This is a genomic window from Kitasatospora aureofaciens, from assembly GCF_019192735.1.
Taxonomy (GTDB): Bacteria; Actinomycetota; Actinomycetes; order Streptomycetales; family Streptomycetaceae; genus Kitasatospora; species Kitasatospora aureofaciens_A.
Genome location: NZ_JAHTKP010000018.1, coordinates 1 through 115,343, shown reverse-complemented (window position 1 = coordinate 115,343; position 115,343 = coordinate 1). Strand labels below are relative to the sequence as shown.

Here is a 115,343-nt window from a genome sequence, read left to right as displayed (position 1 = left end):
GCGCAGGCGCAGCGGCAGGACGATCCGCCCGCCCGGCTTGACCTGCGTCAGCCAGGCGGTGGGCATCTCGCTGGTGCTTACGGTCGCGATCGCGCGGTCGTAGGGGGCGCCGTCGGGGTGGCCGAGGGCGCCGTCGCCGAGGACCGTCTCGACGTTGGTGATGCCGGCGTCGGCGAGGTGCTTGCGGGCGCCGTCGACGAGGTCCTCGTCCACGTCGACGGTCACCACATGACCCTGGGGGCCGACGATGGTGGCCATGTAGGCGGCGTTCACGCCGGTTCCGGCGCCGGCCTCGAAGATCCGCTCGCCGGGCCGGGCGCCGAGCTGTTCCAGCATCATGGCGACGATCGCGGGCTGGGATGCGGCGCTGATCCGGGTGCCGGAGCCGTCGGCCTTGGTGTAGGTGGGGTTGTCCGCGTACGCGGTCTCCAGCGGGACGCCGGGCAGGAAGTGCTCCCGGGGCACGGCGCGGAAGGCGGTCTCCACCGCGTGGCTCGCGATGGCTTTCTGGCCGAGCAGCCGGTCGGTGAGCGCGGCGCGCAGCTGCTCGGCGGTCGGGGTGGCGGTGTTGTTGCTGAGAGTAGTCACGTGGGCGACCCTAGTGGTTGTGCGGATGGCGGACTGCGAGGGCGCAGGGCCCTCACCGGAGTGGAAGACGGCGTCCAACGCCCGTGCGGCCATGGCGGCTTGGTGGTCGACCGGCATGCCTGCGCGGTTGGCGTGGAAGAGGATGTGGTGCGCGAGGACCGCACGCGGCCCGCGGGTCAGGAGGCCCTCGCGGGCGAGGCGGGCGAGGTCCTGCCCGGCCCGTTCGAAGGCATCGACCCACGCGGTGTGATCGGCGAGCGGTGCGCCGCCGTGGGTGAGGCGGTGGGTGTCGAGCCTCATCAGACGGCGCATCGCGCCGGTCAGGGTGGCGGCCCGTTCGGGCGCGATGGCGGGTGGGGCGTCGCGGAGCGCGGCGAACTGGGCCCAGACGTCGCCCTGTTCGTACCAGTCGAGGCCCGCCGCGCGCAGGAGAGCGCTGATCAGGACCACGGTGGTCTCGGTCCGGCCGAGTGCGGCGGGCCCGGGTTGGGCGGCGTGGGCGAGCAGATGGAGGCTGTCGGTGTGGAAGAGCCGGTGGGCGGTCTCCATCGCCTCGGGGCCGCCGAACGCCTCGGTCTCCGGCTCGTAGATCCCCAAATTCCAGCGTTCGGCGCGGCCTTCCTCGACGAGGCCGTCCAGGAGCGCCGTCACGGCGGCCGAGGGCTTGTCGGCGCGGTAGCGGAGCCGGAACGGGCCTTTGCGCATGAACCACCAGGCCTCCAGCCGGCCCGCGTTCTGGTCGGCGGTGAGGGCGGGGGCGAGGCGGTGGGCGGCCAGGTGCTCGGTGGCGGCGCGGTCGGTGAAGGCGATGTTGTGCTGGATCCAGCCGGTGGTCATCGATGGGTCCTCGGTCAGGCGGTCAGGAGGCAGGCGTCCCAGCGGGTCGCCGGTGCGGTGCCGGTGGCGGGGGCGAGCAGGGCCAGGGCGGTTCCGGCGGCGCCTTCCAGGAACGCGGGTCCGGCGGAGTCGAGCAGGCGGCGGGCCTGCTCGTCGGGGTCCGTGCGGGGCGGGTGGGTGGTGTCCAGGAGCAGGGCAGCGGCGGAGCGCAGCCGGGTGGCGTTGCGCGGTGAGGCGTCGGCGGCGGCGCGGTGGGCGATGTGGGCGAGCCCGGCGTAGCCGTGGCAGGCGGACAGGTCGGTGGTCGCGGCGAGCGACGGCGGGTCCAGCAGGGCGGTGGCGAGGGCGTTCTCGGCTTCGTGGCGCAGGCGTTGGTCGCCGATGGCGAGGGCGGCGAGCTGCTGGGCGCGGGCAAGTCCCGCGGTGCCGTAGCACCAGCTCGGCCGCTGGGGCGCGAGGGGCCTTCGGTCGGGGCCGGTCAGGTCCGCGCGCGTGATCCAGTACGGCCAGGTGTGGCGGTCGCGCCAGCGCTCCAGCCAGGCCAGGACGGTGCCGATCGCCGCCCGCTGGCCGTCCACCGTTACGCCACGGCGAAGCGCCAGGGCGAGCAGGGCGAGGGGGCCTGCGATGCCGTGCGCGAGCCCGTTGTTGGCGTGCCCGCCGGGGAAGCGCTCGTCGGCCTTCCCGGAGGGTGCGCTCGGGGTCCACCAGCCCGGCAGCAGCTCCCCGTCGTGGTTCTTGATGTCCTCGGTGAGGCGGACCAGGTAGGCGAGGACTTTGCGGATCGTGTCGCCGCGCGGAGCTGGGTGCAGGAGGACGGCGCCGATGCCGGCCAGGCCGCGGATGGTGTCGAACTCGGCCAGCGCCGCCAGGTCGCCCCGCTCGATTCGGGCGAGCGCCTCCTCGCAGCGCCTTTCGGCGTCGGCCGCGACCACCTGGTGGAGGTGGGTCAGGGCGCGCCGGTACGAGCCGGGCCGGGCCTGGGCGGCGCACGCGAGCGCGTGGGTGAGCGCGGGCGCGCCGTAGTAGAGGTAGCTGTCTGCTCCGCGGGTGACCGGGACGGTGGCCGTCACGGCGAGCCAGGCACGGGCGTGCTCCCAGGGGCCGCGGCCGGCGGCGGCGCGTTCGATGTGGAGCAGGGCGATGCCGGGGGCGCCGTGGGCAAGGGACTGGCGCCACTGGGGGCGTGAAGTCCACTTGGCCGGCACGGTGTTGGGGTCGGCGAGCAGCTCGGCGATGCGGTCGGACAACTGCAGGGCGGGGTGGGGGGTCACAGGTCACCGTCCCGGGAGAGGCGGGCGAGGGCGGCGGCGCGGGCCAGGTACAGGATCTGGGCCTCGTCGTCGAAGTCGATGCGGTGGGCGCGGACGTAGTTGCAGTGCAGCAGGGAACCGAGCACGTCCGAGGGGGCGACGCCCCGGGTGTGGGGGCCGGGGAAGAACTGGCGGTAGGCGTCGAGGGCTTGGCGGCGGTCGGTCCAGGCGTCCACGATCGCGGGGCCGCCCGGTTCGGCCCGGAGCGTCGCCCAGTCGTCGGCGGGGTCGGCCAGGTGCACGGCCTCGCGGAAGGCCGGTCGCGGTATGGCGGCCGGGGCTTTGGCGGGGACGTTGTCGATGAGCCATCGCAGCCCGGCGGCGGGAGAGCCGGTGAAGCCGGCCGTGACGGCGACCGCATGGGCGGCCAGCAGCGCCAATCGCCCTGGCCGGACGGGTTGGGACAGCTGGGCGAGGACGGCGGTGGAGTCGGTGTGGAAGACCTGCTCGGCCGCGGCCCAGGCCGGGCCTTCGCCCCAGCGGCCGGTCTCCGTGTACGAGGTTGGGTATGCGAGCTCGGACAGCAGCCCGGCGCGGTGCAGCTCTGCCGTCCAGGCGCTGACGGTGGCGGCGGTCGGGCCGAAGGCGGCCGGGTCGGGCAGGGCGATGCGCAGCCGAAGGTGCTGGCGCGGGTCGCGGAAGCGGACGAACCACCAGGCCGGGTGCCCGAGGCGTTCCAGGAGGTCGGGCAGGTACGTGGTGAGGACGGTGTCCTGGCGCTCCAGGTCGCCGTACAGCGCGGCGAGCAGCACCCGGGAGGTTCCGGGGGCGTCGCCGTGGCCGCGGCGCAGCAGGCGGGCGGTCGTCGGCTGGGGCAGGCGTGGCCAGGCCGGGGCGCGGGTTGCGGTGAGGGGGACGACGATCTCGTGGGCCCGGCCGCCGGCCCAGCCGAGAGCAGAATGGTCGGGGGCCTCGACGAGGACGGCGTGCGGGGCGGCGTCGAGGTGGGTGCGCAGCAGGACGCGGTGGCCGGGGTGGTCGAGGTCGAGCGGAAGTCCCTGGCTGTCGGCGGCCAGCATCACGTGCCGCGGCGGGCGGCGTCGGGCCAGCCACGCGGTCAGGGCCTTGTCCCAGTGCTCCCAGGGCTCGTGCGGGCCCGGGAGTTCCGTGGCGGTGAGCCGCCAGGTGGCGGGGGAGAGGATGACGCGGCCGTGCCGCAGCCGGGGCCTGAACGGCAGGGAGCCGAGCGAGCCCCAGCCGAAGCGGGTGACCTGCGCGCCCTGGGCGCGGGAGAGTTCGGTGATGAGCCGGGCCAGCGGCGGGGTGTGGACGCGCAGGTTCAGCGCGTGGGTGGGAGCGGCCTCGATCCGCACACCGAGCGCCGGCGCGGCCAGGTACATGCGTCGCCCGTCGCAGCCGACTGCCAGGTCCTGCGGGCGCAGGACCCTGTCGGTGGGCGGGCGGTGTTCGGCGAGGCTGACGACCAGCTGGCCGGTCGGGATGCTGCGGGCCACGTGCGCGGTCGCCGCATCCAGTGGCGGGTAGGAGAGTTGGGCGGTAACAGCGTGCTCGTCCATCGTCGGCAGGCCGGTCAGCACCGTGGTGAGGCGCTCGCGGTACTCGGGATCGAGCAGATGGAGGAAGCGTCCGACCGAGACCCCTGCCGCCCGCGACGCCGACACCACCGCGAGGCGGAACTCGCCCCGGTCGAGGGCCTGTTGGGAGCGGGCGTGGAGGTGGAATCCGATCTCCAGGTGCGGGGGCAGTCGTGGCTGCTCGGGGCCGAGGTCGAGGGCGGCCAGCAGCGCGTCGTCGAGGACGACCTCGCGCTCGCCGTCCAGCGCCGCACGCTGGGCGAGGGCGGCGAGGACCTGGTCGCGTTCGTCGAAGCGCGGCGGCTCGGCCGGCCGGGCGCCGGGGTAGCCGTCGGGCCAGCCGATCCCGCTGTCGGCCACCATGTCGAGCAGCGGCACCAATGCGCCGCGCCCGTACCGCTCGTAGAACCGCTGGTGGTAGGCCCGCCAGGCCGCCGTCCCGTACGGGAAGGGGCTGAGCCGGGTGAGCAGGCCGGCCGCCCGGGCGGCCTCGTCGGCGACGGCTTCGGGCAGCACCAAGTCGGCGTCCAGGCGCAGGTCGACGGCCAGAGGCGGACGGGCCGCTCCATCGCGGTGGTCCGCAGTGGTGAGCGACGCCTCGGCCTGGGCGCGGGTGGCGCGACCGGGCGCCTGGTTGTGGGCGGCGAGGGTGGCGTGGGCGGTGCGCAGGTTGGCGAACAGAGCGGCGGTGTTGGGGACTTGGTCGGCACCGGCCCGCTCCAGGGCGGCCAGGAGGTGGCCGAGGGCGTCGGGCTCGGTCGCCGGGGCGTGGAGGCCGGTGATCAGGGCGCGCCGGGCGACGAGTTCGGTCAGCGCGTCGGTGATCCGCTCGGCGGGCGCGGTGGGGAACTCGGCACTGAGCTTGCCGGCCAGTGCTCGGAACGGGATCGGATGGCGGGCGGCGGCGAGGGCGAACGCGACGGGAAGGGTGTGGCGCAGGGTGACCTCGGCCGCCTTCGCGCGGCGTTCAGGCCGGTTGAGCGGCTGGTGGGGGATCACGAGCCGGTCGCCGCGCACGTGAACGGTGTCGTTCGCGGTCACGTCCAGCCGGGCCAGCAGCCCGGGGTGTCGCTCGAACTGCTCGATCGCGGCAGCGAGTTGGGCAGCGGAGAGCCGGGCGACCGCGTGGTGGTCATCGCCCCAGCGGACGCCGGCAAACGGGCCGAAGACGGCTGCCTGGACGCCCGAGAAGAGAGCGAACGGCGTCGCCCGCCCGCCTGCGCGCAGCACGTACCGGGCCGTCGCCATGACGGCGCGCCGCACCTCGCGCGGCGCCGGATGCGCGGCCGCGGCCAGTTCCTCGACGCGCCGGGCAAGGGCCGGGCTGGCCAGCGCGAGCGCCTCGGCACAGTCCGCCTCGGCCCGCACCGCGCGCAGCCACGCCAGCCACTGCGGCACCAGGACGGGGTCGTTCGTCGTGAGGTCGGGCCAGGCGGGCACCGGCAGGCCGGGGCGGGCGACGGCGCGTACGAGCGCGACGCCGGCGGCGCGGTAGAAAGCCGGCGGAGCGGTTGGACGCATGGCGGACCTCGAATCTGGCAGCGGAGAAGGGAAGGCGGTCGGTGCCGCCGGAGAGGCTCCCGGCGGCACCGACGGGGTGGGTCAGTGGACGCCGGTGGTGCAGGCGCCGCAGGTGGAGCCGCAGCCGTCGTCGGTGAGCACCTGCAGGCTGGCCGCGTCGGCCACCTCGACGGCCTTGACGTCGAGGTCGAAGTCCTCGGCCGCGGAGACCGGGGCCTCGCCCTTGATCTGCTGAACCATGGGATTCCTCCTTGTGGACGTTCCCTTTACGGGACCTGGCGCCGGGGCGCGGATCGCGCCCCGCATCACCAGGAGACGGTGGGGCGGGGTGTGTCGCTGATCAGCCTTCGGCTGTGGGGATGCCGGGGGCCGGCAGTGGTGCGAACCCGGGGGCGAGTCGCAGCCGTGGGTGGGGATCGCCCAGCGCCCGTAGGAACAGCCGCTCACCCGTGAAGGCGGTGCGCCCGTGCAGCACCCGGTGGTTGTCGATGAGCACCGCCTGCCCGGGGCGGAGCAGGATGGTGCGGGTGTGGCGGCGCAGGGCTTCCCGCAGGGCCGGCAGGTGGGGCTGGACGTCGGGGGAGAAACGCGCGAGGTCGTCCTGGCGCAGCCGGACCTGCCACCGCCCGTCGGTGCCTTGGCCGAGCACCGGGGTGAAACGGCCGTCCGCTCCGCCGAAGAAGGCGGCACGAGGCGCGGACAGCGCCTCAACGGCCCCGGGACGCAAGCAGGTCAGCTCACCGAGGACGGCCCGGCCGTCGACCAGGACGGTCTGCCCGCCTGCCTTCGCGCCGCGCTGGCAGGCCAGGAGGATCAGCCGTGGCGGATTCTCGGCCTGCGTGCCCTCGGTGTGGGGGGCCAAGGCGGCCCGTCCCAGCCCGGCGAAGCCGGACCGGCGCGAGAAGGCCTGGCCCAGGTCGCGCAGCACGGTCAACCCGTCGGGCCCGCTGTCGCGGTGAGAGCGCAGGGGCCCCATCAGCAACTGGACGGCGGCGAGGACCTCATCGCGGGAGGCGAGCCCGGTCAGGCCGGCCACGCCGCGCTCACGAAGACTCGCACCGACCCGCTCGGCCGGCAGGTCGGCGGCGGACTCCGGGGCGGAGAGACCGAAGAACTCGTCCGGTACTCGGGCGGTCGAAGGCATGGGAATCCCCCTGGACGGACAAGCGAGACGGAGAAGCACAACTGTCTCCGGCGGCCTGCCGTCAGTAAAGTGACAAACTGTCACATCGTGATCATGGCTCGATGGCGGCGAAAGGGCAGGTCGAGCTGTTAGCGTCGTGGCGCCTGCGTCCGACCGCTGCCCGTGGAAGAAGGCATGACCGATCAGCCGTATGTCCCAGCCCGGTTCCCGATCTCGATCAAGGGCGTCGTCCTCGACGTCGAGCAGCGCGTGCTGCTGTTGAAGAACGAACGCGAGGAGTGGGAGCTGCCGGGCGGAAAACTCGAAGGTGACGAGACACCCGTCGAGCGGGTCGAGACCGAGATCCGCGAGGAGTGCGGCTGGAACGCCACCGCCGGGCCGCTGCTCAACGTGTGGATGTACGAGCCCCTGCCCGGCCGGAGGGTCTTCATTGTCACCTACGGCTGCACCCTCGCCGACACCGTCGCACACCGCCCGCCCGTGGTCAGCCACGAGCACAAGGAAGCCGGGCTGTTCCACCGCGGGGAGATCGAGGCCCTCACCATGCCCCAGGGCTACAAGGACTCCATCGCCCGCTGGTTCCAACTCCTCGACCAGGCCTAGACGGTGGCCGAGCTGCGGCCCGTGCTCGCGGACGGCATCCGCTGGCACTGGACCACCCCCAGAGCCCAGGACATCCTCAGCCGCCGCAGCCTGCCCGAGATCCTCCAGCTCTACCGCGACCTGCATGGCCTCGCCCAGCAGGACCTCGCCGACGTTCTCGGATACTCCACCAGCTACGTCTCCCGCCTGGAGACCGGCTCGCGCACCATCACGGACATCGGTGCCCTGCGCCACATCGCCGATCGCCTGGGCCTTCCGCCCCACCACTTCGGCATCACCGACGACGCCGACGGGGACCACCGCCTCGTGATCCAGCTTGCGGAAAGCGTCCTCCGCCTCGCCGAGATCGCCCGCCAGGCCGGCCAGGCCACCACCGCCGTCGCAGAACTGTGGCCGCTGGTCGCCCGCCTCGAAGCCCGCGTCGCCGACGGCCACGCCGACCTCGACATCCTGCGCCTGCTCGCCCGGGCCCGCGTCAGCCTCGGCGTCGCCCTCGGCCACGTCCTGCCCGAGGAGCGCCTGGCCGCCGCCGCCCGCTGGACCGGCAAGGGCCTCACGATCGCCCGCCGCCTGAACGACCCGGCTCTGCACGCCCATGCGCTGCGCCACCACGGCAACGAACTGCGCAAGTCCGGCCTCCACGCCCGCGCGCTCGACCGCCTCGGGCAGGCCCGTGACACCGCCCGCAGCCCCGCGGAGCGCGCCGAGGCCGTGATCCTGCTGGCCCGGGCCGCTGGCGCCGCCGGCGCCGCGATGGTCTTCGACCGTGCCGTGGAGGAAGGCCGCCGACTCCTCGACGAGACGACGCCGACCGCCCTCTTCTCCTCCTTCACCCTCCATGAGGTCCGCCTGCGAGGTCTCATGGGCACCGGCCGTGTCGAGGAGTCGGTCCAGCTGCTGGAAGACGCCCCGGCTGCCGGGCCGAACGCCACGTCCCAGTGGAGGATCATCGCCGCGATCACCGCCGGCCAGGTCCGGCTGCGCCGCGGAGATTCCGCTGGCGCGGGGGAGCAGCTGAACGCGGCGGTCGACGGCGCTGTGCTCCACCGGCTCCCACACCAGCTCCAGCGCGTCGTCCGCACCAGCAATCGGCTTCCGGATGTCCAGGAACGAGCGATCGAGGCGCTGGCACAGTTGCGCGCCGAAATAGCAGCCTGAAGCCCGAAGTTCCCGCGATGCGATAGCTACCGCTACTGAAGGCTCGATATCGAGCGGTAGCCACCGCAGCTCGTGGCCTTGCCTTGCCCCACCCGCCCACGACTCCATCCACCCCCTCACCCCGAGCTGGTCGGCAAGCAGGCCGGTGAACGTGCTCTTGCCGGCACCGGGGCGTCCGTAAGTGGCGATCCGCATTCTGCGCTCCGTTCTTGCAGTGCCGGCGCCATGTCGGTGCCGGGCTCGGGAAAGAGCGGGTCCGACCCCCGCGGGGGAGGCGGGCCGGGCCCGCTCGGGGGCCACGCCGGCCGGATGGGGTCCCTTTCCTCGGCCGGGCGTGGAGACCAAGGGGTGGTCAGGCCGCTGTGCTGGTACGGCTCTTCGTCACCCCGTCGAGCGCGGCCAGCAGGTCGGCCGGGTCGGTCGGCGCGGGTAGGGGCGGCATGTGTGCCCACACGACCATCCGGTTCAGCCAGTCGAGTTCGGGCGAGGGCGTGGCGAGGTAGCAGCCGGTGGACAGCAGCCGCACCTGCGGGTGCCGCTCGTTCCAGTCGATGCCACCGCCCGGGGTGATGAGGACGTAGACGACCTGGGTGTCGCAGTCGTGCAGGACCGGCCCCGTCTCCACGGCGTCGTGCAGGAGCGCGTCCAGGACGGCCAGGCCGAGCTGGGCCGGCAGCCGGACGGCGTCCCAGCACACCCCGCAGGGCAGGAGCAGCAGCCCACCGGGCCGGCTGGGCCACGCGGCCAGCGTCGCATCCCGGTCGTCCTCACAGGCGGAGACAAGCCACAGCGGGGCCGGCAGCCGGGAAAGTCGCCGACCGCCGGAGCGCGGGACCGAGCGAGCGGAGGCGGAGGTGGAGGACGTCATCGTGGCCTGCCAAGGAGTGCTCGTCGTTCAGGGCTTCTACGGTCCCGCTCACGACCCGTTGCGGTCACGGGCAGCGGTGTCCGGCAATTCCGGACGGGCCATCACCCGCCTGACGTGCCGAAGCACCGGAGATCCCGAGCGAAATCGGACAGCGCGTCAGTGCGGAATCGCGCACTGTGACCCGTGTGGCGTACTCGGGTCGCTACCGTGAAGTGGTCAGGCCCATGCACTCCGCAGCCCTCGGGAGGCCCGAATGCCCCCACGCCCCAAGCCGGGCTCCAAACAGGACCGCGACGCCGTTCGCTCGGCGCTCCTCGCCACCAACGCCCCCACGTCCGCCATCGCCGCCGAGATGCGCGTCCGCTTCGGCGTGCGTCCCCGCGAGGCCTGGCGGCACGCACACGGCTGGACCACCCAGGAAGCCGCCGACCGGTTCAACCACCTGGCCGGTGACGCCGGCCCCAGCGCGGACGCTTCCTTGCTCGGCAAGTGGGAGAAGTGGCCCGGGCCGTCCGGACGCCGGATCACCCCGCGGGTGCTCATCGTCCTCGCCGACCTCTACGGGGCGAGCGTGGACGACCTGCTCGACCTGGACGACCGCCAGGCCCTGCCCGAAGCCGACCTGCGGATCCTGTGCCATCACGCGGACGCTGCCTCCTCGGCCTCCGTCGCCATCATCCCGGCCTCACCGGCGACTCCCTCGGCAGAACCGGCGGCCCCGCTCACCGGCGCCGCACTCGTCCAGGCCGCCGCCCAGGAGTCCGCGCAGTGGGCGCAGTGGGCAGAGGTCACCAACTGCGGTCCCGTCGCGCTCGAACAGTTCTCCGCCGACACCCAGTACTTCGCCGCCGCCTACCTGATGGCAGAAGACCCGCTGCGGGTCTTCCAGCAGACCAAACACCTGCTCAACCGCGTCTGGGACCTGCTGTACGGACACCAGCGCCCCCAACAGCGCCAGGAGCTGTTCACCACCGCCGGCTACCTGTTCGCGATGCTCTCGTGGATGACCAGCGACCTCGGACACCGGGCCCAGGCCGAAACCCACGCACGCGCCGCCCTGCTGTGCGCCGACAACGCCGACGACCCGGGCCTGCACGCCTGGGCCTGCTCCACCCGCAGCAAACTCGCCTTCTGGGACGGCCAGTTCCGCCAGGCCGTCCAGCACGCCCAGCACGGCGCCACCTTCCAAGCCCCCGGCACCGTCGCCGTCCTCCTCCACTGCCAGCTCGCCGACGCCTGGGCCGAGGCCGGCGCCCGCACCCAGGCACTGACCGCCCTCGGCCAGGCCGAGGACGCCGCCGCCCTGGACAGCTCCAGCACGCTCCACGACCAGGTCGGCGGACTCTTCAGCTGCCCGACCGGACGTCACGCGAACTACGGCGCCGCGGTCCACCTGCGAGCCGGATCCGCCTCCGAGGCACTCGCCCACGCCGACCGCGGACTCGCCGCACTCCAGCAACAGCGCGTGCGCGCCTACGGCACCGAGGCCCAGCTGCACATCACCCGAGCCGGCGCCCACCTCCTCGCCCGCGACCCGGAAGGCGTCCTCGACGCCATCGCCCCCGTTCTCGCCCTGCCGAACGAACACCGAACCGCCCCCGTACGCCGACGCCTGCGCGACCTCGCACGCGACACCGCCGCGTCCCCCATGGGAGACAGCGCCGCCGGCCTGCGCCTCCAGGACGCGGTGGAGATCGCCGTCCGCGAAGCCGCCCGGGCCCTCTCCCCGGCGACCCCAACCAGTGCTTGGATCAACGACCATGACTGACACCCCCGAACGGATGGCAGACCACTGGTGGTGGCGCCCCGGCTGGACCCGAGGCACCCGCTGGTACACCTGGCACCTCACCTTCAACAGCGCCGACGACCTCCACCGCCTCGCAGCCGACTACCGCCACGCCCTGGCCGACGTACCCGGCCTCGACCTCGTCCCCGACCAATGGCTCCACCTCACCATGCAAGGCCTCGGCCCCACCGACCAGGTCAACGAGACCGACGCCCACACCATCGCCGACGCCGCCACCCACCACCTCGCGAAGATCCCCGCCTTCGACCTCGCCCTCGGACCCGCGATCACCACCCCCGAAGCACTGCTGCTCACCGTCGACCCCGCCGACCCGGTCCGCGCCGTCCGCTCGGCCATCCGCGCCGCCATCGCGGACGTCTGGCCGCAGGTCTCCGAGGCTGCCGACGGGTTCCGTCCCCATGTCTCGGTGGCCTACAGCAACTCCACAGGTCCTGCCCGGCCCGCCGCCGACGCCCTGGCGAGCGTCACGTCCTACCCGGCGATCGCCCGGATCACCTCCGCCGAGCTGATCGTCCTCGGCCGCGACGAGCGGATGTACGAGTGGCAGACTTTCGCCCGGGTACCGCTCGGATAGGCCATGGCGGTGTAGACGAGGCGCAGTGGCCACGACACGCGATCACGCCGTGGCCGGCGTGCCCAATGCATCGTCGGTGGTCGGAGCGGGCCGGCCGAGTTCTGGAACACCGCAGGCGCGTTGGTGCTCACCAGGCAGTAATGATGGCTGAGTTGAGCGGCGCCGCTGCATTGGCCTGGGCCCTCGACTGTTGCCGCGCTCCATGCAGAAGTAGCGAACGGTACGAGCCCCCCACCTCAACTGTGTTTTCCGCATGGCCGGTGAGACGGCTCCGTGCGTCAGGCTGGGCCTCGCCGACTGTGGGATGTGGTGGAGCAGTTGAATGCCCAGTTCGCCTCCGCGCCCGGGGCGAAGGCCCGGACAAGTGGGGTGAACTCAGCTGGGAGGGCCTGCAGGTCGAACGCTGCCTCGTCGCTCTCTCCAAGCCCCTGTTCGCGGTACACCTGGAGACCACAGACCGTAGCCCCCGGGCCGTGGCAGATGAGATCCTCAGCCGCACCGGCCTCCACGGGCAACCCGGCGCTGCGGCGTAGAAATGAGCGGATGGGGGCGGGGTCCGGCGCGGGCCCCGCCCCACTCGATTCACGCGACGCTCAGCAGCGTCCTGATGCGATCCGCGCCGAGCGCCAGCAGAAGGGTGGGAAGACGCGGACCGGTGTCCCGGCTGACGAGCAGTGTGTACAGCAATGAGAACAGCGCACGCTGAGCCGTCTTCAGTTCCGGTGTCGCGGGCGCGTCCAGCTCCAGGCCGGCCTGGAGTTTCGGCACCCCGTACACGAGCGAGGTCAGCCCAGGCAGGGACCAGTGCTCGTCCAGCCCGTCGAGCAGGAGCTTCAGCGCCTCGCGCTCGGTTGGTGACAGCTGTTCCAGCCGCGCTCGGTCGGGCTCGGTCCTGACCCGTGTGCGCTCTTCGGTGGGAACGTAGCCGGTCACCCACGCTTGTGCGCGGTCGAGCCGGGGCCGGGCCCGGTCGAGGTTCACCAGCGGCTCATCCGTGGTGAGGTCCCGCAGAATGCGGAGCGTCTGCTCCTCATCGCCAGTGGTGATGTCCACCACTGAGGCGAGCGTGCGGAAGGGCAGAACCTGCTCGGCTGTCGGCAGCGTCCGAGTTGCGGAACCCATCGACCGCTCCCGCACCGCCAGCTCGGTTGGCTCTGCCTGCCCGGCGGCGACCTTCCGGCCTAGTGCGTCCCACTCGTCGTAGAGGCGGTTGACCTCCTGGTCGAAGGCCACGGTGATCGCCTGGTTCGGCTTCCGCCGGGCGTACAGCCACCGAAGCAGCGGTGCTTCGAGGATCTGCAGGGCGTCGGTGGGCGTCGGAGCGCCACCAGCCGATCCGCTCATCTTGGCGGCACCACTGATGCCGACGAAGGAGTAACCGAGGTAGGAGGGCGGCTGGCCGCCGAAGACCTCGCGCACCAGCTGGGAGCCGACGGTGAAGCTGGAGCCGGGAGAGGAGTGGTCGACCCCGCCGGCCTCGAAGGTGACGCCTTCGAACGCCCAGCGCATGGGCCAGTCGACCTTCCAGACCAGCTTGCCCCCGTTGCCCTCGGAGAGGGCGAAGCCGTCGCTGTGCCCGCACTGGCAGCTGTAGCGGATCCTGGTGCTGTCCTCGTCGAAGGAGCTGATGGCAGTGGTGTCCCGCCCGCACGCCGCGCAGTACGGCTTGTATGGGTAGTAGTCGCTGTCAGAGGCTCCCTCGTTGCCTTTGTCCTCCTCCGCCTCGTCTTCTGCGGCTTGTGCTTGCTTGGTGCGGTAACGGCCGAGGACGGCGTCGATCTTCTCCCTGTTCCGCATGGCGTGCAGGATCTGCTCGCGGTAGGTACCGGACGTGTACATCTCGGTCTGGCTGATCTCGGTGACCTCAACGCCCAGCTCCGCGAGCGCTGCCCGGAACGGGATCTTGAAGTGCTCCGCCCAGTTCTGGTGTTCGCCGCACGGGTCCGGAACGCTGGTCAGCGGACGCCCGATGTGCTCGGCGAACGAGGCCGGCAGCCCGGCCGGGACCTTGCGCAGCCGGTCGTAGTCGTCCCAGGACAGGATGTGCTTGCACTCCAGCCCGCGACGCCGGATCTCATCGGCAACGAAGTGCGGAACCATGATCTCGCGAAGGTTGCCCAGGTGGATCGGACCGGACGGGCTGATGCCGGACGCGCAGACCAGGGGCGAGTCGGGGCTGCGGCGTTTGCCCTCGGCGATGACCTGGTCCGCTGCCGCGACCACCCAATCGCCTTGCTTCACGCCTGCCACGTTCTGCCTCCTCATCCGTGTTGCCCGGTACGAACAGAAGAAGGATACGGGCAGGGAGAGAGGTCGGAAGCTGATCAACACCCGAACGAGCTTGGATTCGCCAGGATTTGACGGACCACCTTCGCGATGACAGCTACCGCTGGCCTGATGGCAGGGGCTGCGCGGCCGGAGTCCGGTACGGAAACCTGGACTGCAAGCTGTGACAGGGCGTCAACAAGCGATTGGGGCCTGGGGGAAGAACGGGGAGCGGCGTCGTGCGTGATGTCGAACACCGCTGAGCCGCTTTAATCTGGAGCGAATTCCACCGGGTGAGGGAGCGGGCGAAACAGGCCCCATCGTAAAACTTCGTAGAGCGTGCGGACGCGGCTGCGGAGGCCTGCGGAGCCACCCGCGAGCAGGCAGATGGGCGGCTCGGTCTGCTTGCCCAACGCCAACTCATGCTCGACAGAGGCACATCGGTCCATGCTGTTCTGGAGCCCCGCCGGATGTGACCTTAGGTTCTAGCGGCTGGGGCAACTTCCTGAAGATCCAGCAGGACGGGAACGCCGTCGTCTACAAGTCCGACGGCACCACCGGCCTGTGGGCCTCCGGCACCTTCTGGTCCGGCGGCGCCTACCTGAAGCTCCAGGACGACGGCAACCTCGTCATCTACAAGGCCGACGGCGGCGAGGGCGTCGGCGGCGCGATCTGGAGCACCAACACCTTCGTCTGACCCACCCGCCCTGCTCCCTCGCGACGCGGGGGAGCAGGGCCCTCAGCCCAGCAGGCGCAGGCGGGTCGCGGCGACGCCGACGCGCACGCTCTGGCCCCAGACGAGCTCCAGCGCGTCCGCCTCGATGCCGTCGCCGAACGCCACCAGATGCTCGGACTCGACGGTCACCACCAGGTGCTCTTCGGCGTCCAGCAGGCCGTGCACGCGGGTGGTGCCGGTCGCCGGCGACGGCCACGCCTCGCGGACGAACCACGCCAGCGCCGGCGCGCCCGGCCCGGGCAGGGCGAGCGGGGCGCCGCGCTCCAGCCACGCCGAACGGCACCAGCCGGTGGCGCCCGTGCCGGTGCCCACCAGCACCCCCGAGGACGCCTGCGCCTCGGGGCCGCCGTCGGGGGCGCCGTCCACCGCCAGGCGGTAGCGGGCCGTCTGGTGGCCCGGCTGCCCGACGTACACCTCGTTCAGCGCGAGCAGCCGCTGGCCGTCGTCCGCGACCGCCTCGACCATCGTCCGCTCCTCCACCGCCCCGCCCCCGCCCGGCGCCGCCCGCAGCAGCGCCGCCAGCGCGCCCGCGCGGTGGCGCACCAGCACGCCCGGGTTGCGCCCCGGGTCCGCGTCCACACCGATCACCGGCTGCCCGTCCAGGTACTTGGCCACGTTGGCCACCAGCCCGTCCTGGCCGACCACCGCCACCACGTCCCTGGGCTCGAACAGGAACCGCGGCAGATCCGCCCGCTCGACCCGGCTGCGCCGCCAGTCCAGCGGCACCGCGGCCGCCGCCTCGGCCAGCGCCGCCGCCTGCCGCCGGTGACGCTCCTCCACCTCCCGCGCCGACCGGCCCCGGGAGGCCAGGAAGAACGCCGCCTGCCCGGGCGTGCCGTGACGGGCCACCAGCTCCTCGTACTCGGTGCGCCGGTGCACCAGCACCACCCGCGGCGCCGGCGTCACCGCCCCACCCCGGAATCCACCCCGGGACCCGCCCCGGGACCAGCCGCGGGGGCGCCCAGGCGGGCCAGCAGCCCGGTCAGCACGTCCGGGGTGAGCGTCACACTGTCGATCCGCGGCAGGTGCTCGGCCAGCCGCATCAGCGCAAGCCCCCGCAGCACCGCCGGATCCGCCTGCTGATGGGCGCCCAACCACGCCGCCTCGGCCGCCGCCCGCGCCTCCCCGAGCTCCCGCGCCGCCTGCGCCTCGGCAGTGGCGAGCCGGGTGCGGCGCTGCGCCTCGGCGTCCGTGCGGACCCGGTCGGCGACCGCCTCCTCCTCCGCCTGGAGCCGGCTGTTGGCGCCCTGCTGGGCGAGCAACTGCTCCTCGCGGCGGGCGAGTTCGATGCGGTTGGCGAGCTCGTTCTCGGCGATGCCGCGCTCGTGCTCGACGGCCACCGCGCGCCGCTCGAAGGTCGCCCGGTCGGCCTCCTGCTGCACCAGCTCGCGGGCCGGCGTGCGCAGCGCCCGCTCCACCTCCGGCTCGGGCCGCAGCGCCACCACCCGCACGGCGATCACCGCGAGCCCGGTCTCGGTGATCCGCGGCTCCCCGGCCAGCCCGTCCGCCATCCGCTCGCGCACCGCGCTGACCCCGTCCGCCAGCGCGGCGGCCAGCGGGGTCCGGGCGAGCAGGCCGAGCGCGTGCTGCTGGGCGGTCTCGGTGAGCAGCGTGGCGAGCTGGTCCAGCGGCGCCGCCCGCCAGGCCCCGGTGTCCGGGTCGATCCCGAAGTCGACCCGGGTCGCGGCGGTGGCCGGCTCGGTGATCCGGTAGGTGAGCGTCGCCTGGACGGTGACGTCCTGGAAGTCCGAGGTCCGGGCGTGGAACAGCATCGCGAGCTCCCGGTCGTCCACCGGCACCTCGGAGATCGCCGCGGTGAGCGGCCGGAACCAGAACGCCAGGCCCGTCCCGTCGTGGGCGACCTTGCCGCCGCGCAGGTGGCGGATGTGCGCGGTGGGAACGGCGCGCAGGTGGCGCATGCCGAAGCGCCTGGTGATGTCGGCCATCGTGGAACCCCTTTTCGTCGCCTTGACGATATTGGGTGGCCCCGCTTCTCGTCAATCCGACGAGAAGCGGGGCGAGGGGCCGGTCAGCGCAGGTCCTTTCCGAGGATCCGCTCCGGTCTACACCGGCAGGTTCCAGCCGGGCCCGTCCTCGCTGCCGATCCAGACGCGCTGGCCGCCGCCGTCGATCGTGATGCCGAAGCCCTGCTGGTGCGGGGCTCCTTCGCGCTGCCAGGCCTTGACGGCGGTCTCGACCTGGTCCCAGAGACGCAGCGGGCCGCGCTGGGTGACGGTCCATCCGCCGTCCGGGTCCGGCTGGGTGCGGGCGTGGGAGCCGGTGGCGAAGTCCACCAGGATCTGCTCTCCTCCGCTGCCGAGGATCTCAGCGGACGGGGCGGCGAGCTGGGCGACCCACTTGCCGGTCCAATCGCCGAGGAGGGACGGGTCGATCTCGGCGGGCCGCTCGTCGCCGGACAGGAGGGTGATGCTCTGGCGCGGAGGCCGGTCGTGCGGGCGGGCGATCATGAAGCTGGTGTGGCCGGGCAGGAACCGGCCGCTCGCGCACCCGGGCTCGGTGACGGTCAGCAGGGCCAGGCCGAATGCGTAGCTCCACCCCGAGAAGGTGGCGAGGATCTTCCCGCCGGGTTTCACCTGGTACAGCCAGGGCTGCGGCAGGTGGCGGACGGAGCAGGTCGCGATCAGCCGGTCGTAGGGGGCCCCGTCCTCGTGGCCGGCCAGGCCGTCTCCGATGACCTGGGTGGGGCTGAACCCGGCGGCCTTGAGCGCGTCGGCGGCGCGCCCGCCGACGCCGGGGTCGACCTCGATGCTGACGATGTTGCCGTCTCCGAGACGGTAGGCGCCGAGCGCGGTGGAGTATCCGGTGCCGGTGCCGATCTCCAGTACGCGGTGGCCGGCCTCGACGTCGAGCTGCTGCCACATGCCGAGCACGAGGGCCGGCAGGGTGGACGAGGAGGACGGGGAGCCGGTGACCGGGCCCTGGACGTCGGACGGTCGCAGGTGGCCGTCGAGTTGGGTGACCAGGGTCTCGTTCCGGTAGATCCCCTCCAGCCATCCGGGCGAATCCTTGCGGACCGGCTCGTAGGTGGTGGGCATGCTGCCCGGGGTGGTCAGGAAGTACTCGTCGACGAAGGCTTCGCGCGGCACCGCAGCCGCGCCTGCGCGCCAGGCCGGATCGGTCAGGGTGCCGTCGGCGGTGAGCTTGTCGACCAGGGCGGCGCGGAGTTCGGTGGGAGTGGTCACGCGGTGGGGCCTTTCCGGAGTCGGTCGGCGAGGGCGTGGGCGATGGCGTCGGTCATCGCCTCGGGGAGGAAAGCCCACTGGCCGTTGGGGTTGCACTCAAGGAACCACCACTGGCCGTCGCCGGTCACGGCGAAGTCGAACGCGCCGAAGACCAGCTGGAACGCGGCCAGGTAGCGGGCCACAGCGCCGGCGATTTCGTCGGGCACGGGCAGCGGGGTGCAGGTGAGAAGGTCCTGGCGGCGGCGCCAGTCCAGGTCCGGGCTGTCGACCCGGGCGGCGAACAGCCGGTCGCCGACGGCGGTCAGCCGCACGTCGAACGCCTTCGGGATCTTCGCCTGGAACAGGTGCGGGCAGGCCGCGACCGCGTCGGTGATCTCCTCCGGCTTCACCTCGGACACCCACGCCTGGACGGCCTTGCCATCCCCGTCTCGGTAGGGCGTGTTCCACAGGGGCTTGTAGACCGCCCCGTGCGGCCGGCCCGCGCAGAACGCGCGGGCCTGCTCGGGGTCGGTCGTGATGACCGTCTCCGGGACCGAGAAGCCCGACAGGATCGCGGCGTGGAGCTGAGCGGGCTTGTGCTCGGCGGCCCGGTTGTGCCACGGATGGTTCACGAAGTGGGCACCTGGCAGCGCGGCGATGATCCCGCCGACGCCCCAATACGCCTCGGCGCGGGCGAACGCGGCGTCCTGCCCGTCCATGCCGGCCGGGGCCTCGTACATGGACGGGCGGCGGTACCAGACCGAGCGGACGCGGTCGAGGTCGAGCGTGCGCGAGGTGGTGGTGAGGGTGCCTCGCTGGCCGCCCGCGAGGTAACGGGCGGCCAGCGAGGCACCGTTGTGCAGATCGACACCGGGGTCCACGCGGACGACCGGGACGCGTCGTTCGGCCAGGACGCGAAGCACCACGTCGGCCGTGGCGTCGTAGGAGTTGGTCAGGACCAGCACGGCCCGCTGCCGATCTCCGGCCATCAGCCGCCGCCCTGGTCCTGGTCGTTGGTCTGGATGCTGTCTATGTCGGTCGGCTGGTTCTGCCCGCCGCCCTGGCCGTCACCGCCGCCGGTGTTGGTCGGGCTGCTGGTGTTCGTGCTGGTGCCGTGCTTGCCCATCTCGACCGTGCGGCCCTGGTCGTCGAAGTAGACGGCGACCTGGGTCTTGGGGTCGATCACGGCGGTGAGCGCGGCGACCGGCCCGGTGTCGAGGTAGGGCCGCATGCGGGTGGTGCCCCACGGTGGTGCGGGTGCTCGGGTCATCCTGGGTGTGCCTCCTTCGCGTGGTGCGGCTCGCTGCGAGGACCTTCCTCGCAGCGAGCCGAGCTGTGCAAGACCGCCTCGCCTCACGGTGGGGCGGAGTCTCGTGGGCCTATGTCGGCGGCTCGGTGTCCGACGCGGGCGGCTGCCGGTCGGCCATCTCCTCATCGAGCCGGCGCCGGGCCGCCCGCAGCGCCCGTGCGACCGGCTTGCGCGAGACGTGCAGGAACCACCAATCGGCGGGTTCGTAGCGCAGCCAGTTCCACGCCTGCCGCATCCTGTGCCTGGTTGGGGACTTCACGCCTCCTCCGCCGGGCGCAGGTAGATCACGTGGGCCTCGATCCCGACGAACGCGATCGTGCGCACCGCGCCGACCTCGGCCAGTTGGCGGGCGATACGGTCGTGCGCGTGCGGCGCGAAGTACTCCGCGAGGTGCGCGGCGTCCGCGTCGTCCAACGGCAGCCGGGCCAGGTTCGTGCGCACCGCGTCCATGGCGTCGGCGAGCCGGGCGAACGTGACCGTCTTCGTCACGCCCCCGATCTCGGCCAGGACCGGGTGCGGGAACTCCGCTGCCGCCTCTGCGGCTGCGTTGCCGCTCTTCATGTCGGTCATGGCCCGTCCGTTCTCACCGCGTTGCCGATCGCGCTCTCCCGTACCTGATGCGACCGTTGCCCGGCCGCCGGGCCGACCAGCGCCCACACCGCCTTGCCGATCCCGCCCGCGCGTGGACAGCAACCCCACCGCTGCGACAGCTGCTCGACCAGCCACAGTCCCCGGCCCGCCTCGTCGTCCCCGCCTGCCCTGCGCACCGTCGGCCGGACGCTGCTCGCGTCGTGCACCTCGATGCGCAGCACCCCCGGCGACAACTCGAATCGCACCCACAGCCTTCTGTCTCGTGGCGCGCGAGCGTGCCGCACGGCATTCGTGACGAGCTCGCTCAGAACCAACTCGCCGACAGCCACGTACGGTTCACCACCGGTCAAGCCCCCGAGGAACCCGCGCAGTATCCCGCGGGCCTCACCCACCGACTTCCGATGGCGCGGCAGCCAACACGCGAACTCACCTGCCGTGGCGACCGGCCGATCACCGCTTTTCGGCCTCGCTTCCCTCTCCGTGAACGGGAGGTCGCTATGGTCATGCATGTCAGCCTGCTTCCTTCAGGTTGGCCATGGTTGGCCATGCCCCGGGGCGCTGCCAGGCGTCGCCGGGGTCTCGAAGATCCATGCTTGCCAGTCGTAGGTGGCCTTCGGGAGTTGACTGGTGGTGACAGACTGGTAGTCACCAGGTAGTCACCACCCCGGAGCAGGCGCCTTGAAGGACTTCGCCAGCCGTGCCCGCGAGGCTCTCGCGGCCAAGGGGATGAGCGCACGCGCCGCATCCCGCGCTCTCAGGTATGACCCGGCGTACCTCTCCCGAGTGCTGAACGGAAAGCAGGATCCCTCCCCGCAGCTGGCCGACGCCTTGGACGACCTGCTTGACTTGCGCGGAACGCTGTCAGCACTGGCCCCGGGGAATGCGGTAATGCCTGCCGCCCCCGAGCCGCCGGAGGGCGTTGAGGGCGAGATCTTCGGAATGCGTGCCAGCGCCCGCCTGTTCCTCGATCACGACAACCGGTTCGGTGGAGATCACGTCGCCCATGCCGCCGTCCAGGTCTGGCGTGCAGCCCAACGGCGGTTGGACAGTGGAACGGTTCCGAGCCGATCACAGGGCGAGTATCTGAAAACCGTTGCGGAGTTGGCAGAGGTTTCGGGGTGGCTTCTGTACGACGCGGACCAGCCGACGTTGTCGCGGTCTGCCTTCATGGAGGCGCTCATGTTGGCGCGCCAGGCCGGGGACCGGCCCATGGAGTGGTTCGCGCTGGACATGCTTGCGATGTTGGCCGTTCACCAGCAGCGTCCCGGGGAAGCTCTGCGCATCGCGGACGAAATTCTCTCCCGGACTCGCATTCCCCCTCGCGTTGTCCTGCTCGCGCGAATTCGAAAGGCGCGGGCCCTCGCCCAGACCGGCGACCGGGCGCGCACGCTGACTGAACTGGACGCGGCGCGAGGCGCTTTGAACGAATCGATAGCGTCCCGGGATCCGTCGTGGGCGTGGTGGGTCAACGAACGCGAACTGGCAGGACACCAAGGCGAGTCGTATCTGTCCCTGGGGGATCCGGCGGCGGCAATGTCCGGAATCCAGCGCGCGCTCGACCTCTCCAGGGAGACGGCTTCGAACGGGCGAAGGGAGATCTCCTACAGTGCCGCCCTGTTGGAGGCCGCCGTACGCGCCCAAGCGTGGCGTGATGGCGAGTCGGTCATGGTCACCATGCCTCCTCTGCTGGAAGTCGTCAGCTCGGGACGTAGTCGTCACCGGCTGCGGGCGACCCTCGGCGAGATCGTGCGTGCGCACCATGCGCCGGCCTGGCTCTCGGATCTGGCGCACGACGTCGCAAGCGTTCCGTCCCTCACGGCATCTATCGCGGACTCCCGCGCGTGAGGCGGGAGTCCACGAAGTGCCAGCCGCTCAGCGGTGGGCGGGGAACTGGACGACCTGCTGGTAGGTGGGGCGGTTCTGCCAGGTGGTCTTGGCGTCGGTGACCCCGCCCAGAGGGCGCTGGATGATGGTGTCGGCGCACCACTGGTCGCCGGCCGCGCAGTCGCCGTCGCCCGGGTAGACCTGGGCGGGGGTCCGGGCGGCGGCCCGCGTCAGGGTGTCGAGCAGGACGGCGCGGCAGGCGGCCAGGTCGCCGGCGCCGCAGAACGGGCGCGCCAGCGGGCCCGCGACGCCGTCGCCGAGGACGGCGCGCAGGTCCTTGTCCAGGTAGCTCCACCAGCCGTACTGGAAGGCCGAACCCTTGTGCGGGATCGACTCGTTGGCGCTCGCCGGACCGCCGCCGGGGCCGCTCTGCCCGCCGGAGGGCGACTCGTTGATCTGCAGCGCCCCGGTCAGCGCGGTGAACAGCTGGTCGCCGAGCCCCGGCCGCATCACGCCGTCCGCCAGCAGCGGCCACCAGGCGTCCATGACCCGGATCGCGTCGGCGTCGGCGTACGCGTGGCTGCCCGCCGAAGTCTCGTGCCGCGTACCGCCGTTGGCCAGCCACGCCTCCAGCTGCTGGAGGGCCGCGAGGGCGGCCGGGTCGGTGACGGGCGCGCTGCGCAGGACCCGGATCAGGTCGGGCAGCACGTCCTCGGCCCGCAGGTCCGTGACGGCGGCGCTCTCCATCGCCTGGGCGAGCGAGACCCGGCTCGCCTTCCCGCCGTTCTGGAGCAGGGACTTGACCCGGGCATCCAGCAGGTTGCCGCGGTGCACCGAGCCGTTGCCGAAGCCGGCGGTGGTGTAGCCGGTGGCCTGCTTGTTGTTCCAGGAGATGTAGTAGTCCTGGTCGACGGACTGCGGGTGCTCGGCGGCCGGGGTGTAGCGGGCGGTGTTGCCCACCGGGTCGAAGTCGACCCACTCGTAGGCGGGTTGGGCGAGCACGGGCAGGCCGGGGTCGACCCCGGGGGCGCGGACGGGGTTCGCGCCGGAGTTGTAGTACGCGATGTCGCGCGAATCGGCGTAGAACCAGTTGAACGTGTAGTTGATGTCCTGCGCCGCCTGCTGGAAGCTCGCCGCGTCGTGCACCGCGCCGGGGTCGTTCAGCTCCTGGAACCCGATGATGGAGTCCGCCTCGTGCCGGTAGGTGGAGCGCAGCGAGGTGAACGCCACCGGCGCCCCGCCCACCGTGCCGCGGGCCGTCACCAGGCCGTAGTCGGAGCGGTACATCACCAGCGTGTACGAGCCGGCCGGCGTGGAGTCGGCGGTCGTCGGGCTCCACGCGTTCTTGCGCTCAAGCCGCTCGAACGGCACGCAACTGCCGTGCCACATGTAGGCGTTGGCGGACGTCGTCACCGGCGACCCGTCGGTCGTGCACAGCGGCACGGCGTACGTGTCGGTGATGTCCTGCCCGGCCGAGGTGGCGCTCCACGCGTAGTCCTGCCCGCGCCCGAGCTGCACGTAGAAGCTCAGGCCCGCGAACGCCGCGCCGCGCGCGCTGATCCCCGGGCCCTGCAGCTCCTCCAGCATCAGCAGCTGCGGCGCGAAGTACCCGGTCTGCGGCCCGAACACCGCCACCGGGTGCCCGTCGTCGGTGTGCGCGCCGGAGACCAGCAGCGCGTTGGACATCCCGTGCCGTGCGCTGAGCAGGTTGCCCGGCAGCACCCCCGGTGCGGCGGTGGCCAGTTGACCGGCCGACCCGGTGGCGTCGTAGACCACCCGCTCGGGCACCACCGACCCCGGGTCGGGCAGCGCCGCGCCCTGCGGGTCGTCGGGCACGGTCGCGTACGGGAAGCGCTGCCCGTCGTGCAGCGTCTGGACGGCCTCCGGATCGTCCGCCTCGCGCAGCGACCTCCACACCGCGTCGCCGGCGTCCTTGCCGTACCGGGCCTCGGCCGCCAACTTGACCTGGGCGGACGCGAGTTCACCGCCGCCGCCGGAGCCGAACAGTGCGCCCACCACGGAGGCGAGGGCGACCAGGTCGGTGAGCTTGAACGGCTCGATCGTCCCCGCGTTGGTGATCGGGTCGATGTGCCCGGTCAGGTCGTACTCACCGGGGAAGTATCGGCCGTCGTACGCCTCCCTGACGTACTGGTTGATCCCGTCGAGGTAGGCGGACGCGTCCGCGAGCGCCTGCGCGGCCCGGCCGCCGCGCGCGGCGAGGACGTCGATCTGCTGCTGGAGCTCCGCCTCGGTGTACGGCGCGGCCTGCCAGAACGTCTGCTCCAGCTGCCGGTTGGCCGCCGCGCCCCCGGCGAAGCCGGACAACTGCCCGCGCCCGACGTGCCGGAACAGGTCCATCACCCACAGCCGGTCCTGCGCGGCCGCGTAGCCCGCGCCGAACTCCGTGCCGTAGCGGGTGGTACCGGTGATGTGCGGGACACCGGTGGCCTTGTCGCGCACGATCGTGACGTCGCCGCGCGGGCTGGCGGTGCTCGCCACCTGGTCGGCGGGCACGCCGAAGGAGGCATCGTTGAAGAAGTCGCGCAGCCCGGCCTCGGTGAGCCCCGGGTAGCCGGCCGCGAGCCCCGCGTACGGGCCGAGCTGGTCGTCGGTGTGCGCAGGGCGGCTGCCGAACATCCGGTTGAGGAGAATCTCGGCGAGGGTGGCGTTGCCGTTCTCACCGGGCGGCAGGATGTCCAGGCACCGCCCGCCGCAGTAGTCGCCGGCAGCGGCAGCGGCAGCGGCAGCGGATTCGGTGGGGGTGGGGGCGGCCGAGGTGGGGGTGGTGGTGAGGGCCGCGGTGATGAGAAGGGCCACCGAGAGGACGGCGGCCGCGATTCTGGGGGAGTGGGGGCGTCGGTGCACGGCGAGCTCTTCCGTCGAAGCCACGGGGAGTCGACGGTAGAGGGGCTACCGGCCGGTTGCCTAGGGGTGTGCATGCCACTTCTTCGACGAGCACCGCACTATGACGAAGAGTCAGCTATTTGCGCCCCCGCTGCTGCCGCTCGGCGAGCATGCGGGCAGCGTAGAGCCCCAACCCCGGCGCGCACGCCGGCCCCTACGGCGTCGTGGTGTCCGTCAGCGTCAGCGCCACCGTGAGACGGTTGGAGATCTGTGCCGCCAGCTTCCGGGCCTCGTCCGCCGTGAAGGACCCGGAGATGACCGCCGCGCCCCCGGTGATCGCGGAGGCCACGTAAGGGTGCGACACGACCGCGCCGTCCACCACGATCGCGAACTCGTTGCCCGGCGGGACCTGCGCGGCGAGCCGGCCGGTGACGTCGGCGAACGCCTTCGCCCCGGCGGCGTCGAAGGACAGGTCGACCTGCCACCCGGCACCGTTCCGGTCGTCGAGGACGGCCCGCGCCGCCGACACGTCCTTCCCGTCCACCGCGACGGGCCCGAGCACGAACTTGAACCAGACTCCCTGCTGCTCGGCGTGGCTGCAGGCGACAGCCTCGGCCTCGGGCGCACTTTGACGGTCGGTCCGCTGCGCCGGGTCGCCGCAGTCGAGTGCCCCGAACGCCGCCGCCGGCCCGGCAGCCGGCGCCGCACCCTGGACCGGCGCACTCCCACCCACACCGGACGGCGCGAGCGCGAGCACCGGCCGGAACCCGAGCTGCCCCTGCTCGGCCAGTGCCGCGAACTGCTCCCGCGTGCCCCCGACGGCCGACGCCGTGATCGAGCCACCGCTGACCTCCACCTGAACGCCCGCCATCTCCAGCGCGGCGGCCCGCTTCTGCAACTGCCCGGCGGTCTCCTGCAGTTCGCCCGGCGAGGCCGCACGTTTCGGAGTGAACGTGGCCACCGCCCGAGCCGCGCTCCCGGTTGCCAGCGTAGGCGGCGCCGGCGCCGCCGGGCTGCCGCCGCCCTGCCCCGAACAGCCGGTGAGCAGCACCATCGAGACCAGCAGGACAGCCAAACCACCGCGCGTCGACCTCATGCCGCACAGTGTCGACCCACTGTCCGCGCGCCCCGGGCGATTTGACTCGACTGTGACCGAATTACCGACCTGTGTCAGTGTTTGCTCAACGCCGTGCTCAACGCCGCACCGGAGCGGGCAGGCCGCGCCCGGACGCAGCCCGGTGGGCGTGCCGCCACGGCGCGGGGTCCGCGCCGAGCGCCCGCACGATGTCCGACAGCAGCTCGACGTCGATGCGCCGGCGCCCGGCGCGGAAGCAGTCGTAGACGGTGATCCGGCCGGGCGTGCGCTCTCCCGCCGGGACGCCCCGCACGGTCCTGGCGGCGCCGATGCGCCGCGCGATGGTGGTGAAGGAGGGGTTACCGGCCTCCTGCCGTAGCTGGGCGAGGCACGCGGCCAGCCCGTCCAGCGTGCGCACCCCCGTCAGGGCCGCCGTGGCCCGGGCGTGGCCCGCCCGGCACGTACACGGCACCGCCGCACCGCTCACCTGTGACGACGTGCCCACAACCTCGCCTCCCCGCCGAGACCGCGCACCAGCGCTCCGCCGTCCTCAGTCTCACCACGCCCCGCAACCGCCGTCAACTGACATGCACGCGATGGCGAGTTCCGTACATCCCAGCTCAAAACCACGCCCTGTTCGGGATCGTTCGGAATGCTTCCGGCCGCCGCACACCGCTCGCCAGCATGGCCCAGCCGGCCACACCAACGGCCGACCATCAGGAAGGTGTGAGTTCATGAAACGTACGCGAAAGACCGTCGCGGCGGTGACGCTCGCGCTCGGTCTGGGCCTGGCCGCCCCGTCCGCCGCACAGGCGGCCCCGGCCAACCCGCAGCCCTACGCCTACGGCTACCTCGTCGCCCTCTACCGGCCGCCGTCCGACAACGGCACCTACTTCTGCATGGACGAATACAGGCAGATCAACGGCGACGGCCGGCCGGTCGTCGTCAAGCCGTGCGCGGGCACGTGGAACCAGTTCTGGTTCTGGGGCAACGACGGCCTCATCCACAGCACCAACGACGGCCGGTGCCTGTGGGGTCGCCCCGCCATGGGCCCGTGGGACAACCCGACCGCCGCGGCCGTGGGCTGCAACGCCGGCGACCCGCACCAGCGCTGGACGCTCGACGAGAACAAAAGCCTCTGCAACGCCGACTCCGCCTGCCTGACCACCACCGAGGGCCGGGGCCCGGGCGACTCCTACCTCCTCACCACCACCTGGCAGGGCTCCGGCCCGCCGCTGAACCAGCAGTACGGCTGGAGCCACTCCGACAGCAACACCCCGATCTACCCCAACGCCTGACACCCGCTCCACCGCAAACGCTGTCGCCCCGTCGTGTGCCCCACACCACGGCGGGGTCGGGATTCGGCCACGCAGCCCGGGGTACGAACGCGCCGGAAACGCCCGTACGGAAAGGCCCTGGCCGTGCTGATCGTGCTCGTGCTGTTCGTCGCGGGCGCCGGCCTGCTCCTCCTGGGCCTCGACAAGCTCCACACCGCCGTCCCCACCTGCTACGGCCACCCCATGTCCCCGGGCGAGGTCTGCCACGCCCGCGTCACCGGACCCGTCACCGACGGGATGCCCGAACCCCACGACAGCACCTACCGGGAGCAGCTGGACAACCTCACCAGCGGCGGCTGGACCGCCATCGTCCTCGGCCTCGTCCTCCTGGCCCTCGCCCTCCTGCTCGCCGTCTCCTTCGCCGCCACCACCATCCGCGAGCACCGCGAGTAAACCGTCCGACGCCTCCCCGCCCCGGCGCTGTCGGTGCCGTGTGCGAGGGTGTGGATCATGAGCGCACCCGACGACCTGCTGGACGGCCTGGACGACATCGACTGGCCGGCGCTGGGGCACGCCTACGGCAGTGCCGGGGACGTGCCCGACGACCTGCGGGCCGTGTGCGGGCCGGACGGGACGGCTCGCGGCAAAGCCTTCGAGCGGCTCTCCGGCACCATCTTCCACCAGGGCACCCGCTACTCGGCGTCGCCGTACGCCGTTCCGTTCCTCGTCCGGATCGCCGCCGCCGGCCCGCCCTCCGCGCGGGTCGGTGCGCTGTGGCTCCTGACCCGCCTGGCCGTCGACTGGCACGACACGTACGACCTCCCCCTGGGCATCGACACCGCCGCCTGGCGCGCGGCCGTCGTCACCCCCGAGGAGAACCTGCGCTGGTACGACGAGCAGATCGCCGCCGAGACGGACGAGAAGCGGCTGCACGCGCTCCGGCGGGGGAGGGACCACGTCGCGGCCGGCCACCCGGCCGACGCCCGCGAGGGCGCGCTGCGCTCCTACGACGCCGTCCGCGCCGAACTGCCGCGCCTGCGCGTCCTTCTCGACGATCCGGACGCCGCGATCCGTACCCGGATTGCCTACCTGCTGGGCTGGTTCCCCGAGGCGGCCGCCGAGAGCCTGCCCCCGCTGCTGGAGCGTCTCGAAGACGAGCAGGACCCGGTGGTCGCGGCCACCGCCCTGGTCGCGGTCGGGCTCCTCGCCGACTCCGGCCTGGCCGACCGGCTCCGTCCCTACCTCGACGCCGGCCACCCGCTGACCCGCTGGGCCGCCGCCACCGCCCTGGCCCGCCTGGCGGCCCTGCGCACCGGCGAGGCGCCTGATGCCCGCGTGACCGCCCGCGTCGTCGCCGAACTCGCCGCGTTCGCCTCCCGCCCCGCCCCCGAGCCGGGCACCGACCACAGCGACGGCGACCTCCACGGCTACACCGCCCGCACCCTCCTCGCCCTCCTGGCCCCCGCCCGGGACGAGGACGAGGACGGGATCCTGACCGCTGTCGCCCACTGCCTGCGCTTCATGAGCATCCGCGCCGTCAACGACCTCGCCCCGCAGGCCCTGCGCGCCGCCGTCGCCCCGGCCGGTCCCGCCGTCTTCTCCGAACTCCCGCCCGGGCAAAGGGACTTCCTGCGGACCCTGGCCGACCGGCTCCCCGCCGACTGGTACGACAACTGGCTCTCCGGCTCCGCCGTCCGGAAGGCGCTCTCCTCCCTCGGCCTCCCCGACACCGGCCCCGCCCTGCGCGCCTACACCGGCCTGCCGCCGGAGGAACCCGAGCACCCGGACGCGGACTTCCGCCCGGGCCGGCCGTAACGCCGGCCCGGGCAGGCCGCCCCGCATCCCCCCGGATCAGCCCTCTTCCCACCACACAGTCGGCGGGTTCGTCGCCTTCTCCAGCGGGTCGCCGCTGTTGCACCGCGCCGACGAGATCTCGCCTCGGCGGACCCACGGGCCTTCGACGGTGTAGGTCGCACCGTCGTGCACGCAGCCCAGAACCACCCTGAACACGTCGTACGTCGGACACATCGTCTCGCCGCCGTGCAGGTTCCAGAACCTGTAGCACGGCGGCGCCGCGTCCGCCGGACCCGCCGCCGTGAACTGCACCCCCGCCACACGGCGAGCATCACCCCGGCCGACACCAGCCCGGCAACCCTGCTGCGCATGGCCATCCCCGCACCTCGACTTGAGAGCTGAGAGCTGAAATGAACGAGCGAGCTATCACCATGCAATCAGAGCTGATAACCCGTCAATAGTTCTGCCATGGTTAGAAGGAGCGGGAGGCATCAGTCCTCGCCGGTCGCCACGATCACCACGGCGTGACCGTTGCCGATCCCGACGACGGCGGCGTCGAAGGTCGCCTCGGTGACGGGGCTCCACCCGACGTTGCCCCGCGCGCCCTCCCGGTACGCGACGCAGCCGTTGGCGCGCCACTGGGCCTGCGGGCCGAGCAGTGCCACCAGGCCGGCGCCGACGGCCTCGGCCACCGGCCGTACGTCCCCTTCCTCGCCCCGGAAGACGAGGTTGCGGACGAGCGTGGCGGCGATCCACGGCGCCGCCTCCTGCGGCGGGACGTGGATCTTCAGCGCGGAGTCCGCCTGCTGTGCGCTCCGCGGTCCGCCGTGCCCGTGCGTGCAGTGCCCGCAGTGCGGCCGGAGCAGCCCGGTGGGCTCCAGCACGTCCCAGCACAACTGCCCGTGCCCGCGGCCGTCGTCCGGCCCGAGGTGGACGATCCGGTCCGTCTCGCGGGCCACCTCGGCCAGCCACAGCCCGAGGTCCGGGTCCGGCCCGAGGTCGTACGGGGGCGGCGGCTCGAACGACAGATTCACGCCTCCCCTCCTCCCGGCCCGCACTCCGCCGCGAACCGGTCGAAGGCCTCCCGCACCAGCGCGGCGCGCCAGTCCGACTCGCCCCCGAAGTGCGCGGTCACGGCCCGGCGGGCCTGTTCCAGGTCGCCGCCCAGCAACTCGCAGGTCACGACAAGGGAGTCGCCCGTCGGCATGTGGCGCTCCGCCAGGTGGCGCTGCACCGCCTCCATGCCCTCGCGCGCCAGCACCTCCCGCAGCTCCTCCACCAGCGGCGCCAGCCACAGCGCGCGCAGCGCGTACTCGCTGCGCCCGGCGAAGGTCGCGGCGAGCCCGGCGAGCAGCTGCGCCGGGTACTCCTCGACCGGCTCCGCGAAGCCGGGGTGGTCCTTGGCGAACTCGTCCCAGTCGACGTCGAGTTCCTCGATCTGGTCGGGCACCACCGGCCACCGCGCCACGCTCTCGTCCGCCTGTAGGAACACGTCCCGCAGCAGCTCGTACGGGACGTCCGCGGAGCGCGCGAGCAGCACCGCGTCGTAGAGGTCCTTGCCCTGCGGGTGGTTGTCCGAGATCAGCCAGAGGATCTTCCAGGCCAGCGACAGCTCCGGCGTGGCCGTGACCAACTCGCCGTCGACGCCGGGCAGTTCGCAGCGCTGCGGCTCGGCGGGCAGGTGCTCGGTGAAGACGAAGTCCAGCTGGACCGTGCCCTCCGGCACGCCCGGCGCCGTCCACGGCAGCACCAGGCGGCGGCCGGGCACGCGGCCGTAGGTCCAGATCTCGTCGCAGACCGCCCGGTCGGCGTGCAGCCGCACCCGCCCACCCTGCCCGGAGAGCTTCTCTGCCAACTGCTCCGACAACTGCTCGGCGCCCGCAGCGAGTTCACCGATCATGCGGTGGGTGCGCTCGTCCTCCAGCAGCCAGTCCGCCGGCCGCACCACGAAGTCCAGATCGCCCGGCTCGCGGGCCTCCTCGCCGTACCAGGCCCGCAGCAGCACGCTGCCGCGCAGCACCAGGTGCTCCGCCCACGCGGACCGGGCGACGGCGGAGAGCACGGTGTTCAGCGCCTCCCGCCGGGCGGCCAGCCAGCGCGCGGCGACCTGCGGGTCGGCGAAGGCGGGCTCGCTGGGCCGCAGCGCCCGGGCGTACCCGGCCAGGGCGGGGTCGAAGACGGGCTGCTGGGTGACCGCCGCGTCGTCGATCGGGCGCACGCTCCGGGGCAGGTCCCGCTCCGCGCGGATCTCCTCCGACGGAGGCCGCTTCGGCAGCACCGCGTCCTCCCACGGCCCGTACGGCAGGCCCTCCCACGCCACCATCCGGTCGTCGGTCACCGCGCCACGCCCTCTCCGCGCCACGCTCCGGTACGGCCCTCGGCGATCCAGCCCGCGTCCAGCGCCTCGTCGCTGTCCAGGGCGACGAACTCCCGCTCCACCGAGGCGACATGACGCGCCTCCGCCGCCAGCTCGGCCAGCAGCGCCTCCAGCCGCCGGCCGGCCGTGGCCAGCCCCACCAGGCGGCAGCGCTGCGTGACGAACCGCTCGCGCAGCCCGTCCGCCCGCACCCGGCGCACGTTGCGCGACAGGTGCGCGCCGTGCCGCACGGCCAGCGCGGCCAACCGGTCGGTGTCCTCGCCGGCGGTGAGCAGCAGCTTGACGTGGTGCTCGAAGTACCGCAGCGGCCCGTGCTGCGCCGCCTCGGGGTCCGAGGCCGGGACGCCGTCCGCCCAGGGCGCGGCCTCGATCTTCGCCCGCAGCACGGCGAACCCCGCACCCGCCAGGCGCTCCGCCGCCCGGGCGGCCGCCGCGGCGGCCTCGTCGAGCGTGCCGGACGCACGCAGGGTGAGCATCGGCTGCGACACCGCGGCGCCCCGGGCGAGCAGGATGTGGGTGAACGCCAGGCCGTGGCCGGCGGCCCACGCGGCCAGCGCGTCGGCGGCACCGGCCTCCACGGTCAGGTGCACCTCGAACTCCCCGCACAGCGAGGGCATGGGCAGCGGGCCGGTAAGGCCCAGGTCAGGACAGGTCGCGAGCATGGGGGCATCCTGGCAGGCCCCTCTGACAAACCGTCTGCCGACCCCCGTGGTCATACCGTCAGGTCAGATCCGCCCGCCCGCCCTCGCGCGGCCCCGCCGCCCCGCCCGCGACGGCGCCGCGAGGCCCGGCCAGGACCCTCCGTCGACTACGCTTCGTGCCCGGATGTAAACGCTACGGAATCACCTGGAGGCGCAGACATGACGACCGCCGACCAACTCGGGGCCATCGACCACATCGTGGTCCTGATGCTGGAGAACCGCTCGTTCGACCACATGCTCGGCTTCCTCTACACCGACCAGGGCAACGTCTCTCCCGCCGGCCACCCCTACGAGGGGCTGACCGGCCAGGAGTCCAACCCGGACCCGACCGGCGCGCAGGCCCCGGTCTTCCGCATCGAGCCGACCACCCCCGGCGCGTACTACATGCCGGGCGCGGACCCCGGCGAAGGCTTCCAGGCCACCAACCAGCAGCTGTACGGCACCACCGCCCCCGGCACCCAGCCCCCGGGCAACCACGGCTTCGTCACCAACTTCGCCACCACCCTCACCCTGCGGGCGCAGCAAGGCCGTTCGGTCTACCCGGGCACCACCGCGCACAGCATCATGGGCTGCTTCGCGCCGCAGACGCTCCCCGTGATGTCCGCGCTGGCCCGCGGCTACGCCGTGTGCGACCACTGGTACGCCCCCGCGCCGACCGAGACGCTGCCCAACCGGGCGTTCGCCTGCGCGGCCACCAGTCAGGGGCACATGGACGACGCCACCCACACGTTCACCGTGCCGTCCATCTTCGGCCTGCTCTCCCGCAACAACCTCGGCTGGGCCGTGTACGGCTACAGCGCGCAGCCGCTCACCCGGGGGAACTTCCCGGACATCCAGGCCGCGGACGCCTCCCACTTCGGCGTGTTCACCGACTTCCGGAAGGCCGCGGCGAACGGCACCCTGCCCGCGTTCACGTTCCTGGAGCCGAGCTGGTCCTCCACCGGCAACAGCCAGCACCCCAACTACGACGTCGCCCTGGGCGAGCAGCTCATGCACGACGTGTACTACGCGCTTCGCCAGGGGCCGGGCTGGGACAAGACGCTGCTGGTCATCACCTACGACGAGCACGGCGGCTGCTACGACCACGTGCCGCCGCCGAACGGCGCGGTGGCGCCGGACGGTTCGCCCGGCGAGTTCGGCTTCGACTTCACCCGCTACGGGGTCCGCGTGCCGGCGCTGCTGGTCTCGCCCCTCATCCCGGCCGGGACCGTCTTCCGGGTGCCCGACGGGACGACCCCGCTCGACCACACCAGCGTGCTCAGGACCGTGCAGCGGCGCTGGAACCTGCCGTGCCTGACCGCCCGTGACAAGGCCGCTCCCGACGTGGGCGCCGTCCTCGGCCTCACGGCCCCGCGCACGGACGACCCGCTGGCCGGCGTCACCGTCCCGACGGCGACGGGACCCAACCCCGCCGCCGGCGAGACCTCCCACCTGGAGCAGGTCCACGCCGACCTGGTCGCCCGGCACCTCCTCCCCGCACCCGCCCCGACCGGCACCTGAACCGTCGCACCGGCAGGCACCCGCGACGCCTGACCGGGCGCGGGCGCGGATATTGCCGCCCCCGGCCCCACCCCCCCAGCCAGCCAGCCAGCGACGTGTAGCTCATTGACTGCTCCCCCGGCTGAAGCCGTGGGATTTCTGACTCAAGCAGCCTTTCGGACCGGCGATCCGGGAGGTCTTCCGCTCTCGACATCAGCAGGGCACAGACCAGCCCTGACGAGCATCACGCGTGCGGAGTTCTTGTCCCGTGGGGAGACGGTTCCGCAGGCGGTGCAGGTGTAGGTGCGCATTCCCAGCGGCAGTGCGTGCTTGGCTCTCGCTCCGCAGCGCGCGCAGTCCATCGTGGTGTGCGCGGGGTGGACAAGGTGCACGGCGCGTCCGTGCTTGCGGCCCATCTTGATCAGGGCCTGCTTGACCGAGCCGATGGTGGCGTCGGCGGCTTTCTTGGCCATGGTGGTCTTGGCGAGGAACTTCGGCCTGAAGTCTTCGACGGCGATTGCGTCATGGTCGCGGACGACGGCCTTGGCCCACTTGCGGGCAGTGTCCTGACGTTGCCGGGCGACCTTCTTGTGTGCCTTGGCACGCTGCTTTTTGGCGTGCTTGTAGCCCTTCGACCCGGCCTGTCCCTTGGCGGGCCGGCGTCGGGCCATCATCCGGTCGTACCGGGCCAGCCGGGCGGCGGCCTTCCTGCCGTGCTCGGGGTGGGGCAGGTCGTGGGTGTCGCTGGTGGTGGTCGCGATCTCCTTGACGCCCCAGTCGATGCCGATCACCGCACCGGTCGAGGGAAGCGGCTCGGTGGTGGCGGGGACGACGAACGAGCAGTACCAGTGTCCGATGCCGTCCTGACGGACCCGGACCGACGACGGGTCGGCCGGGAGGTCCCGCGACCAGACCACGGTCAGCACGATGCCGCCCGCGAGGTGGAGCCTGTCCTCCCTGATCCGGAACCCGTGCCTGGTGTAGTTGAGCGTGGGCAACGCCTCGCGCTTCTTCTTCGGCTTGGGCATACCGGCCCGCTGCTTCATCGGCAGCCTGGCCTTGATGTCCTTCTGCGCCTTCGCCCGGGACCTGGCGAAGTCCCGGATGATCTGCTGCTGCGGAACCGAACTTCCCGCACGCAGCCACGCCGTCTTGACGCGTGCCTCGGTCAGCATCTTGCTGAGCAGGGCTGGACCGCACGTCCGCTTCTCCGTCCCTTCCGGGCGGCTGCGGTTCCACAGGTGGGTCTGCCGGGACTTGGCGACGCACTCGTTCCAGATCCACCGACAGCGGCCCCACTCGCCCATTAGGGCTTCGAGCGCGGTGGACGACACGCGAAGCCGGTAGGTGTACCGGGCGTACCCGGCGTTCTCGGCTGTCACTGATGTCGTCATGGGGTCATCATCCGTTTCGCACTTCGACTCCCCGAAGACTTGCACACCCCACTGACAGTGCGAGCGGCCGCGGACCGAGGGCCCATGAACTCCGGGATTCCGCACCTGCTTGAGGCCGCTCCCACCGCCACCGCGGGTGAACACCGGTCCGCCTGACGGCGAAAACGGCTACCCGGAACCTCCCCCAGCCTTCAGCCGGGGGCACCCCCATCGCGGGAAGTCCGACCCGGCCACCCACGACAGCCGGCTCGCCACGCTGCGCCGCCTCGGCGAACTGGCCGTGGGCACCTTCCCCGGCACGATCCTGCCCAACCCGCTGGTGAGCGAACTGGCCGGGCTGGCCCGCCGGGCCGACGCGCAGCTGCCGTTCGTGGAGGAGCTGGCCGCCGACATCTTCATGGGCGGCTTCACCCCGAAGTACCTCGCGGCCGCCCGGATCGCCGCAGACCTGCTCGAAGGGACCCTGTACGCACGGTACTTCGGCATCGACTGCGCCGGCGTCTACACCCTCACCGACCCCTGGGACTTCTCCGCCCTGTGCGCGCGCCGCGCCGGCGGCACGAACGCCTCCCGGTCGGTGGCCGGCAACGGCACGGTGATCGAGCAGGCGCAGATCCTCACCACCCACAACCTGGCCGTCCTCGCCGGCCCGGTCGCCATCACCCCGCCCGACGGCTGGGACGCCCTCGCCCGGCGCGCCTTCACCACCGTCTGCCGCCTGACCACGCAGGCCCGGCACCTGCCCCGTCCGCTGCCGGTGGTGAAGAACGCCGCCTTCGCCTGGCGCCAGATGCTGTTCCACCTGTCCCTCTGCCCGCCCCGCGCCCGGGCCGCCGTCCTCGACGAGATCACCCGGGACCACCCCGCCCACCTCGCCCCGGCCGTGGCCGGCCTCCACCTCATCACCTCCGGCGGCGAGTTCACCCCCGGCGGCACCGCCGGCCACGGCCCTGCCGGGACCGGCGCCGCCCGCCGCTTCCTCGGCTGGACCACCGGCCCCCACTGGCTCCTCCGGCAGTGAACCCGCCCTCGCCGTCGCCTGCCACGTCGGCCAGACCTCCGCCTTCCACGCCGACACCCAGGAACCCGGCGGCGGCCGCGCCGCCCTGCACACCGCGACCCTCGACCACCTGGCCCACCGCATGGCGACGGACCCACCCGCCCCCGGCTTCTGGCACGAGGTCAACACCCTGATGCGCCCGTTCCAGGGCCCCCTGCCCGCCCTCCTGGCCGCCGCCGCAGCCTGCACACCTCACTTGTAGATCGGGTACCAGTGGGACCGCTCCTGATCGCTGTTGTCATGGGCCCAGTGCCCCCCGCCCAGATGCGGCAGATCGCCGTTGTCGTTCAGGGCGACCCCGTTCACCACCTGCCCCTGGGACTCGAAGAACCGCCGGATCATCCCGGCCGGGTCCGCATCGAGTTCCCGGAGCACCGCGTCGTCGGACTCGACGTACACCTCGAAGATCTCGGCGGTCCCCACCCGCACCCGCTCGGCACGGCCGCGCACCACGGCTTCGTCGGACATGGCAACTCCTTCCCGCGTCCTTCCCGCGCCCTCACGGAAAGACCGGGGACCACTTGGACGCGTCCCGTCCGGTGAGGATGTGGATGTATCCCGGGTGGTACGGCTGACCGGGCTGAGGGACAGGCGCCGTGATCCCGTTGACGACGTACCCCTGCGACTCCAGGAACCGCTTGACGGTCCCACTCGGATCCTTCTCCAACTGCTGCCGCGCCTCGTCGTCGTCGAGCTCGATGGTGACGTGGACGACTTCGAACTCGACGTCCTCCAGCTTCCTCATGGTTCCGCGCAGTTCCACTCCGTCAGACATGGCGGTACCTCCACAGCGCCTCGGCGCACGCCCCCACCTCCCAGTCTGCGCCCACCCCCAGTGCCCGCAAGTGCGGGCCGGCGGCGTGGGATCATCGTCCGATGCGCAGAGTCACCGTCCTCGGAACGTGCGGAGCCTGGCCCGAGGCCGGGCGCGCCGCCAGCGGCTTCCTGCTGGAGTACGACGGGTTCCGCCTCGTGCTGGACCTCGGCTACGCGACGTTCCCGCGGCTCGCGGCCCACGGCGACCCCGCCCGGCTGGACGCCGTCGTGATCACCCACGAACACCCCGACCACTGCGCCGACCTCAGCGCCCTGTGCCGCGCCCGCTACTTCGCCCCCCAGCGCGGCCCCCGCCTGCCCCTGTACTGCCCGCCCGGAGTGATCGCCCGCGTCCAGGCGATGGAACCCACCGAGGACCTGCACGACGTCTTCGACGTCCACCCGCTGCCCGCCGGCCACCAGGTCGGACCGCTGCGCCTGGACGCCGAGCCGCTGCCCCATCACGTCCCGCACGCGGGCGTACGGTTGACCGCGCCGGGCCTGACCCTCGCCTACAGCGGCGACGCCGGACCGTCCCCCGCCCTCGCCCGACTGGCTGCCGGCGCCGACCTGTTCATCGCCGGCACCACCGTCGAGAACCGGGCGGACGACCCCTGCCTGATGAGTGCCGCCGACGCCGCCGCCTGGGCCACCCGCGCCGGCGCCCGGCGCCTCCTGCTCACCCACTTCTGGCCCGGCAGCGACCGCACCCGCCCGCTCGCCGAGGCCCGTGCCGCCTTCACGGGCGAGGTGCTCGCCGCCGAGGAGGACATGGTCCTCTCCCTGTAGGCGCCCGCCCGGTTGTCGACGGTTTCGTCAGGTGTTCCACGGAGCAGTACCGGCAGGGGCGGTGTCACACCAGTCCACTTCGCATGACTTCGCCCCGCCGACCAACCGGTCGGCGGGGCGAAGTGATCAGGACCCGAGCCGGGCTGCAGCACGACTTCACCCCTGCAGCGTAAGCAACCGCTGTCCAAGATCAGGGGGAACTTCACCCGCTCGCGCTCGGCGTGGCGGGAGGTGTTTCCCTCGAACGGGTGACGGCCCGGGGGCGAGATCCGGGGCCGTCGGCAGAGGTTTCAGTGCACTCGTAGATCGGGAAGGCAGAGCAGTCGGCCTGCAGCCACGGCGTCGCGCAGGATGCCCGCGGTCTCCGGCGGCATCAGGTTCAACGTGCTCAGGGCTTCGGAGGTCAGCGGGATCTCTTCCAGCGCGTACTCGCCTCGGTCGGCTTCGGTGAACTCGTCGCCGGTACGGTCGTCGAACGACCAGTGGGCGATTTCGCAGAGGTAGAACATCTGCTGCTGCTGTTCGTCGTCCTCCAGGACGTGGACCAGACTGAGGATCTTTGCCTTCCCGGCGATCTCCTCGTGGATCTCCCGGTCCAGCGCCGCCTCCAGGCTGCTGTCGTCGGACTCGACGTGGCCACCGGGGAAGACCCAGTACGGGTCTCGACCCGGCCGTACCCGCTTGATGAGCAGGAGCCCGTCGTTCGGGGTGACGAGGATGGCGCGAACGCGCTGAATCACGACTGTTCTCTCTTTTCTTCATAGTGGTGGGGTCAGTTGAGGACCCAGCCACCGTCCACGTGCAGCGACTGCCCGGTGATGAAGGAGGCAGCCGGGGCTGCGAGGAACGAAACCGCCGCGGCGACATCCGCCGGCTGGCCCCGCCGGGGAACACATTGCCGCTTGATCTGGATGTCGGGGCTCACTCTGTCCTCCGGGGGCAGAAGCTCCTCTGCTTCCACTTGGATGGCCCCGGGAAGTACGGCGTTGACGCAGATCCCCGACGGTCCCAGCTCGCGGGCCAATGCGCGGGTCAGCCCGAGAACTCCAGCTTTTGCCGCGCTGTATGCAACAAGTCCGGCTCGGCCAGACCGCGAGTTGACGCTGCCGATGTTGACCACTCGTCCCCAGCGGCGCCGCACCATCGCCGGGGTGAGGGCCCTGGAGACACGGTAGTGGATCGTCAGATTCACTTCGAGGGCGCGCGCCCATTCCTCTTCGCTGGTCCGGTCCCAGCTGATCCGGGGGTAGGCACCCGCGCAGTTGACGAGGATGTCCACGTTGCCGAGTTCGGATTCGACCAGAGCGACCATCTCGGCCACGTCCTCGGGGACGGTCAGGTCGGCACCGACCTCCATGGCGGGGCGCTCTTCGCGGTCGATGCTTCGCACGACTTCCCGCGCCTCGGCGTCGTTGTGCAGGTGGTTCACGGCCACGCAAGCCCCCACTGGAGGCCAGGGATCGGCTGATGGCCGCTCCGATGCCGGTGGCTCCGCCGGTGACCAGGGCGACGCGGCCTTGGAGGGGCTGTGAGCGGGCGTGTGCGACGACGAGAGGTTCAAGCAGCGTGGCAGTCATCGGTGCTCCGTTCGTCGGGTCGGTTGCCCGGTACCGTGCTGACGAAGTTCTCCAGCGTCATTTCCGGGAGGGCCAGTTCGGCGATCTTGGCCAGAAGAAGCAGCAAGTCGCCGCTGCTGAGTTGCCGGGCGGGGATGACGCCGAGAATCCGCAGGGTGAGAAAGGGACGGAGGCCGTGCAGGAGCACCCGCGTGGGAAGTCCGGCCGCGGGTGCCAGGCTCCCGCGCAGCCAGTGGACGGTGCGACTGATCGCGGCTTGGCGCCCAGGTCCGACAGACCAGGAGTACTCAACGGTGAGGAGCCGGTCCTCCTTGCGGAGGCTGACGTGCCCGAGTTGGGGAATGGCGACGGGTTTGAAATGCCGGCGCAGGGTCCGGGCGTAGACGTCAGGCTGGTAGCGGGGGACAAGCCAGCCGCCGAGTCCCAGCAAATACCACAGCAGGTTCGCGGCCTCGCCGAGAACGGTATTCCGCCCGGCGTGCTCGAAGTCCAGCCAGCACAGCGGCTCCGCGATGTTGGGTTCGGTCGGATCGCCTTGGGTGACGGCGGTCATCCAGCGGCTGTCCGGCGCCAGCGACGCGCGGACATCAGCGACAACACTGGGAAGATCCATCGTGGCCCTGTGCCCGTTGATGATCACTGTGTACGTCGCCAGCTCGTCCACGCCCACGGTCCCGCGGCCGTCGGGAAGCTTGAGAGTGATCGGCGGGTTGCGGTACCAGGCGTCGATCCGGCCGCCCTGGCGCAGCCTCTCCGCGTAGAGGGCGGGGACACAGGCGGACAGTCGGACGATCCGCCCGGTGTGTTCCACGGACCGGAGGATGTCGCGGAAGATGTCGTCGATCAGGGCTTCCACGCGGGGGATGTACTGCGGATCGCGGTCCGCTGCGCCGATCAGGTCGCCGAGGAGTGTGTGGCACCTGCCGCTGGCGAACACGTCCTCGTAGATGATCCGGTGCTCGTCCGGCTGACGGGTGCGGCCGAAGCAGTCCGGGACCGCGAGGTGGGACGACACCGAGCGCCACCCGCGGACTTCGGCATCAGCGCGTGCAGGGCTTGTCGTCTTCCGGAAGACCAGCTGGTCGGGAACGAGGAATGAGGTCACGCGTCCCCCTTCGACGTCATCGTGGACAGCCACGACCGGAGCACGAACGATGCCAGAGCCTCGGCCTGCCGCCGGTTCACGCGGGCCTCGTCGACCGCACTGCGGAAGCCCTCAGGGGCGCGCTGGAGGAAGGCCGTCACGGCGTCGTCGTCGGTGGCGTAGCCGAAGCCGTCCTCCAGGTAGAGCATGAGCTTGGCCAGAAGTGCGGTGATCTTGTAGAGCGCCCGCAGGTCGGGGGCGCCCCGGAGCAGCTGGCGGCGGATCTCGATGGCGGCCTGGACGGCATCCCGTAGACCGGCATCGGCGTAGGCGGCGGCGTCGGGAATTGCGACTTCGAGGTCCGGACGGCACCAGAGCGGCGCGATGATGCCCGAGCCGAGCAGGATGAGCACGTAGATCAGTCGAGACGTGATGGCGCCGGACCGGCACTCGTCCTCCGAGAGCACCGTCAGGCCGAGCTTGACGCCGCCGAGTTCCGCGGACAGCTCCTGGATGACGTCCCGGATGGGCGGGATGTACTCCTGGTCGGCGATGATGAACACGTCCAGGTCGCTCCAGCCGTGCTGGTACTTCCCTCGGGCCCCGCTGCCGGTCACCGCGAACAGCCCCATCTCCGGCGCTCGTTCGGTGAGCCGGGCCAGCACCATCGACAGGTACGCCTCCAGGTGTACCGGCAGGCCGAGCGAGTTGACCGGGACGGGGTCCAACCGGCGGCGTGACCACATCCGCTCCAGGACCAGCCGGTCCAGCGACCTTTCCAGGTCGAGCCGGGTTCCGCTGTTGTCGATCACGATCTCGGCGATCTCGGCGATCTCGGACGCCCTGCGGCTGTTCTTCACCGCGTCCCGCTCGGTCACGTCCTCGGGGCCGGCGACACCGCGCCGCTGGCGCAACTCCTTCGGCGCATCGAGGTACACCACGCGCAACTGGTCGCCTAGAATCGAACGCAGCGCGTCCGTCGCGGCGAGTTCGTGCAGTGACTCGATCGAGACCTGCTTCAGGAAGTGATGGGCCGCGCAGAACCGGTCGAGCGCGTCTGTGAGCACTTCGGCTCGGGTAGCCGGATCGAGCTGATAGGGATCAGCGATCCCGGCCCAGTGAGCGGCCTCGTGCAGCAGGTGTCCGATCTTGAGCCTCGCGAAGCCCCGACGTACTCGCAGGTACTCACCCGCTGTGGACTTGCCACTCTCGGAGAGCCCTCCCAGAGCCACGATTTGGACGCCGGCCAGAGCCTGAGGCGGAACGGCCGCATGGACCTCATGAAGACTGCGACGCAGCTCATCCTGGAGCGAGATGATCGAGCGGTCCTCGGCGACGATGGTGAGGTCGAAGCGGCCATCGTCGACAAGTCGATGGAGCTGCGCGTGGAGCTGGTGCTGGTAGGCGCGGTAAACGTCGGTGGGCGCCGCTTCGCGCGCAAGGGCTCGTTCGGCACCGAGCGCGGGGTCCTGGTGGTGCAGCAACAGCACCCCGTGCTCGGACCGCTCCGCAGCCACCAGGTCGGAGCGGAACCGCTCCAGCAGGCTCTCCGCGCGCTCCGCCGCAGCTTCCGCGGGCAGGATCTCCCGAACGGCCATCGTCGCCGCCAACGACGCCTCAAGCATCGGGATTCCCCGGTCCATGAACCTCAGCGGGGCAGTTGCCGGGGAGCGATGCCGTTCCAGGTAGGAGGTCGCGAGCACATCGGCGAGCTCCTCCGGCGAGGAGTGTTTGAACCACCAGTCGGACATACCAGTCGTCTTGACGGTCGCCCACCGGGCGTCATGCTCGTCGATCGCGGTCGGCCGCGCCGCCGCGTCGCCCAGTCGGCGTGCGAGGACACGGATCTGTGTCGTCTTGCCGACATTGTCCGGACCGTTGAACGCGATGGTTCGGACGGAAGGTGCTTCTTCGCTGCGCTGGGTGGTGTCGAGGTTGGGCATCGGGTCAGTTCCTCGATTCGCGCTGGAGGTACGGAGGAATCGCGCGCGCCCCGGAGCCGCCCGTGAGGACAGCTCCGGGGGCGTGGTGCTACCTGCCGGGGTTCGGCGGCTGCGGAATCGGCGGAGGCGGTGGGGGCGGAGGGGGAGGCGGAGGCGGTTGCGGCATAGCAGACTCCTCTCTTCGACGAGGGTTCTGAACGAGGTGCCGGCCACGCCACGGGAGACGGTGTGACCGGCACCGGTTCCGCCCTGCCGGTGTGCCTGGACCATTGCGGGGCGGAGTCTGATGTGTGGTCAAGCCGATGGCGTGCAGTTCGGACAGGTGCACTCAGGCCAGGAGCCCAGCGCAAGCACCGGGGGCCCTTCGCTGGGCTTGACCTCGACGACCGGTGTCACGTCGTACGGCTTGCCGTCGGCGTCGACCCGGTACGTCCGCAGGTGCAGACCCCTCGTGCGTTTGGCCGGCGGAACGAAGTCGGAGGAGGGGCTCACCGCAGCCCCCATAGGCGTCGGCGACGGCGGCTCTCGCCGATCTGCCACAGCACCAGAGCCCGGCGCCGGACGCGGTCGAGGTCCACTCGTCGGGGCATCACGAGGCGCTCCCGTACATCGCGTCCGCCGCCGGGGTGCACGGCCAGGCGGTGTCGCAGCGCACACACCGGCCGCCGTTGCTGCGGTGCTCGTCCATCAGCATCCTCGTCCTCGTGGCGGCGGAGTTTTCCTGCGACACCTGGCGGGGCGAGCGGCGGCCGGCGCCCGGGTCGATATTCACCAGGTCGACAGTCCAGGGGTGCGGCTTGCCGGATGCGGTGGCAGCGGACATCAGCTTCTCCGGGGAATCGGGTATACGTGGCGGACAGGGGCATCGGAGGGAGTCCTGCCGGGACGTCCCACGGTGATCAAGGGGTTACGCCGGGCGTGGATCAACACTGGCGGGTGGCGTGTGTACCAATCCACCGCCGGGTCCTATAGGGCCGCCCTATATTTCGGGCATGGACCAGGAACCGGACGTGTGGACCCATCCCGAACTGCGGGCCGCCGTGGCGGCCGAGGACTGGCCGGCGGTGCTGAAGAAATGGCGAACCCTGACCCGCAGCAGCCAGAGCGTGCTCGGCGGCCTGGTCGGCCTCGCCCAGCCGGACGTGTCGGCGATCGAGAACCGGCGCCGGGACGTGACCTCGATCGAAGTGCGCCAGCGGATCATCGCCGGTCTGCGGGTTCCGTCCGAGCTGCTGGCCGGCGCACATGACAGTCTTCCGTTGCCGTCGCTCGTGCTGCCGGGGGTGGTGTCCGAGCCCGAGACGGATCGGCTCACCCGTGTACGGGGCGGAATGCGGTTGGACCGGCCGTCGCTGGAGGCGATGGAACGGCTGCTCGCCGAACACCGCCGTGCCGAAGACACTTTGGGCTCCCGCGTCATGAACGGCGTCGTGGCCGCGCAGTTCGAAGAAGTCGCCGGACTGTACGACCAGGCCCGGGGCCCGCTCGCGGACCGGCTCGTAAAACTGCTCGCCGAGTACGCCCAGTTCCTCGCGTGGATGGCACAGGATCAGGACGACGCGCCTGCGGCGCTCGGGTGGTTCGACCGGTCGTACGACTGGGCGTTGGAGTCCGGCTACGGCGACATGGCCGCCACCACCATGAGCATGAAGGCGCACATGGCATGGTCGAAGGGCAACGGCCGCCGCTGCGTGCGCCTCGGCGAGGCCGCCGCGTCCACGGCTGGGGTGACCGACGCAACCAGGGCCATGGCCGTGCAGATGGCCGGACGCGGGCACGCCCTCGAAGGCGATGCCGACGCCGCCCACCGCCGCCTGGACGAGGCCCAGCAGATCATCAGCGGGACGGCGGACGCCCCACCCTGGCTGTACTTCTACGGCGAGAGCTGGTTCGCCGCGCAGCGCGGCATGGCCGAGTTGCACCTGAAGCAGTGGGGCAGCGCGGTGGACAACCTGAAGGAAGGGCTTGGCGGGTTCGCTGCCATCTTCCGGCGGGACCGGGCGTGGTACGGGGCCTGCCTGGCGCACGCCTACGCCGGGGCCGGTGAGGCGGAGGCCGCGTTGGAGACCGCGCTCGGTGTCGTCGGTGACGCCTCTGAGATCGGCCGGCCGCACGCCTGGGGCGAACTGCACACGGTCGCCGGGATTCTGCTGCGGCGCGGCACCCCGCAAGGGCGCGTGCTGGTAGACGCCCTGGTGGCGCTGGACTGAACAGGAGGGCATGGCGGGCTCCTGGGCGTCGGGGACGGGGGCCGCCCGGCGCGCTTCCACGAATGCCGAGGGGGATCGGTATGCCTCGCGCCGGGCGGCAGGTGACCAGACTGGCCGTCGGGCTCAGGGCACATCAACGCGTTTGCACTCGTTTGCATATATTCAGCCCAGCGAGTCGATTGCCCCGGTGATCAGGGCCCGCGCCCGCGCACCGTGCACCGCGAATCCCTTGAGCCTGCCGAACGCCTGGGCGTAGAGCCCGACCTCGCTGGGGGTGGTGACCGTCACCTGGGCGGAGAGCAGCTCAACGCCGGCTTCCGCGTCATCGAAGATGTTGAAGGTCTCCACCGGCCACATGGTGCGCTCCGCGGTGAAAGGGATGACACCGAGCGAGACAGCCGGCAGCGACATGACCGTCAGCAGGTGCCCCAGTTGCTCGGCCATCGTTTCGACGCTGCCAAGGCGGTAGTACAGGACGGACTCCTCCACCAGGATCGCGAAGCGGTGGTTGCCCGTGCGGATGACGCGGGATCGGGCGAGGCGGGCCTTCACAGCCTCGGCAACGTCGTTGGGCGTGCGCCGGAAGTCGGCCACCGTGGCGAGCAGCGCGGTTGCGTACGCCTCGGTCTGCAAGACGCCGGGCACGACGCGGGAGGAGTAGGAGCGGAAGTGGCGGGTGCGCTCGTAGAGGGGCATCGCGGACTCTTGCAGCCTGCGTAGCCCGGTACGGGTGAGCCTGCGCCACTCGACGTACATGGAGTCCACGGCGCGGTTGGCGGCGATGAGGTCGGCGGCCTGGCCGTCGGCGCCGCAGGCGCTGCACCACGCTCGGATGTCGGAGTCCGACGGCGCGGTCTTGGCGTTGATGATGCGGGAGGTCTTGGCCCCGTTCCAGCCGCACAGGGCCGCCAGCTCCTGCCCCTGGAGTCCGGCGTCCAGCATGATCTCGCGCAGCCGAGCGGCGACGACGAGACGGGCCTCTTGGGCACTGGAGGACGGGGAGGAGGGCATGAGCTGGCGGTCCTGATGCTGGGGCTAGACGGTGTACTTCTCGTGCGGAATTCCGCGCTCCCAGACGGCCTCGAAGGCGTTGACGCAGAGCTTGGCCACGGCCGGGTCGTCGGTGACCGTCGGACCTGCCGAGCCGCCGTCGCCGGTGAAGTGGTTGAAGCGAACGATGTTGCCGTCGAACAGCCAGAAGTCGTTGCCGGGAAGGGCGATGTCGGATGCCTGACGGCGCGACAGCCAGCGGACCAGCTCCCCGGCCGCCAGGTTCACGACGGTTCCGGCGTGCTCGTACCGGATGTAGTCGGTGACCGGCTCGGAGACGATCCGGGCGCGGCGGACGACGACGCCGCGGGCGACCGCCTCCCGGATCTGCGACACCCAGCCGGACCAGCCTTCGGACTCAGGATCGGTGTCGACGTAGCCGGTGCGCAGGAACTCCGCAAACTCTTCGGCCTCGCCGGCGATCCCGTAGCTATCCCTCATCTCCAGATGGATCGCTGACCTGTGGGCCTGCCTCAGCATCGTCGAGAAGTCCGGCGGCTTCTGCGTCATCGAGCGCCTTCCTGATGATCCCCGCCATGCGCAGCGGGATGCGGTTGAGGACTTCGGAGTCCGGGATGCCTGCGCTGTGGTTTGGCGCCCAAGCGGTGCCGCTGATCTCCGCCGTCAAGGCCGGGCCGGCCTTCCAGCCCTGGATCACCAACTCGCGCGCTTCGTCGTCCACCCACACCGTCGGGCTTTCGTCCTTGCCCGTGTTGGGGTCGATCCCCACGAAACGTATCGTCATGACGCCCTCCCCTACCAAGTCGGTTGCGCGGTTTTGCACGACACTTCCCCGCGGATGGAAGGCCGTCAAGGGCGCACGGGGACAGGCCGCCGTGGACCATGAGGCGCCGACGGAGCACCACGGAGGTGTGACTGTCGGGGATCCGGTCGATCTCGTTGGGCAGGCCTGGGGCCCCGCCCCGCGCGATTATCGGCTCCCGCATGCCCACCCCCGACGAGGCCACCGACCTCCAACTCCCCAAGGGAGCGCCCCTGCTGCGCATTCTGCGCACCGCCACCGACCCGGCCGGCGCCGTCGTCGAGGTCAACGACACCCGCATGTCAGCCGCGAAGTTCGAGATCGGCTACCCCCTCACCCCCTCACCCCCTCACCCGCCACCTCACCGCCGAACGGCAAAGCAGCTGACAGCCCGTCGGCCTGCTCTCTGCAACCGCTGCCAGTGAGCAGTACCTGCAGGGGGCGGGTCCCGTCGGCACCGCGGGGCGCGCTAATTCAGCCAGCCCAACTGGCCGGCGCGGACGCCGGCCTGGAAGCGGTTGTCCGCCCCGAGCTTCTCCATCAGGTCGTAGATCAGCCGCCGCAGCGTGCGGATCGACACGCCCAGCTCCCTGGCGATCGCCTCGTCCTTCAGGCCGGCGTTCATGAGCCGCAGGATCCCCGACTGCTGGCGGCTGAGCGGGCTTTCGGCGGGTTCCCGGCGGGGCGAGGTGTCGGCGCCCAGTTCGACGGCGGACTGCCAGCAGTGCTCGAAGACCCGCCGCAGCAGCCGGGTGATCACCGGGCCCCGGGTGACGAGCGCGGACGGCTCGGTGTGTTCCGGGTCGAAGGTCGGGGTGAAGGCCATCACGTCGTCGATCACGATGAGCCGGAACGGGATCGTCGGGGCCAGCCTGACCCGGACCCCGGCGGCCTGCATCTCCTCCAGCAGGGCCAGGCCGTGCGGCATCCGGGCCGTCGACGCCAGGTGGATGGTGCGCATCCCCACGCCGCGGTCGACGACGCGCTGGTTGCGGTCCAGCCGCGCCTTGGAGCGGCTCTCGACCACCGGCCCGGGGTGCATGCTGAGGATCTCGTCGCGCGCGAGGTCGGTGCAGTCCTCCAGGATCGCCGAGATCCGGTCCAGGCCGACGATCACCTCGACCGGGGCGAGGCTGGCCTGATGCTGGTACTGGTCGGCGAGTTCGGTCGCGAGCAGGCGGATCGCCTTGCGCAGCCACACGGCCTCGTGCGCCCAGCGGGAGGCGGCCTGCTCGGCCCGGGTGGCCAGGTCGTTGAGGGCCCGTTCGGTCGAGGTGACGGTCAGCCGGTCGGCCGACTCCGGCGAGTTGGCGACCAGCCCGATCGCGACCAGCAGGTCCTTGGCCTCCTCGTACTGGGCGGGGTCGAGTCCGGCCAGGGCGCCGAGGCTCGCCGGCTCGACCGAGGGTTCATTGCGGAGCCGCCGATAGAGGTCGGCGATGACCTTTCGGTCTATTTCAAGATCCATCCCAGCTCCAGGCACTTCAGCTGCTCAGTGATGCTGCCTCGTGATGCTGACGGCCTGATGTCACACGTCGCCTGCGCTCCTGTGTGGTGGGGAACTCGGCGATGGCGACTGGCCCATTCCTGTCACGGCACTGTTGGGACAGGTGTGATTACTTTACAGCTTTCCGGGGTCCGAGCAGGATCGAGGTTGTCGCCGAACAGGGCGAAGACTGCACAGCATCGACCGAAAATCGGTCAATACTGGGGGGACGCACGCAAATGACTGTCGCCGGGCTTTATTTACACCACGAGCTGCCGGCTGTCGGGGGCCACTACCGCGGGGGGCGGTATCTCGCCACTTCCCTGACACGATCCTGCCGGCTTGCTAGGGTGGTGGCATCGCCTGACGGGGTGTCAATGCCCCCTTGGGACATGGATGACGACGACCTTGAGTGGGGCTGAGCGCGGCTTCCGCGCCCAGGAGGGGGAGACTCGGTGGAGCTGACGTTTCCATCCGGGACGGTGCTCGGGGTGTTCGTGCCGATGGTGGTGGCCCTGGTGGCCGTGCCCGGCCCGAACATGCTCCTGATCCTCAGCCGTGGGATCGGACAGGGCCGCAGAGCCGCCTTCGCCTCCGCCGTCGGGGTCGAACTGGGCACCATGGTCCACGTGTTGGGCACGGTGGTCGGCGTCTCGGCACTCATCGCGGCGTCCGCCCTGGCGTTCAACGTGGTCAAGTACGCGGGTGCCGCCTACCTCCTCTACCTGGGCGTGCGCACCCTGCTGGCCAGGACGGAAGGGCCGGCCGGAGCGCCGGCCGCCGCCACCGAGCCGCTGCGCGTGCGCACGCTGCTGCGCCAGGGCGCGCTGGTCAACGTGCTCAACCCCAAGGTCGCACTGTTCTTCCTGGCCCTGCTGCCGCAGTACGTCAACCCGTCGCGGGGTTCCGTGGCGAGCCAGACGCTGGTGCTCGGCCTGGTGTTCTTCGCGATCGCCCTGGCCATGGACCTGGTGTACGCGGCCGCCTCCGTGGGGGTCGGTGCCTTTCTGGCCCGAAGTGTCCGATTCGTGCGCGCACAGAAGTACATCACCGGCTGTACCTATCTGGTGCTGGGCGTCAGCGCGGCCTTCGCGTCGCCCGCCGGGCACCGGACGAACTGACCGGGTCCTTTCCGCTTCGCTTCGCTTTCCGTTCACCACTTTTGTTCACCACTCAACTCACGCTGAGTGTTGTCCGGCTCCGCTGCCCGGCTTCCATGCAGTTCATGAATCAACATTCCTGAGGCCGATCCGGCAGTGTTCCGTGCGCGGTGGTGCGAATTCGCCTGCCCGCGTCGAAGCGTGATCCCCGTTCACACTGCCCTGGCGCCGTGCTGTTCCGGCACGGTGAGAAGGAAGGCGTGTCCGTTGTTATCGAGTTCCCTTTCCAACCGCATCGCCGAGCAGGCCCGAACCCGCCCGGCGGCACCCGCCCTGCTCTGGCACTCGGGCGAGGTGACCTACGCCGAGCTCCACGCCATGGCCGGCGCCGCCGCCGCCCGGCTCACCGCGCTCGGGCTGCCGCACGGCAGACCGGCGGCCATGGTCGCCAAGAAGTCGCCCGAGGCGATCGCCGTCGTGCTGGCCTGCCTGACGCTCGGGCAGCCGGTGCTGCTGCCCTCGCCGGAGCTGGGCGCCGAGACGCTGTCCACGCTGCTGGAGCGCTGCGCCGCCGGCCGGCTGCCCGCACCGGAAGAGCTGACCGACGGCCACGAGCCGGCCGACGGCCACGAGCCGGCCGACGGCGCCGAGCTGATCAGCAACGAGCCCGCGCCGGGGGAGCCGGACCCGCAGGAGGTCGCGCTCCTGCTGACCACCTCCGGCTCGACCGGCCTGCCGAAGGTCGTCCCGCTGACCACCGGCGCGGTCGACCGGTTCACCGACTGGGCCGCCGACCACTTCGGCATCGGGCCCGACACCACCGTCCTCAACTACGCGCCCCTCAACTTCGACCTGTGCCTGCTGGACATCTGGACGACGCTCAGCCGCGGCGGCTGCGTGGCCCTGGTGGACCCGGACCTGGCCACCAACCCGGCCCATCTGCTCGCGCTCTTCCGGCAGCGCCCGATCCAGGTGGTCCAGGGCGTCCCCATGCTCTACCAGCTGCTCACCCGGGCCGCCCGCACCGACGAGGCGGCGGCGGCCCTCGCCGAGGTCCGGCACGCCGTCCTCACCGGGGACGCGATCAGCGAACGGGCCTTCGCACCGCTGCCCCAACTGCTGCCCAAGGCGGACTTCCACAACGTCTACGGCTGCACCGAGACCAACGACAGCTTCATCCACCCGATCGACCCGGTCGACCCGATGCCGCACGGCACGGTCCCGATCGGCGAGCCCGTCCGGGGCGTGAAGGCCCTGCTGCTCGCCGAGGACGGCAGCGAGCTCGCCGGCCCGGGCCTGGGCGAACTCCTCGTCCGTACGCCCTTCCAGACCACCGGCTACCTGGACGCCGAACTCGACCGCGGCGTCTTCACCGAGCGCGCGGACGGCCGCTACTACCGCACCGGCGACCTGGTCCGGCGCCACCCGGACGGGGTGCTGACCCTGGAGGGCCGCCGGGACTTCGTGGTGAAGGTCCGCGGCGTGCGGGTGAACACCACCGAGGTGGAGGCGGCCCTGTGCAGCCACCCCGAGGCCGTCGAGGCGGCCGTCCTGGCGGTGCCGGACGAGGTGGCCGGAACCCGGCTGCACGCCGTCGTCCAGCGCGCCGCCGGGAGCTCCCTGAACAGCCTGGAACTCCGCCAGGCCGCCGCCGGGCTGCTGCCCAGGGCGGCCATCCCGACCACCGTCGAGCTGGTGGACACCGCGCTGCCCAGGACCGGCACCGGAAAGCTCGACCGCAAGGCCGTCCTGCGCGCCTCCCGGCACGCGCGGGGCCAAAGCCCGACGACCACGCCCGCAGGAGGCTGACGTGACACGCACCGACGACATCAAGAAGTACCTGATCGAGCAGTTCCTCCTCGACACCACCGTCGAGGACCTGGCCGACGACTACGACCTGCTGGCCAACGGCGTGGTCGACAGCCTCGGCCTGCTCACCCTGGTCAGCTGGCTGGAGTCCGAGTACCGGCTGGACATCGACGCGCTGGACATCGCGCCGGAGAACTTCCGCACGGCCGCCGCCATCAACGCCTTCCTGGAGCAGGCCCAGGCCGTTCCGGACGGGACGCGGTAACCGTGTCCGACCTGCTGCAGACCCTGGTCCAGCGGGCCGGCCCGGTGGACCGGCCGACCTGGGCGGACTTCTGGGACCGGCTCCACGAACGCCGCCTGCGCGGCGGTGAGGCCCTGGCCGTGCTCGCCTCGCTGTCCACCCGTACGCCCGACCCGGCCACCGTGGCCTCCTTCCTCGGCTCACTGGCCGACCGCGCGCAGCCGCTGCCGGCCACCTGGCCCGGGACGGTCAACCCGGTCGGCACCGGGGGAGGCCCGGCCACCTTCAACCTGACCACCGCGGCGGTGCTGGTCGCGGCCGCGACCGGCGTACGGATCGTCAAGACCGGCTCGCGCGGCTACAGCAGCCGCTACGGCTCGATCGACATCCTGGAGCGGCTCGGCATCCCGACCGCGCGCTCGTACGCCGAGTGCGAGGACCACCTGGACCGGTTCAACGTGGCCTTCGCCGGCGGCTTCGTCTACCCGGTGGAGCTGACCGAACTCGCCAGGGCCGTGCTGCCGTACGGCTTCAAGCAGGTCGGGCGGTTCGTGAACCTGCTCGGCCCGTTCCTCGCCGCCGTCCCGGCGCAGCGCCGCCTGGTCGGCGTGTCCGACCGCGAACTCCTGGCCCCGTTCGGGGAGTTGGCGATTGACCGGCCGGTCTGGCTGGTGCACAATCCGCTGGGCATCGACGAGCTGGTGAGCTTCACGGAGAACACCGTCCGCACGGGCGGGGCCGAGCTGACCATCGGCCCCGGCGCGCTCGGGCTGACCGGGCGCGGCACCCTGGCCGACCTGCGGCCCGCCGGGGCGGACGAGGACCCCGCCGGGCATCTGCTCGCCCTGCTGGGCGGCCGCGGACCCGAGGCCGCCGTCGAGAGCATCTGCCTCAACGCGGCCGCGGCCGCGGTCGCCTCGGGCCTGCACGCCGACTGGGCGCAGGCGTACGGGGCCGCCCGGGAGGCCGTGGCGGCGGGCGCGGCGCTCGACCTGGTCGAGCGGCTGCGGCGCGAGGTGCCGGCCGGTGTCTGAGTTCTTTTGCGGACGCGGGCCGGCCGACCCCGGCCTGGCGCTGTTCCTCAACGCCGGCGACCCGGGACTCGACCTGCTCGCCGAGCTGGTGACGGCGCTGGACGAGACCGGCGTGGACTGCCTCGAACTCGCCGTGCCCTTCCCGGACTCGCCGACCGACGGACCCGTGGTGCGCCGCTCGGCCGACCGGGCGCTGGCCGCGGGCGTCGACCTGGACGCCGTGCTGGCCTTCGTGGCGAAGGTCCGGCCCGCGCTGCGGCACACCCGGATCGCTCTGCTGGCCGACTGGGGCCACTCGGTGCGGCCGGTGGGTCTGGAGGAGTTCCTGCTCCGGGCCCGGGACGCCGGGGCGGACGCCACCCTGCTGCACGGCCTGCCGCCGCTGGCCCGGCCCCGCTACCTGGAGGCCGCCGAGCGGATCGGCCAGCCGGTGGTCACGACCTGCTACCCGGGATCCAGCCCGGAGGTCCTGGCGGAGAGCGCCCGCTTCGCCTCCGCCTACCTCTACCTGGTCGCCCACTACGGCCGGTCGGGCACCGCGCCGCCCGACCGGGCCGCCCTGGCCCCGGTGCTCGCGCGGCTGCGCGAGTCGGCCCGGGCGCCGCTGGCGGTCGGCTTCGGCGTCCGCACCGCCGCCGACGTCGCGGCCATGGGCGCCCTGGGCGCGGACGCCGCGATCGTCGGCAGCGCGCTCGTCGCCGAGGTCGAACGGTCGCTGGAGACCGGCGGCGACCTGATCAAGGAGCTTCTCGCCTTCACCGGCGGCCTGCGACCCGGGCCCGCCGACCCGCACGACGAACAGCCGCTCGGCGAACAGCAGCTCAACGAATAGCAGTACGACGAACCGCCGCTCAACGAACAGCCATTCAACGAACAGTCACGCACGCACACACACCGAGGAGACAGCGATGCTGATCCGCAAGCTTGAGGACGTCAAGACGGTCGAGTGGGGCAACGGCCTCAGCCGCCGGTTCCTGGTCGAGAAGGACGGGATGGGCTACTCGGTGACCGACACCGTGGTCAGCGCCGGCACCAAGTCCCTGCTGGAGTACAAGCGCCACCTGGAGGCCTGCTACTGCATCTCGGGCAAGGGCGAGGTCGTCGACATGGCGGGCAACAGCCACGTCATCGAGCCCGGCACCCTGTACGCGCTCGACGAGCACGACGCGCACTGGCTGATCGCCTGGCCGGAGGAGGACCTGCGCCTGGTCTGCGTGTTCACCCCGGCGCTCACCGGCGACGAGGTGCACTCCCTCGACGGCGACGGCTCCTCCCACTACTGAGCCGCCCAACTTGACCGGGGGAATGACGAGATGATCGACTGGTCGGCCGACCAGCGCGACCTGCGCGAAGGCCTGGCCCCGTGGTTCGAGAAGTTCGGCGCGGACCACCTGCGGCACGACAAGGCCGCCAGCTTCCCGCGGGAGGCCTGGCAGGCCGTCGCCGAGTCCGGACTGCTCGGGCTGTTCTTCGACGAGCAGTACGGCGGCCTCGGGCAGGACCTGGCGACCACCATGTACGTCCTGGAGGGGCTCGGCCACGGCTGCCGCAACGGCGGGCTGAACTTCTCCGTGACCACCAGCATGGTCGGCATCGGGGCGCCGCTGCACCGCTTCGGCTCGCCCGCGCTGAAGGAGCGCTACCTGCCCGGGATCGCGACCGGCACCCTCATCGGGGCCCACGCGATCAGCGAGCCGGACGCCGGCTCGGACGCCCTGGCGATGCGCACCACCGCCGTCGCGGACGGCGACGCGTACGTGCTGAACGGCAGCAAGACCTTCGTCAGCAACGGCCCGATCGCCGACGTGATCGCGGTCTACGCCAAGACCGACCCGACCGCGGGTCCGCTGGGGGTGACCACGTTCCTCGTGGAGCGCGACACCCCGGGCCTGAGCGTCGGCCGGCCGGTCGAGAAGATGGGTCTCAAGTCCTCTCCCATGGCGGAACTGTTCTTCGACGACTGCCGGATCCCGCGCGGCCAGGTGGTCGGCCGGGCCGGGACCGGGTTCCTGATCCTCGACCACGTGATGAAGTGGGAGATCCTCCTCTCCTTCGCCGTAACCCTGGGCGAGATGCAGCGCCGGCTGGAGGACTGCCTCGCCTACGCCAAGCAGCGCTCCGCGTTCGGCAAGCCGATCGGATCCTTCCAGTCGGTCGCCAACAAGATCGTCGAGATGCGGATCGGCGTGGAGACCTCCCGCAAGTGGCTCTACGACACCGCCGAGAAGCTGACGGCGGGGCAGAACATCACCGTCGACCTGGCCGCCGCCAAGCTGGTGGTCAGCGAGGCGAGCCTCGCCTCCGCCCTGCACGCGGTGCAGATCTTCGGCGGCAACGGCTACATGGCCGAGTACGGGATCGAGCAGGAACTGCGCAACGCGGTCGCCGGGACGATCTACTCCGGCACCTCCGAGGTCCAGCGGGTCCGCATCGCCACCATGCTGGGTCTCTGAAAGCTGGGCCTCCGACCGCTCGGCCTCAGCTCGGCCCGTGAAGCCGGCCGACCCCCCTCCCCGTTATGGAGCAGCCATGTCCGAGTCGCTGGAACACGCCCTCGCGGAAACCGAGTTCATCGACCACACCTCAGCCGAGGTCAAAAAGTTCGTCGCCGGGGTCCTCCCGGACGGCGGCCTGGACGAGCGGGACCGGGCGGTCCGCCTCTACTACGCGGTCCGCGACAAGATCGGCTACGAGATCTACGGCGCCGACTTCTCCCGTCGCGGCCTGACCGCCGGCCAGACCCTGCGGCTGGGCCGCGGGATGTGCATCCACAAGTCCCTGGTGTACCTGGCCGCGCTGCGCTCGGTGGGGATCCCGGGCCGGCTGGTGCTCACCGACGTCCGCAACCACCTCGCCTCCGAGCGCCTTCGCACCTACATCGGCGGCGACGTCTTCCACTACCACGCCCTGACCTCCGTCCACCTGGACGGGCGCTGGGTGCGCGCCACCCCGGTCTTCAACCGGATCCTCTGCAAGCTGTACGGGATGGCGCCGCTGGAGTTCGACGGCACCGCGGACAGCGTCCACCACCCGTACACGGGGGACGGCGCCCGGAACATGGAATTCCTGCACGAGCACGGCGAGTTCGACGACCTCCCGTACCAGCTGGTGCTCGACGGGATGCGCAGCCGCCACCCCGGCATCATCGTCGGCCCGGACCGGGACCGGTTCGCGCCGGGCTCCCTGGTGGCCGACGCCACCGGCGGCACCGCCTGAGCCGGGGCACCGCCCGCACCGCCCGTATCGCCCGAACCGCCGTACCGCCCGTACCGCCCGAGCCCGCCCACGTACCGCCCACCCTTTCCGTCCCTCACCCGGAGACGACACCCGTGGACACCATCAAGTACCAGCTGACCGACGACCAGATCCCGACCTCCTGGTACAACCTGGCCGCCGACCTGCCCCAGCTCGCCCCGATCCTGCACCCCGGGACCGGGCAGCCCGCCACCGTGGCCGACCTGGTCGGCATCATGCCCAAGGAACTCGCCGAGCAGGAGCTCAGCACGGAGCGGGAGATCGAGATCCCGGCCGCGGTCCGCCAGATCTACGCCCAGTGGCGCCCCTCGCCGCTGTTCCGCGCCCGCCGCCTGGAGCAGGCGCTCGGCACCCCCGCCCGGATCTACTACAAGTACGAGGGCGGCAGCCCGGCCGGCAGCCACAAGCCCAACACCGGCATCGCGCAGGCCTTCTACAACAAGGAGGCGGGCATCCGGCGGCTCGCCACGGAGACCGGCGCGGGCCAGTGGGGCTCCTCGCTGTCGCTGGCCGGGGCGTTCTTCGGCCTCGAGGTCAAGGTCTTCATGGTGAAGGTCAGCTACCACCAGAAGCCCTACCGCCGCGCGCTGATGCACACCTACGGCGCGACCTGCGTCGCCAGCCCGAGCACCGAGACCGAGGCCGGGCGGGCCATCCTCGCCGCGGACCCGGACTGCCCCGGCAGCCTCGGCATCGCCACCTCGGAGGCGATCGAGCTGGCGATGAACGACCCGTTCACCAACTACGCCGGCGGCAGCGTGCTCAACCACGTCGCCCTGCACCAGACGGTGCTCGGGCAGGAGGCGCTGCTCCAGCTCGACCTGGCCGAGGACTACCCGGACATCGTGATCGGCGCGGCCGGCGGCGGCAGCAACCTGGCCGGCCTGGCCTTCCCGTTCCTCGGCGAGCAGCTGCGCGGCGGCCGGCGGGTGCGGGTGATCGCCGCCGAGCCGGAGGCCTGCCCGAGCCTGACCAAGGGCCGCATCGCCTACGACTTCGGCGACACCACCGGCCTCACCCCGCTGCTGAAGATGCACACGCTCGGCCACTCCTTCATCCCGCCGGCGATCCACGCGGGCGGCCTGCGCTACCACGGCATCGCCCCGCTGGTCAGCCAGGCGCTGCAGGACGGCCTGCTGGAGGCCCGCGCGGTCCCGCAGACCCGGTGCTTCGAGGCCGGCCTGACCTTCGCCCGCACCGAGGGCATCGTGCCCGCGCCGGAGTCCACCCACGCCATCCGGGTGGCCATCGACGAGGCGCTGCGGCTCAAGGAGGAGGGCCGTTCGGAGGCCATCCTGTTCGGGCTCTCCGGGCACGGCCACTTCGACCTCGGCGCGTACGAGCGCTACCTGGCCGGCGAGCTCGTCGACGAGGGCTTCGACCAGGAGCGGGTGGAGCGCGCCCTGGCCGAGCTCCCCACTCCGGCAGGGAGCTGACCCGACCGTGCGGCTGAAGGTGTGCGGGGTGACCCGCGAGGATCAGTTACGGGTGCTCGGCGGGACCTCGGTCGATCTGGTCGGCCTCTGGTACGGCGTTCCGGGCGGGGCGTCGGACCTCTCGCTCGCCGCCCTGGGCCGGCTGGCCGCCGCCACCCGGGCGGCCGGCGGCCCGGCCCCGGTGCTGGTCACCCTGCTCGCCGACCCGGCCGCGCTGCGCGAGGCGGTGGACGCGTCGGACGTCTCCCGGGTCCAGCTGCACGGCTACACGACGCCCGCGCAGGTGCGGGCGATCCGGGACGTGCTGCCGGCGGTGGAGCTGATCAAGGTCCTGCACGTCCGCCAGGGCAAGGTGCTGGAGGCGCCCCTGATCAGCGCCTACGAGAAGGCCGGCGTGGACGTGTTCCTGTTCGACTCGGTGGGCGCCGACGGCCGCATCGGCTCGACCGGGATACCGCTGGAGTCCGCCGCAGTGGAGGCCGTGCTCGGCCGCATCGAGCGGCCGTTCATGCTCGCCGGGGGGATCGGCGCGGACCAGGCGGCGGTGCACCGCAAGGCCCGCTGCCACCCGGACTTCCTCGGCATCGACGTGGACAGCGGCGCCCGGGGCGGGGACGGCCGCTTCGACTCCGGCCTGATCGACGAGATCCGCACCGCCTGGGAGCACCCGCCCTGCGGCCTGGTCTCCGCGCTGCTCGCCGCCCGGCGGCCGGTCATCATGGAGCTCAAGGTCCGCAGCGCGCACGGCACGGACCTGTTCCAGGACCGGCCGGTGCCCGAACTCATCGACCGGTACACCCGGTTGGGCGCCCCGGCGCTCTCCGTGGTGACCGGCTCCTGGTTCGGCGGCAGCCGCGCCCTGCTCGACGAGGTCGCCGGCTGCACACAACTGCCGATCCTGGTGAAGGACTTCTTCACCAAGGACCGGCAGCTCGCGGAGATCCGCGCAGCCGGCGCCACCGCCGTCCTGCTGACCGCGACCCTGCTGCCGCGCACCGCCCTGCCCCGGCTGATCGAGGCCGCCCTGGGGCACGGGCTGACCCCCTTCGTCGAGATCACCCGCAAGGAGGAACTGACCACGGTGGTGCACCCGGAGTCCTGCGTGATCGCCGTCAACAACAAGGACATCCGCCAACGCGAGCAGGACACGCCCGACCTCGGCCGCAGCCTGCGCCTGCTCACCGCCGTCCGGGCCGCCGGCACCCCGACCCCGGTCAGCGCCAGCGGCATCGAGACCCCGCAGGAGGCCGCCCGGCTGCTGAGCGCCGGATACCGCGGCCTGCTGATCGGCACCGGCCTGCTGCGCTCGGCCGACCTGGAGGCCTGGTTCGCCGCCCTGGACCGCACCCTGGCGGGCGCCCGATGACCGCTCCCGGCCTGTCGCTGCGCGCCGCCCTGGCCCGCCTCGCCGCGTCGCACCCGCACGCCGTCCTGACCAGGACGGAGCCGATCGCCCGCGAGGCGGTGGCCGCCGACTTCGCCGAGCGCTACGCCGGTGTCCCCGCGGTCCCCGAGGCCCGGCCGGAGCCGGCCGTGCGCTACACGGCGGTGGGGGACTCCCCCCTGCCGGTGCTGCTCGGCCTCTACGGGAACGAGGCCCGGCTGCGCGACTGGCTGCCCGGGCTGCCCGCGCGCACCACCCCCGACACGGTCGCGCAGTTGCTGACCGCCGCGGCAGAACCGCACCGGGCGCCGAAGCCGCCCTGCCGCCAGGTCGTCAGGGCCGGGGACGAGGTGGACCTGCGCCACCTGCCGGTGCTCACCGCCACCCCGCGCGACGCCGGGCCGTACCTGACGGCCGCCCTGGTGCACGCCCACGACCCGCGCACCGGGCTGAGCTCCCTGTCCTCCCACCGGATGCTGGTGCTGGACCGGCGGCGGCTGACGGTCTGGATGGTGCCCGGCCGCCAGCTGGAACTGATGCACCGTCAGGCCCTGGAACGGGGGGAGCGGCTGCCGGTCACCGTCAACATCGGCGTACCGCCGGCGGCGATGATCGCCTCCGCCGTGAACAGCCGCTTCCTGCCGCCCGAGGTGTCCAAGCTCGCCCTGGCCGGCGCCCTCGCGGGCCGGCCGCTGACCACCGCCCCGGCGGCGACCCAGGCCGCCGAGGCACTGGCCGAGGCCGAGATCGTCCTGGAGGGTCATCTCGGCGAGGAGACCGCCGACGAGGCAATCGGCGACGCCGAACCCCACCTCTCCCTCCCGGAGTTCCTCGGCTACGACGGCCGGGCCAGGGCGGGCCTGCCGGTCCTGACCGTCACCGCCGTCACCACCCGGCAGGCACCGCTCTACCAGGCCGTCCTCGGCCCCGGCCGCGAACAGTCCCACATCCTCGGAGCGGCCGGCGCCCTCTCGGTGGCGCTGTCACTGCCCGCCACCCCCGGCCTCGACGTCCGGGACCTGCACTTCTCGCCCGCTGGCGGCGGCATGCTGCTCCTGGCCGTCGCCGTGCGCAAACACCACCCGGACGCCGACCGGGCCCTGACACCACTCGCCCGCGAGATCCTCCGGCAGCACCCGTTCGTCAAGACCGTGGTGTTCACCGACGACGACGTGGCCATCCGCTGCGCCGAGGACCTGCTGTGGGCCCTCACCACCCGCTCCAACCTCGCGCGCGACTGCACCGCCTGGACCGACCTGCCGCCCGTCCCGATGGACCCGTCCCAGACCCCGGCCTGGGCCCACGCCCGGCACGGGACCCCGGACCTGCCCGGCCGGATCGCGATCGACGCCACCACGCCCCACGCGCTCCGCGCCCACACCGCCCGCAGCCTGGCTGCGCACCATGCCATTTCGAGGGGATCGTCATGACCGGACACGGGACAGAGCAGGCGACCAGGGGTCAGGGCGTCCCGGCCGGGTGGAACGACACCGGGCACGCGCTGCCCGACCCGCAGGCCACCCTGACGGCGCTGCTCGGCGCCCGGGCGGCCGAGCACCCGGACCGCACCGCCCTGGTCTTCGAGGGCGCCGCCCTCAGCTACGCCGAACTCGACGACCGGGCCGAGCAGTTGGCCGCCCTGCTGGCGAAGCGGGGCGCCGGCCCCGACCGGATCGTGGCGCTGACCGTGCCCCGCTCCCTCGACCTGGTCGTCGCCCTCGTCGCGGTGCTCAAGACCGGCGCGGCCTACCTCCCGGTCGACCCGGACTACCCCGCCGACCGGATCGACTACCTGCTGAAGGACGCGGCCCCGGTGCTGCTGCTCAGCCACAGCACGGTCACCCACCCGGCCGGGCACCGGATCCCGACCCTCGTGCTCGACCAACTGCCCGACCTGCCGCCGGCACAGCGCGAAAAGGCCCCGGCCCCGCGGCCCGACGACGCCGCGTACGTCATCTACACCTCCGGCTCCACCGGCCGCCCCAAGGGCGTGGTCGTCCCGCACCGCGGCATCGTCAACCGGCTGGAGTGGATGCAGGCCCAGTACGGGCTGACGGCCGAGGACCGGGTGCTGCAGAAGACCCCGTCCGGCTTCGACGTGTCGGTCTGGGAATTCTTCTGGCCGCTGATCACCGGCGCGACCCTGGTGGTCGCCCGCCCCGACGGGCACCGCGACCCCGCCTACCTGGCCGAGGTGATCCGCGAGGAGCGCATCACCACCGTGCACTTCGTCCCCTCGATGCTCCAGGCCTTCGTCGACGAGCCCGCCGCGGCCGGCTGCACCGGCCTGCGCCGGGTCGTCTGCAGCGGCGAGGCGCTCCCCGTCGAACTCGCCGCCCGCTTCCGCGCCGTCCTGCCCGGCGTGCCGCTGCACAACCTGTACGGCCCGACCGAGGCCTCGGTGGACGTCACGTTCTGGGAGTGCGTCGCCGAACCGGGCGCGCTCTCCGTCCCGATCGGCCGGCCCGTCTGGAACACCCGCCTGCACGTCCTGGACGCCGACCTGCGGCCCGTCCCCGTCGGCGAGACCGGCGAGCTCTACCTGGCGGGCATCCAGCTGGCGCGCGGCTACCTGGGCCGGCCCGGGCTGAGCGCCGAGCGCTTCGTCGCCGACCCGTACGGCCCGCCCGGCACCCGGATGTACCGCACCGGCGACCTCGCCCGCCGGCGCGAGGACGGCGCGCTCGACTACGCCGGCCGCGCCGACCACCAGGTGAAGATCCGCGGCCTGCGGATCGAACTCGGCGAGATCGAGGCCGTCCTGGACGCCCAGCCCGGCGTCGGCCAGTCGGCGGTCCTGGCCCGCGAGGACCGCCCCGGCAGCAAGCAGCTGGTGGCCTACCTGCTGCCCGCGCCCGGCGGACGGCCCGACCCGGACGCCGTCCGGGCGGGCGCTGCGGCCACCCTGCCCGAGTACATGGTGCCGAGCGCCTTCGTGGTGCTCGACGCCTTCCCGCTCACCCCCAACGGCAAGCTCGACCGCAAGGCGCTGCCCGCACCCGCCCTCACCCCCGCCGGCGAGCGCACCGCCCCCCGCACACCGCGCGAGACCCTGCTGCACGACCTGGTCGCCGACCTCCTCGGACTCCCGCAGGTGGGCGTCGAGGACAGCTTCTTCGACCTCGGCGGCGACAGCATCCGCTCCATCCAACTGGTCAGCCGCGCCCGCCGCCACGGCCTGACCTTCACCCAGCGCGACGTCTTCACCCACCGCACCATCGCCCGCCTCGCCACCGCCGCCCAGGAGACGGCCCAGGAACCGGCGCACACCGCCCGGACCCTGCCCGCCCTGCCCGCCGACCGCCTCGCGAGCCTGCGCGCCGCCCACCCCGGAGCCGTCGACTTCTGGCCGACCACCGCCCTCCAGCAGGGCCTGCTCTTCCACTCCGAACTCGCCAAGGACTCCCTCGACGTCTACGCCGTCCAGGTCAGCTTCGAACTCGACGCCGACCCGGCCGACCTGCGCACCGCGGTGCGCGCCCTGGTCGAGCGCCACCCGAACCTGCGCGCCGGCTTCGACCAGGACGGCACGAACCAGCCCGTGCAGTTCGTCCCCGCCCAGGCCGAACCCGAGTTCACCGTCGCCCAGTTCGTCGGACCCAACGCCGTCCGCAAGGCCGCCGAGCACTTCGAGACCGAACGCATGCGCGGCTTCGACCTCGCCGCGCCGCCCCTGCTGCGCACCGCCGTCGCCGACCTCGGCCCCCAGGGCCGCAGGGCAGCGCTGACGTTCCACCACATCGTCGTCGACGGATGGTCGCTGCCGATCCTCCTGGACGAGCTGCAGGCGCTGCTGCGCGGCGAGCAACTGCCCCCGGCCGCCCCCTACACGGACCACCTCGCCTTCCTCGCCGCCCACGACCACGAGGCCTCCCGCAGCGCCTGGCAGGACCTGCTGGACGGGCTGGAGGAGCCCACCCTGCTGGCCCCGGGCAGCCCCGTGGCCACCACCCTGCCGGCCGACCACTGGCTGGAGCTGCCCGAGCACCTCACCGCCGGCCTCGAAGCCCGGCTGCGCGAGCGCGACCTGACCCTCAACACGGCCGTGCAGGGCGCCTGGGCGCTGCTGCTGGCCCGGCTGACCGGCCGCACCGACGTGGTCTTCGGCACCGCCGTCTCCGGCCGCGCCCCCGAAGTGCCCGGCATCGAGGGCATGGTGGGCCTGTTCATCAACACCGTCCCGGTCCGGGCGCGGCTGTCGCCGACCGAGCCGCCGGCCGCCCTGCTCGCGCAGGTCCAGGACCAGCAGAGCGCCATGGCCGCCCACCAGTACACCGGCCTGGCGGACATCCAGCAGGCCGCCGGCCACGGCGAACTCTTCGACACGCTCGCGGTGTTCGAGAGCTTCCCGGACGCGTTGGCCGCCGGCGCCGGGAGCAACTACGCGGTGCACTACCCGCTCGCGCTGTTCGCCCACCCGGGCGAGCGGCTGCGGCTGCGGCTCAGCTACCGCCCCGACCGCTTCACCATCGGCGAGATCGAGCGCATCGGCGAGCGCCTGCTGCGGGCGCTGACCGCGCTGGCCGAGGACGTCGACCGGCCGATCGGCGAAGCGGACCTGCTGTCCCCGGCCGAGCGCACCCTGCTGCTGCACGGCTGGAACGACACCGACCGGCCGCTGCCCGACCAGAGCCTCGTCGAACGCTTCGAGGACCTGGCCGCCGCCGCCCCGGACGCCGTCGCCGTGATCGCCGAGGACGCCGAACTGCGCTACCGCGACCTCAACGAGCGCGCCAACCGCCTCGCCCACCTGCTGGCCGCCGAGGGGATCGGCCCGCACGACCTCGTCGCCGTCGCCCTGCCCCGCACCAGCGACCTCGTCGTCGCCCTGCTCGCCGTCCTCAAGTCCGGCGCCGGCTACCTCCCGCTCGACCCGGACTACCCGTCCGAGCGGATCGCCTACATGCTCGCCGACGCCGCGCCCGCCGCCGTCATCACCACCGCGGACACCCCCACCGGCGACACCGTCCCGCGCCTGCTGCTCGACACCGACGACACCCGCGCACGCCTCGCCGCACAGCCGGCCACCGACCCCGGCCTGCGCGTCCCGCAGGCCACCCCGGCGTACGTCATCTACACCTCGGGCTCCACCGGCCGACCCAAGGGCGTGGTGATACCCCGCTCGGCCCTCGACAACTTCCTCGCCGCCATGCGCGAGCAGTTCCCGATGACCGCCCAGGACCGGCTGCTGAGCGTCACCACCGTCGCCTTCGACATCGCCGGCCTGGAGATCCACCTCCCGCTCACCAGCGGCGCCGCCGTCGTCCTCGCCGCCAAGGAGACCGTGCAGGACCCCGCCGCCCTGGCCGACCTCATCGCCGAAACCGGCGCGAGCGTCCTGCAGGCCACCCCGTCGCTGTGGCAGTCCCTGATCGCCGGCCACCCGCAGGCCCTCGCCGGACTGCGCACCCTCGTCGGCGGCGAGGCCGTCCCGGCCGCCCTCGCCGAGCAGCTGCACACCCTGTCCGCCTCCGCCAGCAACATGTACGGCCCGACCGAGACCACCATCTGGTCCACCTCCGCCCCGCTCGGCACCCGCCCCGGCGCCCCCGCCATCGGACGGCCGCTGCACAACACCCGCGTCCGCATCCTCGACGGCCACCTCGGCCTGGTGCCGCCCGGCGTGGCCGGCGAGCTCTACATCGCCGGCGACGGCCTGGCCCGCGGCTACCTGAACCGCCCCGGCCTCACCGCCGAGCGCTTCACCGCCGACCCCTACGGCCCGCCCGGCACCCGGATGTACCGCACCGGCGACCTCGCCCGCTGGGGCGCCGACGGCAACCTCGAATACCTCTCCCGCGTCGACCACCAGATCAAGCTCCGCGGCTTCCGCATCGAGCTCGGCGAGATCGAGACCGTCCTCACCGCCCGCCCCGAGACCGCCCAGGCCGTCGTCCTGGTCCGCGAGGACCGCCCGGGCGACAAGCGCCTCGTCGGCTACCTCGTCCCGGCCGCCGGCCACCGCATCGACACCGCCGAACTGCGCCGCCACGCCGCCGCCGAACTTCCCGACTACATGGTGCCCGCCGCGCTCGTCGTCCTTCAGAAGCTGCCGCTGACCCCCAACGGCAAGCTCGACCGCGCCGCCCTGCCCGCCCCCGCCTTCGAGGAGGAACCCGGCCGCCGCACCGGCCGCGCCGCCCGCACCCCCCGCGAACAGCTCCTCGCCGAACTGTTCGCCGAGGTCCTCGGCGTGGAGTCGGTCCCGCTGGAGGAGAGCTTCTTCGAACTGGGCGGACACTCCCTCCTCGCCATCCGCCTCATCAGCCGCATCCGCGCCGTCTTCGCCACCCAGCTGAAGCTGCGCCACCTCTTCGACCACCCCAGCGTCGCCGCCCTCGCCGGTCACCTGTCCGGCGCGGACGGAGCGCGTCCGGCCCTGACCCGCCGGCCCCGCCCCGACCTGCTGCCGCTGTCCTACCAGCAGAGCCGCCTGTGGTTCCTCAACCGCTTCGAGAGCGACTCCGCGCTCTACAACATCCCGCTCGCTCTCCACCTGGACGGCCCGCTGGACCGCACCGCGCTCGCCGCGGCACTGGCCGACCTGACCGCCCGCCACGAGATCCTGCGCACCGTCTTCCCCGAGCACGACGGACAGCCCCACCAGCTCGTCCTCGACACCGCCCGGCCGCAGCCCGCCGAGCGGACCGTCACCCGCGAGGAACTGCCGCAGGCGCTGCGCGCCGCCGCCTCGGCCGGCTACGACCTCACCACCGAACCACCGCTGCGAGCCCACCTGTTCGAGCTCTCCGAGCACGAGCACGTCCTGCTGCTCGTGCTCCACCACATCGCCGGCGACGGCCCGTCCACCACCCCGCTCACCCGCGACCTCTCCCACGCCTACGCCGCACGGGTCGCCGGCCACGCCCCCCAGTGGACCGAACTGCCCGTCCAGTACGGCGACTACGCGCTGTGGCAGCGCGAATCCCTCGGCGCCGAGGACGACCCGAAGAGCCAGATGTCGCAGCAACTCGCCTTCTGGCAGCAGACCCTGAGCGGCCTGCCCGACCAGCTCGACCTGCCCACCGACCGCCCCCGCCCCGCCGTCGCCAGCTACCGCGGCGGCGCCGTGCCCCTGCACATCGACGCCGACCTGCACCGGCGCATCCACGAGACCGCCACCGCCCACGGCGCGACCGTCTTCATGACGCTCCAGGCGGCCCTGGCCACCCTGCTCACCCGCCTCGGCGCCGGCACCGACATCCCGATCGGCAGCCCGATCGGCGCCCGCACCGACGAGGCCCTGGACGACCTGGTCGGCTTCTTCGTCAACACCCTGGTGCTGCGCACCGACACCTCGGGGGACCCGACCTTCGCCGAACTCCTGGGCCGCATCCGGGAGAACGACCTCGCCGCCTGGGCCCACCCCGACCTGCCGTTCGAGCGGCTGGTCGAGCTGGTGAACCCGAGCCGCTCGCTCGCCCGCCACCCGCTGTTCCAGGTGATGCTGGCCTTCCAGGAGACCCTGCGCGCCGAACTCGACCTGCCCGGCCTGACCGCCCGCGCCGAGACCCCCGCCCTGGACCTGGCCAAGTTCGACCTGGCCGTCGACCTGCTGGAACGGCGCGGCGCGGACGACACGCTGGACGGCATCGACGGCGTCGTCGAGTACAGCGGCGACCTGTTCGACCGCGCCGGCGCCGAGCGCTTCGCCGCACAGCTGCTGCGGCTGCTGCACAGCGCGGTGGCCGACCCCACCCAGCGGATCGGCCGCATCGACCACCTCGCCCCCGCGGAGCGCGAACAGCTGCTGTACGGCTGGAACGACACCGCGCACGAGGTCCCCGCGGCCACCCTGCCCGAGCTCTTCGAGGCCCAGGCGGCCCGCACCCCGGACGCCGACGCCGTCGTGTTCGGCGACACCGTCGTCTCCTACCGGGACCTCAACGAGCGCGCCAACCGCCTCGCCCACCACCTGATCGGCCTGGGAGTCGGCCCGGAACAGTTCGTCGCCCTGGCCGTCCCGCGCTCGGTCGAGATGGTGGTCGCCCTGCTCGGCGTCGTGAAGGCCGGCGCGGCGTACCTGCCGATCGACCCCGGCTACCCGGCCGACCGGATCGCGTACATGCTCGCCGACGGCGCCCCCGTGCTCGTCCTCACCACCGCCCAGACCGCCGCCCAACTGCCGCACACCGACCGGCCGGTACTCGCCCTGGACGACCTCGACCTCGCCCACGGCCCCTCCACCGACCCCACCGACGCCGACCGCACCGAGGCCCTGACCCTCGCCCACCCCGGCTACGTCATCTACACCTCCGGCTCCACCGGCCGCCCCAAGGGCGTCGTCGTCTCCCACGCCGGCATCGCCTCGGTCGCCGGCGCCCACATCGAACGCCTCGGCCTGGACGCCGACAGCCGCTTCCTGCTGGTCGTCTCCATCAGCTTCGACGTCTCCATGGCCGACATCACCATGACCCTCGCCTCCGGCGCCGCACTCGTCCTGCCCGGCCCCGGCCGGCAAGCAGCCGGCCAGGAGCTCTACGACCTGATCGACCGGCACCAGGTCACCCACACCGACCTGGTGGCCCCCATGCTGATCTCACTGCCCGACGGCGACCTGCCCTCACTGCGCGGCTTCGTCGTCGGCGGCGAGGCACTGCCCGCCGAGATGGTCGAACGCTGGTCGCCCGGCCGCCGCGTGATGCAGGTGTACGGCCCCACCGAGGCCACCGTCGTCGCCACCATGAGCGACCCGCTCACGCCCGACCCCAAGGCCCCGCCGATCGGACGCCCGATCTGGAACACCCGCACCCACGTCCTGGACGCCGCCCTCCAGCCGGTGCCCGTCGGCGTCCCCGGCGAGCTCTACATCGCCGGCTCCGGCCTGGCCCGCGGCTACTGGCAGCGCCCGGCCATGACCGCCGAACGCTTCGTCGCCGACCCCCACGGCCCGGCGGGCAGCCGGATGTACCGCACCGGCGACCTGGTGCGCCGCCGCGCCGACGGCAACCTGGAGTTCCTCGGCCGGGTCGACCACCAGGTCAAGGTCCGCGGCTTCCGCATCGAACTCGGCGAGATCGAGAAGGCCCTCGCCAAGCACCCCGCCGTCGCGGCGGCCGCGGTCGTCGTCAGCGCAGGCACCGGCGGCGTCAACCGCCTGGTCGGCTACGCCGTGCCCACACCCGGCCACGCCCTCGACCCCGGCGAACTGCGCGCCTTCCTCGGCGGCCTGCTGCCCGACTACATGGTGCCCACGGTCGTCGTCGCCCTCGACGCCCTGCCACTGACCCCCAGCGGCAAACTCGACCGCAAGGCCCTGCCGGAACCCGACTTCGCCGGCCAGGTCTCCTCCCGCGGCCCGCGCAACCCCGCCGAGGCCGTCCTGTGCGAGCTGTTCGCCGAGGTCCTCGGCCTGGAACGGGTCGGCATCGACGACAACTTCTTCGACCTCGGCGGCCACTCGCTGCTCGCCGCCCGCCTGATCGGCCGCCTGCGGGCCGTCACCGGCGCCGAACTCGGCATCAGGGCCCTGTTCGAGGCCCCCACGGTGGCCCGGCTGGCCGACCTCGCGGCGGCCGGCGGCAGCCGGGGCGACGACTTCGCGACCCTGCTCCCGCTGCGCGAGGAGGGCCAACTGGCGCCGCTGTTCTGCGTCCACCCCGCCGCCGGGATCGCCTGGGTCTACTCCGGCCTGCTGCGCGAACTGGAGCCTGACCGGCCGCTGTACGGCCTCCAGGCCCGGACGCTGACCGAACCGCACGCCGGCCCGGCCACGCTCGGCGAGATGGCCGCCGACTACCTCGACCTGATCCGCAAGGTCCAGCCCGAAGGCCCCTACCACCTCCTCGGCTGGTCCCTCGGCGGAATGGTGGCCCACGAGATCGCCGTGCGCCTGCGCGAGCAGGGCGAACAGGTCGCGCTCCTGGCCCTGCTGGACTGCTACCCCGACCCGGACGGCCAGGCCAGGCCGATGACGGATCCTCAGGCGCTGGCCGCGCTGCTTGACTCGCTCGGCCACGCGGTGCAAGCTGACGAAGTTGATGCGATCACGCCAGAACTGGCGTTGGAGCTGCTGGGGGACGGCCCGCTCCACGGAACCACACCGGAGCGCCTGCGGGCCCTGGCCGGGGGATTCGCCCAGAACCTCCACCTGGCCGAGGAGTTCACCCCCGGCCGGTTCGACGGGGACGTGCACTTCTTCACCGCCACGGCCGGCAGGACCCCGGCCGACCCCACCGCCCAGGCCTGGACACCGCACGTCACGGGGGAGATCCACGACCACCCCGTGGACTGCGCACACGGCGCCATGACACGCCCCGCACCGATCGCGCGGATCGGCCGGGCACTGGCGGCAGCGCTGCGCCGCACCACGGGCGACCGACCCGGACCGCACCACAGCTGACCAGGCCCGCACGACGCTGACCCGGCCCGCACCACCGCTGAGAGGACAGACCACCATGAGCACCAACCCGTTCGAGAACGCCGACGGCCGTTACCTGGTCCTGGTCAACGACGAGGGACAGCACTCGCTGTGGCCGGCCGCCCTGGCCGTCCCGGCCGGCTGGGACACCGCCCACGGACCCGACACGCGGCAGTCCGCGCTGGACCACATCGAGGCCAACTGGACCGACATGCGCCCGCGCAGCCTCGCCGCGGCCACCGGGACCGCCGCGGCCGGGACCGTGGCGGCCGGGACCGCGACCCGATGAGCTCCCGCACCGCCGACCTGCGCACCCGCCTGCAGAGCCCCTGGGCGGCGATGTTCGCGATCTGCTTCACGCAGGCCGTGGTCCTGCTGGACACCACCGCGGTGAACGTCGCCGTCCCCTCGCTCGGCACCGGCCTGAACGCCAGCGTCGACCAGGTGCTCTGGATGATCAACGCCTACCTGCTCTCCTACGCGGTCCTCCTGGTCACCGGGGGACGGCTGGGCGACCTCTACGGACCCCGCCGGGTCTTCATGATCGGCCTGGTGGTGTTCGTCGCGGCCTCGGCGGCCTGCGGCCTCGCCCAGACCCCCGGGCAGGCGATCACCGCCCGGGTCGTCCAGGGCATCGGCGGCGCGCTCCAGACCCCCCAGGCGATGGCGATGATCACCCGGATCTTCCCGGCCGACCGGCGCGGAACCGCCCTCGGCGTCTGGGGCTCCTTCGCCGGGATCGTCGCCGCGGCCGGACCGACCCTCGGCGGATTCCTGGTCTCCTGGTTCGGCTGGCGCGGCATCTTCTACCTCAACATCCCGGTCGGCGTGGTCGGTTCGGTCCTGACCATGGCCCTGGTGCCCAAGCTGGAGTCGAGCGTCAAACAACGCCTCGACGTCCTCGGCTCGGTGGTGCTCACCCTCGCCATGCTCGGCGTCGTCTACGCCCTCCAGGAAGGCGAGTCCCACAACTGGGGCACCCTGTGGGGCCCGGTGAGCGTCCCGATGCTGGCCGCCGCCGGCGTCGCCCTGGTCGGCGTCTTCCTGCTGGTCGAACGCGGCCGGCAGAACCGCGACCCGCTGGTGCCGTTCGTCATCCTGCGCGAGCGCAACTTCACCGTGATGTCCATCGTCGTCGCCGCCCTCCCGTGCGGCCTGGGCGGCATGCTCCTGCTCACCCCGCTCTACCTCCAGCAGGTCCGCGACTTCAGCGCCTTCCAGGCCGGCCTGCTGATCGCCGTCGCCCCCCTGGTGTCCATCTTCATCGCCCCCTACTCGGGCCGGCTCTGCGACCGCCTCGGCGGCAAGTGGGTCATGTTCGCCGGCCTGCTGCTCTTCGCCGCCGGCATCGGCCTGCTGGCCGCGCTGATCAGGCCCGACTCCCAGTGGTACGCCCTGCTGCCCGGCCTGTTCTTCCTCGGCCTGGGCATGGGCGTGGCCTACGCGCCGGCCGGCGTCGTCGCGTTCGAGAAGATCGAACCGGCCATGTCCGGTGCCGCCTCGGGCCTGTTCAACACCACCCGGCTCTGCGGCAGCCTGCTCGGCAGCGCCTCCGTCGGAGCCGTCCTCCAGACCAGGCTGCAACACGGCACCGTCACCGACGCCGTCCGCTTCACCTACCTGCTGCCGCTCGCCGTCCTGCTCGCCGGAGCACTGGGCACCCTCCTGGCCCGCAACCGGCCCTCCGACGCACCGCCGCAGACCGGACCGGACACCGCACCGGAGCGCGAGACCTCCGGCGCGGCCAAGTCCTGACCACCTGACCACCCCTCACACCCGACCACCCACCACACCCGACCACTCATCCCACCCGATCGGGGACACGACGTGCACTTCAGTCTCTTCTACTTCGCCGACGGCCGGGGCGAGGGCCGCGACCAGTACCGGCTGCTGCTGGACGGCGCCCGGTTCGCCGACACCCACGGCTTCCACGCGGTCTGGACCCCCGAGCGGCACTTCCACGAGTTCGGCGGCCTCTACCCCAACCCCGCGGTGACCGGCGCCGCCCTCGCCACCATGACCGAGCGGGTCGCCATCCGGGCCGGCAGCGTGGTCGGCCCGCTGCACCACCCGGTCCGGATCGCCGAGGAGTGGTCGGTGGTCGACAACCTCTCCGACGGCCGGGTGGGCCTGTCCTTCGCCCCCGGCTGGCACGCCAACGACTTCGTCCTGCGCCCCGACAACTACGCCGACCGCCGCCGGCTGCTGATCGAGACGATCGAGACCGTCCGCACCCTCTGGCACCGCGACAGCGTCGAACTGCCGGACGGCGAGGGCACTCCGGTCCAGGTGCGCAGCTACCCGGCCCCCGTCCAGGCCGACCTGCCGATCTGGCTGACCAGCGCCGGCAGCCCCGACACCTTCCGCCAGGCGGGCGAACTGGGCCTCGGCCTGCTCACCCACCTGCTCGGCCAGGACCCGGAGGACCTCGCCAAGAAGATCGCGCTCTACCGCGAGGCGCTGCCCGCCACCGCCCGGGGCGCGGCCGGCAACGTCGTCCTGATGCTGCACACCTTCCTCGGCACCGACCGCGAACAGGTCCGCGAGACCGTCCGCAAGCCGTTCTCCGACTACATCCGCAGCTCCCTCGGCCTGATCATGAAGGCCGCCGGCGACATCCTCCCCGGCGTCGACCCGAACGAACTGGACGAGGACGACCTGCAGTTCCTCGTCGACCGCTCCTTCGACCGCTACTTCGAGACCAGCGGCCTGTTCGGCACCGTCGAGGACGGCCTGCGCACCCTCGACGGGCTCGCCGCCCTGGGCGTCGACGAGGTCGCCTGCCTGATCGACTTCGGCGTCGACCCCGACGAGGTGCTCGCCGCGCTGCACCACCTCGACGAGCTCAAGAACGCCTGGCAGGCCCGCGGAGCGACGGCGTGAACCTGCTGCTGGTCGCCGGCACCACGGCCCGCGCCTCCAGCTGCCGAGCCCTCACCGCACTCATCGCCGAACGCGCCGGCCACACCGGCCGGATGACCGCCGGCGAACTGGACCGCTCGCTGCTCGCCCTGCCCGTCCTCGACCCCGACCGCTACGTCAGCGGCGAACTCCTGGAGGACCCGGCGGTCGGGCGGCTGCTCAAGGAAGTGGCCGCGGCCGACGCCGTCGTCCTGGTCACCCCGGTCCAGCACGGCAGCCTCTCCGGCGCGCTCAAGAACACCCTCGACCACCTCCCGGACACCGCGCTCGCCGACCGGCCCGTCCTGATCGCAGCCACCGCCAGCGCCCTGCACAACGCCTCCGGCACCTGCGACCACCTGCGCGCAGTGGTCCGGGCCCTCGGCGGCTGGGCCGTCCCCACCCAACTCGTCGTCCAACGCGCCGACCTGACCGACACCCGCAGCCGCACCGCGCTGACCTCCCGGATCGACCAGGCCCTCGACGAAGTGCTCCGCTTCGCGACCGCCCTGGGCCCGTCGGCGCACCTGGCGTCCTGACCCTCGGCCGGGCGGTGTCTGAACCGGCAGGGGAGTGCGGTTGGCCCCGCCGCCCCAGGCGTGGGGCGGCGGGACCGGAAGAAGCTGTTACCGGGCGTCGAACTCGCTGGCGCGGACAGCGGTGATGAAGGACTGCCAGGCCTCGGCAGGGAAGACCAGGGACGGGCCCTCGGGGTTCTTGGAGTCACGGACGGGCAGCACACCAGGGAAACCGGGCCACGGCCGATCAGCGGCGGGAAGCCGCTTACGCCGTCGAGGACTTGGAGACCGTCCTCGCCCTCGGCGGGGCGAAGTTGCCCTCGCTGGAGGTGGATTGGGAGTACGGGCGCCGCACCGGGTGCTACCTGATCAACCTCGGGTCCGCCCGGGCCTCCGAAGTGCTGCGCATCGTCGACCTGCTCCGCAAGGGGCTGCGCTACGAGCGCCTCGCGCATGACGACTGACCTTCTCGCCCTCCCCGATCCGCCCGCCACCGAGGCACCCGTGCGGGTGAAACAACGAAACTCCGCTGTGGAATTCGTTTCACTGCATGGAATGTGCTGCCCGCTCACATAGAGTAACCAGCCGGGTTGCACCCCTTCCAGCATCCCCCGGCGGGTGTGACGCGGTCGTCCATCTGCCTGAGAAGACCGATCCCGGATTGGTCTTGGGTCACACCCGCCCGTACGGCTGTGGACGCGTAGAAGGAACGATGGCCATGAATGCGAACTCCTCTCCGCCGGTCCGGCGGTCGCGTACGGCGTGCCTGGCCGCTGTCTCCGTTGCCGTTGCCGGAGCACTGGGACTGCTCAGCGCGTGCGGCGGATCGTCACACCCCGAACCCGCCGGCGCGCTGAGTCCCGGACCCGGCCAGACCCTGCCGGGATTTCCCGGTGCCTCCGGAACGGGCGACACGGTCACCGTCAGCCCACCATCAAGCACGCCCTCGACCTCACCCACCAGCGGCCGGCCGTCCGCGCCAGTGGCCGCCAACGCGGTGACGATCAAGAACTTTGCGTTCTCCCCGGCCGCACTGACGGTCAAGACGGGCACGAGCGTGACCTGGACCAACACCGACCCCGACGCTCACACCGTCACCAGCAAGCAAGGATCGGGCGGGCCACTGCAGTCGGCGGCCCTGGCCACCAACGCCACCTACAGCTACACGTTCACCGCACCCGGCACCTACCCCTACTACTGCTCCATCCACCCGTTCATGACCGCCACCGTAGAGGTGACCCCATGACCGAGCACACACCCGACTCCGACGGCGGCGGCGAGCACGGCATGACCCGCCGCCAGCTCATGCGGCACTCCGCCTGGTTCGGTGGTGCCGTGGTTCTGACAGTCACCGCAGGAGAGGTGATCAGTCATATCCCCGGATCGGCGAACGCGGCCCCGGCAAGCAGCGCAGACCTGCGTTTCGTGCAGATCTCCGACAGCCACATCGGCTTCCAGGGCCCGCCCAACATGGACGTCACCGGGACGTTCGCCACAGCGATCGACCAGGTCAACTCCCTCGGGTTCCGACCCGACTTCGTCATGCACAGCGGCGACCTGACGCACCTCTCCACCCCCGACGAGTTCGACCAGGTCAAGCAGATGCTGTCGCAGCTGGACACGGACCGGGTGTTCACCGTGCCGGGCGAGCACGACTCGATCGGAGACAACGGACCCCGCGCTTACCGACAGACTTTCGGCAAGAACACCGTCGGCGACGGCTGGTACAGCTTCGACACCCACGGTGTGCACTTCATCGCGCTGGTCAACACGCTGCACCTGGAGCAGCTCGGCCACCTGGGCAACGATCAGATCGACTTCGTGCGCAAGGACATCGCCGGCCTGTCCTCGGACACCCCCATCGTCATCTTCAGTCACATCCCGCTGTTCGCGATGTATCCGGCGTGGGGCTGGGGCACCGACGACGCGGTGCAGGTGCTGTCGATGTTGCGCCGCTTCTCCTCGGTCACGTGCCTCAACGGGCACGTCCACCAGCTGTTCAGCAAGACCGAGGGCAACATCACCTTCCACTCGGCCCGCCCCACCTGCTACCCGTTCCCCAAACCCGGCCAGGGCCCCGGCCCCATTCCACAGGTGCTGCCCGCCGGACGCCTCAAGGACGCACTCGGCATCCGCACCGTCAACTACTGGCAGGGCAACCACGCACTGGCCGTCAAGGACACGAAACTCGCATGAACACCCGGAGCATGAACACCCGGAGCCTGCCCGCCCTCGCACTGCGCCTGGTGCTTGCCGCCACGCTCGCGGCAAGCGGATACATCCACGCCCAGCTCTACATCGACGGATATCGTTTCGTCCACGTCGTCGGCTCGCTGTTCCTGTTGCAGGCCAGCACCGCTTTCGCGGTGGCCGCACTCCTTCTGTTGGCGGCGCCCCTGCTCCTGCGAATCGCCGCCGCCGCGATCGCCATCGGCGCGCTCGTCGGGTTCGCCGCATCCCGCACCATCGGATTGTTCGGGTTCTCCGAACACGGCCTGCAACCAGCCCCGCAGGCCCTGCTCAGCCTCGTCGCCGAGGCGCTCACCCTGCTGATCGTCGTGGCCTGGCAGACATCCGAGGTTGCGGCAAAATCGAGAGCGGGGGCGGCTGATCACGTGGAGGGCCTCGCTCACCCCGCCGGCCACCGACGGCTCTACGACGTCCTGTGGCTTCTCCTGCCCGTGGCGGTGGTGGCCGGCCTCTACTGGTACGGCCGGGTACACACCCCCAACTACGAGACCAGCCTCTTCGGGAACCGCGGCGACGACGCAAGACTGCTGAAAGCCCAACTGGGCTCCGCACTCCTGGGCCTGGCGCTGATTCAGCTGCTTCTCGCCCTGTGGATCTACGGCCGCCTGCCCACACTGCGAGCCGCGCCGCACCGGGTCCACACCACGCACCGCCTCATCGGCCTGACCGCCTTCCTCCTCTCCCTGCCCATCGCTCGGCACTGCATCACCGCCTACGGCGTCCAACTGACCGACACCCGCGTGGCACTGCATTCGCTCGCCGGCTGCTTCCTCTACGGGGCCTTCGTCGCCAAGGTCATCGTGGTCCGGCACCGCCGCTGGCCCGGCTGGGCACTCCCCCTGGCCGGCGGAACCCTCGTCACTGCGATCGCCCTGATCTGGTACGTCGCCCCCTTCTGGTACCTGAACGGCTTCCACGCACCCGGCCTGTGAGCAGAACGTCGCTGACCAGTTGCCGTCGCCGGGTCGTGCGACGTCGGGCTGTGTCCACTCACCCGGCCGCCCCAACACGGCCAAACCGCCCGACCAGGCCGGACGCCGCAGGGCCCGCCGGGGGCGGGCCATTCGCACGTTCAAGAGCTGTCTCGGGCAGGCGGGCGGAGAGGCCGACGAGCGGGGGGCTGCTGTCGTACATGGGGAGCGGGATGCTGTTGGATGCGGCATCCCCCAGGGCTCGGGCGGCATCGCGGGCGCCTCGCCGGCCCTGATCGAACAGCCGCTGCCCGGACAAGTCCAGTGCACGGAGATGGCCGTCGCGGACAACGCCAGCCGTGGTTGGTGAACCGAAGAGGCATTGGAGCTGCCTCCCGACACACGACACCTCGCACGCCCCATTACGCACGATCAGTCCAATTTGAGTCTCTAATAGCGCTTAGCTGGTTTTGCCCCGTCAGGTGTCCTGCTGTGCTCGCCCGTTCTTCCGGGGGATGCAGCGGGATTCTGCTGTGAGGAAAGGTGTATCCGCAGATGAGCGCTCGTGTTCGTGGACATGGCGATCCCCCGTTGTACCGGGTCGACCGTCAGCGGCCCGCTGCCGTACCCAGGGCGACGGACGGCAGGACCGCCTCGGCCCACGTTCCCGTTCCGACCGGCCCGGCGGGCTTCAGTAGGAGACGTTGGGGGCGGCGCTTTGAAACAACTGCGGCGGTGTGCACACTGCTGTCCGGGTTTGCGCTAGTGCCCGTGGCCGCAACACCCGTAGCCGCCGCTCCGGCGAAGGCGCGGGTGGCGGCCCTGGTGAGTCAGACCTTCAGTTTCACCGGCGCGCCGCAGTCGTACACCGTCCCGGCGGGAGCGTTGGTGACGATCACCGCGGATGGTGGCGGTGGCGCGGACAACACTGGCACCAGCTGTGCCGCCTTTACCGGGACGGCCGGGCCCGGGGCGCGGGTCGTCACCACGCTGCCGCCCACCGTCTCCTCGACCACCTACACCGTCAACGTCGGCGGCGCCGGCAGCAACAGCGGCAACAGCTGCCCAGGCACCAGCGGCGCCGGCGGGTTCAACGGCGGCGGTGCTGGCGGCAGCACCGACTCCATGGGCAGCGGCGGCCCCGGAGGGGGCGGGGCGTCCAGTGTCAACGTGGGCACCAGCCTGCTCGTCGTCGCGGGCGGTGGCGGCGCCGCAGGCGGCCCTGGATTGAATGAAACCAGCGGGGACGGGGGCAAGGGGGGAACGCCGGACGCCACCGCTGGCACCGCGGGACAATCCAGCGGTGACGGCAGTAACGGTGGTGGAGGCGGGGGCGGCGGCAGTACCAGCGCCAACACCGTCGGCGCCGGCGGCTCTCTCGGCCTCGACAGCGGCTGTACGGCCACAGCGGGCATGCCGGGGGGAATCTTCTCCGGCAGCGTTGTCGGCACCGGAGGTGCCGGAGGCAGCAACTCCGGCTGCGTCACCAATGGCGTCGGTAGCGTGGGGGCCGGCGGGGGCGGCGGCGCCGGTTACTACGCCGGCGGAGGCGGCGGCAGCGACGCCAACTTCGGCGGATTCTCCGGTGGGGGTGGCGGAGGCGGTGGTAGTAGCTTCGCCACCCCATCGGGCAGCGGGACCAGCTACACCACCTCCACGATCGGCACGGCCAACCGCAACGGCCAGGTGATCATCTCCTACACCGTGGCCACCCCCTCCCTGACCGTCGCCAAGACCCACACCAAGCACTTCGCCCAAGGCAGGGACGGCGTCTACACCATCACCGTGGGCAACAACGGATCTGGCCCAACCGACGGCACCACGGTCACCGTCCATGACACCCTCCCCGCAGGGCTCAGGGCCGACAGCATCACCGGCACGGGATGGACCTGCACCCGCACCACCCTCACCTGCACCCGCAGCGACGTCCTCCCCGCCGGGAGCAGCTACCCGCCCATCACCCTGAAGGTCGACGTCTCCTGCACGGCCCACGCACACGTCACCAACACCGCCACCGTCACCGGAGGGGGCGACGCCACCACCCACACCGCCACCGACCTCACCAAGATCAAGCGCCACGAGCACGACGAGCACTGCGATCGCCACGACCACTGGTAACAACCGACTGTGACAAACCGCGGGGCACCTCCATGCGGACGTGCCCCGCCGTTTGTCAGGCGATGGCCGGGGCCGTCGGTGAATTAGTGGTGCGTGTCGCGTCAACCTGTCGTTGATGTTGAGTGCATGACGTACCTGGCGAGTTCGCAGGGGTCGACGAGGTGGACGGGGAGGGGTTTGCCGTGGTGTCCGTGCTGTTGAAGGAGGGGGCGGGCTTGGATGAGGAGGGCGCGCATCTGGTTCTCTCCGACGTGGAGGAGGTGGGCGATCAGCGAGCACGGCAGTCCGCGCTGGTCCAGGACGGTGGCCCAGATGATGTTTTCGATGGCGAGTTTGCGGTGGTGGGGCCGTTGCGAAGGCGGCAGGCCGTCGACCGTTGCGCGGATCTCGGCGACGAGTCGGTCGAGGGCGTCGCGGGAGATGCCGGTCAGGACGGGGTGGGTGGCCAGTGCGGCGTCGAAGGTGCGGGCGACGCCGGGGCGGGCGCGGCGCTCGGGCGGCTGGGCCGGAACGGCGGGGACGCCGGGCTGGGGCGGGATCGTGTAGTTCCACTCGCCGTGGAAGGCGTCGGGGTTGATGGTCAGTGCGGCGGCGTGCTGCGCGTCGATCTCGATGCCGGTGGGGTAGGCGTTCTTGTCCAGGCGGGCGGCCACGCGCAGTCCGGTCGCGGTGGTGGTCGAGGCGATCAGGTTCAACACGACTTCGAGGCTGGTCAGCGGATGGGCGCGCCAGTTCAGGGAGATGAAGGAGAAGAGTCTGTGCTCCACCTTGTTCCACTTCGAAGTGCCCGGCGGTAGGTGACACACGGTGATCTCCAGGCCGGTCTCGGTGGCGAGTACGGCCAGGTTGGCCTTCCATGCCTTGGCCCGCGAGCTGTTGGAGCCGCCTCCGTCCGCGGTGACCAGCAGTCGCCGCGCATTGGGGTAGGCGGCGCGGCCCTCCTCGGCCCACCAGCGCCGCAGGGCGGCGACCGCGAATGCGGCGGTGTCGTGGTCGGTTCCGACCACCACGAAGCCGGTGTTGCGGCCCACGTCGTAGATGCCGTAGGGAATCGCGGTGCCGCTCGCCTGGGTGGGAAAGTCGTGGTCCAGGACCTTCACCGGCGCGCCGGGTGGGGCCCATTTCCGCCCGGCCTGCGCGAACAGCCCGATCTGCTCCTTTTTCTTGCTGTCCACGCTGATCACCGGGTCCCCTGCGTCCAGGAACTCCCGCACCTCGTCGTTGAGGTGCCGGAACTGGGCGTCGCGGTCCGGGTGCGAACTGCCCGCCAGGACCCGGGCGTTGCCCCGGAGGCTGAACCCGGCCTGCTTCAGCAGCGCGGCGACGGTGTCGCGTCCTGCCGCGTGTCCCCGGGCGGCGAGTTCGTCCGCCAGGTGGCGCAGGGATTTCGTGGTCCAGGTCAGCGGCCTTATCGGGTCGCCCTGCGTATGGTCCTCGACCAGGGCCAGCAGCGTGGCGCGCAGGCCCGGGTCCTTCGCGGCTGCGGCCGGGCGGCCTGCGCCGGGGCGCCGTACCCGGCTGTCCGCTTCGGTGGCTTCCTCCAGGTCGGCCAGTCCCCGGCGGATGCAGCCCTTCGAGATCCTGGCCGCCGCGGCGACCGCGGCGATTCCGCCGTGACCGAGCTGCCGGGCCTCGGCTGCGTACAGCAGACGGCACTGACGCTCATTCAGATGCGGGGTCACCGCCTCCAGTTTTGCCCGTAACGGACCGATCAGCTCATCGAAACGCCCCATACCAGATCAACGAGCCGAAGTCCCGGAAGTGACCAGTAGATTCCCGACGGCCCCGTCGGGGAGGGTGAGGAGCACCATCGGCAGGGCGAACGGCCTCTCTTCCGCCCGTGCGAACGGTGCAACGAAGTGCTGCGCTTTGCGACCGCCCTGGCCCGGCGGCGCACCCGGCATCCTGAACCGGCCCCGTCGCGCGGCCGTGTCAGCCGGCGGGCTGCCAGGGCCGGCCGGGCACCCAGAGCGGCACCGGCCCGCCGTGCGGCATGTACCGGGCCGCGTGCTCCTCCAGGCACCTCCCGGCCTGGACCGGGTCGCCGTCGCTCAGCTCCACCAGCGCGGTGGCGGCGATCCGGGCGCAGGCCAGCAGGAGCGCGAGGGTGTCCTGGCGGCGATGCCGCTCGCGCACGTACGCCTCGCACCGCTCGTCGATGCGCCTGCCCTGGGACTCCCGGCCCGCATCCTCGGCGATCGCCTGGACGCCGTGCCAGACCAGGGCGAGCGCGGCGGGCTCGGCCGGGTGCGCCGCACCCGCCCGGCGTGCCTCGTCACGGGCCTCCGCCGACCGCAGGCCCAGCCACTCCAGCGCCGCCGGACCGTCCTCCTGCCGCGCCTCCAGGACCAGCTCCGCCGCCCGGTACGCGAGCGGCCGCAGCACCGCTCCCGCTGGCACCCGCAGCCCCGGCGTCGACGCCTCGCCGAACCCCAGCCACGTGTCCGCGAACGCGGACGCCCGCACCCGCCACACCCACGCCGGGGCCCCGGCCGCGCCGCCCAGCAACTCCTTCGTAGCCAGACGGACCAGGCCTGCGGCGGCAAGCTGCGCCGCATCCCCGTCCAGTCCGAGCAGTCGTCCACTCCTCAACGCGCACCCCCGTCAGCGCCATCAACCTGTGCCGGCACATCCCACCACATCGGACGCGGACGAACCAGACCGGGGCGCCCCTGCGTGCTCCCGGGTGCTACGCGTTCTGCCTGATCGCCGAGATGTCGAACTCCAGGACGACCTTGTCGCCGACCAGTACGCCGCCGCCCTCCAGCGCCGCGTTCCAGGTCACGCCGAAGTCCTTGCGGTTGATCGCCACCGAGCCCTCCAGGCCCACCCGCAGGTTCCCGGAGGGGTCGACGGCGTTGCCCGTGTACTCGAAGTCGATGGAGACCGGGCGGGTGGTGTCCTTGATGGTGAGGTCGCCCGTGACCCGGAAATCGGTCTTCCCCGTCGGCTCGACCGCTGTCGTGGTGAAGGTGATGTCCGGGTGGCTCGGCACGTCCAGGAAGTCGTTGGTGCGCAGGTGCTGGTCGCGCTGCTCGACCCCGGTGTCGATGCTCCCGGCCCGGATCGTCACCCGGGCGGTGGAGCGGGCCGGGTCGCTGCCGTCCAGGTGGGCGGTGCCCTCGAAGTCGTGGAACGAGCCGTGGACCTTGGTCACCATGGCGTGGCGCGCCACGAAGCCGATCCGGGTGTGGGCGGGGTCGAGGACGTAGTCCCCGGTGAGCTCGGAGAGTGTGGCGGCCATGGTCGGCGTGCCTCCTGGGGGTCTCTCGGACCGCGGCGGCGCGTGGTCCGGGGCGTTCCCGGACCACGCTAGGGGCAGTCCGCTGCCCCCGCCCGTCGGGTTGGTCCGCCGGCCCGGCCCCGGGGCCGGGCCGGGGGAGTGCCACCGCGCCGCGCCGGGAAGGGACCCTGACCCGCTGGCCGGACGGGCGCATCCGGCCGAATGCCCGCCCCCTCAGGTGGGACACGTCGTGGCGGGTGGTGCGCAGGGCCTCGATGAAGCCCGTCACCGTGGGCCCGGCGGCGGGCGGGAGTGGGCGGCCGTAGTCGGCGGCGGCCTGGGGGAGGGTGGTGGGCCGGGTGGTCCGCGTCGGACAACGCGGGTCAGGGGCGCCGGGCGAGCCGGTGCGGCCCGAGATAGTAGGAAAGGGCGGTGTGCGACGGGCCGTCGGGAACCTCCCCGCTCGTCAGCAACTTGATCACCTCAGCCTCCGATACCCACTCCACACGGGCCGCCTCCGATACGTCCTCGGGCTCGCCGACCTCGGTGCACCCGGTGATGTGGTACGAGCGGAAGTGCATGTCCGAGATTCCGGCGATGGCGTCGTACTCGGTCATCAGCTCGACTCGGCCGGGCCGCCAGCCGGTCTCCTCCTCGACCTCCCGAGCGATCGCCGCGTCGGGGTCCTCGCCGGGATCAGCCCAGCCGGCCGGGACCTCCCAGCCCCAGCGGCCGGTGATGAAGCGGTGCCGGTGGATCAGCAGGAACTCTCCCCGTTCGTTGGTGACAACGGCGGTGGTGGAGGCCCGAGGCATGCGGAGAACGTGGTGATCTATCCGGCCAACGCCAGGGACATCGACGTCGTCCAGCCATACTTCGACCCACGGGGAGCCGTAGACCTGCCGCTGGCCGTACCTCTTCCACTCCATCTCGGCTCCTCCTCACGCGCGTGCGAGTTGGTGCTCCGACTCTCTCACGCGCGCCGTGATCTCCTCCGTCGTCCCGCTCATCAACCGCTGAACCACCGCGCCCCTGCCCTCATGCCACGAGGCGGGTCTGACAACGGGGTCAGCGCACCACCGGGATCACACCGGACCGCCAGTCGGCGAGCCGCTTGCGGATGCTCGCCACCATGGGCAGCCCATCGGTCTCGGGCGGGGCGAACCAAGCGACCTCGTGCGATTCGTCGGACACCCGCAGCTCGCCGCCGACCGGACGCCCGAGCAGGCAGATGCTGAACTCCTGCCGGACCTCGCCGTCGTCGTAGGCGAAGACGTGCCCGGGGTTGGTGTAGGTGCCGACGATCCCGGTGATCTCGATGTGGATGCCGGTCTCCTCGTACGTCTCGCGAATGCCGCAGCCGCCGAGGGACTCGCCCAACTCCATCTTTCCGCCGGGGAGAGCCCACATGCCGTTGTCGGTGCGGCGCTGGAGGAGGACGCGGCCGGCGTCGTCAACGACCACGACGGAGGCGGCGGGCACCAGGCTGTTGGGCTTGGGCGCGTTCGGGTCGTCCTCGTAGTCACGCCTGGGCATGCTCCACCTCCGGGGTCGTCCACACGTTGCGGCCCCGAGCCCACAGGTTCTCAACATGCCCGGCGAACCGGTCGAACGCTCCGTCGTGCTCGGAAAACGGCGGCGGAGCCCTGGACTCCGCCGCCGATGACATCCCGCCAGCTACAGCGGGTATCGTCCGCAGTGGTCGCTACGAACGGAGCCCAGTATGCCCCTGCACGCGTCAGAGCACACCGGGGATCGCATCGCCCGGTACCGGAAGTTGAGGCACCTCACCCAGCGCGCGCTCGCGGAGCGCGCGAAGATCTCGTACAGCATGCTCACCAAGATCGAACAGGGTGTGAAGCCGGTCAGCCCGGCCGTTCTCGCGGCCGTCGCACGCGCTTTGTCCGTGCAGACGGTTGACCTCACCGGGCAGCCGTACATCACAGAGCTTCAGCAGGACGAGCTGGACGGCCTGATCCAACCTATCCGCGAGGCGCTCGACTTGTACGACCTCGGCGCGGACCCCGAGGTCGCCCCGCGCGGAATCGCAGCGCTGGCGGCCGAGGCGGACCAGCTGTGTGCGCTGGTGCGCGACACCCGGCTCAAGGAAGCCGCCCGCGCGCTCCCCGCGCTCATCACCGAGGCCACCACGGCTGCGCACGCCGCGCCGACCGATGAGGCATGGCGCGTGCTGGCCAGCACCTACCGCACTGCCTATGACGTCACGACGAAGTTGGGCTTCGCGGATCTCTGCGTCGTCGCCCTCGACCGGATGGCGTGGGCGGCCGAACGTGCCTCCGACCCGGTGCTCGCCGGCGTCCGGCAGTACCTGCGGAGCCTCGTCTATCTGCGCGCCGGCCAGTACCGGATGGGCCGGCGCCTCGTCACCGTCGGCATGGGCACCCTCGCGCAGGCCGGCCCGGACCGCGTTCGGGACGTCGCGATCGGTCAACTCCACCTCGGTGCTGCGGTCCTGGCCGCCCGCGAGGGTGACGGGGATACCGCTGCCGGTCACATCGTGGAGGCCGCCCGCGTGGCCGAGTCGACCGGCGAGGCCGCCCGGGTCCAATGGCTCAGCTTCGGGCCCACCAACGTTGCTGTGCACCAGGTGTCGGCGCTGGCCGAACTGTCCCAGTACGCCGAGGCGTTGCAGGTGGCCAAGACCATAACGATCCCATCCGACTGGCCGGCGTCACGCGCTTCCGCGCACCTGGCCGAGGTTGCCCGTGCCCAGCTCTGGACCGGTCGCCCGGAGGCGTCACTGCAGACTCTTCAGCGCGCCAGGGAGATCGCCCCGCAGCAGACGCGGTATCACCCGATGGTGCGAGAGACCGTTGCCGGACTCGTTTCCGCCCATCGGTCAACGCCCGGAACCCTGTCCAACCTGGCGCATTGGGTTGGCATCTGACGATCACACAGGGTCCCCAACTATCACCGAAGAGTGATAGTTGGGGACCTCCGCGCGGCCGACACTCTCAGTATCGGGACACCTACACCGAGGAGAGATGATGGTCGCCACCTCGACGAGGCCGCTGAACCGAACGCCCCGGGAACTCGACCGGCGTCACCACATCATGGACGCCGCGTCCGGCGCCCTCGGCCACAGCGTTCGCGTGGTCGCGCCCCAGCACCGCGCCAAGCTGACTCCGGCCCAACGCAGCGGCACCGCGTGCGTCGCCTGCGGCGGCACGGACGGCCTCACCAACGGCGGACACGTCGAGGACGACGGCCTCGTCCACGCGGTCACGGTCTGCGCCACGTGCCCCCGGTACGCGGCGAGCCTGGAGGCCCACCGGTGAGCATCGAGGACGACCTGACGGTCGCGGTCGACGGACACCTGAAGTCGACGACTCTCCCGATCCAGGCCGCGCTGACGACGCTGTGGCAGACCGTGCGCGAGCTGCCGATCGGCGAGTACCAGCTGCGCGCCATGCACCAGCTCCTCGGCAGCGGCGACACCCGTCCCATTGAGCGGTTCCTCGCCGGCGAGGGTGCGACCGACTGGCCGCTCGACCTGACCGGCGGCGGACGGGTGACCGTGCGCGTGTCGCGCGGCGACGGCCTCACCACCAGTCAGCGCATCGCCGCTCGCTACACCCCCGAGCAGCAGCAGGGGCACCGGCGAGGCTCCGGTCCGTGGGCGATCCGCGACAGCGCGACCAAGGGCCTGGTGAGGGACGACGGTGAGATCCTGCTGTTCCCCATCAAGGACAGCGCTCAGGCCTGGATCGGGCGCCAGGTCAACCTCGCTGGTTACCGCAGCTCGCGGCACCTGGCGGCCAAGTGAGCGCCGTCGGTGGGACACCGGTCGGCACGCTGCCCAAGCCCCGTACACGCTGCAAGGTGTGTGCCGAGCCGGCCGAGGACCACGCCGAGGCCGAGAGAACATACGACCGATCCGGCGCGGCGGACGCCCGAGTCAAGATGCGCCGTCACCAGGACGAGAAGCATCAGTGACCGACGGCATGGACGCGTACCGCGAGGCCGCCGACCGCCACCGCCAGGGGCTTCGAGACCCGGCTCGGCTGACGGCCGCCTATGCCGTATCCATCGCCGGCCTCGTGGTGCTGGCCGTGCTTCTGCTCGCGGCCTACCGTCGCTGATCCTGCGCCGAGGTTCTCGCCGAATCCGCCGCGCGGGCGGTCAGGCCGGCGCCACGATGGGTGGCTCGGTAGCACCACAGAGAGGACGCCGAGATGAGCGGCACGATCCCGCCGGACGCGCAGGGCCGTTGGCGCGGCCATCGCGGCCGAGGTTCCCGAGGGCCGAACCGGGTGCCCACGCACCCCACGATGCCGCCGCCGAACCCGCCCCCGCCGCCGGAAGAGTAGGCGATGACTCCCGCCCCGGCCGTCGTCCCTGGCAGGCAGCCGGCCGGAGCGGGTTCCGCAACACCGAACGGCCCCGAGGCGTCATCCCCCGATCCGGCGTCGCGTCAGCGGTCGCCGACCGGACGGGCGCGTCCGGCCGAACTGCCCGGCGCGTCACGGGGACACGTCATCGCTGGTGGTGCGCAGGGCCTCGATGAACCCGGTCACGACGGGCCCGGCGGCGGGCGGGAGCGGGCGGCCGTAGTCGGCGGCGGCCTGGGGGAGGGTGGTGATCCGGGTGGTCCAGCCGTGGTCGGCGAGCCAGTCGTGGGTGCCGGCGCCGAGGCCGCCCTTCCACAGGCCGGTGATGTGGGCGAGCGCGGGCTCCTGCGGGGTGCCGGTGACGTCCCTGCCCTTCTCCACCAGGAGCCGGCTGCCGGGCGCGGACAGGCCGCCGACGGCGGCGAGCAGGCCGGCCGCCTCGTCGGCGGTCAGGTAGACCAGCAGGCCCTCGGCCAGCCAGGCGGTGGGCCGCGCCGGGTCGAAGCCGGCCTCGACGAGGCGGCGGGGCCAGTCGGGGTGCAGCAGATCGCCGGCCAGGGCGGTGCGTTCGCACGCCGGCACGGCGCCCAGCCCGCCCAGGACCCGGTCCTTGAAGGCCAGCACGGGGGCGAGGTCCAGTTCGAACAGGCGGGTGCCGCGCGGCCAGCGGAGCCGGTAGGCCCGGGTGTCCAGGCCGGCCGCGAGCAGCACGACCTGCCCGGCCCCGGCGGCGAGAAGCCGGTCGTCGTAGAAGCGGGTGCGCAGGATGGTGTGGGCGACCATCCGCCTGGCGAGGGCGCTGTCGGGCCCGGCGGCGGGCATCGCCATGCCGGAGGCGGCAACGAAGGCGGCGGCGTAGGGATCGCTGAAGAGCGGTTCGGGCCGGGCACTCTCGTAGGCCCGCACCAGCGCGACCGACACGGCCGTGCGGGAGACCGGGCTCAGCGATTCGGGGCTCTGAGGCGTCATGCCCGCGAATCTACTCGCCACCAACACATCAACTCGGCCCAGGAGAACCGGGTATGGGCCGCAGCGTAACCGCCGTCGACACCCGCACACCATCCCTGCCTCCCACCCCCGGGGCGGCCGGCGGTGGAACCAAGTACAGCGGCCACCTGGCGTTGCGGCATGATCGGGCGCCGTGCCCGAAACGCTCACCACCACGATGCGGCCGTGCCCCGGCTGCGCCGCCCAGATCGTCACCGCACGCCTCACCCGACGGCCACCCCCGGGGTCAAGCGCAGCCGCTCGGGGCGGGCCGGCGCACGCCTGTGCTCGGCCGGCAGCAGGTCGCGGCGGGCCTGCCAGGCGAGCAGCCGCACCCGGGCCTGCTGGTCCCGCTCGCCCGCCGTCTCGCCCCCGGCGGACGACGGGCCGGCCTCGCGCAGCAGGACACGGGTCGGGTGGTCCTCGTCGCCGGGCAGGACGTCCAGGACGCAGAACCACGAACCGGGCGGGAACACCACCTCCGGGTCCCCGTCCTCGGCGATCACCGACGTCCGGCGGCCGGTGGCGGACCAGACCAGGAACTCCACGGAGGTGTCCGGCGCGAGGTCGGCCTCCGGAGTGCCCACCATCGGGGCGGGCTCCGTCAGCAATGCGCCCCGTACGTAGTGCCGCAGCACCTCCTCGCCCGCGTCGGCCCCCAGCAGCACGGTGCCCCGGTGGTTGGGCAGCCGGCGCAGCCCGGACCCCAGGCAGGCCAGGTACGCGTCCAGCGGCCTCGGCCCGGTCCGGCGGGCCGCCTCGACCAACTCGGCGCGGTGCACGGGGATTCCGGTGTCGGCGTGGTGCAGGTAGACCGCCGCGAGGTCGTCCTTCAGGTCGTCGCGGGCCTGCGAACGCAGCGCCGGCAGCCGTAGGGCGGCCTGCTCGGCGCGGCTGGCATAGCGGTGGAAGTGCGCGCCGAGCAGAGCACGGAAAGCGGCCCGCTCGGCGGCGGTGGACGGCCGCCCGGCGACGAGGGCGCCGTCCGGCGGGACGAGCCGGGGCTGGGCGGCGGGGGCCTCGGCCGGGCTGTCGATGCCGGACTCGGCGGAGAGCCCAGCGGAAGACCCGGCGGAAGACCCGGCCACGGGGGTGGTGGCGGGTTCGGCTTGTGGGGCGGGGGAGTCGGCGCTGTCGGGGTCGTTCTCGCCGGTGCCGGTGCCGGTGCCGGTGGCGGTGGCGGGTTCGGAGTCCGGGCCGGGGGTGTCGGCGCTGTCCGGGTCGTCCTCGTCGGGTGCGGGTGCGGGTGCGGGCTCGGTGTCCGGTCCGGGGCGGAGCGGTTCGGCGACGGGTGCGGCCGTCCGGCCGGTCTCCCGTACGGAACCGGCGTGGACGAGCAGTTCCGGTGCCGCCGTGCCCGGGACGGTGAGCGAGGACAACAGGCCGTCCAGGACGGCGAGCACCTCCGCCGGAACCGTACGCTCGGCCGAGCCCGCGATGAGCAGCGGGCGGGCCGGGTCCGGGTCGAGCAGCCGCGGGCCGTGGTCCTGCGGTGGGTCCTCGGGGCGCAGCCACAGTCCGGCGGGGACCGCCTCCAGGTGCCAGCCCGCCACCGGTGCGCGGTGGAGCGCGGGGCCGCAGGGCGCGCTGCCGTCGGGCAGGGGGCGCCAGGCTGAGGCGACGACGCGGCCGAGGTCGGGGGAGGCGGTCAGTTCGGTCAGCCACGGCTCCCAGGCCGGGGTGCCGTCCGTGGTCAGCAGGCGGGAGGAGAAGCCGTCCGCGGTGCGCATCGGCAGGCCGACGGCGGCCCGGACGTCCCGGCCCAGCTCGGCCGCGAGACCGGCGGCCAGCGCGACGAGTGCCGTGGTGGCGGCCCAGGGCGCGCTGACCAGCAGGTCGGCCGGGGCGGGCCGCGAGCGGCGCAGCCGGGCGGCGAGGTCGGCGGCGGCGGGCAGGGGAGTGCCGGGGTGGCCGACGACCAGGACCAGGGTGCCCGGTGCCGCCGTGGCGTGGGCCAGCGCTCCGGGCGGGCCGTCGGGGGCCGGCCCGCTGCGGAACCAGTAGCCGCGCGGCAGCACGGTCACCAGCGGGTCGCCGTCGAGCGGGTCGCCGTCGCCGCCCGGTGGACCGGGCTCGGCGGAGCCGGTGCCCGCCGTGGGAACGGGTGTCGGGGCGGCGGGTGTCGGCGTGGCGGGCGCCGGCGCGGGCAGGGCCGGCGCGGGGGCGGGCGGGCCGGACGGTGCCGCGCCGGGCAGCGACACCTGAGGAGCCGTCACGGCGGCTACGGGCGGCGCTGCCTGAGCGGCTGCCACCGTCGGCACCTGTACCTGGGGAGCCGCCACCAGCACCGACACCTGGGGAGCCGTCACGGTGCCCACGGGCGGCGCTGCCTGAGGAGCCGCCGCCTGCGCCTGAGCCTGAGGGGTCGCCGTCGGCAGCGGCCACACCGGTCCGAGCCGGCGGGTGCGGCCGGCCGGGGTGAACAGCCACCAGGAGGAGGGTTCCTGCTCGGTCGCCCCGGTGGTCAGCAGGGTCCCGTCGGGCCGAAGGGTGACCAGTCCGTCCGGTGCCACGATGCTGGTGGCGGCCAGTTCGGCGATCCGCTGGGCGGGCCGGCGTCCGGCCTCCGGGGCGGCCGCGAGGCCGGAGGCGGCCAGGACCAGCGTGGCGGCTTTGCGGGCGGCGGCGGTGCGGGCCAGTTCGTCCAGGCTGCCGAGCAGGACGGGCTGCGCGTCGGCGGCCGCGGCCAGCACGGTGACGGTCCCGATCACGGGTGGCAGCTGGGCCAGGGCGTCGGTGAGCGCGGCGGGCAGCGCCGTCGGGTCCGGGCCGTGCGGCCCGCCGGGCGCGATGACGAAGTGCGGGCCCACCTCGTGCAGTGTCGCGGGCGGTGGGGCGGGGGTGTTGCGGTGGCGGGTCAGCCAGCGCCGTGCGGGCGGCGCGCCGTCCCCGGCCGTGCTTCCCGTGCTTCCCGTGCTTCCCGCGGTGTTCGCCGGTGTGCTCATCGTCCGGCCCCTCCGTCCTCGTTCTCGCCGGTGTCGACGACGGCGGTCTGCACCTGCACCGTGCGGCGCCGGGTGATGTGCAGGGCCCGCCCGGGCGGGAAGGTGCGGGGCTTGGTGTTGCCGAACAGGAAGCCCTCGCTCGGCGGGCAGGACAGCAGCACCGCCGGGGTGTTGACCTCCTCCAGCTTGCGCAGCAGCTGGTCGGAGGAGGCCCGCCCGATGCCGTTGGCGCTGCGGGCGACGATCAGGTGCAGACCCAGCTCGGTGCCCTGCGCCAGGTAGTCCAGCAGCGGCGCGAACGGGTGGGCGGCCATTCCCCCGGGGGAGCCGGCGACCAGCTCGTAGTCGTCGACCAGGATGAACAGTTCGGGGCCTTCCCACCAGTCGCGCAGCCGCAGTCGGGCGGGCGGGATGTCCGCGCCGGGCAGCCGGTTGGCCATCGCCCGGGCCGCGCCGTCGACGATCTGGCGCAGCACGTCCACGGCGACCGCGTGCCCGAGCCGGTACTCCTCCGGCACCGCGTCCTGGAGCACCCGGCGGTAGTCGACCAGCATGATCCGCGCCTGGTCTGGCCGGTAGGCGCCGGTGATGCCGGCGGCGACCAGCTTCAGCAGGTTGGTCTTGCCCGACTCGCTGTCGCCGACCACCACCAGGTGCGGCGCCTCCTCGAAGTCGTGCCACAGCGTGCTCATCGAGACGTCCTGGAGTCCCAGCGGGACGCGCAGCCGGCCCTCGGCGGCGGGCAGCGTGGCGGCGGGCAGGTGCAGTGGCAGCATCCGGATCTCGGGTGCGCGCGGGCCCGTCCAGTGCTCGGAGACGGCGTCGACCAGGTCCGCGACGCCGTCGCCGAGGTCCTCGGTGCTGCCGTTGCCGTCCATCCGGGGCAGCGCCGTGAGGAAGTGCAGCTCCTCGACGGTCAGGCCGCGCCCGGGGATCTTCGGCACCGTGCCCGCGACCCGCATGCCGATCGCGGAGTCGACCGGGTCGCCCAGCCGCAGTTCGAAGCGGGTGCCCAGCAGGTCGCGCAGCGCACCGGTGACCTCGCCCCAGCGGGTGGTGCCGACGATCAGGTGGATGCCGTAGTTGAGGCCGCGCTGGGCGATCAGGGTCAGCGCGGGCGCGAGGTCGGCGAACTCCTGGCGCACGGTGTTCCAGCCGTCGACCACCAGGAAGACGTCGCCGTGCGCCTCCTCGGGCAGCTCGCCCGCGGCCAGCGCCCGCCGGAAGGCCGCCACCGAGTCGATGCCGAGCTCGGCGAAGCGCAGCTCACGCCGGGCGAGGATGCTGTTGACCTCCGCGACCGTGCGCACCACCCGCTCGGGGTCGTGCCGCCCGGTGACCCCGCCCATGTGCGGCAGGCCGCGCAGCGAGGAGAGCGTGCCGCCGCCGAAGTCCAGGCAGTAGAACTGCACTTCGCGCGGGGTGTGGGTGAGCGCGAGGGCGGTGATCAGGGTGCGCAGCAGGGTGGACTTGCCGCTCTGCGGGCCGCCCGCGATGCCGACGTGGCCGCCGGCGCCGGACAGGTCGGCGCTGAGCAGGTCGCGCACCTGGTGGAAGGGCCGGTCGATGACACCGACCGGGACCTGCAGGGTGCCCCGGCCCGCGTCGGTCTCGGTGGTCAGACCGTACGCGGGGTGCGCCGCCAGCGGCGGCAGCAACTGGTCCAGGGTGGGCGGCACGCCCAGCGGCGGCAGCCACACCTGGTGGGCGGGCGGCCCCGCGTCGACGAGCTTCTCCGCCGCCAGGGCGAGCAGGCTGCGGCTCTCCTGCACCTCCTCGGCCTCCGGCTCCTCCAGCACCGCGACGGGCTGACGCGGCGCCACGTACCCCGTCCCGTAGACGGCGACCTGCCCCGCCGCGGCCTGCTGGCGCACCGCCGCCGGACGCGGCGCCCGGTAGGGCCCGGAGACGTACGCGGCCTTGAACCGGGTCAGGGTGGCGATGTCGCTGCGCAGGAACCCGTTGCCGGGCTGCGAGGGCAGCTGGTACGCGTCGGGCACCCCCAGCACGCCCCGGCTCTCCATCGCGGAGAAGGTCCGCAGACCGATCCGGTACGACAGGTGCGACTCCAGCGCGTGCATCCGGCCCTCGTCCAGGCGCTGCGAGGCCAGCAGCAGGTGCACGCCCAGCGACCGGCCCAGCCGGCCGATCATGATGAACAGGTCCATGAAGTCGCGGTGCGCGGCGAGCAGTTCGCTGAACTCGTCGACCACCACGAACAGCGTCGGCAGCGGCTCCAGCGCCGTGCCGCCCGCGCGGGCCGTCTCGTAGTCCAGCAGCGAGCTGTAGTTGCCCGCCGAGCGCAGCAGCTCCTGGCGGCGCACCAGCTCACCGTGCAGCGCGTCGCGCATCCGGTCCACCAGCGCGGCCTCGTCGGCCAGGTTGGTGATCACCGCCGAGGTGTGCGGCAGCCGGTCCAGACCCAGGAACGTCGCACCGCCCTTGAAGTCGACCAGGACGAAGTTCAGCACCTCGGAGGAGTGCGTCATCGCCAGCGCCAGCACCAGGGTCCGCAGCAGCTCCGACTTGCCCGACCCGGTCGCGCCGATCAGCATCCCGTGCGGGCCCATGCCGCCCTGCGCCGACTCCTTGATGTCGAGCTCGACCGGCGTGCCGTCACCGGCGATGCCCAGCGGCACCCGCAGCCGGTCGGCGATGCCGCGCCGCGCCCAGCTGTCCGCCACGTCGTGCCGGTGCAGATCGCGGATGCCCAGCAGCGACGCCAGGTCGAAGTCACCCGCCAGCGGCTCCCCGGCCTCCACCTGGTCCCCGATCCGGTACGGGGCCATCAGACCGGCCAGCCGGCGCGCGGCCGGCAGCGACAGCGCGTCGGGCCGGCCCAGGTCGGTGACCTCGTCGTTGTGGTTGCGGTCGGCGCCGACCATCGCCAGCCGGCCGTCCTCGATCCGCAGCCGCAGCCGGTGCCGCAGCGGCTTCCACTCCAGCGTGTCACCCAGGTCCAGCAGCACCGCGTTGCGCCACCCGGCCAGCGCCGCCCGGCTGCCCGGCAACGCCTGCACCCCGTCCAGCACGATCACCGTGAACGGCTCGTCCCGGCCCGGCTGCGCCTCCGGCTCCCACGGCCCGCGCCCCGCGAACTCCGCCCCCAGCACCTGCTCCAGCTCCATCAACGACCCCGCCACCAGCCGCACCGGCCCCAGCGCGTCGTTGTCCACCGGATGCAGCGCGTGCGGCAGCCACTTCGCCCACTCCCACCGCTCCCGGTGCTCCGCGTCGGCCACCACCGCGATCCGCAGCTCGTCCGGCGCGTGGAACAGCGCCAGCTGCGCCAGCATCGCCCGCACCAGCGCCCGCGCCGCCTCCCGGTCGTCACCGCGCAGCAGCACCTGGGCGTACCCGCGCACGTACACCGCGATCGGCTGGTCGGCGACCGTGCCGTAGGCGTGGATGAACCGGCGCAGCGCGTGCGCGCACAACGGCTCCAGGTCCTCCACCGGCTTGGTCGACAACGGCGCCAGCCGCACCGCCAGCCGCTGGTGCCCCACCCCGATCCGCACGTCACCGAAGTCCGGGTGCGCACTGCGCCGCTCCCACAGCCGCGAGGTGCGCACCAGCGACGCCACCGCCCCCGGCGCCGGATGACGCCAGGCCAGCGCCTCCTGCTGACGCACGATGTGCCCGCGCACCTGCCGGCGGATCTGGGACAGGTAGCGCAGGTAGTCCCGCCGCTCGGCCCGCAACTCCCGCTTGCGGTCACTGGAACCGCGGATCAGCTGGGTCACCAGCATGCCCACCGCGGACAGCCCCATCATGCCCATCGCCACGTAACTGAGCACCCCGCCACCGTCGCCGGGACGCAGGAACATGAACACCATCGACAGCGAGCTCAACGCCATCGGCGCCATCGAGATCATGCTCGACATGCCGCTCTGCGCCTCCGGCAGGACCGGCGGCTCCTGCAACTGGATCTCGCCGTCGGGCATCGCCGGGCCGGGGCGTCGCGGCGGACGGTTGACCAGCACCACACTCAACGAAGGACTCCTCGCACCGGGAAGACGGCAGCAGGTGCCCCGCCGTCCGGGGCGCCGTCCGCCCAGGACCACGGACGGCGCCCCGCCCCGGGTTCACCACCGGTCCGAATCCGTGCGCACCGAGGTGAACCCGCCACCCCCCGCCGCCCGTGGCTGAAAGCGGGGCGCCCACACAAGAGGGACGGCCCACCGGGGTCGTACGGACGTGAGGAGAAGCGTGAACGGGAGTGCCAACGGGGCCGCCGTCGCCGGACTGTGCCGACTGAGGTTCCGCACACCCGAGGCGGTGTTCGAACTCGCCGTGCCCACCGACGTCCCCCTGGCCGACCTGCTGCCGGCCGTCCTCGCCCACGCCGGCGCCGACCTGGACGAACAAGGCGTCGAACACGACGGCTGGATCCTCCAGCGCCTGGGACACCCACCCCTGGACGAGGAACTCGGCGCCGACGCCCTCGACCTGCACGACGGCGAGGAACTCCACCTGCGCCCACGCCGCGAAGCCCTGCCCGAGGTCCACTACGACGACCTCGCCGACGGCCTCGCCACCGGCATGCGCGAACGCCCCGACACCTGGCGCCCCGCCCTCACCCACCACACCGCCCTCGCCCTGGCCGTCACCGCCCTGGCCGGCGGCGCCGCCCTCCTGCTGCTGCCCGGCCCCGCCACCGCCCGCGCCGCAGCCGCCGCCGTCACCGCCCTGCTCCTGCTGCTCGGCGCCCTCAGCGCCTCCCGAGCCGTCGGCGACGCCGGCGCCGGCACCGCCCTCGGCGCCACCGCCGTGCCCTACTTCGCCCTGGCCGGCGCCCTGCTCACCACCGGCACCGGACCCTCCGCCACCGGAGCACGCCTGCTCGCCGGCGGCTGCGCCGGCGCCGGAGCCGCCGTCCTCGCCATGGCCGCCGTCGGCTGCTCCGCCCCGCTCTTCCTCGGCCTGGTCCTGCTCGCCCTGCACATCACGGCCGCCGGCGCCCTGCTGCTCGCCGGACTGACCACACCCGCCACCGCCGCCACCCTCGCCGTCGTCCCGGTGGCCACCGCCGCCTTCCTGCCCGGCCTGTGCTTCCGCCTGTCCGGACTGCGCCTGCCCGCCCTGCCCCGCAACGCCGAGGAACTGCAGGAAGGCATCGAAGCCGTCCCGGCCGCCTCCGTCCGCACCCGCAGCGCCGTCGCCGACGGCTTCCTGACGGCCTTCCACCTCGCCCTCGCCCCCGTCCTCGCCCTGTGCCTGGCCACCCTGACCAACCAGGACGGCTGGGCCCCCACCGCCCTGACCTGCTCCCTGTCCCTCCTGCTGCTGCTGCACGCCCGCGGCATCGGCAGCATCCCCCAGCGCCTGGCCGTCCTGGTCCCCGGCGCCCTGGGCCCCGCCCTGCTCACCGTCCACCTCGCCCTCGGCCGGGACACCGTCGGACGCCTCGCCCTGCTCGCCGCCCTGCTCGTCACCGCCGCCGTCCTGGCCACCGTCTCCTGGACGATCCCGGGCCGGCGCCTGCTGCCCTACTGGGGCCGCGCCGCCGACCTGCTGCACACCCTCGCGGCCGTCACCGTGCTCCCGCTCGCCCTCGCCGCCGCCGGCACCTACCACGGGCTGCGCGCCATCGCCGGCTGAACCCGCACCACCACCAGCAGCAGACCCGCCGCTCCGTCACCAGGCCGCCAGGGCAGCCACCTGACGCCCCGCCGCCCGCCCGCGCGAGCGCACCCGACGCCCCGCCACCGAGGAGAACCACGCCATGCAGTCGAAGCGCGACCAGGTGCAGGCCCACCTGTTCGTGATGGGCCGCCTCGCCACCGGCATGCTCCGCGGCGAACCCGACGCCCCCGACACCCCCACCGGGCGCACCTCCCGCGGCACCGTCACCGGCGTCATCATCGCCGTCCTCGCCTGCCTGATCGCCGCCGTCTACGGCGTCCTCGTCCCCGGCGGCGCCACCGGCTGGAAGAAACCCGGCACCCTCGTCCTGGTCAAGGAGAACGGCGCCCGCTACCTCTACCTCGACGGCACCCTCCACCCCCTGCTCAACGAGGCCACCGCCCGCCTGCTCGCCGGCGACCAGCTCACCGTCGACCAGGTCAGCCAGCGCTCCCTGGCCGACACCCCCCGCGGCGCCCCGCTCGGCATCCTCGGCGCCCCCGACGGCCTGCCCGAACCCGACCGCCTCACCACCGCCCCCTGGCTCGCCTGCGCCACCCTGCGCCCCGGCCCCTCCGGCGCCCGCCAACCCCAACTCGCCCTCACCATCGACCCCGCCACCCACGGCACCGCCCTCACCGACAACCAGGGCATCCTGGTCACCGCCCCCGACGGCACCGGCTACCTGCTGTGGCACGGCCGCCGCCTGCGCCTGGACACCCCCAACCGCGCCCGCCAGGCCCTCGGCCAGGCCGCCGCCACCGCCCAGCCCGTCACCCAGGCCTTCCTCAACGCCCTGCCCGCCGGCCCCGACCTCGCCGCCCCCGACGTCGACCAGCGCGGCACCCCCGGCCCCGACCTCGCCACCCGCCCCACCCGCATCGGACAGCTCTTCACCGGCCCCAGCGGCGACCCCTACCTGCTCACCCGCGCCGGACTCACCCCGCTCACCACCATGGCCCTCGAACTGCTGCGCAACGACCCCCGCACCCAGCAGATCGCCTACCAGGGCGCCGCCGTCACCCCCGCAGGCCTCGGCGCCGCCGACCTCGCCGCCCACAGCGCACCCCCCGCGCCCGCCGCCACCGCCGGCGCCCTGCCCACCGCCCCGCCCGAACTCCTGACGGCCCCCCAGGGCCGCGACGTCTGCGCCGACCTGCGCCCCGGCGACCCCGCGCCGACCACCTCCGTCACCCTCCTCGATGACACCGCCGTCCAGGGCCCCGCCCCCAGCGCCCAGCCCGGCGTCGAGGCGGCCTGCGCCACCGCCGAGAGCATCGCGGTGCGCCCCGGCGGCGGCGCCCTGGTGCGCGCCCTGTCCACCGCGGGCGCCGGCACCACCCTCTACCTGGTCACCGACGCCGGGGTGAAGTACCCGCTCGCCTCGCCCGCCGTCGCCAAACAGCTCGGCTACGGCGCCGTCGCCCCGGCGGGCGTCCCCGAGCCGCTGCTGACCCTGCTGCCCACCGGCCCCAGCCTCGACCCGGCCGCGCTCACCGGCGCCGCGACCTCCGCGCCGAACCCGCCGGGTCCCGCCTGCCCGAGGTGAACCGGCCGCGGCCGCAGCGCCGTTGACTTCAGATGAGCCCGGCAGTCGAAGCCCGGGCCGACGGAAAGGAACCCACCATGGCACCCAACCTGCAGACAGACGACACGGTCGTCCAGAAGGTCCTGGCGACCCTGGAGAGCCACATGGACGCGATGACGCGCGCCGCAACGCAGGTCGAGAACGTCAACGGCGAGGTCCAGCAGCACTTCAAGGCCGCCTGCAGCACCCAGTACCAGCAGAAGATCGAGGACTGGCAGCACCGCTACCAGCAGCTCAAGAACGCCTACCAGACCTTCCACAGCAGCTTCGGCGCCGGACACCACCAGGTCAACAACGCCCACGACCAGGCCCTGGACGTCGGCGCCGGCTGGGGCGGCGCCTCCGCCGATATCTACAACGGCCTCAACCCCTGACCCTGCCCCCCGTCCCACCCGCCCCCCGACGACCCGACCGAGAGGACCCCTGATGGCCAGCATCGTGCTCAACCACGCCAACATCGACGAGGCCGCCGACGCCCTGACCCAGGCCGGCCAGGGCATGCACACCGCGATGGACAACTGCATGACCGCCATCAAGACCGCCGAGAGTCAGCTGAGCGGTGACCTCGCCACCGCGGCCAACGCCTTCTACCAGGCGCTGGCCAACCAGAACGGCGCCATGAACGACGACATCACCAATGGCGCCGACGTCCTGCGCACCATGCACGGCCTGCTGCGCGACGCCGACAAGCGCGCCGCCGCCGGCATCGGCTGATGGCGACGACCGATCTCCCGGGGCCGATCGAGGGACCGACGAACCCGCCAACCGCGCCGTCGAAGCCCGACAGCGGTCACACGCTCAGCGTCAACCACGACGACCTGGACTACTTCGCCAAGACGATCCTGCCGTACTACCTCTCCCAACTCGAGAACGATCCCGGCTACACCACCATGCTGGGGTTCAGCGGCGACGGCGGAGAGACCAGCAAGAGCAACTACACCGAGCTGAAAGCCGGCGCGTTCGACAGCGGCACCAACCTCCAGGGGCTGTTCAAGAAGCTGGCCGGCAGCGTGGCGGGCGACTACACGACGTTCCACGCCCAGCTGGAGACGGCCCGCGGAGACGTCCTGACCTTCCTGTCCCAGATGGACACCGCCCACGAGGAGGCCCTGACGGCCGCCGAGATGATGCAGATCCTGCAGGACGTCATCTCCGCGGGCGGTGGCGGTGGCGGCGGCGGTGGTGGGGGAGGCGGCGGGAAGTAGCCCGCCGCAGCCCGTCCGTGTCCGTTTCCCGATCCTCACCTCCCGGAGACCACCGTGCCCATCGCCTGGGAAGACACCCTCGCAGCGTTCAACCCCAAGGGGACGGGCGCGGTCACGATCACCAAGCGGACGGACGTCGCCGGTGACCAGACCACCCCGTGGATCTCGAAGGTTGAGCTCACCACACCGACGGGGTACTACGACCCGACCATCGGCAAGGAGAACAACAACACCCAGTACTCGGGCACCGGCCAACCGGTAGACGTCTGGTGGGCGATGAACTTCTACAACGGGACCACAGCGTCCCACTTCCTGATCTCGGTCCACATCGACTACGACAAGTGGGGGAACAAGACCGACGGGCCGCTGTCCAAGTTCAACCACCAGGCCGAGTTGATCCTCGATCCGATCCGGCCGGACCTCACGCTGCGCGACGCGACCACGAAGGAGTGGGCCGAGGCCGCCCTGAAGGGGAACGACACGATCGATCCCAGGAGCTTGCTGGCGGCCGCCACGGGGATCGACGCGGTGGTGTCGTGGCTGAAGGGCCAGGCGAAGGACGTCCGTGACTGGGCGGCCAAGATCGACGGCCCGGACAGCGGCTGGCAGGGGGACGCGGCCGGGGAGTTCAAGACGCTCCTGGAACGGTACGCGATCGAACTCGACGGGCTGCGCAACCAGTTGGAGGGGGCGAACTACGGCCCGTACCTCAAGTACGCGGCCCAGAGCATCGGGATCGCGATCAACGCGGTCAGCCAGACGCAGGCCGCCTGGTACGCGGTCGGATTCCCCTACCAGTGCATCCTGGAGGTCCTCACCGAGGCCATGGCGCAACGTCCTTTCTACTGGACGGGGACAGCGTGGGACTACAACACCCCCTTGGGAGACCCGCAGAACGACAATGCCGGCTTCCTCACCAACCTCGACAAGGCGGCCAAGAAGCGGTGGCTCGAGAAGGTCCACACCATGCTGGACGCCGGTGGTGACAGGGCCCTGTCGGACCTGGGAACGGCGTACGCGCCGCTGATCGCCAAACTCAGGCCCGGCCTCCTGCCGGTGGGGATCAAACTCCCCCCGACACCGGCTCCCGACCCCAACAACTCGGGCTCCCCGCCGCCGGGAACCGGTGGCGGCGGAGGGGGCGGAGGAACCGGGGGAAAGGGCGATCTCGGCCTCGGCGACGGCAACCAGAGCCTCGGCGCCGGCGGTGGCGGGGGCGGAAGCCACTCCGGGAGCAAGCCCCCTCCGCTGCCGCCGCCGCCGATCGTCGGCCCTCCCGGTTCCGGGACCAGCGGCGGAGGGAGCGGCACCGGGACGCCGATCCGGGACAAGAACGGCAACATCCTCCTCGACAAGGACAAGAAGCCGATCCTCCTGCCGCCCGGCGGCTACATCGGCGCCGGCGGCAAGGTGTACGACGCCAACGGCAAGGAAGTGCTGGGCAAGGACGGCAAGCCGATCGTCGTCCCCCAGGGTTCATCCGTGCCGCCGGGCACCGGCGGCGGCATCTACGGCCCCAACGCCAAGGTGCCCAAGGGCTCGACCGTCCGCGAGGACGGCACCGTGGTCGACGCCGACGGCAAGCCCGTGCTCGACTCGGACGGCAACCCGTACGTGCTGGAGAAGGGCGGCTCGATCGCGGAGGACGGCACCCTGCTGGGCGCCGACAAGAAGCCGATCTCCGACTACGTCCAGCGCTCCAGCGACCTCCGGCACGCCTGGAACTCGATGGCCGGCAGTGGCGGCACGACCGTCGGGACCGGAGGGGGCCTGCGGCCGCCGCCCATCGACTCCGCGCCCTGGACCATGGACCTCGGTGGCTTCGGCAGCGGCTCCGGCTCCGGCCACACCTCGGACGGTGTCTCGTTCGGCGCCTACCCGGGGCTGTTCGGCGGAGCCGGCGTCGGCGGAGCCTCGATTCCCACGGCCTCCGGCGGCGGCAGCGGCCCGCGCATCCTCGGCACCAGCAGCGGGTTCAACCCCGGGGCGATCGAGAACAGCGGGATGGCTCCCGGCAGCAAGGCGGCCACCGCGGCGGCGGCCGAGGCGGCCGCCGCGAAGGAGGCCGCGATGAGCCAGAAGGCCTCCGCGCTGGCCGCCGAGGAGGCGGCCGCGATGCGGGGCGGGTCGGTGGCCACCAGCGGCGGCGGGATGCCGATGATGCCGCCGATGGGCGGCATGGGCGGCGGCATGGGCGGCCAGGGGGAGAAGGACCGTCAGCGCACCACCTGGCTGGCCGAGGACGAAGAGGTCTGGGGCACCGAGACCGGTGCGGTCAACGGCGTGATCGGCCGCTGAGCGGCGCGGTCCACCGGCAGGGGGCGGCGGCCCTGTGAAGGCCGTCGCCCAGGAGAGGAACGGAAGAAGGCATGTCGTACTCGTTCGAGGAACAACTGAACCAGGCCATGGCCTCGTTGGCGGAGCAGCAGGAGAGGCTGGCCGAGTCGACGCGCAAGATGCGGGCGATGACCGCCTCGGCGACCAGCAAGGACCGGATGGTCACCGCGAAGGTCGGATCCCAGGGCGAACTGCTCGCGCTGACCTTCCACACCACCGCGTACCAGTCCATGGCGCCGGCCCAGCTGGGCACCGTGCTGAAGGACGTGCTCAACGAGGCCAAGGCCCGGATGGGCGATCAGATCACCGCCGAGATGCGCACCTTCGAGGGCGTCGGCGAGAGCCTGCGGATGAACTTCACCGGCGAACGCGGCGACGAGGAGCTGTTCGGGGCCGGCGGCGGGCTGGACCTGGACGCGCTGCTGGCCCCGCTCACCGCGATGCGCCCCGGCGCCGACCAGGCGCCCAAGTCCTCCCGCAAGCAGGAGGAATTCAATGGCTAGCAGGCTGCGCAAGGACGAAAGTCTCAAGGCGGCGTTCGCCAACTTCGACGACGTGGCGACCCTGGTCGGAAAGATCAACAAGGAGATAACGGACATCAACGAGAAGAACGTCAAGGCCGGCGGCGGCGACGAGATCGGCAAGCAGTACCACGCGAAGATCGACAAGCCCACCGCCGACCTGACCGGGCTGACCTCGCAGATCCGGGACAAGCTCAAGGCGATGTCCGCGCACGGCCAGGGCACGGCAGACCTCTTCGACGCCACCGACGAGCACAACGCGGGCCTGGTTTGAACCGCCGCCGGTAGCACCTGACTTCGGGCCCGCTCGCCCGCCCCCGCACCCTCGCACCGCCAGCCCCGCCCCGGAGGCCCTGCGCCATGTCCCACTCGTCCATCCAAGTCTCTCCGGGTGTGGCGCAGTTCTTCCACATCATCAGCGGCATGCCCTGGCCGGAGTCCGACGAGGGACTGCTGCGGGACGTCCGGGACGACTACCTCGCGCTGGCCGAGGACCTGCCGAAGCTGCGCGGGTACATCGCCGATGCGGTGACGAGCTGCCACGCGAGGCTCGAGGGCGAGGCCGCCAACGCCTTCGAGAAGGAGTGGGGGCAGTTCATCGGCGCCGCCCCCGGGTCCACCGACCCCCTCGGCACGGCCGGCACGCTCTGCACCGACCTGGCCGAGCTGGCCGGCAAGGTCGCCAACACCGTCGAGTACACCAAGTGGATGGCGATCGGTCAGCTCGTCCAGCTGATCATCGAGATCGCCATCGCCATCGCCTGGTCCGTCTTCACCGGGGGCGCCTCCCTGGTGGAGCTGGAGTGGAAGAAGTTCTTCACGAAGCAGTTCCTCATCCAGCTGCTGAAGAAGCTCGCGCTGCTGATCGGCATGCACACCTTCGGCGGCATCGTCGGCGGCCTGACGCTGGACGCGATCATCCAGGGCATCCAGTTCAAGCGCGGCGACCGGCACGAGTGGGACAAGGACCTCACCAAGCAGGCGGCGATCTTCGGTGCGATCAGCGGCTTGATCGGCGGCCCGCTGAACCTGCTGGGCCTGGGCCTGGGCAAGCTGATCGGCCCCCGCCTGAGCAAGCTGTTCGTGGAGAGCACGCTCAACAAGATGATCAAGGAGCTGGCCGGGGGAATCGCGGGCGACGCCCTCGCCGGCGCTCTCAAGGGGGCGGGCAAGGAGCTCGGTGAGGGAGCCGCGGGCGGCGCCCTCAAGGCGGGCGCCAAGGAACTCGGCGAGGGCGTCGGCCACCTGCTCGGCAACGAGGCGGCCGAACAGTTCGCGAACGGCATCTCCAAGCTCCTGAAGGAGAACTCCCAGTACCTGTCCAAGGGCTTCAAGGCCGGGCGCAAGGTGGGCGCCGCGACCGGCGAGAAGTTCGTGAAGGAGCTCGGGGAGCTCTTCAAACAGGAGCTCGGCGAGGAGCTGGGCAACAAGCTCGCCCGGGAGGTGGGTGAGCACCTCGGGAAGCAGTTCGTCGAGCAGTCCCTGAAGTCGGCGCTGAAGGAGGGCAGCAGGGCGACGCTGATGGAGGGCCTGGAGACCATCCTCAAGGACGGCGGCAGGGTCGGGCTCACCCCGGAGCTGAAACTGCTGGCCGAGAAGATGCCCGAACTCGCGGGCGGCATCAACAAGATGAACAAGATGTTCTACCTCGGGCACGTCCTGGGCAGCCAGCTCGAATCGGGCCTCAACCAGTACCTGACCGAGGGCATCTACAACACGATCTACAACGGCGAGTGGCAAGCCAGCGGGATGAGCTTCGTCGGCGGCTTCATGATGGCCGGGATGCGGCACATGCTCATGGGGCTCGCCTCGCCGCTGACGGCCCGGTACGCGGACTTCGTCCGCAGTCTGGAGAGCTCCCGGATCACCGGGGAGAGCGGCGAGCACTACGGCATGACCCACCCGCTGACCTTCCTCTCGGTGATCAGCAACATGGGCGGGCACTCGGCGCCGTTCCCGGTGCCCCGGCCCGGGCACATCGACCAGATCCGCGCCCACGTGACCAGCGACGACATCGTCCCGGGCCACTCCGACATCGGCTCGATGTCCGGCAAGGCCTTCGCCGGGACCGAGGGCGGGCCGGTGCTCGCCGACTCCAAGGGCAAGACCAGCCACAACTCCTCCGTCGACGGCGGGTGGGACCCGAAGGCCCCCGCGCCGAAGGTCTCGACGGAGTCCGGCGCCAAGTCGTCCGCGTCCGCTCCGTCCTCCGAGGCGCCGAAGACCACCGGCAAGCGGGACACCGACCCCGGGCCCGCCACCAGGACCCGCACGGAGACCGACACCCCCCAGAAGGGCGAGAACCCGCAGAAGGCCGACACCCCCCAGAAGGCCGGGACCCCGCAGAAGACGGGGGGCCGCAGCGGCAACGAGACCGCGACCGCGTCCGCCGACAGCCAGGGCGGTGCCGCGAAGGCGCAGCACCAGTCCCTGCCCGGCCAGGACCGCCGTACCACGGTCCGGGAGGAGCACGACGAGCCGACCGTGCACGAGCGCACGACCGCGACGAACGGCGGGCCGGCGGGGCCGCCCGGGCGGTCGGCGACGGACAACGGGCCCGTCGCCCCGCACTCCGACAACGGATCGCAGCCGCACAAGGACGGGCCCGGTGGCGGCCCGGCGTCCCCGCCGATCCGCACCAGCGGCGGCTCCGGCGACCTCCACAACGACGGCAACGGCAACGGCAACGGCGACGTCCCCGCGCCCGGCCGCCCGGACCCGCAGCGCCCGGACCCGCAGAACCCGGTGCCGAACCACCAGAACCCGGACCCGCAGCGCCCGGACCCGCAGGGCCCCGTGCCGCCCGCCACACCACCGCGCGACCCCAAGCCCGACGGGCCCACCGACCCGAAGGGCCCCCACGACCAGTCCGCCCCCGGCCCCACCACCTTCCACACGCCCTCCGGCCACGCCTACCACCGGGTCGACGCGCCCGAGCACGCCAAGGTGCCCGCCGGCGACGAGCGGCGCACGGCCTGGCACGACAAGCAGCAGGACCTCGCCGAGCGGCACGACGCCGTGCTCGCCGAGGCCGAGGCGAAGGAAGCCCTGCACGGCGCGATCGAGGAACACCTGATCGAGGGCCACGCCGACCTGCCCCGGGAGCTGCGCGCCCTGACCGGTCCGGGCACGGAAGCCTGGCGCCGCACCGCCGCCGACCTGCAGACCGACATCGAGGCCCGCCCGCACGAGCGGGAGGAGATCCTCGCCGGCGCCGCCGACCGCCTGGAGCTGGCCGGCGCCCGCGAACTCGCGCTCAAGATCGCCGTCGGCCGCTTCGACGACCTGCTGACCAGGCGCGGCCTCGACCCGGCGACAACCGGCGACGACCACCCCCGCGCGGAAATCCGCCGGGAAGCCTCCGAGCGCTTCCGCTCCGACGCCGAACACGACATCGCCGAGCTGTTCACCACCCGCGCCGACCTCACCCCCGAACGCAACGCCCTGGCCACCCGCGGGCTGGAACGCCGGCTGCGCCAGGCCGCCGGGGACCTGGACGTCCGTCAGGCACGCGCCACGCAGACCGAGCGGATCGACCGGGCGGTGGACGAGGCCCACGCCGACTGGAAGCGGGAGAACCTCTCCGAAACGGACCGCGCGCTGCTGGACGCGGTCGGCGTGCCGAAGGACACCCGGGTGTCCGAGGAGGCCCGCGACCAGGTCGCCGAGGCCATGCGGGAGCGGATCACCGACTTCCACGGCCGCTACCAGGACCGGATGGCCCTGGGAGCCGACGAGACCGAGCCGGGCGCCGGCCGCAGGGACGAGGACACGTTCCTGGCGATCGAGGACGAGAACGGCGAGGACCTCGCCGCCCTCGACCCCACCCGCCGGGGAAAGGAGCGGCTCGAAGCCGACTTCCGGGACGTCTTCGAGAGCCACCGCAGTGGCCTGTCCCACGACTTCACCGTCCAGGCGGTCCGCGAGACCGTGCTGAAGCGGTCCATCGAGGCGGTGGAGGACGCGGCCGGGGCGTGGAAGACCAGCGCCCCCGAGCAGTTCGGCCCCGAGGCGCTGCGGGAACTCGGCCTGGCCGACGGCCCGTCCCCCCGCGCGGTGGCCACCGCCCGCGCCCAACTCGCCCGCCTCACCGACCACGCGGTCACCGAGCACACCGCCGCCGACCGCGACCCGGCCCGGCTCAAGGAGGAACTGGACCGGCTGACCTCCCCGGCCGAGGTCAACCGCCTGCTGGCCCTGCACGGCGCCCGCGAGGAGGCGCTGCGCGTCGCCGAGGAGACCGCCCGTACCAAGGTCCCGCACGACCTGGGCGGCCCCGACGGCACCGACCACGAGCCCGCGACGGCCGCCTCCGTCGAGACGGCCCTGGGACGGCCGGCGCGCGGCAGCCGCACCGAGGGCTCCGAACCGCCGGCCACCGCCGCCGCCCGGCGCGTGCGCGAGGGCTACACCGAGCGGATCCGCGCCGCGTTCGAGGAGAACTTCCGCTCCCTGCTGCGCGACGGGGACGCCGACCACAAGGCCGGCCTGCCCGAGCAGCTGGAGCAGTGGCGCCGCGAGCGCGAGCGGCTGACCGAGGGCCTGGACCTGCACGTCTCCTTCGAACGCGCCGTGCTGCCCGCCCGCGAGCACGCCGCCGCCGGCTACGACCGCCTCGCCGAGGACCGCCGGGTGTCGGCGGAGGAGATCCAGAACCTCAAGACCCAGTACGGCGGCGAGTTCTTCGACGCCTACAAGGACCACTGGGGACCGGAGGACCTGGACGGCGAGCGCTGGCGCGGCCACGAGGCGGCCAACGAGAACGTCTTCGGCCGCCGCCCCGCCGACAACGAGCCCGAGGCCGAGCACAAGCCCGAGGCCGAGCACAAGCCCGAGCCCGAGCACAAGCCCGAGCCCGAGCACAAGCCCGAGCCCGAGCACAAGCCCGAGCCCGAGCCCGAGCGCAAGCCCGAGCCCGAGCCGACCCCCGTGCCCGGGCCCCTCACCCCGTCCGGCCCGCTCGTCCGCCCCCGGGACACCGTCCTGGAGCCGTCCTCGGACAAGAAGCCGGGCGGGGACCGCCCGGAAGGCCACGAACTCGTCGAGCAGGGCGACCTCCACCCGGACACCCCCGCACCCAAGGACGACCGGCCCGGGCCGGCCGGACCGCTGCAGGAGCAGGCACGCCAGACACTCCTGACGACCGGTCAGGACCACGAGGGCGCCGGGCCCCGCCGTGAGGCGCAGGAGCAGGCACACCAGGAGGTGGCCGGGAAGGAGCGCCAGGCCGCCGGGGACCGCGACCAGGCCCGTCCCGTCGCGCCCGCTGCCCAGGAGGCCGTCTACCCGGTGGCGCAGCGCACGCCCGCGCAGGCCCCGCCGATGCACTCGGACTCGGAGGACGACTGGAGCACCGGCAGCGCGAACGGCGACTCGGTCCCGAACACGTCCGTCAACCAAGCACTGGCCCAGTCCATCCAGACCATGACGGTGGCCGAGGCCCAGGGCGACACCGGGCAGGACACGCCGAACCGGGTGACCGAGGAGGACTCGTCGCTGAACCTCCTCGACGAGCCCCTGCCCGAGGACCGCCCGTTCGAGGCCGCTGAGCTGTGGCGCACCGGTGACCGCCTGCCGCACTTCTACATCCAGGACCACGAGCTGAGGACGTGGGTCCCCGAGAACAACCAGTCCGTCCCGCAGGACCCGGCCGCCCTCCTCGGGCTGGCGGCCGACCGGATCGAAGCCCGGCTGCAGCGCATCCTCGACCGGGCCACGCAGGTCCGGGACACCGGGGCCGCAGGCCACGAGGCCGCCACGCTGCTGCTCGACACGCACGCCGTGCTGGCGGGCGACGGCTGGTCGCCCGCCTACATCAGCGAGTTCCTCCACCTGCAGATGCGGCTGCGCGCCAGTGCGGTACCCGGCCTGTTCCCGGCGCGACTGTTCGAACAGCACCCGCAGCCCCTGCAGGGGGGCGGGTTCTCGGGATTCCGCCTGATGACCGCCTACGAAGTGCCGCCGGCCGGCGGGATACAGACGGCACATGACGGCGGCTCGTTGCGCGGCACCGACGGCGCCGCCGACGCGTTCTACAAGTGGCTGGAGAACGAAGCGGGCGGGCACCCGAGCCACATCTCGGTCTGGGAGGGATCCCAGGGCGGCGGATCCTGGGAGCGGGATCCCCTGACCGCGAAGCTGATGTTCGGCCACTTCCGCCCCGGCGACGGGCCGGAAGTGGAGTACCTCTGGCGCCAGCTCGGGAACGACGACGTCTACATGTACGGGCAGTCGTACGTCCGCAGCCTGGTGGCCCAGCACGTCTTCACCTACGAGTTCCTGAGGACCACGGAGCTGCCGAACGTGGACCGCCACACCGGGCAGGTCACCCTGATCCGGCTGGAAAGCCAGCGGCACGTCGACAACGTGACCGGCAGCGAAGAACGGCAGGAGGGCCGACCGCTGCCGCTCCAGCGGGGGCCGGCCGAGTCGTTCAGCCTGCTGTCGCCCTTCAAGGATCCGCACAGCACGAGCGACAGCGGCCCGTTCTACGTCACGGTCCAGACCCTTCCGATCCACCGGGTGTTCGGGACCCACCTGCAGGGCCGACTGGACGAACTCACCGGGCCGATATTCGGCGGTGAGGACGAGTTCGTGGTGATGTCGGCGGGCAGCGAGATCATCTTCAACGGCATGACCGTGCCCCTCACCCCGCGCCAACTGGCCGAGCAGCAGGCCGAGCAGCAGCAGGCCGACCAGAACGCCCAGAACACCCAGCCCGTCCAGCCCGCCCAGGCGCCGGCGGTACCCGCCGCCGTACCCCCGGCAGCCCCGGCCCAGGCCCCGGTCCCTGTCCCGGGCCCAGCCGTGCCGCCCGCCACCCATGGCACGGTGCTGCCCGCCTCGTCCTGGGCCGACATCCGGACGTCCGCGCCGCCCGCGCGGATGGAAACGGTGCGCTTCGACCCCCGCGTGCGCGGCCAGGCGGGTCCGGGCGCCATCGCCGGGCCCGGAGTGCGCGACCAGTACGAGGCCCGGCAACTGAGCCTCGGCGGGCTGCACGGCGCCGACACCACGATCAGCTACGACGTGCGGCGCTTCGAAGCCCAACCCGGGCACTGGGTAGCCGAGTTCACCCTGAACCTGCACCTGCAGACGCCGGACGGGCGCCCGCTGCCCGCGCACGAGGCCGCCCGCCTGCTCGACCGGGCCCGGGCGGTGGTCAACGAACGCTTCAACGAACGCTTCCACCTGCCCGGCGGGGACCAGGTGCACCTGCGGGTGGACGGCACGGAGACCGCGGCCAACGCGCACCGCACCATCACCGTGCTCCCCGGCCGCGAACGCAGCGACCAGTTCAACTGGTCCGACGAGAGCCCGCCCGGTGTGCTGCTGCACGAGCTGCTGCACTTCCTCGGCCTCCCGGACGAGTACGTCGAACCGGCGAAGAACCCGGGCGACGCCTTCGCGCTGCGCCGCCGCGACCGGTGGGCCGGCGAGAACGGGGTGATGGGCACCTCGGCGTACCGGGACGACTTCACGGTGCTGCCCCGGCACCTGCAGCGGATCGAGGAGGTCCTGCGCTCGGGCCCGGTCCTGCGCGACCTGACCTACGAGCAGTACCGCTCCCACCCGGAGACGGCGCACGCCCCGCTGACGGAGCAGCACCGGGAGACCGAGGGCCCCGGCGCCCCGGCTCCGCTGAACGGCGCGACCCACATCGACGTGACCCCTGTCATCGAGACCCCCGCCGGCAGGCCACCGAACGCTCCGGCCCCGGTGCACGAGTCGCGCGTGAACGTGCTGGACAGCGGCCGGCTGTACCACGTCGTCGACGTGCCGGGCGACGGCAACTACCTGCTGCACGCCGTCCTCGCCGGCGCCCGCGGGCTGAACGGCTGGGAGCACGGCGAACTCACCGTCCACGGGCTGCGGGAGCTGGCGTCGCAGTGGTTCCGCAGCGACGCCGGCGCCCAGCTGCGCCACAACGCCGATGCCACCGGCCAGCGACCCGAGGACCGTCTGGAGCCGCACGAGCGCAACCAGACCTGGCAGGTGCACCGCAACCCCGGGGACGAGCAGCCGTCGACGCTGTCCGGCAGCGACCTCGGGAACCTGCGCATGAGTGACCTGTATGACATGGGGCTGCGCAACCGGTCTCTGTGGAACACCTCGTTCTACGACCAGGCGCCGGCCATCATCGCCCACGCCCTCGACATCCACCTCGTGATCCACGCGGGCAACGGCCGTACCGAGTTCAACCCCGGCGCGCACGGCCGCGAGGTGCACGTCTACCGCGACCCCGGAGGTGGCCTGGCCGCGCACTACTCGGAGCTGCGCCCCGATGTGCGGAGGCCGGTGGCGGTGGAGACCGGCGGTCCCGTCGACCCGAAGGTGGCGAAGGAGCTGGCCGGGCGTGTCCAGCCGGACATCGTCGTCGTCACCCTGGAGCCCGGGCAGCCGGTCTTCCGGGTGACCGATGCCTGGACGCTGCGGGGGTACCTGCTCCAGGGCAAGATCGGCGCGGTCAAGAACAAGGAGGGCTGGTCCCAGCTGGGGCCGGGGCTCTACACGGGCGACGACTTCGATCACGCGGCCACCTACAGCGACTCCCTCACCGGCCTGCCGGTGGTCATGGAGTTCCTCCTCTCCCGCCAGGCCACGGGCCTGAAGGTGAAGAACATCACCGAGGACTGGACGGCCAAGGAGGTCCCGGAGACGCTGAAGAAGTACGACTTCCTCACCGACGGGACGCAGTTCAAGTTCCACCCCCGCTTCTACGAGGGCCCCATCCGGGAAGGAGCGCAGTCCGCGGACAAGACCAGCGGTCTGCGGATCGCCGGCCTGAAGGTGAAGGAAGGCGCATCGGTCTGGAACCACTACCGGACCGAGGACTTCGTCCCGGAGTTCGAGGGCTACCTGATCAAGGCGCACCAGGACAAGGCGCAGCAACACCCGCGCAGCGACGACGCGTCCGGCCCCGCCCGCGAGCCGGATCCGGTCCCGACGAGCCAGGCCCTGGACTCCGCCCCGCCCGCCTCACCCGAGGACCTCAGGCGCATCCGCTACCTGGAGCAGGCCGAGGCCTACGAGCGGCGGCTCGCCGCCCACCTGCTCGAACGCGGTGACGTTCAGCGCGAGGTCAAGAAGGTCGTGGACCTGGCCTGGGCAATGACCACCAACGACAAGGACAAGACGCAGTTCGGTTCCAGGATGACGGGCACGACCGGCATGGTCGGCACCGACCGGCACATGCTGGAGGAGGTCGTCAACCACGGCAACCTCCGGGAGCGCATGGCCCTGCTCTACAACGGCTACACCTCCAACCACTTCGCCAAGCTCGTACGACAGCGGCAACTGCCGCGACCGGAGCAGCTGACGCAGGAACGGGTGGACCGCCACGACATCGGCGCCGAGGTCGTCAACCCGTTGACCGCGGAGATCAAGAAGGTCTACGGGGAACTGCTGAAGCCGCCCGCCGAGCGCGAACACCCGGCGCCCTTCGGACCGTTCCGCACCGACGAACCGCACGGGCCCCTCATCGACCGGATCCGGGACGACTACGCCGAGCTCCAGGACCGGCAGATCGGGGACTGGGAGCGGAAGCGGGTGGTCGAGGCCGCGCAGAAGGCGGCGGAGCGCCAGGCCAAGAGCATTCTCGAAACCGACCGCAACCCCTTCGAGGTGAACCCGCCGCTGGGCCGGGGCGAGTGGTACAGCGCCGTGGAGAAGGACGGCCGGCTGGGCTGGCAGCCGGGTGCCAAGTCCTTCCACTACAAGCTCGGCTCCAAGCTCCAGCAGGAGGCCCACGACAGCGGGGGGCTGGTCATCAGCGGCACCTCCGGCACGGCCTTCGGGATGCTCCAGGCCGTCAAGGAACTCGTCAAGACGGAGAAGGGGAGAGAGGCACTCGCCGAGATCGGGGACGGCCCGGTCGACTTCGAGCTGCTGAGGCTGGGGCTGCTCGGCTGGATGCTGGAGTCGGACGACCACACCTTCCACGAGATCATGACCGGTTCCCGCCTGTTCTCCGAGAGCCTCACCCCCGAGGAGCGCGCGGACCCGAACCTCGCCAAGACGGACCTCACCTACAACGACACCTACCACCGCTACCGCTTCCTCGCACCGCTGACCGAGCAGCAACTGCGCAGCGAGGTGGCGCCGGACGGACGGTTCCCGGACGAGCACCTGGTGGGGGACTGGTCCATCCACGACCCGGAGTTCGCCGACCTGGCCGTCGACACCCCGGCCGCCGGTGACCATCCCGCCCACGACGACCCACCGGCCCAGGAGGGCGGCAGCCTCCGCCGGCCGGCCGCCGCGCCGCCGACCGGCCCCGCTGGTGCCGACACGGCCGCGGTGGACCTGGCCAGGCACCATCTCGACGCCGCGGCCCAGAACCCGGCGCTCCACCAGTTCATGGGGTGGATCAAGGGCGGCGGGTTCACGAGCAAGCGCGACGACGAGGGCATGATCAAGGTCCGGGAAGGGGAGCGGTACCAGTCCCTGCTCGGCGACGTGCAGACGTTTCTCGACCACGCGCAAGCGCTGCACCCGGCCGGGGCGCAGGCGACGGGGGAGGCCCTGCGCCTGTACCGGGCGGTGCGGATGGACCCCGGGGCGCGGGGCCGGGACGTCTTCACCGAGCTGCTGCCGTCGTCCACCTCCTTCGACCGGCAGTTCGTCCAGGACTGGATGTCGAACGGCGGCGGTGCCGACAACTACGCGCTGTTCGAGATCCACGTGCCGCTGTCCCACCCCATGCTGGCGCTGTCGTTCCCGCCGGGCCACGCCAAGGCGGAGGGCGACCCGGCGGCGGTGAACGAGAAGCAGTCCGAGGTGACGCTCGGCCCGAGCCGCCTGACGGTGACCGCGCGGGAGGAGGAGGGCCCCTTCCACGTCATCCGGGTGGACGCCGAGCCCATGACGGTCGCCGACATCGAGACCGAGGTCGCGAACTGGTCCAGCAGCATGTCGATGCCGGACGCGTTCCAGGAGTTCACCCGGTTCTACAGCGACAGCTCGCTGCGGGCCGCCTACCGCGACCTTGAGCCCTACCACCGCATCACGGAGTCGTGGTCGCCGGACGGCCGCCAGAAGACCGTCAGGATCGAGCACCCCCACGAGCAGTTGCGCGATCAGTTCCTTGAAGTGACGATCCGTCACGAAGGCGAATCCGTTTCGATCCTCTGGCGCTCCAGCGACGACACGCCGTCCGACGGAGGCGAACCGTACGAGCGGGAGCCGCGGGTCTACAACGCAGAGAACATCGGCGACGTGAGCGGGAGCCTTCGCTCGCAGACGCTGACCGAGAACACCAGCTTCGAGTCCCTTGACCTCCCCTTCGACTGGTACGACCCCGACCTGGCGCCCAAGGCGGCGGACGCCGACCAGCCCCTGTCGGCCTCCGACAGCGCCGCCGCCGATGGCGGCAACATCCGCCAGCCGGCCGCCGCGCCCCCGGCCCCTGCCGACCCGGCCGCGGATCATGAGGCGGCAGCACGGGGAGATGAGCCGACCCTGCTGAGCCTGCTCCCGGACCCGCCGGTCATCGACCGCGGCAGCGAGCTGCGCGCAGCGCTGGTCCACCACGAAGCCTCGGGCGCCTACCGGCTGGACGACCCGGCAGTCGGCGCGCAGGCCCGGCAGCGGATGGCCGGGACCCTGGACCGCTTCCCGGCCGACGAACGCTTCCTCACCGTGGCGATGCACACCGGCACCGACGGCGTGCCGCGCTGGCGAGGCACCCGGGTCACCGAGGGCGAAGCCGCCGACCTGCTCGCCTCGTTGTACGAACAGCGGGCGTGGGACGGGAACAAGCCGGTGCAGCTGGTGGCCTGTTCGTCGGCCCGCGAAGGCGAGAAGTCGTTCGCCGCCGGCGTGCTGCGGGAGCTGCGCCTGCGACTGCCCGACCTGGACCTGGAGGTCTTCGCCCCCAGCGGTCTGGTCTGGTTCATGCCCCCGGTCTCGGCACCGTTCCGCACCGATCCGCACGGCCCCGGCGTGCTGGTGGTCGGGCGCCAGCCCGGCTTCGACGGCTCCGGCCGCCCCGTCCTGGTGGAGGACGGCAGCTGGGTGAGCCTGACGGCCCGACGGGGTGCGTCCCCCGACGCCCCGCCCGTGGCCCGCACCCTCGGCGCCCACCTGCCGGTGAACGCGACCCTCCCGCCGCGTTCGCAGTCGGCTCCCGAGGGCTACACCGTGATCCCGTCCCAAGTTCCGCCGCACGAGCGGGAGGTGGCGTCGCACGGCGACGCGGTGGCGTTCTCCGGGCGCATGCGCAGGCGCGAGGACTCGGACTCGGGCTCGGACCCGGGCGAGGGTCCGAGCTCGAACAAGCGCATCCGGACGAACGACCCCTCCGAGTCGGACGAGGAGATGGCGTCGGACGACGACACCGGCAGCGAGCTCTCCGATTCGGCGGAGGAATACCGCGACTTCCTGCAGGCCGTGAATACCCGTTCCGACCGGCTCGCGGACATGTGGGGGAGGGCCGAGGCGGGCAATGCCCCGGATACGGTCCTCGACCGGATCACCGCTGAGCGGAATGTGCTGACGGCCATTCAGAACGTCGGCCTGGTCCACTCGGTGCGGGCTGCCGACGCGCTGCTGGGGCTGCTGAATCCCGCAACAGAAAACCGGCGTGCAGATCTGACCGTCCGCCGCGACGACTTGGCCGAGCAGGCCGCCGAACTTCCGTCCGCCGGCCGGTTCCAGGCGCTCCACACCGAGGTGATGAGCCACTACAACCCTGACGGCGGCAACCTCGTCCACGACTGCGAACTCCGGGCCCACGCACTGTCCGAGCTCATCACCACGGCGAACCCGGGGACCGGTCGACACCACCTCGCCAAGATCTGGGCCTATCCCGCGACCGAGCATGAGCGGCTCCACCCGGACTACCAGTGGCACCACCACGTCGCGGTGCTGGTCGAGACGGCGGAAGGCAGCCGGGTGATCGATCCGCTGCTCTTCCCCGACCGCGCGGTCACCGTGGGGGAGTGGCGGGACGTGCTCTCCGTGTCCGGGCAGGGCGCGCCACTCATGCACCGGGCGCCGTGGGAGTTCTTCGGCGGCCCGGATTACGAGGGCCGGCTGGACACCGAGTCCGCCGCTCTGATCGACGGGACGACCAGGGCGCAGATCGACGGGTGGAAGCGCGGGGGCCTGACTCCGGTGCACGACGCGCACTCCTTCGGGGAGCCCGACACCAAGGGCACCGACACCAAGGGCACCGACGCCATCACGTCCGACCTGGTCGAAATGGTGCTGTCGGGCGGGAAGGCGTCGGACGCACAGGCAGAGGTGAAACCGGAGGAGGGGGCAGAGGGGAAGGGCAAGGACAAGGCCGAGGAGAAGGCCGCGGAGCCGGAACCCGACTCCGTGGAGGCGGCGAAGCTGGTACTGGACGACTCCCTCCTCGCCCCGCTCTTCGCCAAGAGCGACAGGAGCGTGACCTTCGCTGTCGTCGGCCTGAGGTTGAAGGGCGAAGAGAAACGGAACTGGCACACGCCCGAGGCTGTCGTCAACGGCCAGGACGCCTCCGTCAACGACAGCCGGTCGTTCAGGGCCGTCACCCGATGGGCGGGGGAGAACGGCCTGTGGACGCAGCGCAACGACGCCGAGGTGAAGGGACTGGCCAAGGCCTTCCAGCAGATGAAGGACTGGGGCTTCGCGCCGGTCCCCCATCCCTCGGAGAAGCCGCACGGCAAGCCGCCGGAGAAGGCGTCCCTCCCGCCCCGTGCCGAACTGCCGCCCCAGCCCGAGGGCGTGCTCACCGTGGTCTCCTCCCGCGGTACCTGCGAGAGCTGCAAGTACGGCGTCAAGGACTTCCAGGAGGCGTTCCCGGGGATCAGCGCCTACGTGGCGTACGAGATCGCCGCCAAGCAGAAGTCGACGGTGTCGAGTCAGCCCCGGACGTACTCGAGGGGCGGGAAGGACGTGGAGAGCACCATCGAGTACGGCTGGGCGGACGCGACCAAGCTCAACACCACCAGCAAGCACGTGCCCGGCGGCAGGGACATCGCCTTCAAGTACTTCCCCTCGAAGGACGGCGAGTCCGCCTGGAACGAGAAGCTCCAGGCCAGAGCGGCCGAGGCCGAGGCTGCGGCACAGCGGGCGCTCGAGGAAGCGGCACGGGCGGTGGAGGAAGCGGCACGGGCGGCCGAGGCCGAGGCCGTGAACGTGATCAACCGCTCGGTCAAGCCGAAGGCGGCGGAGGAGGTGATGAAGTTCGTCAGGAGCTACGTTGGTGCGGAGAAGGACTTCGTCACGCAACTGAACAAGCACATGAGGCAGAGCAACTGGGCCTGGAAGCTCACCCCTGAACTGCAAGCCGCCCTCCCGCTCTGGTTCAAGGGCAACCCGCGGCCCGACATCACGGGTGGCACCGCCTGACCGGGGATCCGCCCCCACCCGGTGAACGCCGCCCGCGCCGGGCGCCGTTGACCCGGGTGAGGGCGCCCCGGCCGAGGGGCCGGCATGCGACCGGGAGCAGGACGTGGATCAGCAGCAAGGGCGCGCAGACGCGGAGGAGTTCCGCCTGGCAGCGGTGTTCGACGTGATCGACCCGGTGACCGGGCCGGGGTTCGCGCCGGACCGCGAGGTGGTGGAGGACGCGACGGAACGGGCCGCACTGGCCGGGTACCTGCGGGCCGGCGCGGCGGTGCTGATGACACCGATGCTCATGGACGACCTCTTCGACACCTCCCGCAGGGGCGCCGTCCCGCTGAACTACCGCACCGACGGCGAGTGGATCTGGACCGACACCGTCACCTACTACCTGGAGGAGTACGACATCGCTCCCGAGCCCGGGCTGCTCGCGCACCTGCGCGAGCGGGGCGACGCACGCCCCCGGCCGGACGCGGCGACCCTGGAGCGGGCGGTCGACTTCGTCCTCCACCCGCCGCAGCCGGCCGAACCGGTGTGGCGCCTGGACACCGGCTGAACCCTGCGCGCCCCGCCGTCCGTGAGTACTTGAGGGACGGCTTTGTCGTGCGATCGGTGAGGCCAGGACGGGCCGTCCCTGCCAGGTGTCGTCGTCGAGGGGCAGGGGTTCGGGTGGGCAAGGAACGCAGCGGACGGGAGAGTCGGCCGGAGGCCGGGGGCATCCAACTGCCCGCCGTGGCCTGGGCCGTACCCGAGCCGGCAGAGGAGTCCGGGAAGTCCGGGGAGCCGGGGACGGGCGCGGCCGCCACCCCAGCGGCCGGGGCGCTCGCGGCGGTGGGCGCCGCCGGGCCGGCGCCGGCGGTCGAGGCCGCACAGGGCGCCGGGCCCGCAGTCCGGGCCGCGGGGGCGCCCGCCGGCGTGACCGCCGTGTCCGCAGCGGCCGTGTCCGGGCAGGAGTCGGCCGGCGAGGAGGAGGGCGGCCGGCGCCGCATCCCCAAGCCGATGGTGGCCGCCGCGGTGATTGCCGGCCTGGTGCTGGTCGGCGTGCCGCTGGGCATCTCCGGGTTCGGCGGGGACGGCTCCGGCCCGCACGGCGCGGACGGCCCGCCGCCCGCCGGATACTCCCAGCCGGACGGCGGCGGCGACGGCTACGTCCCGGGCGCTGACGCGCCCGGCAACCCGCCCGGCGACCAGCCCCTGCAGCCCGGACAGCAAGGCCAGCCCGGACAGCAAGGCCAGCCCGGTCAGCCGGCCGGCGCCCCGGCCGGGGAGGGCATCGTCCCCGCCGCCGCCGGGGCCGCCGCCGCTGCCGCGCTGCCCGGCGCCATCCAGGCCCCC

The 115,343-nt window shown here is 72.3% G+C and carries 92 protein-coding genes and 1 pseudogene (1 of these 93 running past the window's edge); 50 read left to right on the top strand and 43 right to left on the bottom strand.

What is annotated here, in order from left to right:
- The 5 genes from fxlM to KV557_RS20105 all read right to left on the bottom strand — a co-directional run.
- Nucleotides 1-1,425, bottom strand: partial view of a methyltransferase, FxLD system gene (fxlM, locus tag KV557_RS20125; protein ID WP_218202203.1) — the 5' portion only. The gene continues 657 nt to the left of window position 1, outside the view; the window shows 1,425 of its 2,082 coding nt (coding positions 1-1,425); the start codon lies at nt 1,423-1,425; the stop codon falls past the left edge of the window.
- A gap of 14 nt (nt 1,426-1,439) precedes the next feature.
- On the bottom strand, nt 1,440-2,699 hold the full coding sequence (locus KV557_RS20120; protein WP_218202200.1) for a lanthionine synthetase C family protein: 1,260 nt from the start codon (nt 2,697-2,699) through the stop codon (nt 1,440-1,442).
- Nucleotides 2,696-5,794 (bottom strand): lantibiotic dehydratase, encoded by a 3,099-nt coding sequence (locus tag KV557_RS20115; RefSeq protein ID WP_218202197.1) that lies wholly within the window; start codon nt 5,792-5,794, stop codon nt 2,696-2,698. The genes KV557_RS20120 and KV557_RS20115 overlap by 4 nt, the downstream gene beginning before the upstream one ends.
- Nucleotides 5,795-5,875: 81 nt before the next feature.
- Entirely contained in the window at nt 5,876-6,034 is a 159-nt protein-coding gene (locus KV557_RS20110; RefSeq protein WP_218202195.1) for an FxLD family lanthipeptide, read from the bottom strand.
- A gap of 100 nt (nt 6,035-6,134) precedes the next feature.
- Nucleotides 6,135-6,938 carry a TauD/TfdA family dioxygenase gene (locus tag KV557_RS20105; RefSeq protein WP_218202194.1) on the bottom strand — a complete coding sequence of 268 codons (804 nt, stop codon included), beginning with the start codon at nt 6,936-6,938 and terminating at the stop codon, nt 6,135-6,137.
- Nucleotides 6,939-7,112: 174 nt separating this feature from the next.
- On the opposite strand from KV557_RS20105, the gene KV557_RS20100 reads away from it, so the two are divergent.
- Nucleotides 7,113-7,541 (top strand): NUDIX hydrolase, encoded by a 429-nt coding sequence (locus tag KV557_RS20100; RefSeq protein WP_218202192.1) that lies wholly within the window; start codon nt 7,113-7,115, stop codon nt 7,539-7,541.
- A 3-nt stretch (nt 7,542-7,544) separates the two neighbouring features.
- Nucleotides 7,545-8,699, top strand: coding sequence for a helix-turn-helix domain-containing protein (locus tag KV557_RS20095; RefSeq protein ID WP_218202190.1), 1,155 nt, complete (start codon nt 7,545-7,547; stop codon nt 8,697-8,699).
- A gap of 352 nt (nt 8,700-9,051) precedes the next feature.
- Here the strand turns inward: KV557_RS20095 and KV557_RS20090 are convergent, their stop codons facing one another.
- On the bottom strand, nt 9,052-9,567 hold the full coding sequence (locus tag KV557_RS20090) for a hypothetical protein (RefSeq protein WP_218202188.1): 516 nt from the start codon (nt 9,565-9,567) through the stop codon (nt 9,052-9,054).
- Between the two features lie 253 nt (nt 9,568-9,820).
- Here KV557_RS20090 and KV557_RS20085 point away from each other — a divergent pair, with 253 nt between their 5' ends.
- Complete coding sequence (locus tag KV557_RS20085) at nt 9,821-11,335, top strand: helix-turn-helix domain-containing protein (RefSeq protein ID WP_218202186.1); 1,515 nt, start codon at nt 9,821-9,823, stop codon at nt 11,333-11,335.
- The gene (locus KV557_RS20080; RefSeq protein WP_256177680.1) at nt 11,328-11,948 is read left to right on the top strand and encodes a 2'-5' RNA ligase family protein; all 621 of its coding nucleotides are present in this window, start codon (nt 11,328-11,330) and stop codon (nt 11,946-11,948) included. The genes KV557_RS20085 and KV557_RS20080 overlap by 8 nt, the downstream gene beginning before the upstream one ends.
- 582 nt (nt 11,949-12,530) lie before the next feature.
- On the opposite strand, the gene lysS is transcribed toward KV557_RS20080, so the two are convergent.
- Nucleotides 12,531-14,213 (bottom strand): lysine--tRNA ligase, encoded by a 1,683-nt coding sequence (gene lysS, locus KV557_RS20075; RefSeq protein ID WP_218202184.1) that lies wholly within the window; start codon nt 14,211-14,213, stop codon nt 12,531-12,533.
- 472 nt (nt 14,214-14,685) lie between these two features.
- Here lysS and KV557_RS20070 point away from each other — a divergent pair, with 472 nt between their 5' ends.
- The gene (locus tag KV557_RS20070) at nt 14,686-14,910 is read left to right on the top strand and encodes a hypothetical protein (RefSeq protein ID WP_218202182.1); all 225 of its coding nucleotides are present in this window, start codon (nt 14,686-14,688) and stop codon (nt 14,908-14,910) included.
- A gap of 42 nt (nt 14,911-14,952) precedes the next feature.
- Here the strand turns inward: KV557_RS20070 and KV557_RS20065 are convergent, their stop codons facing one another.
- The 8 genes from KV557_RS20065 to KV557_RS20030 form a co-directional block, all read right to left on the bottom strand.
- Entirely contained in the window at nt 14,953-15,855 is a 903-nt protein-coding gene (locus KV557_RS20065) for an NAD(+)/NADH kinase (RefSeq protein WP_218202180.1), read from the bottom strand.
- On the bottom strand, nt 15,852-16,895 hold the full coding sequence (locus KV557_RS20060; protein WP_218202179.1) for an SPFH domain-containing protein: 1,044 nt from the start codon (nt 16,893-16,895) through the stop codon (nt 15,852-15,854). Before KV557_RS20060 ends, KV557_RS20065 begins: the two co-directional genes overlap by 4 nt.
- A gap of 117 nt (nt 16,896-17,012) precedes the next feature.
- Complete coding sequence (gene tgmC / locus KV557_RS20055) at nt 17,013-18,152, bottom strand: ATP-grasp peptide maturase system methyltransferase (protein ID WP_218202177.1); 1,140 nt, start codon at nt 18,150-18,152, stop codon at nt 17,013-17,015.
- On the bottom strand, nt 18,149-19,120 hold the full coding sequence (gene tgmB / locus KV557_RS20050; protein WP_218202175.1) for an ATP-grasp ribosomal peptide maturase: 972 nt from the start codon (nt 19,118-19,120) through the stop codon (nt 18,149-18,151). Before tgmB ends, tgmC begins: the two co-directional genes overlap by 4 nt.
- On the bottom strand, nt 19,120-19,401 hold the full coding sequence (gene tgmA / locus KV557_RS20045; protein WP_218202173.1) for a putative ATP-grasp-modified RiPP: 282 nt from the start codon (nt 19,399-19,401) through the stop codon (nt 19,120-19,122). Before tgmA ends, tgmB begins: the two co-directional genes overlap by 1 nt.
- A 109-nt stretch (nt 19,402-19,510) precedes the next feature.
- Nucleotides 19,511-19,699, bottom strand: a complete 189-nt coding sequence (locus KV557_RS20040; RefSeq protein ID WP_218202172.1) for a hypothetical protein — start codon at nt 19,697-19,699, stop codon at nt 19,511-19,513.
- Entirely contained in the window at nt 19,696-20,010 is a 315-nt protein-coding gene (locus KV557_RS20035; RefSeq protein WP_218202170.1) for a hypothetical protein, read from the bottom strand. The genes KV557_RS20040 and KV557_RS20035 overlap by 4 nt, the downstream gene beginning before the upstream one ends.
- On the bottom strand, nt 20,007-20,540 hold the full coding sequence (locus KV557_RS20030; RefSeq protein WP_218202169.1) for an ATP-binding protein: 534 nt from the start codon (nt 20,538-20,540) through the stop codon (nt 20,007-20,009). The genes KV557_RS20035 and KV557_RS20030 overlap by 4 nt, the downstream gene beginning before the upstream one ends.
- Nucleotides 20,541-20,709: 169 nt before the next feature.
- On the opposite strand from KV557_RS20030, the gene KV557_RS20025 reads away from it, so the two are divergent.
- Nucleotides 20,710-21,876: a helix-turn-helix domain-containing protein gene (locus KV557_RS20025; RefSeq protein ID WP_218202168.1), complete on the top strand. Its 1,167-nt coding sequence runs from the start codon at nt 20,710-20,712 to the stop codon at nt 21,874-21,876.
- A gap of 27 nt (nt 21,877-21,903) precedes the next feature.
- Here KV557_RS20025 and KV557_RS20020 read toward each other — a convergent pair whose 3' ends face one another.
- The 3 genes from KV557_RS20020 to KV557_RS20010 form a co-directional block, all read right to left on the bottom strand.
- Entirely contained in the window at nt 21,904-24,720 is a 2,817-nt protein-coding gene (locus KV557_RS20020) for a penicillin acylase family protein (RefSeq protein ID WP_374106652.1), read from the bottom strand.
- A 193-nt stretch (nt 24,721-24,913) separates the two neighbouring features.
- The gene (locus tag KV557_RS20015; RefSeq protein WP_218202166.1) at nt 24,914-25,795 is read right to left on the bottom strand and encodes a SecDF P1 head subdomain-containing protein; all 882 of its coding nucleotides are present in this window, start codon (nt 25,793-25,795) and stop codon (nt 24,914-24,916) included.
- A gap of 97 nt (nt 25,796-25,892) precedes the next feature.
- On the bottom strand, nt 25,893-26,279 hold the full coding sequence (locus KV557_RS20010) for a hypothetical protein (RefSeq protein ID WP_308129981.1): 387 nt from the start codon (nt 26,277-26,279) through the stop codon (nt 25,893-25,895).
- A gap of 229 nt (nt 26,280-26,508) precedes the next feature.
- Between KV557_RS20010 and KV557_RS20005 the strand changes: the two genes are divergently transcribed.
- The 3 genes from KV557_RS20005 to KV557_RS19995 all read left to right on the top strand — a co-directional run bounded on the left by KV557_RS20005 (nt 26,509) and on the right by KV557_RS19995 (nt 28,866).
- Entirely contained in the window at nt 26,509-27,072 is a 564-nt protein-coding gene (locus KV557_RS20005) for a ricin-type beta-trefoil lectin domain protein (protein WP_218202165.1), read from the top strand.
- A 123-nt stretch (nt 27,073-27,195) separates the two neighbouring features.
- Nucleotides 27,196-27,504, top strand: coding sequence for a hypothetical protein (locus KV557_RS20000; RefSeq protein WP_218202164.1), 309 nt, complete (start codon nt 27,196-27,198; stop codon nt 27,502-27,504).
- A 57-nt stretch (nt 27,505-27,561) separates the two neighbouring features.
- Nucleotides 27,562-28,866: a HEAT repeat domain-containing protein gene (locus tag KV557_RS19995; RefSeq protein ID WP_218202162.1), complete on the top strand. Its 1,305-nt coding sequence runs from the start codon at nt 27,562-27,564 to the stop codon at nt 28,864-28,866.
- Nucleotides 28,867-28,902: 36 nt separating this feature from the next.
- On the opposite strand, the gene KV557_RS19990 is transcribed toward KV557_RS19995, so the two are convergent.
- The 4 genes from KV557_RS19990 to KV557_RS19975 all read right to left on the bottom strand — a co-directional run bounded on the left by KV557_RS19990 (nt 28,903) and on the right by KV557_RS19975 (nt 31,884).
- Nucleotides 28,903-29,166, bottom strand: coding sequence for a hypothetical protein (locus tag KV557_RS19990; protein ID WP_218202161.1), 264 nt, complete (start codon nt 29,164-29,166; stop codon nt 28,903-28,905).
- Nucleotides 29,167-29,336: 170 nt separating this feature from the next.
- Entirely contained in the window at nt 29,337-29,879 is a 543-nt protein-coding gene (locus KV557_RS19985) for a hypothetical protein (protein ID WP_218202159.1), read from the bottom strand.
- Nucleotides 29,876-31,183, bottom strand: a complete 1,308-nt coding sequence (locus KV557_RS19980; RefSeq protein ID WP_308129980.1) for a nucleotidyl transferase AbiEii/AbiGii toxin family protein — start codon at nt 31,181-31,183, stop codon at nt 29,876-29,878. The genes KV557_RS19985 and KV557_RS19980 overlap by 4 nt, the downstream gene beginning before the upstream one ends.
- The gene (locus KV557_RS19975; RefSeq protein ID WP_256177679.1) at nt 31,180-31,884 is read right to left on the bottom strand and encodes a hypothetical protein; all 705 of its coding nucleotides are present in this window, start codon (nt 31,882-31,884) and stop codon (nt 31,180-31,182) included. Before KV557_RS19975 ends, KV557_RS19980 begins: the two co-directional genes overlap by 4 nt.
- 198 nt (nt 31,885-32,082) lie before the next feature.
- On the opposite strand from KV557_RS19975, the gene KV557_RS19970 reads away from it, so the two are divergent.
- Nucleotides 32,083-33,423 (top strand): alkaline phosphatase family protein, encoded by a 1,341-nt coding sequence (locus KV557_RS19970; protein ID WP_218202157.1) that lies wholly within the window; start codon nt 32,083-32,085, stop codon nt 33,421-33,423.
- 143 nt (nt 33,424-33,566) lie between these two features.
- On the opposite strand, the gene KV557_RS19965 is transcribed toward KV557_RS19970, so the two are convergent.
- Nucleotides 33,567-34,796: an RNA-guided endonuclease InsQ/TnpB family protein gene (locus tag KV557_RS19965; protein WP_218202155.1), complete on the bottom strand. Its 1,230-nt coding sequence runs from the start codon at nt 34,794-34,796 to the stop codon at nt 33,567-33,569.
- Nucleotides 34,797-34,932: 136 nt separating this feature from the next.
- On the opposite strand from KV557_RS19965, the gene KV557_RS19960 reads away from it, so the two are divergent.
- Entirely contained in the window at nt 34,933-35,817 is an 885-nt protein-coding gene (locus tag KV557_RS19960) for a hypothetical protein (protein WP_218202153.1), read from the top strand.
- Nucleotides 35,818-36,048: 231 nt separating this feature from the next.
- On the opposite strand, the gene KV557_RS19955 is transcribed toward KV557_RS19960, so the two are convergent.
- Together KV557_RS19955 and KV557_RS19950 are read right to left on the bottom strand one after the other, a co-directional pair.
- Entirely contained in the window at nt 36,049-36,324 is a 276-nt protein-coding gene (locus KV557_RS19955) for a hypothetical protein (RefSeq protein WP_218202150.1), read from the bottom strand.
- 31 nt (nt 36,325-36,355) lie between these two features.
- Nucleotides 36,356-36,631: a hypothetical protein gene (locus KV557_RS19950; protein WP_218202148.1), complete on the bottom strand. Its 276-nt coding sequence runs from the start codon at nt 36,629-36,631 to the stop codon at nt 36,356-36,358.
- Between the two features lie 101 nt (nt 36,632-36,732).
- Here KV557_RS19950 and KV557_RS19945 point away from each other — a divergent pair, with 101 nt between their 5' ends.
- Nucleotides 36,733-37,461 (top strand): MBL fold metallo-hydrolase, encoded by a 729-nt coding sequence (locus KV557_RS19945; RefSeq protein ID WP_218202147.1) that lies wholly within the window; start codon nt 36,733-36,735, stop codon nt 37,459-37,461.
- Between the two features lie 290 nt (nt 37,462-37,751).
- Here the strand turns inward: KV557_RS19945 and KV557_RS19940 are convergent, their stop codons facing one another.
- The 5 genes from KV557_RS19940 to KV557_RS19920 all read right to left on the bottom strand — a co-directional run bounded on the left by KV557_RS19940 (nt 37,752) and on the right by KV557_RS19920 (nt 42,888).
- Nucleotides 37,752-38,201 carry an NUDIX hydrolase gene (locus KV557_RS19940; protein WP_218202145.1) on the bottom strand — a complete coding sequence of 150 codons (450 nt, stop codon included), beginning with the start codon at nt 38,199-38,201 and terminating at the stop codon, nt 37,752-37,754.
- 32 nt (nt 38,202-38,233) lie between these two features.
- Entirely contained in the window at nt 38,234-38,896 is a 663-nt protein-coding gene (locus KV557_RS19935) for an SDR family NAD(P)-dependent oxidoreductase (RefSeq protein ID WP_308129979.1), read from the bottom strand.
- A 122-nt stretch (nt 38,897-39,018) separates the two neighbouring features.
- On the bottom strand, nt 39,019-39,975 hold the full coding sequence (locus tag KV557_RS19930; RefSeq protein ID WP_218202143.1) for a hypothetical protein: 957 nt from the start codon (nt 39,973-39,975) through the stop codon (nt 39,019-39,021).
- A 164-nt stretch (nt 39,976-40,139) separates the two neighbouring features.
- Nucleotides 40,140-42,065, bottom strand: coding sequence for a nucleotidyltransferase domain-containing protein (locus KV557_RS19925; protein ID WP_256177677.1), 1,926 nt, complete (start codon nt 42,063-42,065; stop codon nt 40,140-40,142).
- Between the two features lie 589 nt (nt 42,066-42,654).
- Nucleotides 42,655-42,888, bottom strand: coding sequence for a hypothetical protein (locus KV557_RS19920; RefSeq protein WP_218202141.1), 234 nt, complete (start codon nt 42,886-42,888; stop codon nt 42,655-42,657).
- Nucleotides 42,889-43,057: 169 nt separating this feature from the next.
- Between KV557_RS19920 and KV557_RS19915 the strand changes: the two genes are divergently transcribed.
- A complete protein-coding gene (locus KV557_RS19915; protein ID WP_218202139.1) occupies nt 43,058-44,275 on the top strand; it encodes a helix-turn-helix domain-containing protein in 1,218 nt (405 codons plus the stop codon).
- A gap of 162 nt (nt 44,276-44,437) precedes the next feature.
- Here KV557_RS19915 and KV557_RS19910 read toward each other — a convergent pair whose 3' ends face one another.
- The 3 genes from KV557_RS19910 to KV557_RS19900 are packed head-to-tail and all read right to left on the bottom strand — an operon-like array spanning nt 44,438 to nt 46,070.
- Complete coding sequence (locus tag KV557_RS19910; RefSeq protein WP_218202138.1) at nt 44,438-45,286, bottom strand: helix-turn-helix domain-containing protein; 849 nt, start codon at nt 45,284-45,286, stop codon at nt 44,438-44,440.
- Nucleotides 45,287-45,310: 24 nt separating this feature from the next.
- Entirely contained in the window at nt 45,311-45,835 is a 525-nt protein-coding gene (locus KV557_RS19905) for a DUF6879 family protein (RefSeq protein ID WP_218202136.1), read from the bottom strand.
- Nucleotides 45,756-46,070, bottom strand: coding sequence for a hypothetical protein (locus KV557_RS19900; protein WP_218202133.1), 315 nt, complete (start codon nt 46,068-46,070; stop codon nt 45,756-45,758). The genes KV557_RS19905 and KV557_RS19900 overlap by 80 nt, the downstream gene beginning before the upstream one ends.
- A 155-nt stretch (nt 46,071-46,225) precedes the next feature.
- Between KV557_RS19900 and KV557_RS19895 the strand changes: the two genes are divergently transcribed.
- Complete coding sequence (locus KV557_RS19895) at nt 46,226-46,513, top strand: UTRA domain-containing protein (protein WP_256177676.1); 288 nt, start codon at nt 46,226-46,228, stop codon at nt 46,511-46,513.
- A 44-nt stretch (nt 46,514-46,557) separates the two neighbouring features.
- Here the strand turns inward: KV557_RS19895 and KV557_RS19890 are convergent, their stop codons facing one another.
- Complete coding sequence (locus KV557_RS19890; protein WP_218202128.1) at nt 46,558-47,556, bottom strand: helix-turn-helix transcriptional regulator; 999 nt, start codon at nt 47,554-47,556, stop codon at nt 46,558-46,560.
- Nucleotides 47,557-48,029: 473 nt separating this feature from the next.
- Here KV557_RS19890 and KV557_RS19885 point away from each other — a divergent pair, with 473 nt between their 5' ends.
- The 16 genes from KV557_RS19885 to KV557_RS19810 all read left to right on the top strand — a co-directional run bounded on the left by KV557_RS19885 (nt 48,030) and on the right by KV557_RS19810 (nt 71,636).
- Nucleotides 48,030-48,695: a LysE family translocator gene (locus KV557_RS19885; RefSeq protein ID WP_218202127.1), complete on the top strand. Its 666-nt coding sequence runs from the start codon at nt 48,030-48,032 to the stop codon at nt 48,693-48,695.
- Between the two features lie 246 nt (nt 48,696-48,941).
- Nucleotides 48,942-50,483, top strand: a complete 1,542-nt coding sequence (locus KV557_RS19880; protein WP_256177675.1) for an AMP-binding protein — start codon at nt 48,942-48,944, stop codon at nt 50,481-50,483.
- 1 nt (nt 50,484) lies between these two features.
- Nucleotides 50,485-50,748: an acyl carrier protein gene (locus tag KV557_RS19875; RefSeq protein WP_218202126.1), complete on the top strand. Its 264-nt coding sequence runs from the start codon at nt 50,485-50,487 to the stop codon at nt 50,746-50,748.
- Nucleotides 50,749-50,750: 2 nt separating this feature from the next.
- Nucleotides 50,751-51,761: a hypothetical protein gene (locus tag KV557_RS19870; RefSeq protein ID WP_218202123.1), complete on the top strand. Its 1,011-nt coding sequence runs from the start codon at nt 50,751-50,753 to the stop codon at nt 51,759-51,761.
- On the top strand, nt 51,754-52,593 hold the full coding sequence (trpA, locus tag KV557_RS19865) for a tryptophan synthase subunit alpha (RefSeq protein ID WP_218202121.1): 840 nt from the start codon (nt 51,754-51,756) through the stop codon (nt 52,591-52,593). Before KV557_RS19870 ends, trpA begins: the two co-directional genes overlap by 8 nt.
- 76 nt (nt 52,594-52,669) lie before the next feature.
- Nucleotides 52,670-53,044, top strand: a complete 375-nt coding sequence (locus KV557_RS19860; protein ID WP_218202119.1) for an ectoine synthase — start codon at nt 52,670-52,672, stop codon at nt 53,042-53,044.
- A 30-nt stretch (nt 53,045-53,074) separates the two neighbouring features.
- Nucleotides 53,075-54,214 carry an acyl-CoA dehydrogenase family protein gene (locus KV557_RS19855; protein ID WP_218202117.1) on the top strand — a complete coding sequence of 380 codons (1,140 nt, stop codon included), beginning with the start codon at nt 53,075-53,077 and terminating at the stop codon, nt 54,212-54,214.
- A 76-nt stretch (nt 54,215-54,290) separates the two neighbouring features.
- Entirely contained in the window at nt 54,291-54,977 is a 687-nt protein-coding gene (locus tag KV557_RS19850; protein WP_218202115.1) for a transglutaminase-like domain-containing protein, read from the top strand.
- Between the two features lie 113 nt (nt 54,978-55,090).
- Nucleotides 55,091-56,452, top strand: a complete 1,362-nt coding sequence (locus tag KV557_RS19845) for a TrpB-like pyridoxal phosphate-dependent enzyme (protein ID WP_308129978.1) — start codon at nt 55,091-55,093, stop codon at nt 56,450-56,452.
- A 28-nt stretch (nt 56,453-56,480) separates the two neighbouring features.
- A complete protein-coding gene (locus KV557_RS19840; RefSeq protein ID WP_218202114.1) occupies nt 56,481-57,818 on the top strand; it encodes a hypothetical protein in 1,338 nt (445 codons plus the stop codon).
- On the top strand, nt 57,815-59,266 hold the full coding sequence (locus KV557_RS19835) for a UbiD family decarboxylase (RefSeq protein WP_218202113.1): 1,452 nt from the start codon (nt 57,815-57,817) through the stop codon (nt 59,264-59,266). The genes KV557_RS19840 and KV557_RS19835 overlap by 4 nt, the downstream gene beginning before the upstream one ends.
- Nucleotides 59,263-68,178 carry a non-ribosomal peptide synthetase gene (locus tag KV557_RS19830; protein WP_218202111.1) on the top strand — a complete coding sequence of 2,972 codons (8,916 nt, stop codon included), beginning with the start codon at nt 59,263-59,265 and terminating at the stop codon, nt 68,176-68,178. Before KV557_RS19835 ends, KV557_RS19830 begins: the two co-directional genes overlap by 4 nt.
- A 55-nt stretch (nt 68,179-68,233) precedes the next feature.
- Nucleotides 68,234-68,485, top strand: coding sequence for an MbtH family protein (locus KV557_RS19825; RefSeq protein ID WP_218202108.1), 252 nt, complete (start codon nt 68,234-68,236; stop codon nt 68,483-68,485).
- Complete coding sequence (locus KV557_RS19820) at nt 68,482-69,951, top strand: MFS transporter (protein ID WP_218202106.1); 1,470 nt, start codon at nt 68,482-68,484, stop codon at nt 69,949-69,951. The genes KV557_RS19825 and KV557_RS19820 overlap by 4 nt, the downstream gene beginning before the upstream one ends.
- Nucleotides 69,952-70,023: 72 nt before the next feature.
- A complete protein-coding gene (locus tag KV557_RS19815) occupies nt 70,024-71,079 on the top strand; it encodes a MupA/Atu3671 family FMN-dependent luciferase-like monooxygenase (RefSeq protein WP_218202104.1) in 1,056 nt (351 codons plus the stop codon).
- Complete coding sequence (locus KV557_RS19810; RefSeq protein ID WP_218202102.1) at nt 71,076-71,636, top strand: NADPH-dependent FMN reductase; 561 nt, start codon at nt 71,076-71,078, stop codon at nt 71,634-71,636. Before KV557_RS19815 ends, KV557_RS19810 begins: the two co-directional genes overlap by 4 nt.
- Nucleotides 71,637-71,723: 87 nt before the next feature.
- Here KV557_RS19810 and KV557_RS19805 read toward each other — a convergent pair whose 3' ends face one another.
- On the bottom strand, nt 71,724-71,837 hold the full coding sequence (locus KV557_RS19805; protein ID WP_218202101.1) for a DUF397 domain-containing protein: 114 nt from the start codon (nt 71,835-71,837) through the stop codon (nt 71,724-71,726).
- A gap of 59 nt (nt 71,838-71,896) precedes the next feature.
- On the opposite strand from KV557_RS19805, the gene KV557_RS19800 reads away from it, so the two are divergent.
- From KV557_RS19800 to KV557_RS42745, 5 genes are all read left to right on the top strand, one after another.
- Complete coding sequence (locus KV557_RS19800; RefSeq protein WP_218202099.1) at nt 71,897-72,079, top strand: hypothetical protein; 183 nt, start codon at nt 71,897-71,899, stop codon at nt 72,077-72,079.
- Nucleotides 72,080-72,612: 533 nt separating this feature from the next.
- The gene (locus KV557_RS44505; protein ID WP_308129977.1) at nt 72,613-72,861 is read left to right on the top strand and encodes a cupredoxin domain-containing protein; all 249 of its coding nucleotides are present in this window, start codon (nt 72,613-72,615) and stop codon (nt 72,859-72,861) included.
- Nucleotides 72,858-73,811 (top strand): metallophosphoesterase family protein, encoded by a 954-nt coding sequence (locus KV557_RS19790; protein ID WP_218202095.1) that lies wholly within the window; start codon nt 72,858-72,860, stop codon nt 73,809-73,811. The genes KV557_RS44505 and KV557_RS19790 overlap by 4 nt, the downstream gene beginning before the upstream one ends.
- Entirely contained in the window at nt 73,808-74,797 is a 990-nt protein-coding gene (locus KV557_RS42750; RefSeq protein WP_256177674.1) for a DUF6529 family protein, read from the top strand. Before KV557_RS19790 ends, KV557_RS42750 begins: the two co-directional genes overlap by 4 nt.
- 750 nt (nt 74,798-75,547) lie before the next feature.
- A complete protein-coding gene (locus tag KV557_RS42745) occupies nt 75,548-76,894 on the top strand; it encodes a hypothetical protein (RefSeq protein WP_308129976.1) in 1,347 nt (448 codons plus the stop codon).
- A gap of 101 nt (nt 76,895-76,995) precedes the next feature.
- On the opposite strand, the gene KV557_RS19775 is transcribed toward KV557_RS42745, so the two are convergent.
- The 5 genes from KV557_RS19775 to KV557_RS19755 form a co-directional block, all read right to left on the bottom strand.
- Nucleotides 76,996-78,627 (bottom strand): ISAzo13 family transposase, encoded by a 1,632-nt coding sequence (locus KV557_RS19775; protein ID WP_374106649.1) that lies wholly within the window; start codon nt 78,625-78,627, stop codon nt 76,996-76,998.
- A gap of 199 nt (nt 78,628-78,826) precedes the next feature.
- The gene (locus KV557_RS44105) at nt 78,827-79,486 is read right to left on the bottom strand and encodes a hypothetical protein (RefSeq protein ID WP_218202092.1); all 660 of its coding nucleotides are present in this window, start codon (nt 79,484-79,486) and stop codon (nt 78,827-78,829) included.
- A gap of 97 nt (nt 79,487-79,583) precedes the next feature.
- Nucleotides 79,584-80,138, bottom strand: a complete 555-nt coding sequence (locus KV557_RS19765; protein ID WP_218202090.1) for a YceI family protein — start codon at nt 80,136-80,138, stop codon at nt 79,584-79,586.
- Between the two features lie 362 nt (nt 80,139-80,500).
- Nucleotides 80,501-81,046, bottom strand: a complete 546-nt coding sequence (locus tag KV557_RS19760) for an NUDIX hydrolase (RefSeq protein WP_218202087.1) — start codon at nt 81,044-81,046, stop codon at nt 80,501-80,503.
- Nucleotides 81,047-81,185: 139 nt separating this feature from the next.
- Nucleotides 81,186-81,653: an NUDIX domain-containing protein gene (locus KV557_RS19755; protein ID WP_218202085.1), complete on the bottom strand. Its 468-nt coding sequence runs from the start codon at nt 81,651-81,653 to the stop codon at nt 81,186-81,188.
- A 187-nt stretch (nt 81,654-81,840) separates the two neighbouring features.
- Between KV557_RS19755 and KV557_RS19750 the strand changes: the two genes are divergently transcribed.
- From KV557_RS19750 to KV557_RS19735, 4 genes are all read left to right on the top strand, one after another.
- On the top strand, nt 81,841-83,025 hold the full coding sequence (locus KV557_RS19750) for a helix-turn-helix domain-containing protein (RefSeq protein ID WP_218202083.1): 1,185 nt from the start codon (nt 81,841-81,843) through the stop codon (nt 83,023-83,025).
- A gap of 97 nt (nt 83,026-83,122) precedes the next feature.
- Nucleotides 83,123-83,416, top strand: coding sequence for a hypothetical protein (locus KV557_RS19745; protein WP_218202082.1), 294 nt, complete (start codon nt 83,123-83,125; stop codon nt 83,414-83,416).
- A complete protein-coding gene (locus KV557_RS19740) occupies nt 83,413-83,904 on the top strand; it encodes a hypothetical protein (protein ID WP_218202080.1) in 492 nt (163 codons plus the stop codon). The genes KV557_RS19745 and KV557_RS19740 overlap by 4 nt, the downstream gene beginning before the upstream one ends.
- Nucleotides 83,905-84,070: 166 nt before the next feature.
- On the top strand, nt 84,071-84,220 hold the full coding sequence (locus KV557_RS19735) for a hypothetical protein (RefSeq protein WP_218202078.1): 150 nt from the start codon (nt 84,071-84,073) through the stop codon (nt 84,218-84,220).
- Nucleotides 84,221-84,601: 381 nt separating this feature from the next.
- Here the strand turns inward: KV557_RS19735 and KV557_RS19730 are convergent, their stop codons facing one another.
- The 3 genes from KV557_RS19730 to eccCa all read right to left on the bottom strand — a co-directional run bounded on the left by KV557_RS19730 (nt 84,602) and on the right by eccCa (nt 92,393).
- Complete coding sequence (locus KV557_RS19730; protein ID WP_218202076.1) at nt 84,602-85,438, bottom strand: SAM-dependent methyltransferase; 837 nt, start codon at nt 85,436-85,438, stop codon at nt 84,602-84,604.
- A gap of 242 nt (nt 85,439-85,680) precedes the next feature.
- Entirely contained in the window at nt 85,681-88,401 is a 2,721-nt protein-coding gene (locus KV557_RS19725; protein ID WP_218202074.1) for a hypothetical protein, read from the bottom strand.
- Nucleotides 88,398-92,393 carry a type VII secretion protein EccCa gene (gene eccCa / locus KV557_RS19720; RefSeq protein ID WP_256177673.1) on the bottom strand — a complete coding sequence of 1,332 codons (3,996 nt, stop codon included), beginning with the start codon at nt 92,391-92,393 and terminating at the stop codon, nt 88,398-88,400. Before eccCa ends, KV557_RS19725 begins: the two co-directional genes overlap by 4 nt.
- 217 nt (nt 92,394-92,610) lie before the next feature.
- Here eccCa and eccD point away from each other — a divergent pair, with 217 nt between their 5' ends.
- The 11 genes and pseudogenes from eccD to KV557_RS19665 form a co-directional block, all read left to right on the top strand.
- Nucleotides 92,611-94,002, top strand: coding sequence for a type VII secretion integral membrane protein EccD (gene eccD, locus KV557_RS19715; protein WP_218202072.1), 1,392 nt, complete (start codon nt 92,611-92,613; stop codon nt 94,000-94,002).
- A gap of 124 nt (nt 94,003-94,126) precedes the next feature.
- On the top strand, nt 94,127-95,575 hold the full coding sequence (eccB, locus tag KV557_RS19710) for a type VII secretion protein EccB (protein ID WP_218202071.1): 1,449 nt from the start codon (nt 94,127-94,129) through the stop codon (nt 95,573-95,575).
- Nucleotides 95,576-95,652: 77 nt separating this feature from the next.
- Entirely contained in the window at nt 95,653-95,988 is a 336-nt protein-coding gene (locus KV557_RS19705; protein WP_218202069.1) for a hypothetical protein, read from the top strand.
- A gap of 52 nt (nt 95,989-96,040) precedes the next feature.
- On the top strand, nt 96,041-96,328 hold the full coding sequence (locus tag KV557_RS19700) for a hypothetical protein (protein ID WP_218202066.1): 288 nt from the start codon (nt 96,041-96,043) through the stop codon (nt 96,326-96,328).
- Nucleotides 96,328-96,819, top strand: a complete 492-nt coding sequence (locus tag KV557_RS19695) for a hypothetical protein (protein ID WP_218202064.1) — start codon at nt 96,328-96,330, stop codon at nt 96,817-96,819. Before KV557_RS19700 ends, KV557_RS19695 begins: the two co-directional genes overlap by 1 nt.
- Before the next feature lie 54 nt (nt 96,820-96,873).
- Nucleotides 96,874-99,117 carry a WXG100 family type VII secretion target gene (locus KV557_RS19690; protein ID WP_218202061.1) on the top strand — a complete coding sequence of 748 codons (2,244 nt, stop codon included), beginning with the start codon at nt 96,874-96,876 and terminating at the stop codon, nt 99,115-99,117.
- 71 nt (nt 99,118-99,188) lie between these two features.
- Nucleotides 99,189-99,659, top strand: coding sequence for a YbaB/EbfC family nucleoid-associated protein (locus KV557_RS19685; RefSeq protein ID WP_218202059.1), 471 nt, complete (start codon nt 99,189-99,191; stop codon nt 99,657-99,659).
- Nucleotides 99,652-99,951, top strand: coding sequence for a hypothetical protein (locus tag KV557_RS19680; RefSeq protein ID WP_218202058.1), 300 nt, complete (start codon nt 99,652-99,654; stop codon nt 99,949-99,951). Before KV557_RS19685 ends, KV557_RS19680 begins: the two co-directional genes overlap by 8 nt.
- Before the next feature lie 86 nt (nt 99,952-100,037).
- Nucleotides 100,038-114,014, top strand: coding sequence for a WXG100-like domain-containing protein (locus tag KV557_RS19675; protein ID WP_445156344.1), 13,977 nt, complete (start codon nt 100,038-100,040; stop codon nt 114,012-114,014).
- A 103-nt stretch (nt 114,015-114,117) separates the two neighbouring features.
- On the top strand, nt 114,118-114,564 hold the full coding sequence (locus KV557_RS19670; RefSeq protein WP_218202055.1) for a hypothetical protein: 447 nt from the start codon (nt 114,118-114,120) through the stop codon (nt 114,562-114,564).
- A 113-nt stretch (nt 114,565-114,677) separates the two neighbouring features.
- Nucleotides 114,678-115,343, top strand: a pseudogene (locus KV557_RS19665) (hypothetical protein); the annotation flags it as partial.

Excerpts from the sequence above, each read along its gene's own strand:
- KV557_RS19755 (WP_218202085.1), bottom strand. The coding sequence starts at position 81,653 with ATGCCCAGGCGTGACTACGAGGACGACCCGAACGCGCCCAAGCCCAAC.
- KV557_RS19970 (WP_218202157.1), top strand. The coding sequence starts at position 32,083 with ATGACGACCGCCGACCAACTCGGGGCCATCGACCACATCGTGGTCCTG.
- lysS (WP_218202184.1), bottom strand. The coding sequence starts at position 14,213 with ATGAGGAGGCAGAACGTGGCAGGCGTGAAGCAAGGCGATTGGGTGGTC.
- eccB (WP_218202071.1), top strand. The coding sequence starts at position 94,127 with ATGCAGTCGAAGCGCGACCAGGTGCAGGCCCACCTGTTCGTGATGGGC.
- KV557_RS19725 (WP_218202074.1), bottom strand. The coding sequence starts at position 88,401 with ATGAGCACACCGGCGAACACCGCGGGAAGCACGGGAAGCACGGGAAGC.
- KV557_RS19905 (WP_218202136.1), bottom strand. The coding sequence starts at position 45,835 with ATGACGCAGAAGCCGCCGGACTTCTCGACGATGCTGAGGCAGGCCCAC.
- KV557_RS19925 (WP_256177677.1), bottom strand. The coding sequence starts at position 42,065 with ATGCCCAACCTCGACACCACCCAGCGCAGCGAAGAAGCACCTTCCGTC.
- KV557_RS19675 (WP_445156344.1), top strand. The coding sequence starts at position 100,038 with ATGTCCCACTCGTCCATCCAAGTCTCTCCGGGTGTGGCGCAGTTCTTC.
- KV557_RS19760 (WP_218202087.1), bottom strand. The coding sequence starts at position 81,046 with ATGGAGTGGAAGAGGTACGGCCAGCGGCAGGTCTACGGCTCCCCGTGG.
- KV557_RS19850 (WP_218202115.1), top strand. The coding sequence starts at position 54,291 with ATGTCCGAGTCGCTGGAACACGCCCTCGCGGAAACCGAGTTCATCGAC.
- KV557_RS19855 (WP_218202117.1), top strand. The coding sequence starts at position 53,075 with ATGATCGACTGGTCGGCCGACCAGCGCGACCTGCGCGAAGGCCTGGCC.
- KV557_RS19750 (WP_218202083.1), top strand. The coding sequence starts at position 81,841 with ATGCCCCTGCACGCGTCAGAGCACACCGGGGATCGCATCGCCCGGTAC.
- KV557_RS20005 (WP_218202165.1), top strand. The coding sequence starts at position 26,509 with ATGAAACGTACGCGAAAGACCGTCGCGGCGGTGACGCTCGCGCTCGGT.
- KV557_RS19765 (WP_218202090.1), bottom strand. The coding sequence starts at position 80,138 with ATGGCCGCCACACTCTCCGAGCTCACCGGGGACTACGTCCTCGACCCC.
- KV557_RS19995 (WP_218202162.1), top strand. The coding sequence starts at position 27,562 with ATGAGCGCACCCGACGACCTGCTGGACGGCCTGGACGACATCGACTGG.
- KV557_RS19730 (WP_218202076.1), bottom strand. The coding sequence starts at position 85,438 with ATGACGCCTCAGAGCCCCGAATCGCTGAGCCCGGTCTCCCGCACGGCC.
- KV557_RS19950 (WP_218202148.1), bottom strand. The coding sequence starts at position 36,631 with ATGTCTGACGGAGTGGAACTGCGCGGAACCATGAGGAAGCTGGAGGAC.
- KV557_RS19955 (WP_218202150.1), bottom strand. The coding sequence starts at position 36,324 with ATGTCCGACGAAGCCGTGGTGCGCGGCCGTGCCGAGCGGGTGCGGGTG.
- KV557_RS19965 (WP_218202155.1), bottom strand. The coding sequence starts at position 34,796 with ATGACGACATCAGTGACAGCCGAGAACGCCGGGTACGCCCGGTACACC.
- KV557_RS20035 (WP_218202170.1), bottom strand. The coding sequence starts at position 20,010 with ATGACCGACATGAAGAGCGGCAACGCAGCCGCAGAGGCGGCAGCGGAG.
- KV557_RS20030 (WP_218202169.1), bottom strand. The coding sequence starts at position 20,540 with ATGCATGACCATAGCGACCTCCCGTTCACGGAGAGGGAAGCGAGGCCG.
- KV557_RS20060 (WP_218202179.1), bottom strand. The coding sequence starts at position 16,895 with ATGGCCGACATCACCAGGCGCTTCGGCATGCGCCACCTGCGCGCCGTT.
- KV557_RS19900 (WP_218202133.1), bottom strand. The coding sequence starts at position 46,070 with ATGACGATACGTTTCGTGGGGATCGACCCCAACACGGGCAAGGACGAA.
- KV557_RS19695 (WP_218202064.1), top strand. The coding sequence starts at position 96,328 with ATGGCGACGACCGATCTCCCGGGGCCGATCGAGGGACCGACGAACCCG.
- KV557_RS20090 (WP_218202188.1), bottom strand. The coding sequence starts at position 9,567 with ATGACGTCCTCCACCTCCGCCTCCGCTCGCTCGGTCCCGCGCTCCGGC.
- KV557_RS19920 (WP_218202141.1), bottom strand. The coding sequence starts at position 42,888 with ATGTCCGCTGCCACCGCATCCGGCAAGCCGCACCCCTGGACTGTCGAC.
- KV557_RS20080 (WP_256177680.1), top strand. The coding sequence starts at position 11,328 with ATGACTGACACCCCCGAACGGATGGCAGACCACTGGTGGTGGCGCCCC.
- tgmA (WP_218202173.1), bottom strand. The coding sequence starts at position 19,401 with ATGACCCGAGCACCCGCACCACCGTGGGGCACCACCCGCATGCGGCCC.
- KV557_RS19705 (WP_218202069.1), top strand. The coding sequence starts at position 95,653 with ATGGCACCCAACCTGCAGACAGACGACACGGTCGTCCAGAAGGTCCTG.
- KV557_RS20085 (WP_218202186.1), top strand. The coding sequence starts at position 9,821 with ATGCCCCCACGCCCCAAGCCGGGCTCCAAACAGGACCGCGACGCCGTT.
- KV557_RS19830 (WP_218202111.1), top strand. The coding sequence starts at position 59,263 with ATGACCGGACACGGGACAGAGCAGGCGACCAGGGGTCAGGGCGTCCCG.
- KV557_RS19820 (WP_218202106.1), top strand. The coding sequence starts at position 68,482 with ATGAGCTCCCGCACCGCCGACCTGCGCACCCGCCTGCAGAGCCCCTGG.
- KV557_RS19685 (WP_218202059.1), top strand. The coding sequence starts at position 99,189 with ATGTCGTACTCGTTCGAGGAACAACTGAACCAGGCCATGGCCTCGTTG.
- KV557_RS42750 (WP_256177674.1), top strand. The coding sequence starts at position 73,808 with ATGAACACCCGGAGCATGAACACCCGGAGCCTGCCCGCCCTCGCACTG.
- KV557_RS19745 (WP_218202082.1), top strand. The coding sequence starts at position 83,123 with ATGATGGTCGCCACCTCGACGAGGCCGCTGAACCGAACGCCCCGGGAA.
- KV557_RS20100 (WP_218202192.1), top strand. The coding sequence starts at position 7,113 with ATGACCGATCAGCCGTATGTCCCAGCCCGGTTCCCGATCTCGATCAAG.
- KV557_RS19775 (WP_374106649.1), bottom strand. The coding sequence starts at position 78,627 with ATGGGGCGTTTCGATGAGCTGATCGGTCCGTTACGGGCAAAACTGGAG.
- KV557_RS19975 (WP_256177679.1), bottom strand. The coding sequence starts at position 31,884 with ATGCTCGCGACCTGTCCTGACCTGGGCCTTACCGGCCCGCTGCCCATG.
- KV557_RS19945 (WP_218202147.1), top strand. The coding sequence starts at position 36,733 with ATGCGCAGAGTCACCGTCCTCGGAACGTGCGGAGCCTGGCCCGAGGCC.
- KV557_RS20105 (WP_218202194.1), bottom strand. The coding sequence starts at position 6,938 with ATGCCTTCGACCGCCCGAGTACCGGACGAGTTCTTCGGTCTCTCCGCC.
- KV557_RS19835 (WP_218202113.1), top strand. The coding sequence starts at position 57,815 with ATGACCGCTCCCGGCCTGTCGCTGCGCGCCGCCCTGGCCCGCCTCGCC.
- KV557_RS20110 (WP_218202195.1), bottom strand. The coding sequence starts at position 6,034 with ATGGTTCAGCAGATCAAGGGCGAGGCCCCGGTCTCCGCGGCCGAGGAC.
- KV557_RS19910 (WP_218202138.1), bottom strand. The coding sequence starts at position 45,286 with ATGCCCTCCTCCCCGTCCTCCAGTGCCCAAGAGGCCCGTCTCGTCGTC.
- KV557_RS19790 (WP_218202095.1), top strand. The coding sequence starts at position 72,858 with ATGACCGAGCACACACCCGACTCCGACGGCGGCGGCGAGCACGGCATG.
- KV557_RS20015 (WP_218202166.1), bottom strand. The coding sequence starts at position 25,795 with ATGAGGTCGACGCGCGGTGGTTTGGCTGTCCTGCTGGTCTCGATGGTG.
- KV557_RS19890 (WP_218202128.1), bottom strand. The coding sequence starts at position 47,556 with ATGGATCTTGAAATAGACCGAAAGGTCATCGCCGACCTCTATCGGCGG.
- KV557_RS19680 (WP_218202058.1), top strand. The coding sequence starts at position 99,652 with ATGGCTAGCAGGCTGCGCAAGGACGAAAGTCTCAAGGCGGCGTTCGCC.
- KV557_RS19825 (WP_218202108.1), top strand. The coding sequence starts at position 68,234 with ATGAGCACCAACCCGTTCGAGAACGCCGACGGCCGTTACCTGGTCCTG.
- KV557_RS19860 (WP_218202119.1), top strand. The coding sequence starts at position 52,670 with ATGCTGATCCGCAAGCTTGAGGACGTCAAGACGGTCGAGTGGGGCAAC.
- KV557_RS19915 (WP_218202139.1), top strand. The coding sequence starts at position 43,058 with ATGGACCAGGAACCGGACGTGTGGACCCATCCCGAACTGCGGGCCGCC.
- KV557_RS20115 (WP_218202197.1), bottom strand. The coding sequence starts at position 5,794 with ATGCGTCCAACCGCTCCGCCGGCTTTCTACCGCGCCGCCGGCGTCGCG.
- tgmB (WP_218202175.1), bottom strand. The coding sequence starts at position 19,120 with ATGGCCGGAGATCGGCAGCGGGCCGTGCTGGTCCTGACCAACTCCTAC.
- KV557_RS19700 (WP_218202066.1), top strand. The coding sequence starts at position 96,041 with ATGGCCAGCATCGTGCTCAACCACGCCAACATCGACGAGGCCGCCGAC.